Source organism: Rivihabitans pingtungensis (assembly GCF_003201855.1).
In the GTDB taxonomy this organism is placed as follows: Bacteria; Pseudomonadota; Gammaproteobacteria; order Burkholderiales; family Aquaspirillaceae; genus Rivihabitans; species Rivihabitans pingtungensis.
The window spans coordinates 55,426-168,877 of sequence record NZ_QJKI01000006.1 but is presented as its reverse complement, the minus strand read 5'-3'; the positions used below and the strand labels follow the sequence as shown (position 1 = coordinate 168,877).

Here is a 113,452-nt window from a genome sequence, read left to right as displayed (position 1 = left end):
ACGGCTGCTCCATCAGGCCGTAATAGGTGCCGTGCTCGGCTTCGGCAATCAGCGGCATGACGTTATGCAGGAAAGCACCCTTGGCCTTGACCACCTTGGAGACTTCTTTCAGGTGCTCGTCGTTGACGCCAGGAATCATCACCGAATTGACCTTCACCAGAATGCCGCGCGAAGTCAGCATTTCCAGGCCTTTTTGCTGCTGTTCGATCAGAATCCGCGCCGCTTCCACCCCACGCAACCGGCGGTTTTGCCAGTAAATCCACGGGTAGATCTGGGCGCCGATTTCGGGATCGACACAGTTGATGGTGATGGTCACATGGTCGATGTTGTGCTTGGCGATTTCGTCCACATGCTCGGGCAGGGTCAGGCCGTTGGTGGACAGGCACAGCTTGATGTCCGGCGCCTTGTCCGACAGCTGCCGGAAAGTCTCGAAGGTGCGCGCCGGGTTGGCCAAGGGGTCGCCCGGGCCGGCGATGCCCAGCACGGTCATTTGCGGAATGGTGGCCGCCACGGCCAGCACTTTGGTGACGGCCTGATCCGGGTGCAGCAACTCGGACACCACGCCCGGCCGCGACTCATTGGCGCAGTCGTATTTGCGGTTGCAGTAGTTGCACTGGATATTACAGGCCGGCGCCACCGCCACATGCATGCGGGCGAAGTAATGGTGAGCGTCTTCTGAATAACAGGGATGATCCTGCACTTTCTGGCGGATGGAATCCGGCAGATGGGCCATGGCGTCGGACGACGACCCACAGCCGCTGGACGAACAGCCGCCGCCGCTGCTGGGGGCGTTGCTGATAACAGGTAGTTCCACGATGACACTCCTCAAGTGCTGGTGCTGACAAGCACTTGAGCAAAAGCCGCGCCACGTAACTTATGTTTTCAGATCAATAACTTGTGTTTTCTGTTTCTGTCCGTGTCGCATCACTTGTCGTGAACCGGACAAGGCTGGCATCCGCCTTGGCGCGCAGACGGCCATCGGCCAGCACGCGCCCGCCCTGGCGCAGATACAGCCCGCGCACTGCCTTGACGTATTGCTCGGTTTCTTCATACGGCGGAATCCGCCCCAGCCGCTGCACCACGCCCTCGCCAGCGTTATAGGCAGCCAGCGCCAAATCCAGCCGGCGATCGAACAAGCCCAGCAAAAAGGCCAGGTAGCGCGCGCCGGCATCCAGATTGGCGCGCGGCTCCAGCACGGTCTCGGCTGACACGCCAAAGCGTGCGGCGGTGTCTGGCATCAGTTGCATCAGTCCCTGCGCGCCCTTGGGCGAGGCCGCGCTGGCGTGGTAGCCGGATTCCACGGTAATCACCGCGTGCAGCAAGGCGGGCTCCAGTTGGTGGCGGCGGGCGGTTTGCTCGATCAGCGGCGTCAGCCGCTTCAGCGCCGCCTGGTCGCGCGCGTCCAGATAACGGCCCAGTTCAGCGGTCGCCGCGCCGCTGCTGGCCGCTGGCAGCGCGCCGCGCTTGAATAGCCGATAGCGCGCATCCAGCGGCTTGTCGGCCAGATGCACCTCGCCCTGTTCGTCCACAAAGCCATAGACATCGGCGTGCGCCTGCCAGGCGGCCAGGCTCAGGGTGACAAAAAACAGGGTGCGCAGGAAAACTGTCATGTGAATTTAAGGTCCAAACCGCTATGCTGCATTAGCTGCGCGCCGGAAGCCCCGACGCTTGCGCGTTCGCCCGGAAAAATCGGCGACGCCCCGGCAATGTAAGGACAATCCCGGCTATTTTCAATGGTTTATCGCAAGGAGAGTGATATGGGTCTGCTGGATCAACTGAGTGACGCCATCAGTGGCGGCGTGCAACAGCTGCAAGACACCGTCGGCCAGGCTGGCGGCGCGTTGGGTGATTTGCTGCAGAACAGCGGCGGCATCGATGGCCTGGTGGAACGTTTTCAGCAAGCCGGGCTGGGCGACACCCTGCAAAGCTGGATCAGCCAGGGCGAAAACCTGCCGATCAGCGCCGAGCAATTGCAGCAGGTATTCAGCGCCGACACACTGAACAGCCTGGCAGAAAAAGCCGGTATCGATCCGGCACAGGCGGGTGAGTGGCTGTCGGCCAATCTGCCAGAATGGGTGAATCAGCTGACCCCGAATGGCTCGCTGTCTGATCTGGGTGGGGTGTTTGAGCAAGGCGTGTCGGCGGTGAAAGATTTTTTCAGCAAGTTCTGATTGCCGCCCTTCTCTGGGCTTTTCTTCTGGTGGCCGGCTTCACCGCCGGCCACCGCGCGCCCGCAAGCGACATGATTCCGGTACAGTAGCAGTCTGGCTTATTTTTTCGCCCTGCCCATGACTGCTGATTCCCCCGCCTCGCCCTCGCTGTTTTCCCGCCAGATGCTGATCTGCGTGTTCACCGGCTTTGCCTCCGGTCTGCCGCTGTATCTGCTGATCAATCTGCTGCCCGCCTGGTTGCGCAGCGAAGGCGTGGATCTCAAGGCCATTGGCCTGTTTGCCCTGATCCAGCTGCCCTACACCTGGAAATTTATCTGGTCGCCGCTGATGGACCGCTTCACCCCGCCATTTTTGGGCCGGCGGCGCGGCTGGATGCTGATCACCCAAGTGGCCTTGATCGCCAGCATGGCCGGCTTTGGCGTGTTTTTGCCGCAGCAGGATATTTGGTCGATTGCCGCGCTGGCGGTGGGCGTGGCGTTTTTTTCCGCCAGCCAGGACATCGTGCTGGACGCCTACCGGCGCGAGCTGCTGCGCGATGCCGAGCTGGGGTTGGGCAACACCGTGCACATCAACGCCTACCGGCTGGCCAGTTTGGTGCCCGGCTCGCTGTCGCTGATTCTGGCCGACCGGCTGCCCTGGCCGTGGGTGTTCGCCATCACTGCGCTGTTCATGCTGCCGGGCTTGCTGCTCACCCTGTCGGTCAGCGAGCCGGCCTTGCGCGCGGCGGCGCCAAAAACCCTGCGCGACGCGGTGGTGATGCCATTCAAAGAGTTTATTTCCCGCCAGGGCTGGCAAGGCGCCGCCTGGGTGCTGGGCTTTATCTTTTTGTACAAGCTGGGCGACAGCATGGCCACCGCGCTGGCCACGCCGTTTTATCTGGACACCGGCTTTAGCAAGACCGAAATCGGCCTGGTGGCCAAGCACGCCGGGCTGTGGCCGGCGGTGATCGGCGGCCTGCTGGGCGGGGCGTGGATGCTCAAGCTGGGCATCAACCGCGCGCTGTGGGTGTTTGGCGTGGTGCAATGCGTGTCGATTCTGGGCTTTGTGCTGCTGGACCAAGTGGGCCCGGATTTGCGCGTGCTGGCGCTGGCGATTGGCTTTGAGGCGCTGGGCGTGGGGCTGGGCACAGCGGCATTTATTGCCTTTATCGCCCGCAGCACCCACCCGGCCTACACCGCCACCCAGTTTGCCTTGTTCACCAGCCTGGCCGCCGTGCCGCGCACCGTGGCCAACGCCGCCACCGGCTATCTGGTGGATGCGCTGGGCTGGACGCCGTTTTTCTTGTTATGCACTGTGCTTGCCTTACCCGGGATGCTTTTGTTATATAAGGTGGCCCCATGGGGAGACGATCCGCCCGCACAAGAGGCGGACGCCCCAGCTGGGCGCAGCTGACGCCAGCGCAGCCGCCCAACCGATAAAAAACCGAGCAAGGACGTCAGGCCTGCCCCATCTGGCGGGCCCGCTGAGGAGGCGGCCGATGCTCGCACCATCGCCCGGCCCATGTCGCCAGGCGTAGAGAGAGACATCAAGATGTTCAACCGACTCAGTGTGGGCAGCAAGCTCAATGTCTTGCTGCTGGCCGCCTTGGCCGGCGTGGCTTTGATCAGCGCGCTGGCCTTGTATTCCAAATATCAACGGATGCTGGAAGACCGTCGTGCGGCCTTGCAGAACATGGTGCAAGTGGCCGTTGGCGTACTGAACTACCACGACCGGCTGGTGCGCGACGGCAGTCTGCCGCTGGCCAGTGCGCAGGCTCAGGCGCGCCGCGCCATCGGTGAATTGCGCTACGCCGACAAAGAGTATTTTTATATCTTCGACATGCACCCGCGCATGGTGCAACACCCGATCAAACCCGAACTCAACGGCCAAGACATCAGCCAGATCCGCGACCCGGACGGCAAGCCGCTGTTCATCGCCATGCGCGATGTGGTGAGCAGCCAGGGGCACGGCTTTGTCGAATACCAATGGCCGCAACCAGGCCAGAGCGCGCCAGTGCCCAAGCTGGCCTATGCCCAGGGCTTTGCCCCGTGGGGCTGGGTGGTGGCCACGGGCTTATACCTGGACGACCTCAACGCCGAGTTCCGCCGCGATGCCATGATGTTTGTCGGCAAGATCGTCGGCCTGTCGCTGCTGCTGGCGGCGCTGGTGGTGCTGATCAAGCGCGCGCTGACCCTGCCGGTGCGCGCGCTGGTGGAGGCCATGCGCCGGGTGGACGAGCAGCACGACCTCACCTGTCGCGCGCAATTGCACAGCCAGGACGAGCTGGGCACAGTGGGCCGCGCCTTTAATCACTTGCTGGGCAATATTCAGCGCGCTTTTTCTGATGTGTGGGGCGGCAGCGAGCAACTGGCCCACCGCGCCACCCGCTTGTCCGACCACGCCCACCGGCTGGCCGGCGCCTCGGCCGAACAAAACCACGCAGTGGCCTCAAGCGCGGCGGCGCTGGAAGAAATCAGCGCCAGCATCGAAGAAATCGGCGTGATGGCCGACGCGCTCAGCCGCCAGGCCGACGACACTCGCGCGCAAACCGCCCACGGCGAAACCGTAGTGAGCAGCTTGCGCGACAGCCTGGCGCAAGCCGGCCAGTGCCTGCGTGACGAGGTAGGCGTCAGCGCCCGCCAGATGGCCGACAATATGGCCGACATCACCCGCATGACCGCCGAAGTGCGCGAAATCGCCGAGCAAACCAATCTGTTGGCGCTGAACGCCGCCATCGAAGCCGCCCGCGCCGGCGAATCCGGACGCGGCTTTGCCGTGGTGGCCGACGAAGTGCGCAAACTGGCGGAAAAATCCGCCCAGTCCGCCAGCCAGATCGACGGGCTGACCGAGCGCCTGCTGGCCGCCAACAGCGCCATGCGCCAGGCGGTGATCGACAGCGACACCGCGCTGAACGCCAGCGCCCGTCAGGCCGATGACGTCAGCCAGGCCTTGGCCGCCGCCAGCGCCGCCGCCCAGGCCACCCGCCAGCGCAGCGCCGAGATGAACACCGCGCTGAACGAACAAAACCTGGCCGTGCAGCAAATCGCCGACGATATGCAGCGCATTGCCGGCCAGAGCGAAACCCAGCACGCCGTGGTGCACGACAGCGCCGGCGCCGCCCGCGAACTGGAGTCGCTGGCGGTGGAGCTGCGTGGGGCGGTGGGGCGCTTCAAAACCTGACCGGTCAACCACGCCTGCTCCGGGGTGGCCGGACTGACTTTACCATGACATAAATTGTCCGCAGCGAATGTGTTTTGCCATAACTTAAGGCTAGATGGTATGACCATTTGCTTAAGCGCCCGAGCTGCGGTACAACCTCGCCATACGCCCGTCATCCGGGCCGTGCATGATCGTCGTCCGGTGGCGCCACACTGGCCCGCAGACGGCGCGCACCGACGAGGACTCCACCATGCTGAAACGAATCAGTGTCGGCAACAAACTGAATATTTTGTTGTTTTCCGCCATGCTCGGGGTGATGGCCATCAGCGCACTGGCGCTGTATTCCAAATACCAGCGCATGCTTGACGACCGCCGCGCCACGTTGCAAAGCGTGGTGCAAGTGGCCATCGGCGTGCTCGACCATTACGACAAACAAGTGAAAGCCGGCGTGCTGGCACAGGATGCTGCGCAAGAGCAGGCCAAGCGGGCGATTGGCAATCTGCGTTACGCCGGCAAAGAGTATTACAGCCTGTACGATATGCATCCGCGCATGGTCTGGCACCCGATCAAACCCGAGCTCAACGGCAAGGATTTGTCCACGCTGAAAGACCCCAACGGCAAATTGCTGGTGAAAGAAATGCGTGATGCCGTGGCCAGCCAGGGCCATGGCTTTGTCGAATACCTGTGGCCGCAGCCGGGCAAGGATGAGCCGGTGGCCAAGCTGGCCTATGCCGAAGGCTTTGCGCCCTGGGGCTGGATTGTCGCTTCCGGCTTGTATCTGGACGATCTCAACGCCGCGTTCCGCCACGATGCGCTGATGTTTGTCGGCCAAATCGCCGTGCTCTCGCTGCTGCTGGGCTGGCTGGCATTTGCCATCAAATGGGCGCTGACCCACCCGGTGCATGAGCTGATGCGCACCATGGCCAAGGTCAGCGAACAGCGCGACCTGACCTGCCGCGCTGGCATTCACAGCCACGACGAGCTGGGCGCAGTGGGTCGCGCCTTCAACCAGCTGCTGACCCACATCCAGCACACCTTGTCCGAGGTATGGGGCGGCAGCGAGCGGCTGGCCAGCCGGGCGACTTCTTTGTCTGACCATGCCGACCGGCTGGCCGGCGCCTCGGCCGAACAGAACACGGCGGTAAGTTCGTCGGCCGCCGCACTGGAAGAAATCAGCGTCAGCGTCGAGCAGGTCAGCGCCATGGCGGAACGGCTGGAACAGCATGCCGACACCGCGCGCCAGCATACCCAGGCCGGGGTCAGTGCCTTGGGTGAGCTGTGCCGTCATCTGGATCAGGCCGACCAGCAACTGAGCCGCGACGTCAGCGACAGTGCCCGCCACATGCTGGGCAGCATGGGAGAAATTTCACAAATGACCGGCCAGGTGCGGGAAATCGCCGACCAGACCAATCTGCTGGCCTTGAACGCCGCGATTGAAGCCGCCCGCGCTGGCGAAGCCGGCCGCGGCTTTGCCGTGGTGGCCGATGAGGTGCGCAAGCTCGCGGAAAAATCCGCGCTGTCGGCCGGGCAGATCGACACACTGACCTTGCGCCTGCAAGAAGCCAGCGAGGCCATGCAGCGCGCCATCGCCGACAGTCAGCATGCGCTGGCCAATAGCCGCAGCGAAGCCGGGGTGGCCGCCGAGCGCATGGAACTGGCCAGCCAGACAGTCAGCGATACCCGTTCCAGCATTCACGAAATGGCCACCGCGCTGACCGAGCAAAGCCAGTCGGTGCAGTCGATCGCCCGTGATATGCAGGTGATTGCCGGCCAGAGCGAAACCCAGCACGCCGTGGTACGCGACAGTGCTGGCGCCGCTGGCGAGCTGGAAGCCTTGGCCATGGAACTGCGCGGGGCAGTGGGGCAATTCAAAACCGCCTGATGACACCGATAGAAAAAAACCACGCCCCCGTGCTTCGACAACACGGGGGCGTGGTTTTATGTGGCGCGGGTGAATTACACCGAGAAGCGGTGTACGGCGTGGTGCAGCTCACTGGTCAGATCGCGCATCGACGAGCTGGCCTGCGCCACCTGACGCGCAGCCTGGGCGTTGCCTGAGGCGCTTTGTGCAATGCGCTCGACATTCAGCGCGATGTCGTTGCTGGCCACGCTTTGTTCTTTCAGCGCCTGCGAGATTTCATTGACCACCTGCACCACGCGCACAGCGCTGTCGCGGATGCGGGCGATGGATTCGCCGCCCTGCTCGGCCAGCGCCAGGCCATGGTTCACCCGGTTCATCGCCTCGTCCATGGTTTCCTGCGATTGGCCGGAGCTTTCCTTGATGTCGGCAATCATGCGGGCGATTTCTTCGGTGGCGGACGAGGTGCGCTCAGCCAGCTTGCGCACTTCATCGGCCACCACGGCAAAGCCACGGCCTTGCTCGCCGGCGCGGGCGGCCTCAATCGCCGCGTTCAGCGCCAGCAGATTGGTCTGGTCGGCCACTTCCTTGATGACGTTCATGATGCTGGAAATGGTTTCGGTTTTGCCGGCCAGATCGGTGATGGCCATCGAGGTGTCGCTGACAGCGTCGTGGATGCGGCGCATTTCATCTACAGCGTCGGCAATCACCTTGGCGCCGTCACTGGACAGCTGGCCAGATTCGGCCGACACATCGCGCGCCGCGCCAGCATGGTCGGCAATCTGCGAGATGCTGGCGGTCATTTCTTCAATCGAAGCGGCCATGGCCGAGGCCGAGCTGCTTTGCGAATCCGACACGGAAGTCACTTCGCTGGCGTGGCTGGCCAGCGATTGCGCCATTTGCGTCAGCGAATCGGCATTGCCGCTGATACGGCCAATCAGCTGGTGCAAGTCGCGCTGCATGCCGGCAATCGCCGCCAGCAGACTGTCGGGGTTGCCGCTGATACTCACCTGGCGGGTCAGGTCGCCACTGGCGATGGTGCGCACCACTTCGGCAGCATAGGCCGGCTCGCCACCCAACTGACGCAGCACGCTGCGCTTGATCAGCTCACTGGCGCCCCACATGATCAGCAGCACCACCCCGCCGGCCACCAGCAGTTGCGTCAGCTGCACACGAAACGCCGCTTCAACGTCATCCAGATACACCCCGGTGACAATCACCCAGTTCCAGCCAGACGACACCCCCAGGTAGGACACCTTGCCCACCACGCCAACGTCTTTGTTTTTCTCCCACACATACTCGGCAAAACCGCCCTTGCCGCCGCCCGAACGGATGGCGCTGGCAAACAGCTCGCCCAGCTTGTTGCCATTGGGATCATTGACCGCATACAAGGATTTGCCTACCAGCGCGGCCTTGATCGGGTGCATGACGAATTTGAGATCCTTGTCGAGGATGGACATATAGTCATCCGAGCCGTAACGCATGGCGGCCAGCGCATCCTTGGCCTCTCGCTGGGCATCCGCCACCGGCAGCTTGCCCTGGCTGGCCAGGGTTTCATAGTGCTGCACGATGCCAAGTCCGGTCTGGACAATGTCACGAACCTTTTCCTTGCGGCTTTCCAGCGTGTCGCGTCGCTGCGCATACAGCGACACCGCACCCACCAATAAAAAGCCCATCAGGGCCAGCACGACCATGGCAGTCAGCCGTGCGCGCATTGACATCTTGTCCAACATGTAAGGCACCCCAGGATTTTGAAACAACGGAAAGACGGCTCTTCCTGGCAGGAAAACACGGGCACATCGGGCGCCTGCATGCCGGTCATGTTCCCCCATGGGCCGGCTTGTCTCCTGACATCACGCCGTGGTGTGATATCGTTATTGTTGTCGGGTTTTTGGCATGTCCGCCGACGGCCACGCCTGCCACGCAGACAGTTTGAGGCTGCGTGGCATAGTTTTAAGAGCGCTCACCAACTCAGCGAAGCAATCCAGGCCAGGCGTGTGATCGCAGGCCGTACAAGCAGGACGGCAGGGTCACACTACAACGCCAGGAGGGTTTTGTAAGCGACACTCAAGGCCAGCTTGCACCCGCCCCCTCTTCCAAGCACTGTAGCCGAAAAAATGCATGCCGGGTCAAATTCGACGGACAAATTTCGAACGTTTGCGTCGAAAGTTGGCTTGACAAGGCGCGAGCGCCATAAACTATGCCAAAAGTTTATGTCGGCCCATTCATCGTGGACTTGAGTCCTGTCCGACAAAAATTCTGCCTTTATCTGTCGCCACCAGGCCGCCACACAAACGCGATAAGCTCACTGGCCTCATTGCTCAGGAAAATGTCATGCATCTTGCCGAACTGTATGTCCATCCACTGAAATCCGGCCGTGGCGTGCGCCATGGCCGCGCCTTTGCCGGCCAGGCTGGTCTGCTGGGTGACCGCAGCTGGATGCTGACCACGCCACAAGGCGAATTCATCACCGCCCGCAGCCACCCCATGCTCACCCAGGTGCGGGTGACGATGATTCCTGGCGCGCTGCTGCTGCAAGCGCCGGGCATGCCACTGCGCGCCGCCATCAGCGCGGTATACACCCAGCCGGCGGCCACGTCGGTGTGGGGCGATGACTTTGCCGCCTGGCATGGCGATGCGACGGTAGACGCCTGGTTCAGCCAATTTCTCGGCCAGCCCTGCCAGCTGCTGTTTATCGGCGAAGCACCGCAGCGCCAGCAAAAAACCCAGGCCGCGCCGCTGGGCTTTGCCGATGGCTACCCTTATCTGCTGGCTGGCGAGGGCTCGCTGGCCGACCTGAATGGCCAGTTGGCCACACCGGTGACCATGCGCCACTTCCGCCCCAATCTGGTGATTGCTGGCAGCGGCCCCTACGAAGAAGACGACTGGACCGTGATCCGCATCGGCCCGGTGGTGTTCGACGTGGCCAAGCCATGCACCCGCTGCGTGCTGACCACGGTAGACCCGGCCACCGGCCAACGCGCCGCCGACCAGGAACCGCTGGCCACGCTGATGCGCACCCGCCAGTTTGACGATGGCGTACGCTTTGGCCAGAACCTGGCCGCGCGCAACGAAGGCCTGCTGGAAGTGGGGATGGAAGTGGAAGTGCTGGAAACTACATTGGCGTTTTAACCCAGCAGGCAAGCAGGCTTGCTTTCCGCCATCGCATCCCATCGACTGGATGCGGGCGAGCGCAGCAGCGCGCGCCCACCTGGGTCGGGTGTTATGCGTGCGCGCTGGTTTCCAGCTCGGCCAGCAATTGCATCACCTCACGGCTGGCGTCTTCCATGCGTGACAAAGCCTGCTCCACCCCGGCGGCATCGCCGGCTTCACGCGCCAGCAAGGCCTGACGCGCGCTGTCGTGCACGGCGGCGTGCGGGCGCTCAATCGCCTTGTAGCGCGGATGGCCGGCAAAAAACTGCTGGCCGCGCCCACGCTCGTACCACTGGCCCAGCCGGCACTGATGATGGTCGGACAAGTCATGGGCGTGCTTGTCGCTGACCCCCAGGCAGGCTTTGTACACCTCCAGCTTGAGCACCACATGGTCCAGCCGCGCCACCTCCAGAAAGCTGGCGTCCGACACCGCGCCAATCGTGCCGGTCATTTTTTGCGTCAACCCCAGCAAGGTATGAATGCTGGCGACATTGTCGCGGCCCTCAGCCTGATAACGCTGCGCCGCCTCAGCCGCGGCCAGCACCTCGTCGCCGCTCTGACGGGTGTCGTGCTGGATGCCGGACACCAGGCTGGCGATTTCGCCAGTGGCCTGGGTGGTGCGCTCGGCCAGTTTGCGCACTTCATCAGCCACCACGGCAAAGCCACGCCCGGCCTCACCGGCGCGCGCGGCCTCAATGGCGGCGTTCAGGGCCAATAGATTGGTCTGGTCGGCGATTTCCTTGATCATCTGCACAAAGCCGACAATCTTGCCGGTGCTGCCGTTCAGCGCCTGAATGCTCTGTGCAGTGTGCGTCTGCCGCTCGACAATCTCGTCAAAATGCCCGACCAGCCGATCCACCGCGCGTGAGCTGCTGCCCACCGACTGCACCGCTTGCTGGGTCATTTCGCTTTCAGTCTGCAAGCCATCGGCCATGCGCGCCAGCGAGGCCTGCAAATCCAGAAAACTCTGACCAAACGCTTGTAGCGGCCGCAGGCAGGCACGCTGACCGGCCAGCTCGGCACGCACTTGCGCCAGCTCGGCCGCCAGCGCTGCCTCGCGCTCGCGCGCCTGGCCTAATTGCTGTTGCAAACCCTCTTGCGCCTGACGCAGACGCTGTACTTCACCCTCGTCAATGGGCGGGGAACGACGGAAAAACATCGGATCAATCCTGCATGGGCGTAAAAATCGGGATCGGACTTGCCTTACCGCCCGCATGGCGAGCGGATGTTTCGCAAGACTACGCGAATACAAAAGCATATTGGAGAAACGGATGGTGACTTGCTTCACTTTTTGCGCATCTTGCTGCAAACCTGTTGCGCAGTTGACGCACGACCCCCATGCGGGTCGGCCCACCGTGGCAAGGCGACTGGTGTTCTTTCTTTCCCCACAGTGCAGAGATGCGCCAGCATTGGCGGACAAGGACAGGCCATCCGGCCAGAGCCTGCCGTCCGGCCCGGCACGTTTCTGCCAATAGACCTAGTATTTCTACTAGATAAAAGCACAACACATGCCATGCCACCCGCCAGGCCATCGCTCTGCGGCCAGATGCTGACCTCAGGCGTTTGCACATCAAGTCAAACCACGCTAGGCTTGGCGTTTTGCCATCGTTTTATTAGAGTGCGCCATGCAACGCCAAACTGACGACGTCCGTATCCGGGAAATCAAAGAACTCCTGCCCCCGATTGCCCACCTCTACGAACTGCCCATCACGGATTCCGCCGCCGAGCTGATCTACGCCACCCGCAGCGACATTGCCCGCCTGTTGCGCGGCGAAGACGACCGCCTGCTGGTGGTGATTGGCCCGTGCTCGATCCACGACACCCAGGCTGCCCTGGAATACGCCGCCCGCCTGCAACCGCTGCGCGATGCGCTGGCCGGTGAGCTGCTGGTGGTGATGCGCGTGTATTTTGAAAAACCGCGCACCACGGTGGGTTGGAAGGGCCTGATCAACGACCCCGAGCTGAACGGCACCTACGACATCAACCGTGGCCTGCGCATGGCGCGCAAACTGCTGCTGGACCTGAACAACCAGGGCATGCCGGCCGCCACCGAATTCCTGGACATGATCACCCCGCAATACGTGGCCGACCTGATCAGCTGGGGCGCCATCGGCGCGCGCACCACCGAAAGCCAGGTACACCGCGAGCTGGCCTCTGGCCTGTCCTGCCCGGTGGGCTTCAAGAACGGCACCGACGGCAACCTGAAAATCGCCGTAGACGCCATCCGCGCCGCCAGCCAGCCGCACCACTTCCTGTCGGTGACCAAGGCCGGCCATTCCGCCATTGTCGGCACCGGCGGCAACCCGGACTGCCATGTGATCCTGCGCGGCGGCAAAGAGCCAAACTACGCCAGCGAACATGTGCGCGGCGCCGCCGCCGAACTGGCCGCCGTGGGCCTGCCGCAAAAAGTGATGGTGGACTTCAGCCACGCCAACAGCCGCAAAGACTACAAGCGCCAGATGGAAGTCGCCACCGACGTGGCCAGCCAGATGGCCGCCGGCGACAGCCACATCTTTGGCGTGATGGTGGAAAGCCACCTGGTGGAAGGCCGCCAGGACCTCAAGCCGGGCTGTCAACCGGTGTACGGCCAAAGCATCACCGACGCCTGCATCGGCTGGGCCGACACCGAAGCCCTGCTCACCACCCTGGCCGACGGCGTCAAAGCCCGCCGCGCCAAGCTGGGCGTGCCACAGGACGCCTCGGCAGACGAATAAACCTGCCCACCCCCACTCGCACGCACGATGGCAAAACACGCGCGTTGACCAGTCCGGCCGACATGGCTGACTGAAGAGAAATACACATGCCCGGTGATGATCTCACCGGGCATTGTGTTGTGGGGGGCCTCAAACACCAAGCCCCACATCGTGAATCCGAACCGGCATCGCCGCCGTCAGCCCGACCTCACCCCATCAGCCGCCGATAGCAAGCCTGTACCGTCGCGCATAATGCCTGCGCAGTCGCCCGCCGCACGGGAAAATCCGCCAGCCGTCCGGCCAGGCTGGCGGCATGTGGCAACATGCGGTCAATGCTGTGTTTGGCAGTGTGTATGCCGATGCCGCCCTCCTGGGCCAGACGGAGTAAATGGCCGCGTTCGATGGCCGCGCCCTCGCCACAGACATCCATATGATGCAGGCCCATCGGACCAGTGCTAAAAGTCAGGTCAAATGCTGGCGCCAAGCGCCAGTGTCGGTCGCGGCCAAGACGCCAAGCCATTTCGGCCAGCAGCCCCGACAGACGATGCTGATATGCCGGAAAATCGCCATACGCCTGGGGGCGCAGTTTCAGGTGCAGCGGCGACAGCTCCAGTCCTTGGGCCAAGGCCTCAGGGGCATATTCGAATAGCAGCGTGCGACCATCATCCGCCAGCCGCCCCAGCGGCCACTGCTCCCCCCACCCGCAATACACCACATTTACCTGCCGCATGATGATTTCCTGCGTGGCGCGCGTTGGCGTTGCTGGGCGGCTTCGGCTTGCGCCATCTGGGCGATGGATTGGCGTTTCAGCACAAACAGCTCGTCCAGCTCGGTGCTCAGGCCCAGCGCTTGCACTGCCCGAATCAGCGTCTCCAGCGAGCATTGGCCATCGGTTTCCAGTTTGCGCAGCGCGCCCAGCGAAAGCCCGGCCATGTGTGCGAGTTCGCGTTGTGACAGCGACTGGGCCAGGCGTTGCATCCGCAGGCGGGCGCCGAGTTCGCGCAGAATTTCATTGGGGAGAGATAAGATAAAAGACATTTTGCTGTGACTTAAGCCCGGATTGACCAGTTAATCACCATTATAATGTGTTTTATCTGGTGGGGCGGCGGTGTTGGCCGCTGCCCCGCCACAAGCCTTAATCCGACGATTTATTGCTCACCGCCACCGGCGCCTGGCTCAAAATCCGGTCGGCCAGCCGCGAGAACGGCAGCGATTGCAGCCAGACGTGCCCCGGCCCGGTCAGGGTGGCGAAAAACAGCCCTTCGCCGCCAAACAGCGCGCTTTTCAGCTTGCCGACGTATTCGATGTCAAAGTCCACGCTGGGTTGAAACGCCACCACACAGCCGGTGTCCACGCGCAGCACTTCGCCGGCTTTCAGTTGTTTTTCCACCAGCGCGCCGCCGGCGTGCAGAAACACATAGCCGTCGCCTTCCAGCTTTTGCAGGATAAAGCCCTCGCCGCCAAACAGGCCGGCGCCCAGCCGGCGCTGAAAGGCGATGCCCAGCGAGACGCCCTTGGCGGCGCACAGAAAGGCGTCTTTTTGCGCCAGCAGCGCGCCGCCGAGTTCGCGCAGGTGCACCGGCACGATTTTGCCCGGCGAGGCGGCGGCAAAGGCCACGCGCTTTTTGCCCTGGCCTTCGTTGACAAACACGGTGGTGAACATCGATTCGCCAGTGAGCAGGCGCTTGCCGGCGCCAAACAGCTTGCCCATCCAGCCGCCTTCTTGCGCCGAGCCGTCGCCGAACACGGTGTCCATGCTGACGCCGTCCTGCATATACATCATGGCGCCGGCTTCGCCGACGGCGGCTTCGCCGGGGTCGAGCTCCACTTCGACAAACTGCAAGTCGTCGCCGATGATTTCGTAGTCAATCACGTGCATGGTCATGCGCAGTCTCCTTGTTGGGCGGCCAGGCGGGCCAGGTCGTCCAGGGTGTTGGCGTTGGTGAAGGGAACAGCAAACTGACATTCCTGGTGATCCAGCCCGGCCAGCCAGCCGCGAATGCTGCGCCCGCCGCCCTGACGCCAGGCGCTCAGGCTGGGGGCGACGCGGCGGTGCAGCGCCAGCAGGGTGGGGTGCCAGTGTTCGGGGTCGGCGGCGCTGGCGGCGTCGCGGCCGGCGGCGGCGCTCAGCAGGCGGGCGGCCAGATCGGCCGGCAGGCGGATGGCGTCGCAGGGCGCAACCAGCAGCCAGTCGTCTTGCAGGGCGGCCAGGCCGGCGGCGATGCCGGCCAGCGGGCCGGGGTAGTCGGGTTCGGCGTCGGGCAGCACCGGCCAGCCCAGCGCGGCGTAGGCGTCCAGGTGGCGGTTGGCGCTGATCAGGCAGCGCGCCGGCGGCTGGCTTTGCGCGGCCAGGCTGGCCAGCACATGCGCGGCCAGTGTTTGGCCGTGCAGGGTTTGCAGGCCTTTGTCCACGCCGCCCATGCGGCGGGCCTGGCCGCCGGCCAGCAGCAGCGCGGTGTAGCTTATTGCCACCGTTGCGCCGCCTGTTGGTCGCTGTGCTTGGCTTCCACCCAGTGGCTGCCGGCGGCGGTGTGTTCTTTTTTCCAGAACGGCGCGTCGCGCTTGAGGTAGTCCATGATGAATTCGCAGGCGGCAAAGGCGTCGCCGCGATGGGCGCTGGCGGTGAGCACCAGCACAATGGCTTCACCCAGCGGCAGATAGCCCACCCGATGCACCACCCGCGCCGCCGCCAGCGGCCAGCGCGCGCGCGCCTGGTCGAGGATGGCCAGCAGGGATTTTTCGGTCATGCCGGGGTAGTGTTCCAGCTCCAGCGCGGTGACCGCCTGGCTGTCGCCAAAGTCGCGCACCTGGCCAACAAAGCACACTTGCGCGCCGACATCGGGCAGGCCGGCCAGCTGGGCCATTTCGGCGCCGGGGTCAAAGCGCGCGGTTTGCACGGCGACGGTAAAGGCGGCGCTCATGTTCAGCCCCCGGTGACCGGCGGGAAAATCGCCACTTCGTCGCCGTCGGCCAGCGCTTGGCCGGCGTGGGCGACAGTCTGGTTGACCGCCACGCGAAAGCTGCGCGCGGCGTCCAGTTGTTCGGCCCACACGCCGCCGCGCGCGCGCAGCGCATCCAGCAGGCTGGCCACCGTGGCGGCGCCGTCCAGCGTGAGGGTTTCCTGGCCGCAGCCCAGCGCATCGCGCAGGCGGGCGAAGTACAGCAGATTGAGGGTGGTCACGTTATTGGTCTTTTGATGAATCGGCGTGCTTCTTGCCGTGGCCAAGCAGCATCACCCAGATATGAAAAATCGCGCCGCCAATCGGCACGGCGGCCATGATGCCGACAAAAATCCATTCTTCCCAGCTGAGCATGGTGGAGTGTCCTGTAAAGCGCTTGCGCGATATGGGTGATGGTAAGGAATTCAGCCGCGCGCGGCTACTGGCGGCTTGGGCTAGGCCGTCAGGTGGGGCCTCCGCTTGGCGACGCTCAATCCCGACTGACGATGCCCTCGGGCGTCAGCAACACGTGATTCACCCAGCTGTCGGTGAACTTGCCTACACACACCGAGTTTTGCCGGCCGCCGCCCCAGTCTACGGTGATGGTGTAGCCCATGCCGGGGCGGTGATTGAGCGCCACCACCCGCCGCTCGCCCGGTTGCAGCTGGGTGAGGGTGATGCGCTCTTGGGTGAAGTCATTGCCGTGTTCAAACACCACCAGCGGAGCGACGCGGTCCAGGGTGTTGTCCAGTTTGACATATAAGGGCTGGCCGGGTGTATGCCAGGCGTGCCACAGGCTGGCAGTGGCCACGCCCACAACCCAGGCCAACAGGGCCAGACGCCAGCGGGAATGCCAGAGGGTGCGCCACAAGGCTTGCATGGCGAGCGCTTTCAATCCATAAAAAAATAGATTGTAGTCAGCCCAGCCTGCCAAAGCCAGCGCCTCATCTTGGCGAGGCGTGCGACCGCAAGCAGTACGAACAGAACGACAAGGCAAACGCCAGGAAGGTTTTGTGCGCGGCGCTTAGAGTCGCTAACAAAACCCAGCGAAGCGGTCCTGGCTAGGCGTGTGACCGCAGACAGTACAAGCAGTACGGCAAGGTCACACAACAACGCCAGGGGGTTTTGTTAGCGGCTCTTAACGCGCCTTTTCAGCGCCAAAGGCCAGGATGTCAGGAATATACTGGGCAAAATCGGCAAAGGTGTGGCCGCCAGTGCGGGTGACGGTTTGTTTGCAGCCCACGTAGTGCGACACCATTTCGCTGCTGTCCAGCACTTCGTCATCCTGGGCGCACAGCAGCCAGAAGCGATCCGGGTCGGGGGCGCTGACTCGATAGCGGCCCAGTTGTTCGAAATATTCCGGGCGCACCAGCACTTGCTCGCCAGTCACATAGTGGGTTTGCACGCCAGCGTAGCGTTGCAGCGACAGATCCGGGCGCACCGCCGGGTTGATCACCACGGCCGGGGCGTTCCATTTTTGCGCCAGCCAGGTGGCATAAAAACCGCCCAGCGAGCTGCCCACCAGCAACACGGGTTCGTCGATACACTCCATCAGCGCCGCCTCGGCGGCGTGGATGGCAGCGTCGGGCTCCACCGGCAGGGTGGGCGCCAAAAATTGGCCCAAGGCGCCTTGCGCCGCCAGATGGTCAGCCAGCGCCTGCGCTTTGACGGTGGTCGGGCTGGACAAAAAACCGTGCAGATAGACAATGTGCGGAATCATGCTGGGCAGGCGCTCCCCACGCCTGTCGCCCACCTCTGCTGCCCGCTGTGGCCTGGGCGCGTGGCGGATGTGGACGCAAACCGTTAAAGACATCAGCATGGTAGCACGCCAGGGCGGGCGCAGGCATCAAACGCGCGTTTGATGGCCACTCACTCCTTTTTTAGCGTCGCTCACAAAACCCGGCGAAGCGGCCCTGGCTAGGCGTGTGACCGCAGACAGTACAAGTTCGTACGGCAAGGTCACACCACAACGCCAGGGGGTTTTGTGAGCGGCTCTTAGCCCTCCACGCTGCCGACATCAGCGACTAAGCAGTCCCCGCAGCGGCAGCACGCCTGTGTTGCCGATTTGTGCAACAAAGCCCGCCCTCGTTACAATATTCCCCCGAAAACGCTTGCCCGGCCATCACCGACGGCAAGCCTGGATGAATGCTGTTCGCCAGCGCCCACGCCCGCCGCCGGCCGCGCGCTGTTTTGCCCCCAACCTTCAGGAACCTGCCATGCGCGCCTCGCAATTTTTTCTGTCCACCCTCAAGGAAGCGCCTTCCGAGGCCGAACTGCCCAGCCACAAACTGATGCTGCGCGCCGGCCTGATCAAGCGTCTGGCCAGCGGCCTGTACAGCTGGATGCCGCTGGGCTACCGGGTGCTGAAAAAAGTCGAGCGCATCGTGCGTGAAGAAATGGACCGCGCCGGCGCCATCGAGCTGCTGATGCCGGCGGTGCAGCCGGCCGAGCTGTGGCAGGAATCCGGCCGCTGGGAGTTTTACGGCAAGGAGCTGTTGCGCCTGAAAGACCGCCACGAACGCGAATTCTGTGTCGGCCCCACCCACGAAGAAGTCATCACCGACATCGTGCGCAAAGAAGTGCGCAGCTACAAGCAACTGCCGCTGAACTTCTATCAGGTGCAGACCAAATTCCGCGACGAAGTGCGCCCGCGCTTTGGCGTGATGCGCGCGCGCGAATTCATCATGAAGGATGCGTATTCCTTCCACACTGATTTTGACAGCCTGAAAGCCACCTATCAGGGCATGTACGACGCCTACTGCCAGGTATTCACCCGCCTGGGCCTGAGCTTCCGCCCGGTGGCGGCAGACACCGGCTCGATTGGCGGCACCGGCAGCCATGAATTCCAGGTGCTGGCCGACAGCGGCGAAGACGTGATTGCCTACTGCCCGACCTCGCCCTACGCCGCCAATATCGAACTGGCCGAAGCCGTGGCCCCGGCCACGCCGCGCCCGGCCGCTGGCGCCGAGCTGGCGCGGGTGAGCACGCCTGGCGTGAAAACCATTGCCGACCTGGTCGAGTTCCTCAAGGTGGACATTCGCCAGACCATCAAGGCGGTGGTGGTGGAAGGCGTCGAGGGCGAACCGGTGTTGCTCTTGGTGCGCGGCGACCACACGCTGAACGAAGTCAAGGCCGAGAAGCTGGCCGGCATCAAGTCGCCGCTGACGTTTGCCGCGCCGTCGGCCATCGAAGCGGCTTTTGGCGCCAAACCGGGTTCGCTGGGCCCGGTGGGCTTTACCGGCCGCGTGGTGGCCGACCGCACCGTGGCCGCCATGGCCGATATGGTGGCCGGCGGCAATGAAGACGATGTGCACCTGACCGGCGTGAACTGGGGCCGTGACTGCGCCGAACCAGAAGTGGCCGACCTGCGCAATGTGGTGGAAGGCGATGCCAGCCCGGACGGCCAGGGCGTGCTGGCGCTGTGTCGCGGCATTGAAGTGGGCCATGTGTTCCAGCTGCGCACCAAGTATTCCGAAGCAATGGGCGCCACCTATCTGGACCGCGACGGCAAGCAGCAAGTGATGGAAATGGGCTGCTACGGCATTGGCGTGTCGCGCATTGTCGGCGCCGCCATCGAGCAGAACTTTGACGAGCGCGGCATTATCTTTACCGACGCCATGGCCCCGTTCACCGTCAGCATCGTGCCGATGGGCTACCGCCGCAGCGAAGCGGTGCAGGCCGCCGCCGATGCGCTGTACGCCGAGCTGAAGGCCGCTGGCGTGGACGTGCTGCTGGACGACCGCGACGAGCGTCCGGGCGTGCTGCTGGCTGATTGCGAGCTGATCGGCATTCCGCACCGCGTGGTGATTGGCGACCGTGGCCTGAAAGAAGGCGTGGTGGAATACCAGGCCCGCCGCGACAGCGCCGCCACCAGCGTGCCGCTGACCGACATCGCCGCCTGGGTGCAAGCGCGACTGAGCGCTTAAGGCCGATGCGCGTTTTGGCCTGCGTCGGGTGGCTGCTGATGCTGGCCCTGAGCCTGGGCGCCAGCCCGGCCTGGGCCGGCGCCCAGCGCGAGGAAGACCTGGCGCACCATGTGGCCTCGGCCATGCGCCGCTCGCTGACCGACCCCAACCCGCCGCGCCTGGTGTTCGAGCATGCAGAAGACGGCGAAGCCTGGCTGGATGAGATGTCGGCGCGACTGGCCAAGCGCATCCCGGATGAATTTGTCCGTCGCCGCCTGCTCACCGCCATCCACTACGAAGCCACCCGCGCCGGCCTGGACCCACAGCTGGTGCTGGGGCTGATTCAGGTGGAAAGCGGCTTTAACAAATACGCCATTTCGCCGGCCGGCGCGCGCGGGCTGATGCAGGTCATGCCGTTCTGGGTGCGCCAGATCGGCTCGCGCGAACACAGCCTGTTTGATCTGACCACCAATCTGCGCTACGGCTGCACCATTCTGCGCCATTATCTGGACCGCGAACGCGGCGACCTGTTTCGCGCGCTGGGCCGCTATAACGGCAGCCTGGGCAAGGCGGAATACCCGGACATGGTGCTGGGCGCCTGGCGACGCCATTGGGATTATTCACCGCCGCCCCGCCGCGCGCGCCGCGCCGACCCTTGAGGGCGGACTCTCTGGAGCACACACATGAGCCAAGACGATTTTCAGCGTGGCCTGGCCACCCGCACGCAAGTGATGGGCCAGGCGTTTGTCGATAAGGCCTTTGCCGACCTGGACGGTTTTTCCCGCCCCTTGCAGGAATTTCTGACCGAACACGCGTGGGGCTCCACCTGGCAACGCGAAGGCATCGAGCTGAAAACCCGCAGCCTGGTCACCGTCGGCATGCTGGCCGCCTTGGGGCGCAGCACCGAGCTGAAAGGCCATGTGCGCGGCGCCCTCAACAATGGCGCCAGCCTGGTGGAGCTGCGCGAAGTGCTGTTGCACAGCGCGGTGTACGCCGGCGCGCCGGCGGCGGTCGAGGCGTTTCGCGCCGCGCGCGAAGTGCTGAACGAGCTGGGGCTCAGCCTGCCGGACGACAGCGCCAGCTGAGGGCATGCAGTACGGCAAGCCGCACGCGCCGCGTCGGAAGCGTCTGGCAAGTTGCGCGGGCCATCAGGCCGCGGGCTGATCGTCTGCCGCAAACACCGCCGCCAGCGTAGTGGCATCCAGCGCCCGATCCAGCCAGCACTCCAGCTCGGCCAATTCCGCCTGAGCAATGCGCGCCTGATCCGTAGCGGACAACTCGCCAAAACGCCGACGCAGCACCCGCGTCAACGCGGCGGCCTCACCCTGACGCTGTCCTTGCAGCATGCCCTGCTGCATGCCCTGCTGCATGCCGTGTTGCATGCCCTTGCGGGTAGCTTCGTCAAACCAGCTTTCAATGCGTTCGGCCAGCATGCTATCAGCCTCCATGATGTCGTTGATCTGATTGATTTCTTCGATGGTAGAGTGGGGGGCTTTGCGGCGCAAGAGGCTGCGTACCCACACGCCAAAAGCTCGGCGCAATGATTGCAAGGCCGGGTCTTTCAGCATGGGGTCCAGCGCTTGCAGCACCCGGCGCAAATCGGCCACATTGCGGCCGTGTTCCAGCCGAAACAACGCTTCAGCAAAGTTGCGCACGCTGGACAACGGATGCAGTTTTAACCGCGCTTCATCCACCAAGTGATAGGGCAAACGCGGCACAAAGCGCGCCAGACCAGGCGGTGGCGCGACAAAACATTCAGCCACCTCCAGCGGTGCACGCCAAACCGACATGCCGTTATACAAAACAATCGGCAGAATGGGAGGCAAACAACCGTCGATAAGTTCGTTTTCCCGGATCAGATGCTGGGACAACAGCCCCAGATACACCAACATGCGCACCGACATCCAGCGGTCTGGCTCACTTTGGAATTCCAGCAGCAGATACACCCACAACCAGTGTGGCCCTACCTTGACCCGCCAGACCATATCGTCATGGCGCTGCCGTTCGCTGTCAGCGACGTAACTGCCATTCACATGCTCCAGGGTAGAGAAATCCGCCTCGGCCACCCACTCGGCAGGCACATAACCCAAGAGCAGATCGCGCACCATTTCCGGGTGAGAAAACAGCAGGCGATAACCCGTATCGTATTGCGCCATGGAAGTCACCCCGGGGAGAGCATAAAATTATTTATTGTTATAAATGATTTTTCTGTCAGCCGCCATGCCATCGACGCAAACCGCCACATATACCGCCGCCATGCCACAATGCCTCTTCCCGTACTGAACGAGCGCCCCATGTCGATCCCCTTGCCGCCCGCCCGCGCCGCCTGGCGCAATCGTCTGTATCAGATCATTTTTGAAGCCGACACCCCGGCCGGCAAGGCGTTTGATGTGGGATTGATTGTTTGCATTCTGGTGAGCGTGGCGCTGGTGATGCTGGATAGCGTGCAGGATATCCATACCCGCTTTCACCAGGAGTTATGGGTGGCGGAATGGGTGGTCACTGTGCTGTTCAGCGCGGAATACCTGGCGCGGCTGCTCAGTGCACCACGGCCGTGGGCGTATGCGCGCAGCCTGTTTGGGGTGATTGATTTGCTGTCGATACTCCCCACACTATTGATGCTACTGTTTCCCGAGCTGGCTTATCTGCTCACCATCCGCGCCTTGCGCTTGTTGCGGATTTTTCGGATTTTCAAACTGGGACGCTATATCGCCGAGACACAGATCATCCTCACCGCTCTGCGCCAGAGCCGGCAGAAAATCACCGTATTTCTGACGGCGGTGTGCGTACTGGTGGTGATGATGGGCAGCACGCTGTACGTGGTGGAAGGCCCGGCCAATGGCTTTACCAGCATTCCCAAGTCGATGTACTGGGCGATTGTCACCATCACCACGGTAGGCTACGGCGACATTGCCCCGAAAACCCCGCTGGGCCAGTTGGTCGCCTCACTGGCGATGATTTCCGGCTACGCCATCATTGCGGTGCCCACCGGGATTGTCAGCTCCGAACTGATTCGCGGCGAGCGCCCGCGCGCGCCCACCCGGCCAGTGACCTGCCCACACTGCCTGCTGGAAGGCCATCAGGACGATGCACGGTTTTGCCGGGCCTGTGGCGCGGCCTTGTTATCAGCGGCGCCCGCGCTTAGCGTCGCTCACAAAACCCAGCGAAGCGGTCCTGGCTAGGCGTGTGACCGCAGACAGTACAAGTCGTACGGCAAGGTCACACAACAACGCCAGGGGGTTGTGTGAGCGGCGCTTAACCAGCCACCGCACAGCGGCGGGCAAACTCAGCCAGACTAATGTCCAGCGCCGCTTCGCCCGGCGCCAAGGTGGCGCGCAGCGCCTGCGCAGTGGGCGAGCGCAGCCGCTCGGGCAGCGGCGGCAAGACAAACAGCTGATGCAGCTGGCGCAGGGTGATGTGCTCGGGCCGGCCGGTCAGCAGCCAGCCATCGTCGCGGGTGCGGCTGACCAAGCCCGCGCGCGCCAGGGTGTCGAGAATCTGGCCCAGCTCGTCGTAGCCGGTGTGCACATCGTCGCGCAGCCGGCCCAAGGTCAAGGCCCGGCCGCGTTCCTGCGCCGCGCTCAGGCACAGCAGGGTGTCCAGCACATGCAGCCAGCGCCGGCTGACGCCGCTGGCGTCACGCCAGGCCTCGTCCGCCCAGTAGGGCAGGGCAGCAGTCAGCACCGCGCCGGACAACACCACCAGCCAGATCAATTGCAGCCACAACAATAAAATCGGAAACGCCGACACCGCGCCAAACACCAGCGGATTGCCGCGCGCCAGGCCCACATACACACCAAAGCCGCTTTGCGTCAGCGTCAGCAACAACGCCGCCACCGTGGCGCCAATCAAGGCGTGCTTGCGCGGCACATGGCGGTTGGGGGTAAGCGCGTACAGCGCCATCAGCACCAGCGTGGTCAGCCCCAGCGAGGCCAGCCATTGCAGCGCGTCGGCCAAGGCCGGCGCCTGGCGCTCCAGCGCGCTGGCCTGCATCAGGCGACCCAGCGCCGACAAGCCGCCGCCCAGCAGCAAGGGGCCGACGGTGAGCATCGCCCAGTAAATCAACATCTGCCGCACAAACGGACGCGGCGCATGCACCCGCCAGATGGCGTTAAAGGTGCGCTCGATGGTCAACATCAGCGACAGCGCGGTAGCGGCCAACAGCGCCAGGCCCACGGCGGTCAGCCGGCCGGCGTTGTCGGCAAACTGGCGCATATACACCGAAATAATCTTGCCGGCAAAATCCGGCACCAGATTGCTCAGCAAAAACAGCTTGATGCGCGCGCTGTAATCGGCAAACACCGGAAACGCCGACAGCACAATCAGCGCCAGCGTCACCAGCGGCACCAGCGACAGCAAGCTGGTGAACGCCAGGCTGGCGGCCACCTGCACGCAGCGCTCTTCGCGCAGCGCGCGGCGCACCACAAAACCGGCAAAGCCCAGCAGGCGGGCCAGGGCGGGCGGCAACAAACGGGACACTCGGGCGGCAAACAGCATGGCAAAGGGCTGGGCGTGGGCAAACCCGCATTGTCCGGGCCGACAGCGGCGCACACAAGCGCCGCGCGCGCTGCGGTTACAATAGCGGCATTCGCGTCGCGCCCCTGCGCGCTCAAGCGCCCTGAAGAAGGGCGCGACGCCCAACAGTGCTGACGGAGAACACAATGCAGGAAATTCTGGTGCTGTACTACAGCCAGCATGGCGCGGTGAAGCAACTGGCGCAATTGATCGCCCGAGGGGTGGAATCCGTGCCCGGCTGCCAGGCGCGGCTGCGCACCGTGCCCAAAGTCTCCACCGTGTGCGAAGCCACCGCCCCGGTCATCCCGGACACCGGCGCGCCCTATGTCGAACCGGCGGATCTGGTGGAATGCACCGGCCTGGCGCTGGGCAGCCCCACCCGCTTTGGCAATATGGCGGCGGCAATGAAGTATTTTCTGGATGGCGGCACCGGTTTGTGGCTGAACGGTGCGCTGGCCGGCAAGCCGGCCTGTGTGTTCACCAGCTCGTCCAGCCAGCACGGCGGCCAGGAAAGCACTCTGCTGTCGATGATGCTGCCGCTCCTGCACCACGGCATGCTGCTGGTGGGCCTGCCGTATTCTGAACCGGCGCTGTCCGCCACCCAGACCGGCGGCACGCCCTACGGCGTCAGCCATGTGGCCGGGCCCAATAACGACCGGCCGATTTCCGACGACGAACGCAAACTGGCCATCGCCCAGGGCAAGCGCCTGGCGGAAGTGGCGCTGAAGCTGCGCGGCTGAGCCCTGACGCAAAAAAACCGCCGGAAGAACCCTCCCGGCGGTCAATACACCCTTGAAACTTCACACCCGTGAAGCTTGAACCCCAGGCAGGCGGCGCATGCCGCCCGCCAAGAGACGATCAGCCGCGCTTGCCCTGACGAGGCTGCGGCATGGCTTGGTCGAAAGTCGCTTTTTGCGATTCGCTCAGGCCATCATAAAAACGGCGGGTTTCTTCTTTCATTGCCTCCAGCGACTTCATGCGCAACTGCATATGCTCGCTCATGCGCTCCAGTCGCTCCGGCGCATGGGCCGGCGGGGTTTGCTCGCGCATTTTGTCGAACTGCTCGCGATGCTGCTTGGCCTGCTCGCGCACAAAACCGGCGTAACGCTGCCAGGCGCCTTGCTGGGCGGAAGTCAGCTTGAGATCAGTCTTGAGCTTGTCCAGCCGGGCGTCCACCTTGGCCGGGTCCATCATCCGGCCCATCATATGATGGCCGCGCGGGCCGCAATCGCCACCGCCAAACGGCATGGCCCAAGCGCCTGCCGACGCCAGACCCACGGCCACGCCCAAAGCCAGCAAACCGCGACGCAACGAGATGTGCAACATGATGCTTCCTCCTCAACAATGATGACAGGGCACGACCGCTGTCGTGATGCAAGCATTTAACCGCGTCGATGTAACCTGGGCATGTCCGCCAGCGGCCAAAATGTAACGTACTGTTGCCAAAGCCGACGCGGTTAACTGCCGTTACCCGAAACTTGCCCGCCGCCGCCCGCAAGGCAGGATAATTCAGCCATGGACACACTCGATCACTTGCTGGTCGTCGATGACGACCGCGATATCCGCGAACTGCTCACCGACTACCTCACCCGCAACGGCTTTCGCGCCACGGCGGTGGCCGACGGCCGCGCCATGCGCGAAGCGCTGGCCGCGCATGCGTTTGATCTGGTGATTCTGGACGTGATGCTGCCCGGCGAAGACGGCCTGACCCTGTGCCGCGAACTGCGCGCGCGCTCCAATCTGCCGATTTTGATGCTCACCGCACGCGGCGACGACCTGGATCGCATTGTCGGGCTGGAAATGGGCGCCGACGACTACCTGCCCAAGCCATTCAACCCGCGCGAACTCCTGGCGCGCATCAAGGCGGTGCTGCGCCGCGCCCGCGCGCTGCCGGATAATCTGTCCGCGCCGTCACACAGCTACGCCCGCTTTGACGGCTGGGAGCTCAACTTTGACACCCGCACGCTGACCGACCCGGCCGGCGTGGCGGTGGAATTGTCTGGCGCCGAATTTCGCCTGCTGAAAATCTTTGTCGAACGCCCGCATCGCGTGCTCAACCGCGACCAGTTGATGGATTTGCTGCACGGCCGCGACACCGAGCCTTTTGACCGCAGCATCGACGTGCAAGTCAGCCGCCTGCGCCAACGCCTGGGCGACGACGCCCGCGAAGCGCGGCTGATCAAAACCGTGCGCGGCGAAGGTTATGTATTTACTGCGCCGGTCAGCCTGGCCGGAGACACGGCATGAGGCTGTTGCGCCCACGCTCGCTGTTTGCCCGGCTGGCCTGGCTATTGGTGGCGGCGGTGGCAGTGGCGCTGGCGGTCAGCACCTGGCTGATGCACCGCGACCGAGGCGAGCAATACCTGCGCAACCGCGCCGAATTCAACGCCCACCGGCTGGTGGAGCTGGCCAACTGGTTTGACACCCTCAGCCCGGCCGAGCGCGAACGGCTGGCGCCGCTGGTGTCCTTGCCTGGCCTGGGCATTCGCCTGGCGCACGAAGATGCCCCACCCGAGCCATTACGCGTTTTGCCGCCGCCGGGCATTTGGCTGGAACAGGCCCTGCGTGACGCCGACCTGCGCCGGGAGGTGCGGCTGAGCTTTGGCCGTTCCCACCACGACGATGACGAGCACGGCGGCCGACGCCTGCAAGCCTGGCTGCATCTGGCCGATGGCAGTTGGATGGTGGCCAAAGTGCGTCTGACGCCAGGTGGCCACATGCCACCACCGCCTCCTTTTGTAGGACAGTTGGTCGCCACCCTGGCTGCCGTGCTGCTGGTGGCGCTGGTGGCCGCGCGCAGCATGACCCGCCCGCTGGCCAAGCTGGCCGATGCCGCTGACGCGCTGGGCCGCGACTTGCGCCGGCCGCCGCTGGACTTGCGCGGCCCACAGGAAGTCGAGCGGGTTGCCCAGGCATTCAATGGCATGCAGTCACATCTGCTGGAACACCTGGATACGCGCATCAAGCTGTTGGCGGCGATGAGCCACGACCTGAAAACCCCGATCACCCGGCTGAAGCTGCGCGCAGAAATGCTCGACGACGATGCCATGCGCGAAAAATTTGTCCGCGACCTGGACGAAATGCAGGCGCTGGTGCAAGAAACCCTGGCTTATCTGCGCGATGAATTGTCCGGCGTCAGCCTGGAATTGTGCGATGTGAACAGCCTGCTGGATGCCTGGCAGGCCGACCGCGCCGAGCTGGGCCAGCACCCGCTGCGCCACGGCGCGGCGGAACGGCCGCTGGCCACCGCGCCCGCAGCGCTGCGCCGCATTGTCGATAATCTGCTGGATAACGCCTATCGCTATGGCCAGGGCGACGTCGAGCTGGATATTGTCGACCGTGCCGACAGCCTCAGCCTGCGCGTGCGCGACCACGGCCCCGGCATTGCGCCGGAGCAACTGGAACAGGTATTCGAGCCCTTCTATCGACTGGAAAGCTCACGCAACCGCAGCTCGGGCGGCAGCGGCCTGGGGCTGACCATCGCCCGCCATCTCGCCCACCAGTTGGGTGGGCAATTGACGCTGGAAAACGCCGCCGACGGCGGCCTGTGCGCCACGCTGACGCTGCCCCGACGCTGAGCGTCGCCCACAAAATTCAGCGAGCGCACTGTCCCTGGCAAGGTAGGCAGCCGCCGACGGTACAGATAACCACAACGCCAAGAAGTTTTATAAGCGGCGTTACACTGTCAGCACCACCCCAGCCGCCAGCGCCTGCACTTCGCACGGCGCCAGCGCGGCAATTTGCGCCAGCGTGCGCTCGGCGTCGGTGGGTTTGAGGTGGCTGATCCACACTTGCACCTGTGCTGGCAGTTGCGCCAGATCGGCCGCCAGCCGGCTGGGGCTGTAATGGCGGGCCTGGCCAGCCAGCCGGGACTCTTCATCAGGAAACGCGCATTCAATCAGCAGGTGGCGCAAATCCGGGCTGGCCAGCACGGCCTGCCAGAACGCCTCGTCGCTGCTGGTGTCGCCGCTGAACACCAGACTGCCGGTGGGGCCTTCCAGCCGATAGGCCACAGCGGGCACGGTGTGATGTGCCGGGAGTGCGGTCAAATAGCCGTCATCCATGGCAAAGCGCTCGCCCACGGCCAGCGGCCGCCACTGCAACCATGGCGCTTCTGCGCTGGGCAGTTGGCTGAAATCCGGCCAGATCTGCCAGTTGAAGATGTGCTGGCGCAGGCTGTCCAGCGTGGCGGGCAACCCATGCACCTCCAGTGGGCGCGTGCGTGCCGCCCCCACCGAATCCACCAGCAGCGGCAGCAAGGCCACATGATCCAGATGGGCGTGACTAAGAAACACATGGTCAATCGCCGCCATTTCTGCCAGCGACAGCGAGCTCAGGCCGGTGCCGGCGTCAATCAGCGCGTGCGCGCCCAGCTTCAGGCAGGTGGTATGCCGGGCGCCGCCGATGCCGCCATCGCAGCCCAGGACGGTGAGTTTCATGCAGGGGATTCTTTCGGGAGTCTATACCATCACGCACCACACACGGTGCGGCGTCTGGTCGATATTGTGCGGGGGGATGCTGGCCTCGGCAAGGCTGACAGCCTCCGGTTTGACGCCCGTTGTGTCACACGGCCTCCCTTGCTCAAGAAACATGAACGCAATGTAAGGCGTCGCGCTGCTGTACAACGTGTGGTCGCAAGCAGTTTCGTCATCGCCGGGGCATTTGCTGGGCGTCTGGAAACGGGAAAAGAGGAGCAGGATCGACGGGAATGGAAAGCCCACCGGCCGTTGCGTTTTTTACCACGCCATCAGGCCAGTTGACTTATCCATCGGGTTGTTCCAATCCAGACGAGAATATGTTTCGCGCTTTTTCGCTGGCAAGACCGGCCAGGCGGCTGGGCCACCCGGCCAGATCGTTAACGGTACTTGGCGAAGCTCACAAAATTCAGTGCGGCAATCGGTTAGGCGCGCAAGAAAAAGGCCGCGCCACCACGCCAGGAGAGGGTTGTTCGCCGTTCTTAGCCGGGCTGCCGGTTCCAGTAGCCGGCCACCTGACCATACAGGAAGTGAATCGCATTCTTGTGCACATCGTAACCCAGCAGCTCCAGATTGGCGTTGGGCTCAAACAGCATGATGATGTCCGACCCGCCAAAACCAAAGTAACCAAACTCGGCGCCCTTGGCCACCGTCTGGCCCACCAGGGTGTCGTACATATGCACCGACGACACCTGGCACATGCCCACCGGAATCACCGCCACCTTGCCGATGCGCTGCGCCGGATCGGCGGCGGCGTTGGTGTCGATGACCAGCACACCGCGCGCCTGCTTGAATTCATAACCATCCTCCGCCGAATCCGGCGCGTCAAACTGATCGCCGCTCAGCTGCACGTCCAGATACACCAGCCCTTGCACCGCCTTGCTGGTCAGCACCGCGCCAGACACCGGGGTGTGAAAGCGGTGGTAATCAAACGGGCTGAGGAAGTAATGCACAAAGGTCCCGCCGTAAAAGCTGGACGCGCTGGCGTCGCCATCCAGCAGTTCATCCACCGTGCCGATGGTGTGAGTGAGCTTCAGGCGCACGCGCGTGGCGTTGCCGTCGCTGTCGATCACATTACCGGCGCTGTCGATCGGGAAAACTTCTTTGAAAGTGCAATCGGCCGGGGCGCTGAATGTGGTGTTCAGCTCCGGGTTGGCCACCGGGCGCACGCCAAAATTCAGCTCGCGATAGAAAAACTGGTTAAACGTGGTCCAGCTGCTTTCGTAATACGAGGAATCCGACACATGGTAAGGCGGATCGGCCTTGAACGATTGCAGGCTTTCCGGGGTAAGCGAAGCCGGGGTGTCCAGGAAACTGCCCCAGGCATCGGCAAAGGCGACCAACCACTGACCAAAGGAAAATCCATTATTGGGAGACACATAGCTTTGCAGGGTGTATTGCTGGCCATCATGGCTGGGGCCCTGGTCGATCAGCCAGTAAAACTGGCATAGCCGGTCATACACTTCCTGGCTGTAGCCGGTTTCCGGACTGTTCCAGGCGGTGACGCTGGGGTCGGTGTTTTCCTGCGGCACCAACTGAGCAAACGCCGTCAGATACGCCAGATAGCTGTCGTTGTTGGTCGGCCAGCTCAGTGCGGCATATAGCGCCGGATCCAGCTGGACTTCGGCACGGGCCTTGGCCACATTCAGCGACAAAGGCAACAGAATGGCCAGCAACACGTCTTGCTTGAGTTGATCGGCAAGTTGCTGGATGACAACATCAGATGCAGTAGCCATGAATCACTCCTGTTGTTCAGGGTAGATGCAACAAGTCCATTGGCATGAATTGCCATGGGCGGGTTAAGAATCTTGCGTGAATCAGGCTATCGGCCAGACCTTATCCCCTCAATTACATCAGATAACACCCTGAAACCAGATGGATGACCGGCTTATTTCTGCTGTGTTTGCAATTTATTTCCTATGCTTTTCAGGATTTCTGCTGTAAGAAAACCCTACCATAAAGATAATTAAACAACATTATCTCCCCAAGTGAATAAGCGATGTCACCGAAAGCGCCAACGTGTCTGGCTGGCGCTTCCTTGCTGTTGCACAGCACGGTTACGCGTGCAGACCCGCCAAGGAGCCTGCACAAGGGTCAATCAGCCGGGCAAGCGGTCTGCCTGTTCGGCAATACCCAGCGCCAGACGGGCCTTGGCCATATTGTCGCTGCTGTCCTTCAGGACATAGCCTTTTTCCAGCATGCGAGTCATGTATTGCTTGTTGTACAAGAACGACATGATCAACTGCCAGATGCCAAAAGTGAACAAGGAAAACAGCAGATGCAGGGCCGCGACGCCCAATTCGCCGCGAAACAGCGGAACAAACCAGCCAAAGAAGAAATACGTCCAGCTGAAGCCGTAAGCACCGGTCTTGGTCAGGCCAGTGGCAGGATGTTGAATGGTGATTTTGGTTGCCATGATTTACACACGATCCTTTTAAATGAAGGGCAGGGCAGGGCACGCCTGCAAACAGCCTCGGGCAGACAGGCAAAATCTTCTACAAGAATCTGATTACATAGAAGATCTCAATGCCGGCCGGCCAAGCAGGTCATGCTGTCTACCAGACGGGTCTTTTTACCCATTGCGTTGCAACAGCGTATTGCATTACCGATTAAACGCGATATCGCCATGCCATGGCAAGTGGCACGCAAGAGGTATCGCTGACAAGCCGGGAAAAACCCGCTCATGCAGAATGGGCGTGATGCTGCACGGCAACAAGCCCAGGAAAATGCACCATTGACATACCTGGTTTTGCCAAGAAAATAAAAAAAGCCCGCCATCAAAGGCGGGCCCAACTCTCAAGGGAAACGCAACCCGGCGGCGGACTTCCCGGTCGCCGCCGGCGGCCAGCTGGCCTATTTCATGGTGGGCATGACGAATTCCGCGCCGCTGGCGCGCTGCGGCCAACGGGTGGTGACGGTTTTCAGTCGGGTGTAAAAGCGCACCCCCTCCATGCCATGGACGTGCTGGTCGCCAAACAAAGAGGACTTCCAGCCGCCAAAACTGTGAAACGCCATCGGCACCGGAATCGGCACATTCACCCCAACCATGCCGGCCTGCACGCGGTGGGCAAAGGCGCGCGCAGTGGCGCCGTCGCGGGTGAACAAGCTGGTGCCGTTGCCATACGGGTGATCGTTGATCAATTGCAGCGCCTGCTCGAAGCTGGCCACCCGCACCACGGCCAGCACCGGGCCAAAGATTTCTTCGCGGTAAATGGTCATCTCCGGGGTCACGTGGTCAAACAGCGTGCCGCCCAAAAAGAACCCCTGCTCGCAGCCCGGCACACTCAGCGCGCGGCCATCCACCACCAACTGCGCGCCTTCGGCCACGCCGCTGTCGATATAACCCGTCACCTTGGCGCGGTGCTCGGCGGTGATCAGCGGGCCCATCTCGGCATCCGGCGCCGTGCCGGCGTTGACCTTCAGCGCGCGCACCCGCTCGGCCAGCTGCGCCACCAGCGCATCGCCCACCTCGCCCACCGCCAAGGCCACGGAAATGGCCATGCAGCGCTCGCCGGCCGAGCCATACGCCGCGCCCATCAGCGCGTCCACGGTCAGCTCCAGGTCCGCATCCGGCATCACCACCATATGGTTCTTCGCCCCGCCCAACGCCTGCACGCGCTTGCCGTAGTGCGCGCCGGTTTCGTAGATATAGCGGGCAATCGGCGTCGAGCCGACAAAGCTCACCGCCTGCACATCCGGGTGGGCCAGCAGCGCATCCACGGCGGTTTTGTCGCCGTGCAGCACATTGAACACCCCGGCCGGCAACCCGGCTTCGGCCAGCCAGTCGGCCAGCAGCAAACTGGCCGACGGGTCGCGCTCGGAAGGCTTGAGCACAAAGCAATTGCCGCAGGCCAGCGCCACCGGAATCATCCACAGCGGCACCATGGCCGGAAAATTGAACGGCGTGATGCCGGCCACCACTCCCAGCGGCTGGCGGGTGGCGTAGCTGTCAATGCCCGAGCCGACTTCTTCGGTGTAATCGCCCTTGAGCAAATGCGGAATGCCGCAGGCAAACTCCACCACCTCCAGGCCACGGGTGACCTCGCCCAGCGCGTCGTTGATCACCTTGCCGTGCTCACGGCTGATGCACTCGGCCAACTGCAACTGGCGAGCTTCCAGAATTTCTTTAAAACGGAACATCACCCGCGCCCGCTTCAACGGCGGCGTCGCGGCCCAAGCCGGCCACGCCGCCTGCGCCGCCGCCACGGCGGCCTGCACATCAGCCACACTGGCCAACGGCGCCTCAGCCACCGCCTCGCCCAAGGCCGGATCAAACACCCGCGCCCGTCGCGCGCTCTCACCCAAAGTGCGCTCACCCGCCCAATAATGCGGAATCTGTTTCATGCTGGGGAACACTCCATCGCAAACCATCACACCCCGCCGCCCACAGGCCACGGGAAAAATTTTTACCGCCCACCCCTGGCGATATGCCGGGGATGGGTGGATTGCTCAACACACGGCGCTCAGCGAGATTTCGCTGTCAGCGCGCCGTGGCGCCTGGCCTGGGTCCCCGCCTGCGCGAGGACAACGCGGCAGCGAGGAAAATACCGAAAAGTAATAAATATCTATGGCAATTTAAGATTTTCAGCGCTTTGCCCGTCGCGCTTAGCCCGCCGTTTCCCCCGTGTGGCGCGCCGAGCATCGCAGAAAGTCAGGGAGGTTTCCGGCCCGGCTAAGCGGCGGCGCAGCCGACGCGCCATTCCGGGACGGCCCTGACTTTCGAGAAGCACAGGGCCGTCAGCCCGCAGGGCTGACCGCGCCACCCGGGTCGCCTTTCTTTTCCCCCTTTTCTTTGGCGAAACAAAGAAAAGGGGTCGGGTGCGGGGCGAAGCCCTGCCCAAAATCCAGCCCCAGCAATACCCAGAGCCGCTCACAAAATCCAGCGAAGCGATCCTGGCTAGGCGTGTGCAGACAGTGCAAGTCGTACGGCAAGGTCACACAACGACGCCAGGGGGTTTTGTGAGTGGCGCTTAGCGATTCGCCTCCACCGCCTCCGCCACCACCGCAAACAACTGGGCAATCTGCGCCGGCTCGATAATCAGCGGCGGCGACACGGCAATGGTGTCGCCGGTAAAGCGCACCATCACCCCGCGCTCCCAGCAGGCCTGGAACACTGCATAGCCGCGTGCGCCGGCCGGTTTATCCGCCCATGGCGTCAATTCAATGCCGGCCACCAGGCCCAGCGTGCGCACATCCTTCACCCCGGACGCGCTTTGCAGCGACAGGGCGGTGTCCATGAACACATCCTGCTGGCTGGCCGCGCGGGCAAACAGCTGTTCGTCTTCATACAGTTTGAGCGTGGCCAGCGCCGCCGCTGCGGCCAGCGGGTGGCCGGAGTAGGTGTAGCCGTGCGGAAACTCGATGGCGTGCGCTGGGGCGGCGGCCATGAAGGCGTCGTGGATGGCTGGTTTGACCAGCACCGCACCCATCGGCACGCAGCCATTGGTCAGGCCCTTGGCGCAGGTCAGGATGTCGGGCAGCACGTCAAAGCGGTTGGCGGCCCAGTCGGCACCCAGGCGGCCAAAGCCGGTGATCACTTCATCAAAAATCAGCAAAATGCCGTGGCGGTCGCAGATTTCGCGCAGGCGCTTCAGATAGCCCTTGGGCGGCAAAATCACCCCGGTGGAGCCTTGCATCGGCTCGACAATCACCGCGGCGATGGTGGACGGGTCGTGCAGGGTGACAATGCGCTGCTCCAGCTCGTCGGCCAGCTCGACGCCAAATTCCGGCTCGCCGCGGCTGAAGGCGTTGCGGGCGATGTCCAGCGGGTGGCGCAGGTGGTCCACGCAGGGCAGCGAGGCGGGGAAATGCTTGCGGTTGCCGGCCATGCCGCCCACCGCCACGCCGCCAAAGTTCACCCCGTGGTAGCCGCGCTCACGACCAATCAGCTTGATGCGGGCGGCGTCGCCGCGCGCGCGGTGGTAGGCCAGGGCGATTTTCAGCGCGGTGTCGGCGGCTTCCGAGCCGGAGTTGCAAAAAAACACCTTGGACAAACCCTTGGGCGCCATCGCCGCCAGCGCCTCGGCGGCTTCGAATTCCACCGGGTGGCCCATCTGGAATGGCGGCGCATAGTCCAGGATGGCGGCCTGACGCTGGATGGCCTCGACAATCGGGCGGCGGTTATGGCCGGCGTTCACACACCACAGGCCGGCGCAGCCATCCAGCACCTGGCGGCCGTCGGCGTCGGTGTAGTGCATGCCATCGGCGCTGACCAGCATGCGCGGGTTGGCCTTGAACTGGCGGTTGGCGGTAAACGGCATCCACAGGGCGTCCATTGCGGTCATGGCAAAGTCTCCAGGTCGGCGGGGGGATAGAAATCGGATTGGGCAAGCTCAGCGCACATCATGGCGACAAAACCATACAGTTGGCAGTACAGTTGGCCACTATTGCATCGATACTGTATGGGTGATTTCAGCATGACAGTTCCGTTTGCCGCTTTGCAGCGCCAGCAGCCGCTGGCCCCGCAAATCATCGAGCAGCTGCGCGAGCGCATCGAACAGCGCCAGCTGCGCCCCGGCGCGCGCGCGCCGTCCATCCGCCAACTGGCGCGCGAGCTGCAAGTCAGCCCGTCCACCGTGGTGGAGGCCTACGACCGGCTGGCGGCGCTGGGCTATTTGCAGGCGCGGCGCGGCGCCGGGTTTTTTGTCACCGAGCGGCGCGACCGCCCGGCGCGCGAGCACACGCCCAAGGTCACCGAGCTGGCGGTGGACGCGCATTGGCTGTCGCGCAATGTCTACCAGACCGACGCCGGCGCCCTGCAAGCCGGCTGCGGCTGGTTTCCGCCCGACTGGTTTGACCGCGACAGCCGCCAGCGCGCGCTCAAGCAAGCCGCCCGCTACGACAGCGAGCTGGCCGAATACGGCCACCCGCAAGGCTATGCGCCGCTGCGCCGCTATCTGGAAGATTGGCTGGGAGAGGCCGGCATGGCCGCGCCAGCCGAGCATATCCTGCTCACCCAGGGCGCCAGCCAGGCGCTGGACCTGGTGGCCTGCTGCGTGGCTCGCCCCGGCGAGGTGGTGCTGGTGGACGACCCAGGCTATTGCAATCTGCTGTCCTGCCTGACCCTGCGCGGCTTTACCGTGATTGGCGCGCCGTGGACACCGCACGGCCCGGACACCGCCGCGCTGGAGCAGCTGTTGCAAACGCATCAGCCCAAGGCGTTTTTCACCAACCCCTGGCTGCAAAACCCCACCGGCGCCAGCTACAGCCCGGCCACCGCCTACCGTGTGCTGCAACTGGCCGAGCAATACGGCTGCTATGTGGTGGAAGACAATGTCTCGGCCGAACTGCAAGCCGTGCGCGGGCAAACCCTGGCGGCCATGGCCGGGCTGGCGCGGGTGATCTACATCGGCAGTTTCTCCAAGACCCTGTCGCCCGGCCTGCGCGTGGGCTTTGTCGCCGCCGCGCCTGGCATGATCGACGCGCTGACCCACGCCAAGATGATTGCCGGGCTGACCTCATCCAGCCTGGCCGAACGCCTGGCGCTGGCCATGCTCACCGATGGCCGCTACCGCAAAAACCTAGAAAGATTAAAAACCCGGCTGGCCCACGCCCAGGATGCCACGCTGGCCATGTTCACCGAACTGGGCTGGCCGCTATTCACCGCCCCGGCCGGCGGCCTGTTTGTCTGGGCCAGCCCCGGCGACAGCGGCCCCGACCCGCTGCGCCTGGCCGAATGGGCGCGCGCCGCCGACATCCTGCTGGCGCCAGGCTGCCTGTTCCGCCCCGACCGCACCGACACCCCCTGGCTGCGCTTTAATGTGGCGTTCAGCCATGGCGAGGCGCTGCGGCGGTTTTTGCTGGGGTATCGGCGAGGGTAAAAATCGGTGTCACCACACAGCACGCCTGATGGCGCGGCCAGTTGGCGATCTTGGGTCATGTAATAGACTTGCACCCGCTGGCGAGTCGATCCGCCAGGCAGCCCTGGTGCACCCTGTGCACATTGCCGCCAGCAAGATGACGACGCATCAAGCAGCCTTTACCCTGAACGCCCCGCTCTCTTTGTCAGGAACCCTCATGTCTTCCCGCTCGCCCTTGCCACCCGCGCAACTGATTGCCTTGCTTGGCGCGCTGGTGGCCTTTGGCCCGCTGGCGATTGACCTGTATCTGCCCGCGCTGCCCGCTATCGCCCACGGCCTGGGCGCCAGCATCGAAGCCGTGCAAAGTTCGGTGACGGTGTTTCTGGCCGGATTTTCTTTGGGGATGTTGTTGTACGGCCCTTTGTTCGACCGCTATGGCCGTCGGCCGGTGTTGCTGGCCGGCATGGCCTTGTTCACTGTCGCCAGCCTGGCATGCTGGCTGGCCAACAGCGTTGAGTTGTTGATTGCCGCCCGCTTTGCCCAGGCCATGGGCGGCGGCGCGGCTTCGGTGTTGGCGCGGGCGGTGGCGCGCGATGTGTTTGCCCCCAAAGAGGCGATTCGTCAGTTGTCGCGCATGGCGATGGTGACGTCAGTGGCCCCGCTGCTGGCGCCGATGCTGGGCAGCGCGGTGCTGGCCTGGGGCGGTTGGCGCAGCCCGTTTGCCGTGTTGTTTATCTGGGGGGTGCTCAGCACCGCCGTGGTGGCTTGGGTGCTGGCGGAAACCTTACCGCCCGAGCGGCGCGGCGGCTTGACGCTGGGCCAGGCGTTTGCCGCCTACGGCCAGATGTTGCGCCAGCCGGCGGCCGTGGGTTTGTTGCTGGCCGGCGGTTTGTCGTTTGCCGCGATGTTTGCCTATATCACCGCCAGCCCGGATTTTTTTATTGGCCAGCAAGGCTGGTCGCCCAGCGCCTATGCGCTGGTGTTCGCCGCCAATGCGCTGGGGATTTTTAGCGCCAATTTCATCAACAGCCGCCTGGCGCACCGGCTGGGCGCGGCCACGCTGGCCGGGGCGGGCAGCCTGGCCGGTTTGTTGGCGGCGCTGGTGATGAATGTGGCGCTGCTGGGCGCCACGCCAGCGATGGGCTGGGTGGTGGGCGCGCTGGCGGTGGCGGTGAGCGTGACGGGCTTATTGGGCGCCAATTGCGTGGGGCTGTTGATGCAGCGCTTTGCCCAGGCCAGCGGCGCGGCGGCGGCTTTGTTTGGCGCCAGCCAGTTTGGCTTGGGCATGCTGGCCAGCGCGGCGGTGAGCGCGCTGCACGACGGCAGCGGCCGGCCGATGGGCTGGGTGATGCTGGCGTGCCTGGCTGGGTCGGCGGCGGGTTTTGTCGGGTTTTGGCGCGCGCGGTGATGCGGGGGCGATATGCTCAAGCCGCCACCAAGCATCACGTCGATTTTCATTCGGCGATGATTTTGGTGGCTTTAAGATGCCTGTCGCGAACACAGTGGGCGCGTGCTATCTCCTTACCTGAGGCTGATTGCGGCGCTGCGACCTCTCAAGCTTTCACCTCAAACCGCAAGAAGTCAGTTAGGCGTTTCGACTCCACAATGTCATCGTGCGGCACAAGCAGGTAGCGCCAAGGCTTGCCGCCTACTGAGGCAGCATGATCTGACGCATGCTTGCACCAGCGCGCAGCAGCTACCGCTTTGGCCTGTACTTCCGGCGTGTCGATATCAACCCGAGCTTTGGTTTCCACCATGAAGATCATAGAATCAAGTTCGGCCACGAAGTCGGGGATGTATTCCGGCTGTTCGCTGCCCAGCTTGTAGTAAATCTGAAACTGCCCCTTGGCAGGCTTGAACCACTTCAGCGCATCACGTTCCAGAATAACCGCAAAGCGTCGCTCGGTATCCGAATCAAACTTTTGCAGTGGGTACAGGCAGCGCGAGAAGCCGTCAAACAGCATTTGCTTGATCTTGCCCAGTTCGGTCACCGTTTCACGGTAGTTGTGTGCCGTCTGCCCGGCGACTGCCGTGTAGTTGCACGGCTTGAGCTCTGTGAAGCCTCGGCTAACCTGCACCTCGTAGTCGGAGGCTTCTTCCCAGAAGTGGGCCATCATTTCGGCCCGGATCAGGCGGGCCAGCTCGGCGCCATAGGTGTCGAACACTTCATGCAGCTCATTTTCCGAGTAGTTCTGCGCCTGGTAGTGAGCTACCGCCTGACCGGCCAAGTCGTAGAGCAACTCGGCCTGGGTGAAGTAGTCGATGTCGTCATAGTCGATCAGCTTCTTGACGATGTAGTCCTCGAAGCGCTGCTCCCTGATGCCCCCCTCGCGGCTCATGGTGAACTGATGGTTCGTGCGCAGCTCTTGGCCGACGATCTCCCGTTGCCCCGGCTGGAAGTTGGGCAGTGAGCCCAGCTTGAACGGGTGGAAGCCAGTGGTGACCTCCCCGGTGGGCACCACCGCGATTCGCGGAATGTCGATGGTTTGCTGCACCACGATTTCCGTGGTCTTGGACACGACGGCCGACAAATCAAGCGTCGGTGCGGCATCGTCCACCTCAGCCAGCAACTCCCCCTGGGCAGGCTTCAGCCGCTCGGTCAATTCAGCCAGAATGGCCGATTGCACCTCCGGGGTGAGCAGCGCACTGCTCGTCGGCACGAGTTCACGCTTTACCTCGTACTTGCCGATTACATCCATCACCACACGAGCGGCTTGGCGTTCGCGATCTGTCGTGAACAAGGGAGCCGGCGCGGCGGCGGGTGCCGCCCCCGCGCTAGCAGGGCTGGTGGCAACGGAGGGGGCTTCCGCAAGTCCAAGCCGGGCCATGGCGCCTGAGCTGACCTGCACGCTCACCTTCTTGTCGTCAGCGCTTGGCGCCTCTAGGATCACCTGCTTCAGCCGGATCGGCGAGTCACCTCGGTTCGCCTCATCAATGATCTCCTGGAACTTGTCGTGGGCCACGATGTTCAGCCGATCCACCGCTGCCACGCCCGTGCGCTTGCCGTAAGGCAGACGCAAACCGCGACCGATGGACTGCTCGATCAGCGTGCGCGCATTGGCGGCCCGCAGGGGCACGATGGTGTAGAGGTTCGTCACGTCCCAGCCTTCTTTGAGCATATTGACGTGGATGACAATTTCGGTGGGTTCATCCACGCTTTCCACGGCCAAAAGTTTGGCGATCATCGCCTCTTCTTCTGCCCCTGTCCGGCTGGAATCCACTTGGATAACCTTGTCCGCATAACGCCCTTTGTAAAAGGCTGCCGACTCAATCAGCGTTTTCAGTTGCGAGGCATGCGTGGTGTCCCGCGCGATCACGAGCATGAAGGGCTTGACCACCTTCACGCCGTTCTCTCGGGCATAAGTCAGCAACTCCACCTTGGTGGTTTCGTGCAGGCGAATGCCATCTTCCAGCTTGATCTTTTCGAGCTCTTCCGCCGAGTGCGCCTTGGCATCGAAATTGCGCTGAGTCACGGCCGCAGGCTCTTTGACGAAGCCGTCTTCCATCGCCCGCGCCAGTGGGTAATCCATCATCACGTTCTTGAAGGGCACAGGGCCGCGCGTGGATTCCACGAACGGGGTGGCCGTCACCTCAAGTCCAAATAGGGGCTTCAGTTCGTTGATGGACCGCACGCCGGCACTGGCCCGGTAGCGGTGCGACTCGTCCATCAACAGCACCAGGTCGTCCAGGCTGGCCAAGTGGTTGAAGTAGCTGTCTCCCAGCACCTCTCGCATGCGCTTGATGCGAGGCTCCTTGCCTCCGCGAACCTCGGAATTGATCTTGGAAATATTGAAGATGTTGATGCGCACATCGTGGGCAAAGCCCATAGGCTGATCCTGAACCACCGCACCGGTCTGGTCGTAGTTGTCGCCGGTGATGATCAGCGGGGACTGCTGAGCGAACTCGGCGATTCCCTTGAACACGTACTTGGGCGTGTTGCGCGTGAAGTCGGCAATCAGTTTGTTGTAGATCGTCAGGTTGGGCGCCAGCACAAAGAAGTTGTTGATGCCGTGCGCCAGATGCAGGTAGGCGATGAACGCACCCATCAGCCGCGTCTTGCCCACGCCGGTCGCCAGCGAGAAGCACAGCGAGGGGAAGTCGCGTTCAAAGTCCTCCAGCGTCGGGAACTCTGCCTTCAGCGTGGCAAGAATGGACGCAACATCACGCCCATCGTGAGCCAGCATGTCCGGCGCAGCATCCAGGGCCTGTTTCAGCCGGGCCAGCGATTCGGCTTGTGGCGGGCGCAAGGATAAACGCCCGGTGATATGGTTTTGCACGCGGGCGCTCATGCTTGTTCCCCTTTTTCTTCTTGGCCAACGGGTAAGTCGGACTCACCGTCATCAATCGCCTCCAGCTCGCTTTCCAACTCCTCCACCGTCGGCAAACTGGCGATCAGCATTTCAGGTAGCGCACGCACGAGTTCGTATTCGGCCACGCCAATCGGCTTGTCTATGCCTGACAGTGCATATTCCGCAACCGTGCGCTTCTTCGTCTTGCACAGCAGCAGGCCGATGGTGGGCTTGTCGTCGGGTGCTTTTACCTGCCTGTCCACCGCAGTCAGGTAAAAGTTCAATTGCCCGGCATGTTCTGGCTTGAAGGCCGTGGCTTTCAGCTCTACCACCACATAGCACTTCAGGCGCGTATGGTAAAAAAGCAAGTCGATGAAAAACTCATCGCCCTCGACCTCCAGCCGAAATTGACGCCCCACAAAGGCAAAGCCGCTACCCAACTCCAGCAGGAACTTGGTGATGTGCCGCACCAAGGCGTTCTCGATCTCGCGCTCGTGGGCGTCATCGCCCAGACCGAGAAAGTCGAACAGATAGGGGTCTTTCAAGGTCTCGTGCGCCAGTGCCGAATGCGGTGCGGGCAGACGGGCATCAAAGTTGGTGATGGCCTGTCCTTGGCGTTGCAGCAAGCGGTTGCGGATGTGAAGCTCCAGCGTCGTGCGCGACCAACCTTCCGCGATGGCCTTGCCGGCATACCATTCGCGGTCGGCGGGTTGCGCCTTGGTCAGCAGGGTGACCAGGTGAAACCAGGGCAATTGGTCAGCAGGCTGCTGACCAAATCGGAGGTCGGGGCAGTGCTCGGCGAAATAGCGCATGTATTTCACGTTGCTGCTGGAAAACCCCTTCATCTCCGGAAAGGCTTCGCGCAGGTCACGCGCCAGCCGCTCAATGACCTTGCTGCCCCAGCCCTGTCGGGCCTGCCGCTCCAGAATGTCCCGGCCAATCTGCCAGTAGAGGCGAATCAATTCCGCATTCGCAGCCAGCGCCGCACGCTGACGGGCTGCCGTCACGCGGGTCTTGATCTCGGCCAGCCAGGCGGCGTAATCGGCGGGAATCACCGCAACATTTTTGTTCATCACGCCTCCTCCCCGCTGTCCCCAAACAGGTCAGGCGTGACGTCTGCTTTTCTCCCTCGCCCTTTGGGAGAGGGCGGGGTTGGAGGCGCTTCTGCTTCTGGTTTCGCCATCGGCAGGTTCGCCACATTCAGGCTGTAGTCGTCATGACCCCACTCGCAGCGGGCCAGCACCATCTTCGGAATCTTCTTCAGTGTCAGGTTCGGCCAGCGTTCGGATGCTTTGGCTGCGGTGACCCCGTGGAAGGCCGCGCAGCAGACCAGCAGGCTGTGATCGTTGCCCACTTCGTCCGACAGCGCTTGCAGTTGCTCCGCCGACAGGTTCTGCGTGGTGACGTAGATGAAGTCCCGCTCGCTGGAGTGCCCGTGCCGCCACCAATGCACCTCTGATGGGGCGTAGGTGAAGCCTTCTAACTTAGCAAGGGCTTCGGCCAGCATAGCGGCGTTGTATTCGGGGTTGATAACCGGATTGCCCCAACGGTCGCTGACGATCAGGCTAGGGGCGAGCTTGTAGTAGCGGAAGCCACCGCCGCCTTGCCAGTTCACGCTTTCGGTGATGCCGCCCTTGTCTTCTCCGTCAATCACCTTTTTCAGGCGCGGGATGATGTGAGTGTGGCAATGCTCGCCTAATTCGACCATGATCCAGCGACGGCCCATTTTGTGGGCAACTGCGCCGGTGGTGCCTGAGCCAGCGAAGGAGTCGAGAACTAGGTCGCCGGGATTGGTGGCGATCTCCAGTACGCGTTGAATTAGACCTTCTGGCTTGGGGGTAATGAAATCATCGGCCAATGATGAGCTGCCCAAAACCGCGCGAACCTCTTTCCGAGCAGCGTCGGTGTGGCTTGCATATTCGTGCGTCCACAGAGTTTGAGGAACCACTCCCTGATTGCGCAATAAATGTTTGTACCGCTTGAAGGATGGAGTCTTGCCAAGCCCATCTTTTCCCCAATAAATGAAGCCTTCAGCTACATGCCTGAGGTGCTCTTCCTTCGAGTAGGACCAAACACGTGTTTTACTTGGCCAAATTTCTTCGCCAGTATTCGGCTGCACGATTGCGTAATAGAGATTGGGACGCTCATCTGCAGATTTGCTGCAGGTGTAGTTGTCTGGACGAAATACGCCCTTTTCATCTTCATATTTGTATTGGCGATCTTTATCCGCAGTTCGCGGAATAAGATTCCGCTGCCACCGATCACTCTTGTGATAAACGAGTAAGTGATCGTGCATGGGGGCAATAGTTTTGTGATCATTGGCAACGGCATATTTCTTTTGCCAAACTACGTTTGCCACAAAATTTGCTCGCCCAAACACCTCGTCGCACAACACTTTCAGGTAATGGCATTCATTGTCATCGATGGTGATCCATAGCGAACCATCATCTGCCAGCAAGCTCCGGATGATCTCAAGGCGGTCACGCATCAGCCCCAGCCAGATCGAATGCTCCAGCCCATCATCGTAATGGGTGAACGCACTGCCCGTGTTGTACGGCGGGTCGATAAAGACGCACTTCACACGCCCCGCGAATTCTTGCTCCAACGCCTTAAGCGCCAGCAGGTTGTCACCGAAAATCAATCTGTTATCAAAGATGTCGTTCCCAGTCACACGATGCGTGGCGTGGTAGGACTTCTCCGGGTCTTCGAGCAGGATGCGCGGCTCCAGCTTGGGGCGCTTTTCCTTGCCGATCCAATTAAGTTCTAGTTTTTGTTTGCTCATAGTCTTGCCGCCTTAATTCTTGTGCAGACCACGCTTCTCGAAGAGTGCGCGATTTCTGCGCGCTGCATCCCTCAGAAGCTTGTCATAGAAAATAATTTCGATGTAGCCGTTGCTGCACGCGAGATTCTTGCAATAGCCTTCTCCACGCTGAGGAGCAAGGTCATCGAACGCACCCGGCTGAATGTGAATCGTGTGATTGCTAAAGCCGTCTTGATGCGCTTCATATAGCATCGACGGCGTTGGAAATGGCCTCGTACAAAGGCATCATGGCCTTGGCTTGGGACAGCTCCAGCCGGTCTACCAGACCTTTGATGTTGGCTTGCACTATGTGATCTCCTCGCTGGTTTGGCTGCGCCAAGGCCGCCATCAAACGGCTTTTCACAGATAGACAGTCCGCTTTGTTCTCAAAAACGCGGCGAGCTTGCTTGTTCCATTGAACTGCTTGAGCCACGCTGACCAAGCGATCTGCCACCAGATCGATTTCGCGAGGCCGTGCGCCGGGTTAGCTGCCACGCATAGTACAGACTTTGATGTTGTGTCAGAAGCTGTTGCATTTAGGTTTGTTCCTCAGCCTCGATGTGTAACCACTTCGCTGCACGCCCTTTGCCTGTTGGCGTGATTAACCCCTCCATTTTCATAGCGCGCAACACAACTCGCACCATGTCGCGGCTGATGCCGGGGCAGGCTTCTTCGATGTCCGAGATAGAGAAAGGCAGTTGGCGTTTGAGAATCTCTGCGCGAATGCGCTCGCCTTTGGCGCCTCGTCCGTGCTCAATGGCGCCTACGCGCTCTTCGAATTCTTTGTAGGCGCGCAGCAGTGCCCCCCAGAAATAGTTGAGCCACGGGGCGATGTTGTGCGCAGCCTCGTGCCAACCTTGAGAGCTGGCCTCCAGCGTTTCGTAGTAGCTTTCCTTCGATTCTTCAAAGGTACGCTCCAGGCTGATGAAGCGGCCTACGGCATAGCCGAAGTGATAGAGCAGCTGCAAAGTCAGCAGCCGTGCCATGCGGCCATTGCCATCCGGGAAGGGGTGGATGCACAGAAAATCGAGGATGGCCAGCGGCGCCAGCACCAAGGGGTCGGCCAAATGCTGGTCCAAAGCAAAGCGGTAGCGCGCAATCAGGTCCGCCACCGCAATAGGGGTAAGGTGTGCGGCGACTGGCCGAAAGCGAATGCGTGAGCTGCCATCGGGGTGGCGCTCGACAATGTCGTTGTTCGTGGCCTTCCAATGTCCGCCAGATTGCGGCATGTAGCGGTACAACATGCCGTGAAGCTGCAAGACCGTGCCCTCCGAAAACGGCATCTGCTCGCCACTTTCGTGGATCAGCCCCAAGGCATCGCGGTAACCTGCCACTTCCTGCTCGGAACGGCTTTGCGGCGTGGCATTCTTGAGCACCAGTGACTTGAGCCGATGAGGCGCCACCACCACACCCTCCAGGCGGTTTGACGACTCGGTGGACTCGACCACAGCCACTTGTCGCAGATCGCTTAAGACCTCGGGCGACTGCACCACAAAAAGCTGCTGCTTGCCTCTGCATTCCCCCAAGGCGCGCAATGTTGCCAACTGCTGTGCGTCAAAGCGCAGCTTGGCAAGGTAGTCTGGCGAGAGAGAGTGCATGGACAAATACTGGGCAAGTGAAAGAATAGGGTAATGCTACCGTAAATTGGGGTATTAAGCATGCTCGTTACCCCATTTCCCACCACGATTACCCCATTTCAGCCACCTCGCTGCGCCATCACCACGCATAGCGCGCCATCCACAGCGCACCAGCGTTCTGCGTTTGGAATCCCCGCACTTTGGCGCACAAAAAAACGGCCCGATCATCGGGCCGTCTACAGCGGTTTTACCGAAAAGCCTCAACTGCTCAACATCGCCTGATGCTTGCTCCCCAGCCCCAGATACGCCTCGACCACGCGAGGGTCATCCGCCAGTTCTCGCGCCGGGCCGTGCATGTGCACCTGGCCGTTTTCCAGCACATAGGCGTATGTCGGCCACTTGCAGCGCGGCACGGCAAGTGCGTTTGTGAGCGGCACTTATTTGGCCGGCGCTTCTGGCGGCACCAGCGCGTCGATGGAAGGTTCGTCGTTCATTGCCGGGCTGTCCGCTGCGCCGATACGGGTGCGGCGGTATTGCAGGTAGGCGTCGCGGGTGAACGAATATTTGTCCAGCGCGGCTTCGTCGGCGGCATCGGTCAGTTCCAGTGCATTGGCGCGCTGGCTGAGCAGATTCACCCCGGTGGCCACGTTGGCGTCGGCGGGTTCTGGCAGCAGATAGGTGCGCGGATTGCTGGCAATGTCGGCGGCGCGGCCGACCGTGTCGCGCACGGTGGAAGGCCCCAGCAGCGGCAGCACCACATAGGCGCTGTTCTGGTAGCCCCAGCGGCCCAGGGTTTCGCCAAAGCCAGTCTTGTACGAGGGCAGGCCCGCCGGGGTGGCGATGTCGATCAGCCCGCCCAGGCCCAGGGTGGAATTCAGTGCGACGCGCATCAGGTCGGAACTGGCGCGGGCAAACTGGCCTTGCAGCAGGTGATTGACCACACTGACCACGTCTTCCAGGTTGCCAAACACATTGCTGACCGCCGCTCGCGCCGGCTCGGGCGTCACGGCGCGATAGCCGCGCGCCAGCGGTTGCAGGGCGGCGCGGTCAACCACGTCGTTAAAAGCGTGAACCTTGCGGTTGGCAGCTTCGTAGGGGTCGAAGCGGTTTTGTGGGGTGGCGGCGGCGCAGCCTGCCAGCAGGCTGACGGCCAACAGAGCCGGGAGGACGCGGCGAGCGCGTCGGGGGTCACGGTGCGCGAACAAGGTCTTCCACTCCATACAGGGTGATCAGGCTGGACAAGCCAGCCGGCGGCTGGCGCAGGGTGTGGCCGTGGCCAGCGGCGCGCGCCAGTTCGAGAATCAGCGCCACGGCGGAAGAATCCACCTGGGTGACGGCAGACCAATCCAGCACGCGGGCGGCCGCTGCGCGCGGGCGCAGCTCGCGCGCCAGGCGGGCGGTGTGGGCGAAGGTGACCGGGCCAGACAGCGCCAGGGTCAGGCCATCGTCAGTTGCTGGCATGCTTGCCACCGGACAAGGCGTCGTTTTTGTCCTTCAGCGACTGAATCAGCGCGTCCGGGCCACCCTGACGCAGGATGTCGTTGAAGTTGTTGCGATAGATGGTCACCAGGCTGGCGCCTTCGATGCTGACATTGTAGACGCGCCAGCCGGTGGGGGTTTTGATCAGCGTGTAGTCCACCTGGGCGCTGCGCTTGTCGCCAGCGTTGGCCGGCAGCTCGACTTCCGAGCGCACGGTGACTTCACGCGCATCAGCGGCCGGGGCGCTGGCCTGCACGGTGATCTGGGCGTTCTTGAAGCGGGTCATGGTGGACGAATAAGTGCGCACCAGCAGCATGCGGAACTGGTCGGTCAGCTGTTTTTGCTGGTCTGGCGTGGCATCACGCCAGCCACGGCCTACCGCCAGCGCGGTCATGCGGGTGAAGTCGAACTTGGGCAGCACCAGCGCTTCCACTTCAGCACGGATGTTCTTGGTGTTTTTGCCATTGTCGCGCTTGAGCACGTCCAGCACCTGGCGCGAGGTGTCGCGCACCAGTTCGTCTGGGGTTTCCGCCATGGCGTGCAGCGAAAACGACACAAAGGCACAGCAGATCAGTAACTTGCCCAGAAGATTCTTCATTTTTTGGTATCCCGTGTATTTATCGTGTATTCGTGGCGTTGTCCGGAGATCAGAACCGACAACGCTTAATGGCTATCGGCCGGTGCGGCCGGTTTTTCAGCGGCATTGAGCATGAATTTGCCAATCAGCTGCTCCAGCACCAGCGCCGAGGAGGTCAGCTTGATGGTGTCGCCAGCCGCCAGGTTGTCTGGATCACCGCCTTGCAACAGGCCGATGTATTGCTCGCCCAGCAAGCCGGAGGTGAGGATTTCGGCCGATACATCGCGGCTGAATTGGTATTGCTTGTCCATTTCCAGGGTGGCGCGGGCGCGGAACGATTTGTTGTCCAGACGGATGTCGGTGACGCGTCCCACCACCACGCCGGCCATCTTCACCGGCGCTTTGACTTTCAGCCCACCAATATTGTCGAACTCGGCGTACAGCGAATAGGTGCCATTGCTCCCGCTGCCCACGGTCAAATTGGCGGTTTTCAGCGCCAGAAACAGCACGGCGGCGCAGCCCAGCGCGGCAAAAATCCCCACCCATAAATCAATCGTAGCGCGTTTCATCTCAAATTCTCAGTCTTGTTCGCGGTTAGAACATGAAAGCTGTCAATACAAAGTCCAGCGCCAGAATGGTCAGCGCCGAGGTCACCACGGTGCGCGTGGTGGCCGAAGACACCCCTTCGGCGGTGGGTTTGGCGTCAAAGCCTTCAAACACGGCAATCAGCGACACTGCCGCGCCAAACACCAGGCTTTTGATCAGGCCATTGACGATGTCGGTGTGCCAGTCCACGGCATTTTGCATTTGTGACCAAAAGGTGCCGTGATCAAGGCCGATCAGGGTAACGCCGACAAAATAGCCGCCAAAAATCCCCATCACATTGAAGATGGCCGCCAGCACCGGCATGGACAGCACGCCGGCCCAAAAGCGCGGCGCCACCACGCGGGCAATCGGGTTGACCGCCATCACCGCCATGGCGTCCAGTTGTTCGGTGGCCTTCATCAGGCCGATTTCAGCGGTGATGGCCGAGCCGCTGCGGCTGGCGAACAGCAGCGCCGCCAGCACCGGGCCGAGTTCACGCAGCAAGGACAGTGCCACCAGCGCGCCCAGTGCATCGGCCGAGCCAAAGCGCACCAGGGTGGAATAGCCCTGCAAGCCCAGCACCATGCCAACAAACATGCCAGACACCACGATGATGATCATCGACAGCACGCCGGCAAAATAGATTTCGCGAATCACCAGCGGAAAACGGCGCAGGCTGGCGCCAGAGTCGCGCAGGATGGCGGCAAAAAAGCGGCAGACAAAACCGAGCTTCCACACCGCTTCAATCAGGCGGTGGCCAAATGCGGCAAACAGGTTGCGCGAGGAAGAATCAGCCATGGCGGCCTCCCAGGCCCAGCTGCGAGGCGTAATCCTCGGCCGGGTAATGCAGGCGCACCGGGCCGTCCGGCTGGCCGTCAACAAATTGGCGCACAAACGGGTCGGCGCTGTGGCGCACTTGATCGGGCGTGCCGCTGGCGACAATTTTGCCGTCGGCGACGAAATACACCTCGTCCACCACGTTCAGCGACACATGCACATCGTGGGTCACCATCACCGCCGTAGCGCCCAGCGCGTCGTTCAGACGCTTGATCAGCGCGGCAATGGTGCCCAGGGCGATGGGGTCCAGGCCGGTGAAGGGCTCGTCGTACAGCATCAGGTCGGGGTCGAGTGCAATGGCGCGCGCCAGCGCCACCCGCCGTGCCATGCCGCCAGACAGCTCGGCCGGCATCAGCCCGGCCGCGCCGCGCAGGCCGACGGCTTGCAGTTTCATCAAGACCAGATCGCGAATCATCGTGTCTGGCAGGCCGGTGTGTTCGCGCAGCGGAAAGGCGACGTTGTCCTGCACGGATAAATCAGTAAACAGCGCGCCAAACTGAAACAGCATGCCCATGCGCCGGCGCATGGCGTACAGGCCGGCAGTGTTGAGCTTGGCCACGTCCTGGCCATCCACCCAGACGCGGCCGCTGTCGGGTTTGACCTGGCCGGAAATCAGCCGCAGCAAGGTGGTTTTGCCACTGCCGCTGCCGCCCATGATGGCGGCGAGCTTGCCGCGCGCAATGCGCAGGCTGACGCCGTCCAGAATGCGGCGCGAGCCATAGGCAAAGCTGACCTTGTCCAGCTCAATGAAAGCGTCTGGTTCCACCGTGTGTGTCAATCTCGTTGCGGTTGCAGAAAAAACAGGCCCGGCGCGCACTTGTGCGCATACGCCACGGGAAAGTGCGGCTTTTTTGCACATCACAGCAATAAAATTGCTGCCTCATGCACATCGGATTATGTCGTAGGCGTAAAACGCCATTAAGATAGCCAAAGCCGATCGCGAAGTGCCCATTGCGCGTCGCGCCAGAGACTGGCGATACCACGCAGACATGGGAGCCGGCCGGCCATTCTAACGTTATCAGTGCGTGCAAAGCCAGCTTGGCCAGGGGGTCAACAATGCCGTGTGTTGCAGTGTGCATGAGATGGAGCGAGCATCGGTACATTAGGTTCCCTGTTGGCATGTTGCCACGCAGCAGGTCCGGACGATGAAACGGGCCTTCTGGCTGTGTGCCATGCTGCTGACGGCCTGCCAGCACACGCCTGTCCCGGCGCCCAGCGAGCACCTGATGCGCGCCGAAGCGCCGGCCATGCGTCCACCAGCCCCACTGCCTCCGCCGGCCCCAGCGGCAATCACTACACCCACCTTCAGCCTGAATGTCATTGCCTCGCCAGTGCAGCAAATCCTGATCAACCTGGCGCGTGACGCCAAGGTGAACATGGACGTGCATCCCGCCATCAATGGCGTGGTCACCCTGCACGCCATTCGCCAGCCCTTGCCAGCACTGCTGGAACGCATTGCCCAGCAGGTGGACATCCGCTGGCGACACGAGGGCGACACCTACCTGATTACCCCTGATTTGCCCTATGTCGAATCGTATATGGTCGATTACGTGGCCATTGAGCGGGAGGCGCGCGGCGAAAGCGGCGTAGTCACGTCAGTGGTGTCGGCCAGCGCAAACCAGGGCAGCGATGCCCGCGCCAGCCAATCCGGCACCCAGTTGCGCAGCAGCAGCCAGCATCGCTTTTGGCGTTCGCTGCTGAGCAGCCTGGAAGAGCTGTTGCGCCGTGAGGATGAAACCGTGCAGATCGTCACCATCGACCGCGAACAGGAAATCCGCGACACCACCACCCACACCGACAGCCAGACCCGCTCGCGCAAGCTGAATCCGCCATCAGCCAACCAGGGCACGGCGCCCGAAAATGGCGTCACCGTGCGCGATGGCGAACACAGCAAGTTCAGCCACACCCGCGTACAGCCCGGCCAGCGACAAACGCGCAGCGAAGACAAAACCGTGCGCGTCAGCCTGCACCTGGAAACCGGGGTGCTGGCGGTGCGCGCCACCCGTCGCCAGCACGCGCTGGTTGGGCGCTTTCTGCGCCAGATTGCTCACAGCGCCCGCCGTCAGGTGTTGATCGAGGCCACCATCGTCGAAGTGGAACTGGCCCGAGAATTTGAAACCGGGGTGGATTGGTCGCGGCTGACCGGCAGCGCTTCGCCGCAGTTTGTACAAAACAGCAGCAATCTGCTGTCAGACACTGCCCTGCGCGGCACGATGCCGCTGGATCGGGCGCTGGGGGCCAATCCGGTGTCTTTGCTGTATTACCACAGCGGCTCGCTGACTTCGGCGGTGAAGCTGCTGGAGCATTTTGGCCGCACCAGGGTGCTGTCCAGCCCCAAGCTGATGGCCTTGAACAATCAGGCAGCACTGCTGAAAGTGGTGCGCGACATGCCATATTTCACCCTCAAGGTGCGCCGCACCGAGGGCGGCGCCGACAAACCCGACCGGGTGGACTACGAAAGCACGCTGCATACCGTGCCCGAAGGCATCGTGCTCAGCGTGCAGCCACAAATCAGCGCCAATGGCGAAGTCTCGCTGCATGTGCGCCCCACCATCACCCAGATCACCGGCTATGTCAGCGACCCGGCGGTGACGCTGGCCGACGCTCGGGTGAACAGCCCGATTCCGCGCGTACAAGTGCGCGAGCTGGAATCCACCCTGCGGCTGATGAGTGGCCAGATTGGCGTATTGGGCGGATTGATCCAGGACAGGCTGGATAATCAAAGCGACGGCCTGCCCGGCCTGGGCATGCTGGACGGCATTGGCCGCTTGTTCAGTCACAAAACCGACCGGCTGGTGCGCACCGAACTGGTGGTGTTTTTGCGCCCCACTCTGGTGGAACACCCTGCGGTGCATGGCGGGGATCTGGCCGGGCTGGCCGGCGCACTGCCCGATGCCGGGTTTTTCAACGGGAGCGAACGATGAGCCACCCGTCCGGCTGGCATCTTGGCGTGCCAGGAGCATCGCTGCATCCGCCCGCAGCCCCCTCCATCAGTCCGCCACCGCAGGCCCAGCCAACGGCACCAGCGGTGGCCAACCCCACACCGACCAGCCCGCCAGTCACCGCATTGACCGCCGCCGTCAACACACCGCCACCAGTGGCTGCCGCTCCCCGCCCACCCGTGGGGCAATGGCAATATGGCCGGAAAGTCACGGGCGCATGGATTGGCTTGGCCGTCATCAGCCTGGCCGTAGCAGTCGCTTACTGGCAGGTTGCATTTTCTCCCATTATTGAAGCCCAAGCCCCGACCCAGGCCACGGCAGCGCCAATGCCAGCTGCCACGCCAGCTGACCCGATCGCCCTGGCCGAACCCGCCCCACTGGCCAGGTCGGCCCCCATCACCGACGAGTCGATCGCCCCGCCCGCGCCAGCCACCACCCCGGCCACCGACCCATGGGCGCGCCCGGCCGGCTTGCGTCGGGATCCAACTGTCGCCAGAACGACAAACGCCCTCGCCAGCGCCCCCGACACCGAGGCCTGGCAAACCGGCAACCAGCTACTGGCAAGCGGCCAATGGTGGCCAGCCATCGCCGCTTACCAACGTGCCTATGCCCACACCCCCGATCCGACGCTGGCGCACAATCTGGCGCTGGCGCTGACCGCCGCAGGCGAGCACGTTGCCGCCCAGCACTGGCAACAACGGGCGGGAGAACACCCATGAGCGCGCTGGCGGCCCGGCTGGGCGACACCTTGCTGGCGCGGGGCTGGCTGGACGCCGACCAACTGGACATCGCCCAGGCCGAAGTCCACGCCGGGCGACCACTGGAGCAGGCGCTGGCGCAACTGGGCTTTGTGCCCGATGGCGTGCTGCGTGACACCCTGGCCGAGTTGCTGGGCCTGGATAGCCTGGAAGCGCGGGCACTGGTGGCCGACAGCACCGCACTGGCGGTGGTGCCAGCGCACTGGGCGCGCCAGCTGCGCATACTGCCCCTGCGCTATGCGCCGGCCAACCAGACCCTGACCATCGCCAGCGCCCGACCCGCCGACCTGCGAGCGCACGATCAACTGGTGGCGGCCAGTCAGGGACAGGTGGCGCGGGTGCATGTGCAACTGGCCGATGAAGCCGACATTCTGCAAGCGCTGGACCGCGCCTATGGCGCCCCGGATACCCTGAGCGCCGTACTGACCGAATGGCGCAGCGGCCAGCAGGATGGCGAAGCCCCCGCCGTACGACTGGCACAGGCACTGATTGAAGATGCCGCCCGCCTGGGCGCATCGGATATCCACCTGGAACCAGAGGCAGGCTTTGTGCGCATCCGCTACCGCATCGACGGCGTACTGCGCCCGGCGCGCAGCCTGCGCAAGGCGCACTGGCCCCCCTTGTTGGTGCGGCTGAAGGTGATGGGTGGGCTCAATATTGCCGAGCAACGCGCCCCGCAGGATGGCCAGTTGTCCATGCAGGTGGCCGGCCGCACCCTGGACATCCGGGTGGCCTGCCTACCCACCCTGCACGGCGAAAACCTCAGCCTGCGGCTGTTCGACCGTGCCCGCGGCCTGCCCACACTGGCCAGCCTGACCACCTCCACCCAGCATGCCCAGCTCACCCGCATGCTGGCGCGCCCGGAAGGCATGCTGCTGGTCACCGGCCCCACTGGCGCCGGCAAAACCACCACGCTGTACGCCATGCTGGCGCATCTGAATGACAGCACGGTCAACATCATGACGCTGGAAGACCCGGTGGAATATCCACTGCCCATGGTGCGGCAAACACCGGTGAATGAAGCCCTCAAGCTGGATTTTGCCAGCGGTATCCGCGCACTGATGCGCCAGGATCCAGACATTCTGCTGGTGGGTGAAATCCGCGACGAAGCCACTGCGCGCATGGCGTTCCGGGCGGCGATGACCGGCCATCTGGTGCTCAGCACCCTGCACGCCCATTCGGCGCTGGGCGCCATTCCCCGCCTGCTGGACCTGGGGGTCGGGCCGGACATGCTGGCCGGCAATCTGATTGGCGTGGTGGGCCAGCGACTGGTGCGGGCACTGTGCCCCGCTTGTCGGCAGCCGGTGCCCACCGATAGCCGGGCGCGCCGCTTGCTGGGAGCAGCGGCCGACCAGGCCATGCTCTACCGTGCCCGTGGCTGCCCGCTGTGCCGCCACGATGGCCATCGTGGCCGGCTGCCAGTGCTGGAAATCCTCGACATCGACAGTGAGCTGGACGCCATGATCGGCCGACGCGCGCCGCTGGCCGACCTGCGCCGCCATGCTGGCCAACAGGGCTTCATCCCGCTGGCCGAGGCCATGCGCAGCCGGGTGCTGGCCGGCGAAGTGGCCCTGGACGAGGCCTTGCGCGTGGTGGACCTGGGCCACCGGGCCGGTGAGGACTGAGCGATGCGCCGCTACCGGTTTCGTGCCGTGCATACCGATGGCCGGGTGGTGCACGGCGTGCGTCAGGCAGCCAACGATGCCGCGCTGGCACAGCGCCTGGCGCGCAATGGCCTGACCTTGCTGCGCGCCAGGCCATGCCGGGCGACGCGCGGGCTGACCGCCAGCGAACAGGCGGAATGGTGTTTTCATCTGGAACAACTGCTGCGCGCCGGGGTGCCGCTGCTGGATGCGCTGGGCAGTGTGCGTGATGCCCAAGACCATCGCCGCCCGCGCGACGCCATGGCCATGCTGGTGGACGCGGTGCACGATGGCCAACGCCTGTCCGAAGCCATGGCCGCGCAAGCAGAAAGTTTTTCGCCCCTGCTCTGCGGCCTGGTGCAGGCCGGTGAAACCGCCGGCGAACTGGCCTCCACCCTGGCGCGTCTGGCCGACAGCCTGCGTCGCGACGAGGCCTTGCGCGCCCATCTGCGCAAAAGCCTGCTCTACCCGGCCTTTGTGCTGGTGCTGGTGTTGCTGGTGGCCGCCCTGATGCTGACCCAGGTGGTGCCCCAGTTGGCCGACCTGCTGGCCAGCACCGGAGAATCACTGCCGTGGAGCACCCAGGCGCTGCTGGCCACATCAGCCCTGCTGCAACAGTACGGCGCGCCACTGGCCGTGGCTGGGCTGGCGCTGGCAATCGGCCTGCCCTGGCTGGCGCGACAGTGGCCCTGGCTGGCGACAGCACGCGATCAGTTGGCCTTGCGCCTGCCACTTTGGGGCCCCTTGCAGCATAAGCGTGAGCTGGCCCGCTTTGCCGAGGCCCTGGCCATGTTGAGTGCCTCCGGCGTGCCCTTGCTGGATGCCTTGCGGGTGGGCGAGGCCGTCATCGACAACCAAGTGCTGCGTCATGGCGTCAGCCTGGCGCGTCGCCATATCGCCAACGGCAGCGGCCTGAGCGATGGCTTTGCCGCCGTCGGCATCTTGCCGCCGCTGGCCTTGCGCATGCTGCGCGTAGGAGAAAGCAGTGGCGAACTGGCTCGGGCGCTGGCCCAGGTCAGCGACAGTTATCAGCGGGAGGTGCGTCTGGCCAGCGAGCGGCTGCTGACCCTGCTGGAACCCACCCTGACCGTGCTGCTGGGCGGCCTGCTGTTGTGGATGGTCAGCGCTGTACTCGGCCCGGTATACAGCGCGCTCACCCGGCTGGGCGCCAGCGCATGAAGGCCGGCAAAACTCACGAATGGATCATCGTGCTGGGCGATACCGCCGCCTGGGCCTGGCCCCTGTTTGCCAGCCCAGCCGCCCCACGCCGTTTTGCTGCCGACGCCGAAGGCCACGCCGCGCTATTGCGCTGCCTGGGTGAGAGTCATGGTGAAGCACACAGCCGGGTGCTGATCGACCTGGCCTGCGAAACCCTGCACGAGCAGCACACCCCGGCCTTGCGCTGGCATGATCGACGCGCACTGGCGCAGCAATGCCGGCGCAACCAGTTTGCTGCCGATGCGCTGGTGGGCTGGCGCTGGCGGCCGGGTTTGGCAGACGACACCGTGTTGCAGCTGTGTGGAGTGCCAATGCAGGGCTCACTGCCCGCCTGGCTGCACCTGCTGACACATGGCGCAGCCCCGCCTGTGGCGCTGTATTCAGCCAGTTGGCTGGGCGAGCCGCTGGCGCGCACGCTGGGCGCCAGCCACGGCCCGGCGCTGCTATTGCAACCTGGCCTGGCCAGCGCCCGACTGAGCTGGCTACAGGATGGCCGGGTGCGCCACAGCCGCCAGGTCGGCCCGGCCGGGGAGGACATCAGCCAGGTGCTGGATTTTTTTGCCAGCCAGCCGGATTACCCGGCCCACGGCATCCCCACCCTCTGGCAAACCGGGGAGGACGACAGTCTGGTTCACCATCCAGCCCTGGCGGGCTTTCAGCGCCAGCAAGCACCGCTTGAATCCGGCTGGCCGGACTGGCTGAGCGCACAGCTAAGCCGCCAGCCGGGCGATTATCGCTGGCCACCCGGCACATCGCGGCCACAACTGGGGCAATGTTCGCCCCGCAGCCGCCGGCTGACCCTGGCCATCAGTCTGGCCGCTGCCGTGTTGGGCGGTGGCTGGTTTGCCTGGGGCGAAGCGCTGAACCGGCAGGCGGCCCAGTTGGCCGAGCACACCCGCGCCCTGCACGCCAGCAACCAGCAACTGGCAGCCAGCCTGGGCCCGGCAGAAGTCACGCAGGCACGCCGCGCCGCCCTGAACAGCCTGCTGATATTGCGCACGCGCTGGCCACGCCTGGGCGACGATCTGGATGCCCTGGCCGAACAGTTGGCCCGCCGGCCAGCGCTGTCAGTTACGGCCTTGCACTGGCGCGCCGACCCTGCCCGGCTCAGTCAGGGCAGTGGCGCCCATGTGCAACTGGAATTGCGCGCCGACGCAACCCTTTCCGCCCGTCAGGCGCTGGCCGAGCTGGAGCAGTTGCTGGCCGCCTGCCGGCAAGCTGGCTGGAATGCCACGCTCAGCCACGCCCCCTTCGATACCCGCGCGGAAGCCACCTTGCACAGCCAAAGCGAGGAGGTCGTGCGGTTTGTCGTGCAGCTGACCCTGCCGGCCCGAAAGGCGGGCCAATGAAATGGCCCGCCCGACCCACCGGCCTTCCCTGGCGCTGCCTGCTGGTGGCGCTCAGTCTGGCGCTGGGCCTGGGGATCGTCTGGGCCGGCTGGCGCCACTGGCGGGTGGCCGACGCCCGGCTAAGCCAGCAGCGCACCCTGGCCGCCCACGCCCAGGCGCAGCAAGCAGCCTTGCAACAACGCCAGCAGCAGCACGAGCACGACACGCCCTTGTGGCACACCCTGCGCCAGCGCGGCTGGCTGGCGCCAGAAAACCGGCTGGCCGCCCTGGATATTCTGGCCCAGTTGCCGCGCCAGCCTGGCGTACAGCACGCCCGCGCCCAACTGGGCCCACGCCAGCGGCTATCCTGGCCGTGGCCACCCGATGCCCCACTGGCGCACAGTCTGTTGCACATCCAGCTGAGACTCAGCCATCCCCGCCACTTAGCCGACATGCTGGCGCCGCTGGCCAGCCTGCCCGGTCTGATGTTGCCCACCGCCTGCCAGTGGCGGCGACAGGCCACAGATGACGACACGGTAGACGGCGAATGTGAGCTGGCCTGGATCAGCCAGACCAACGAGTAGCCACCTGCTAGCCGGCGCCGTGGTGTTTCAACGTCACCGGCCACTCGGCCCTGACGCCATCAGCCGGCGGCGTCGTCTTCCGGCGTGGTGTCCAACTGGCTTTCCAGCCGCTCGCACAGCGTGCGCAGCACCTTGATGCGGGCGTAGTGCTTGTTATTGGCTTCTACTAAGGTCCACGGCGCGGTTTGTGTGCTGGTGCGGTCGATCATGTCGCACACCGCATCTTTGTAAGCCAGCCATTTTTCCCGGTTGCGCCAGTCTTCCTCGGTGATCTTGAAGCGCTTGAAGCCGGTTTGTTCGCGCGCCTGAAAGCGCGCCAGTTGTTCATCGTGGCTGATGGCCAGCCAGAACTTGACCACCATCACCCCGGCGTCAGCTAACTGGTGCTCGAAGTCGTTGATCTCGCCGTAGGCGCGCAGCCATTCGTGCTCGCGGGCAAAGCCTTCCACCCGCTCCACCAGCACACGGCCATACCAGGAGCGGTCAAAAATGGTGATGTTGCCGTGGCTGGGCACCTGTCGCCAGAAACGCCACAGCCACGGCATGGCGCGTTCGTCTTCGGAGGGCGCGGCAATCGGCACGATGCGATAGGCACGGGCGTCCAGCGCGGTGGCAATGCGGCGGATGGCGCCGCCCTTGCCGGCAGCGTCATTGCCCTCAAACACCGCCACCAGCGCGCGACGGGCAAAATCCGGGTGACGGGTCAGTCGGTTCAGCCGCGCCTGCCAGTGTTCCAGCTCGCGCTGATAGTCGGCCTTGCCCATCGGTTGATCCAGCTGGAGGGTGTCCAGTAGCTGCAGGCCGTCCAATGGCGGCAGCAAGGGCGGCGCTTCGGCGCGTGGGTGGGTCAGTGGCGCAGCATCCAGTCGGGCGCGCAAGGCTTGCAAGATGACATGGCCGATGGTCAGGTGGCGGTAGTTGTCGTCCTCGCCCTCGACAATCACCCATGGCGCTTCACCCGTGCTGGTGCGGCGCAGGATGTGTTCAGCGTGGCGACGGATATCGGCGTATTGCTTGTAATGCCGCCAGTCCTGCGCGCGCACTCGCCAGCGGGTAGCCGGGTCGTGCTCCAGGGCTTTCAGGCGTTTTTTCTGTTTCTCGCGCGACAGGTGCAGCCACAGCTTGATGATCAGCGCGCCTTCGGCCACCAGTTGGCGTTCCAGCCGCAGCACTTCGCTGACCCGGTGGGCGGCGGTTTCGCTGTCCAGGTGGCCGTTGACCTGGCCAAACAGGATGTCGGAATACCACGAGCCATACATCAGGCCGATGCGCCCCTTGGGTGGCAGCGCGCGCCAGTAGCGCCACAGCCAGGGCCGGCCGCGATTGTCGTCGTCTTCGTCGGCAAAGGCCGAGGTGCGGGTGTGAATCTGGATCAGCCGTGGGTCCAGCCAGGACGACAGCAGATTCATGGTTTCGCTGCGCCCAGCGCCGTCAAAGCCGTTGAGCATGATGATCACCGGAAAATCCCCGCGCTCGCGCAGCTCGTATTGCGCCTCCAGCAGCGCCTGGCGCAGTGCCGGGCTTTCTTCACGAAAACGCGCCTTGTCGATGCGATGGCCCAGCTCGGCGGATTCAAACATGGTGCAACTCCGGTGGCAAGATTGCGCCAGCATACTCCAGAGGCAGCGCATCAGGCAGGCATAGGCAAGCCCCGTGGCTGAGCATGTCAGCGGGCAAAAGGACGGTTTTTGTCGCGATTGTGCAACGCAATAGAGCCGGAATGAACTTTTAAGAGGTGTCCAGGTCGCGCCCGGTGCACAGAGGTGTTGGCGCGCCCCCGTAAACTTACTACCATTCCAGTTTGGCACATCACTGGCGTTTTCCATGTCCTCTGCTTCCGGCCACAAACCGGCGCTGCCTGCGCTGACCCTTGCCGCTCTTGGCATTGTCTACGGCGATATTGGCACCAGTCCGCTGTACACGCTGAAAGAATGCTTCAGCGCCCACACCCACCTGACCCCCACCGTCGCCAACGTCACCGGCATCCTGTCGCTGATTTTCTGGTCGATCATCGTGGTGGTCACCCTGAAATACATTTCTTTTGTGCTGCGCGCCGACAATAAAGGCGAAGGCGGCATCCTCACCCTGGCGGCGCTGGCTGGCCGCAAGCTGGAAGGCTTGCCGCGCTCGCTGGTGCTGGTGCTTGGCCTGTTGGGCGCGGGCCTGTTCTTTGGCGAGGTGGTGATCACCCCGGCCATTTCGGTGCTGTCTGCGGTCGAAGGGCTGGAGGTAGTAGCACCCGAGCTGGATGCCTATGTGCTGCCGCTGGCACTGGGCGTGCTGATTGCGCTGTTTTTGATTCAAAAAAGCGGCACTGCCAAAGTAGGGGCGTTTTTTGGCCCGATCATGGGGCTGTGGTTTCTCACCCTGGGCGCGCTGGGCGTGCTGGGCATCAGCAAACAGCCGGCCGTGCTGCAAGCGGTCAATCCGATGCTGGGCCTGAGCTTTCTGGCCGACCATGGCTGGGCCAGCCTGCTGGCGCTGGGCTCGGTGGTGCTGGCGCTGACCGGCGCCGAGGCGCTGTACGCCGATATGGGCCACTTTGGCCGCAAGCCGATTCGCTATGCCTGGTTCAGCCTGGTGCTGCCGGCCCTGCTGCTGAACTACTTTGGCCAGGGCGCGCATTTGCTGAGCAACCCGGAGGCGGTGGAAAACCCGTTCTTCCACCTGGCGCCGGATTGGGCCACCATGCCACTGGTGGCGCTGGCCACCGCGGCGACGGTGATTGCCTCACAGGCGGTGATTTCCGGGGTGTTCTCGCTCACCCGCCAGGCCATCCAGCAGGGGCTGTTGTCGCGTTTGACCATTCAACACACCTCTGACCATGAAATCGGCCAGATTTACATCCCTGGCGTGAACTGGGCCTTGCTCGGCTCGGTGATCATCGTGGTGCTGGCTTTTCAGAATTCCAGCGCCCTGGCTGCCGCCTATGGCATCGCCGTCACCGGCACCATGATTATTACCTCGATTTTGTCCTGCACCGTGGCCCACCGACAATGGGGCTGGCCGCTGGCGGTGGCCGTGGCCTTGCTGAGTGCGCTACTGGTGATTGACGTGCCGTTTTTTGTCGCCAATGTGCTCAAGCTGTTCTCTGGCGGCTGGTTGCCGTTGGTGATTGGCCTGGTGATGTTTGTGATCATGAGCACCTGGCGGCGTGGCCGTGAGCTGCTGTTCCAGCGCTTGCAGGAACAGGCGCTGCCGCTGGATTCGTTTATCGAAAACCTGGAAACCTACCCGCCCACCCGCGTGCAGGGCACGGCGGTGTTTCTTAACAGCGCCACGCTGGGCGTGCCGCATGCGCTGCTGCACAACCTCAAGCACAACAAGGTGCTGCACGAGCGCATTGTGCTGATGACAGTGCAGAACATCGACGAGCCGTATGTCAAAACCGAAAACCGGGTGCAAGTCACCCGCCTGTCCAACAGTTTCTGGCAGGTGGTGGCCCGCTACGGCTTTAAAGAAGTGCCCAATGTGCCGGAGATTCTTGACCTGTGCGCAGGGCAAGGGCTGGAGTTCGAGCCGATGGATACTTCGTTCTTCCTGTCGCGCGAAACGCTGATCTCCACCGACCGCCCCGGCATGGCGCGCTGGCGGGAAAAACTGTTTGTCTTGCAATCCAAAAACGCCCTGCGCGCGACCGATTTCTTCCAGATTCCGGCCAACCGGGTAGTGGAAATGGGCACTCAGGTCGAGCTCTGATCGCCAAACCAGACGGGCAGCCCGCATGCGCTTTGCGCGCGCGGCCAGTCAAATGAGGGGCCGGGGTCGCTTTTGCGCCCCGGCGCAATATGCTCGTGACCGGTCATCTCGACAATCGGCAAGGCCGCCGCCAGCGTGCGCGCCAGTTCGCCCAACCGGGCATATTGCGCATCGGTGAACGGCGTGTCGCCGGTGCCTTCCAGCTCGACGCCCAGCGAGAAATCATTGCAGGTCTGCCGGCCGCGCCAGCAAGAGGCGCCGGCATGCCAGGCGCGCTGGCCGGCGCTGACAAACTGCACCAGCTCGCCATCACGGCGAATCAGCCAGTGCGCCGACACCCGCAACTGGGAAATCCAGCTGTAGTCTGGGTGGCCCTCTGCCGGCAAGGTGTTGGTGAACAGCCGCTCAATGTCATCGCCGGCAAACTGGCCGGGCGGCAGGCTGATATGGTGAATCACCAGCAGCTGCGGCGGCTCGGTCTGGGCGTCGCAATTGGGCGAGGGCGCGCGCCGGGCCTGGTCAATCCAGCCGTCGGCGCCCAGCGTCAGGGCAGTGGACATATCGGTGCTCGAAACAGACAATCAGAACGGCGATGATACCGCGTCGCCCGGCAGAACTGTTTGCCCAGCCCGCTTGGGCGGCTTGGGCAAACCGTTTTGACTTTTGGAGTTTTGCCATGTTGCCATCCGAACCCTTCGCCAGCCCGGCGGCGGCCAGTTTTGACACGCCGCTGGACATGCTGACGAGCTGCCACCAAAAAGTGCTGCGCTGCTGTGCCCAGCTGGACAAACTGCCCGGCTATCTGGCCGAGCACGGCGTCACACCGGTGGTGGTCACCACGCTGGAAGGCGTGCTGCGCTATTTTGACGTAGCCGGCCCGCTGCACCACGCCGACGAAGAGCGCGATTTGTTTCCGCTGCTGGCCGCACGCGCGCCGGACAGCCAGCCGCTCTTGACCGAAATCGCCATTGAGCACATCACCCTGGAAGGCATGTGGGCGCGACTGCGCGAGCAACTGCTGGCGGTGAACGCTGGCGACGCGGCCGCGCTGGACACCCACCTGAGCCAGGCTTTTGTGCAGCGCTATCGCGGCCATATCGACCACGAAGAAGGCGAGTTGCTGCCGCTGGCGCAGCAGGTGCTGAGCGCCGACGAACTGGAGCGGATTGGCGGCGCCATGAGCGCACGCCGTCGCGACTGAGCCCACTCAAGTTAAATACATTGACACGACCCGAAGCGTCCATCAGGCTTTGTCAGGATGGACGCCTTCGTCCATCCTGACGTCACGCCCCGGCAACAATCAAAATAAAAACAATAAAATCAAGCCATTAAATAGCTGGCACAACGCTTGCAAATGTCTGGCATCCCCCAATAAGAGCAAGGAGACAGCCATGACCGACGCGCACATTGTGCTGACCCACGGGCATCTCGATACCCTGGAAACCCTGAGCCAGGCCCTGCATCACCAGGGCCTTACCGTTGCCACCCACAGCAGTTGGACTGCCCTGCAAGCCTGGCTGACCGTCCGCCCGGCCAGCGTGCTGGCCATTGATCTGGATTTGCCCGACGGCCAGGGTCTGGAGATGGTGCGCGAGCTGCGCGCCCGCTATCCGCAGCTGGGCATCATCGCCCTGTCTGAAGACGGCAGCCTGAACGCCCGCATCGACGGCCTGAGCAGCGGCGCCGATGCCTATCTGGTGCAGCCGGTGGACGCGCGCGAACTGCATCTGACCGTGCGCACCTTGCTGCGCCGCCTGCCGCTCGCCGTCGGCGAATGCCCGCCCGGCTGGGCACTGAACCCGCGCACGCTGACGCTGACCGCGCCCAATGGCGCGCATATCGCGCTGACCCACAACGAAACCCGCGTGCTGAACGCCGCCGCCCGCGCTGAAGGCGCGCTGGTCAGCCGCCGCTGCCTGATTGAAGCGCTGGGCGCCAACTACTGGGATTACGACGAGCGCCGGCTGGAAGCACTGATCAGCCGCCTGCGCCGCAAACTGCCGGGCCTGAGCGTGCGCGGCATCAAGGGCCAGGGCTATGTGTTCGATCCGGTACGGCTGGATGGCCAGCAGCCGGTCAGCCGGGTGGCCGAGCATGTGAACTGAGTTCATCTCGCCAAACGGGATTCAGTCAATCCCGCTGGCTTTGTCGGGTAAACGACGCTAAAAACACCCGCGCCCCACCGATGAAGATCAATCATCGGTGGGGCGCAGTTTTTCAGCCAGCGCAGAGGATTACGCCGTCAGCGCCAGCAGCGCGGCAAAGGCGTCATCAAACAGCTTGAGGCCATCCACTTGCAGGCGCTCGCCCACGGCCTCCAGATCCACCCCGGCGGCGGCTACAGCCGCCAGCACGGCGCGCGCGCCAGCCGGGTCGGCGGCCAGCGTGGCAGCAGCTTCGCCGTGGTCACGGAAGGCCAGCAAGGTGGCGTCCGGCACAGTGTTCACCGTCTGCCCGCCAATCAGGCTTTCGACATACAGCACGTCTGAATAGGCCGGATTTTTGGTGCCGGTGCTAGCCCACAGCAGCCACTGCGGCTGCGCGCCGGCTTGGCGCAAACGCGCCCACAGCGGGCTATCCAGCCGCGCCTGCCAAGCGGCGTAAACATCGCGCGCCAACGCCACCGCCGCCTTGCCGCGCAAAGCCTCGGGCAGTTGCGGATCCAGCAGGCTGTCGATGCGCGACAAGAAGAAACTGGCCACCGAGCGCACCCGGCCCAACGCCTGGCCATCGGCCAGACGCGCCGCCAGCCCGGCCTCGTACGCCGCCCAGGTGGCTTCCACTTGTGTGCGCGAGAACAACAGCGTGACGTTGACGTTGATGCCCTCGCGGATCAGCGTGGCCAGCGCGGTGACGCCAGCGGCGGTGGCCGGAATCTTGATCATGGCGTTGGGCCGGTCAATCGCCGTCCACAGCCGGCGGGCGGCGTCCACCGTGCCCTCGGCGTCATGCGCCAGCGCCGGCGAGACCTCCAGGCTGACATAGCCATCGTCGCCCTGGCTGGCGCGATACTGCGGCTCCAGCAGATCGCAGGCGGCCTGAATATCAGGAATCACCAATTGTTCGTAACGCTGCTCGGCGTCCAGGTCGGGCAGCGCCTTGAGTGCTTGCAGGGCGCTGACATAGCGGACGTCATCGCGGATGGCTTTGTGAAAAATCGCCGGGTTGGAAGTTACCCCGGCAATGCCGTCCTCGTCGATCCAGCGGGACAACTCACCGCTGCGCAAGAGGTCGCGGGACAGGTTGTCCAGCCAGATGCGCTGGCCGAACGGACGGATGGCTTGCAATCGATTCATACGGGTCTTTCTGGCGGTGCGAAGAGGGCGGGCGCTGGCTGCCCGCAGGCAGCAAGCCCCCCATTATGCCAGCGGCACGGCGAACGGGAAGCAGGAAATGCGCCAAAGATTGACCAGCGCCAAGGCAGAGACAGGCAAGCGCAAAACAGACTTGTTTTAAAACATCTGTGTTGCAAGCCAGTGACAGCGCGCGCTGTTTACTGAGCAAACACCCCGGCCAAGCTGTCGGCATCCAAGGCGCGATCCAGCCACAGCTCCAGCTCGTCGATGCTGGCGGCTTGCAGGCGGGCGAGCACATCGTCAGACAGCGGGCCGAAGCGTTTTTGCAGCAGACGGCGCAAGGCGTAGGCTTCGCCCTTGGCGATGCCGCTTTGCTCACCTTCCAGACGGCCTTGCATCAGGCCCTGCAACAAGCCTTTTTCAATCCCGATCTGCTCAACAGAAGTCACGTAACGCATTTTTTCTTGCTCCTCAAGCACTTCGATATTGTGCCACAGCGAACGTTTCAGCTGTTCCGGCAGGCGCATCATCCAGTCCAGCACACTGAACAAGTCAATCACCTGTTGTTTATCCCAGCCACGCTGATACAACAACTGCACCAATTTCCACTTGGCGGCGAAGCGGGCGTTCATGTCTTGCCGGGTGGCTTGGGTGAGTAGGTGAGCCAGGGTGACCAGGGCGAAGGGGTTCGGATTTTGATACAGCTGGTCTTGCTGGGTAGCGTAGTCCAGCAACTTGGCGGTGGGGAAATTCAACTCAATCGAACAACCCAGGGCTTGATAACCAAACTGGCTGGGCCGCCAGCTGGCGGTGGTATCTGCCAGTAGCGCCAAGCTCGCCACCGGCTGCCGATACCGGTCAAACAGCCGGTAATGATAGACAAACATCCGCTCGGCAAATTCCGCCTGGGCGCTGCCTTGTACTTCCAGGTGCACATACACCCAACGCTCGCTGCCGTCGCACAGCGCTACTTTGGCCAATTTATCGACAAAGCGCTTGCCCAGCTCGGCATCCTGCACCACGGCGCGCAGTTCCTGGTCGAGAAATTGGTAACCACGCACCCAGTCTATTTGCTGGCTGGCTTCGGGAAAGTAGAACTCAATAAACTCGGGAAAGTAACTTTCAACAGCTTCTTTCCACGGGCTGTCGTAGTCGTCGGAGCTATCCATACTGGGCTTTCGGCGGTGACGAAGCGCTCAGCTTAAAACCGGATAAAGGCGCAAACAATACGCGAAGATACGCAAACGGGCGGCTGGGCGGCGTGGGGCCGCCCAGGGGGATTGATGTGCAATGCTTACGCCGTCGGCGCCAGATGGTCGGCGTTGAACCACACCGAGAAGGTGCTGCCGCGCTCCAGTTCGCTGTGCACGTCCAGCCGGGCATGGTGGCGGGCAAGCACGTGTTTGACGATGGCCAGGCCCAGGCCGGTGCCGCCGGTGCCGCGCGAGCGGCCGCGATCGACGCGGTAAAAACGCTCGGTCAGGCGCGGGATGTGTTGCGGGGCGATGCCGATGCCGGTGTCGCTGACGCTGAACACGCCGCGTCCCTTGTCCAGCCGCCAGTCCAGGCGGATGCGCCCGCCTTCCGGGGTGTAGCGCACGGCGTTGGACACCAGATTGCCAAAGGCGCTGTGCAGTTCGTTGGCGTTGCCCCACAGATTGGCGGCGTCGCAATCGCCCAGGATGATCTGATGTCGGCCTTGCGACAGGCCTTCGGCTTCCACACGCAGGGTGTTGAGCAGGGCAGCCATGTCCACTTTTTCCTGGCTGGCGGTTTTGCTGCCGTTTTCCAGGCGCGACAGGGTGAGCAGGTCTTCCACCAGGCTTTGCATGCGCTTGGCCTGTTCCATCATCATCGGCAGAAACTGGCGGGTGACGTCCGGTTCGGGGGCGTCCATATCGGCCAGGGTTTCCAGAAAGCCGCCAATCACCGTCAGCGGGGTGCGCAGTTCGTGCGAGACATTTGCGACAAAGTCGCGGTGTACGGTCTGCACGCGGTCCAGCTGGGTGATGTCGCGCGAGATCAACAGCTTGCGGGTGGAGTCAAACGGCACCAACTGCACCGCCAGCACTTGCTCCACCGGCTGGCTGAGCCGCAGGATCAGCGGCTGGCTGTAGTTTTGCGCCAGCAGGTAGTCATGAAAGCCGGGCTGGCGCACCAGATTGGCCACCATATTGCCCACGTCGCGCTTGCGGTCCAGCTGAAAGTGGTCAACCGCCATCGGGTTGAGCCATTCGATGCGGTCGTGCTCGTCCAGCACCACCACGCCATCGGGCATGGCTTCGCCGGCATTGATGAAGCGCTCCAGCGCGCTGCTGAGTTTTTTCTGCGCCATGGTTTGCTGGCGGCTTTGCCGGTACAGCGCAGAAAACACATCCTGCCAACCGCCCATGCCTTCCGGGGTGCGCTCGGGCGCGGGGTTGTCCAGCCAGGCCAGCAGCTTGTCCAGGTAATACAGATGAAAGCCCAGGCCTGTCAGCGCCGCCAGCAGCGCCAGCGCCAGGCCGACAGCCCAGCCAAACAGCAGCGCCGCCAGCGCCGCTGCCGCGCCAACGCCGGCCAGCCAGTACAGACTACGAAGCAAAAGGGGACGCATGCACATCCTTACGCAAAGCAAAAACGAATCATGCCTGAATTTTGTCTGGCAGGCGGGGTGGGCGAGCGGCGCCGCCGCATGTCGCGCGGCCCACAAAACCCAGCGCAGCACGCCAGGAAGATGTGGTGCGCCGCGCGGTAGGCCATGGCGCACCGTTTACGGCTGGGCAGAAAAACGATAGCCGGTGCCGCGCACGGTCTGGATCAGGCTGTCGTGCTGGGACGGCTCCAGCGCGCTGCGCAGGCGGCGGATGTGCACGTCCACCGTGCGTTCTTCCACAAACACATGGTCGCCCCACACTTGATCCAGCAGCTGCGCGCGCGAGTGCACGCGCTCGGGGTGGGTCATGAAGAAATGCAGCAGGCGGAATTCGGTCGGCCCCAGGTCAATCGGCTGGCCGTGGCCGTGCACGCGGTGGGTCACCGGGTCCAGGCGCAGGCCGTTGATATCCACCGCGTCGTCGGTCATCTGCGGCGCGCGGCGGCGCAGCACGGCCTTGATGCGCGCTTGCAGCTCGCGCGGCGAAAACGGCTTGGTGATGTAGTCATCGGCGCCGGTTTCCAGCCCGGTGATTTTGTCCTGCTCGTCCGAGCGGGCGGTGAGCATGATGATGGGCACGCCGCGCGTGCGCTCGTCGGCGCGCAGCTTTTTGGCAAACTCCACGCCCGAGGCGCCCGGCAGCATCCAGTCCAGCAGGATCAGGTCGGGCAGGGCGTTTTTCACCAGCGTCATGGCGTTTTCCGCCGAGGCGGCGCGCAGCACGTGGTGGCCGGCCTGGGTCAGATTGAAGGCAATCAGTTCCTGGATGGCCGGCTCGTCTTCGACCAGCAGAATATTGGCGGGCATGGCGGGTTTCCGTTGTCGCGTTTGAAGAAATTATGGCAAGGATAGAAACTTGCTGTTACGGAAACATGACAAGTCCGGCCTTCGCTGATTTTATCCTTGTCATTGCCGCGTCAAGCGCGCCGCGCACACTGGCCATCCCTGCCTTTTTGCCGGAGCTGCGATGTTGCCTAACACCCCGCTGGAAACCCTGTGGCTGGCCATCGGCCTGCTCGGTCAGGCCTTGTTTGCCGGGCGTTTCATCTGGCAATGGTGGGTCAGCGAGCGGCTGGGGCGCAGCGTGGTGCCGGTGGCGTTCTGGCATTTATCGCTGGTTGGCGGCGCCATTCTCACCGTGTATGCGGTGTACCGGCAGGATGTGGTGTTTGCCCTGGGCCAGGGCTGCGGGCTGGCGGTGTATGTGCGCAATTTGCAGCTGATCCGCCGCCAGGGGGTTTTGTGAGCAACGCTCAGGCCGCCCGACGGGGCAGGCTGATCCACACCACCGCCAGCACAATCACCGCCATCGCCAGCCATTCGGCTGCGCCGATACGCTCGCCAGCAAACGCCACCCCCAGCCCCACCGCCACCACCGGGTTCACATAGGCATAGCTGGTGGCCAGTGCCGGGCGCACGGTTTTCAAGAGATAAAGATAGGCCGAAAACGCCACCAGTGAACCAAACACCACCAGATAGGCCAGCGCCAGCCAGCCTTCCAGCGTGGGCCAGGCCTGCGGCCGTTCGCCCGCCAGCGCGCTGGCCAGCGCCAGCACCACGCCGCCCACCAGCATTTCAGTGGCGGCCGCCATCGGCCCGGCCGGCAAATCCAGCCGCTTGCCCCACACCGAGCCAAACGCCCAGCTGGCCGAGGCAAACAGCAACAGCGCCGCGCCCAGCGGGCTGGCTTGCAGATTGGCGCCCAGATTCAGCAACAGCATGCCGGCCAGGCCCAGGGCAATGCCAAACCACTCGCGCGCCGAGGCGCGCTGGCCAAACATCTGCGCACAAGCCAGGGTGAACAGCGGCACGGTGGCCACCGCCAGCGCCGCCACGCCAGAGGCCACCCATTGCTCGGCCACCGTCACCCCGCCATTGCCGCCAGCCAGCAACAAGGCGCCAATCGCGCCCGCGTGCAGCCATTGCCGCCGGCTGGGCGCGGGCGCGCCGCGCCCACGCTGCCAGGCGTACAACAGCCCGCCAGCCAGCAAAAAGCGGACTGCTGCCATCATCAGCGGCGGCCAGCTGGCCACGCCAATGCGGATGGCCAGATAGGTGGAGCCCCAAATCACATACAGCGCGGCAAACGCCGCCAGCAAGCGCCAGCGCGCAGCGGGAACAGCAACAAACATGGCAGGTCTTTCAGTCAGGGCAACGCCTTCGCGTCCGTCACCCAGACATATAAGAAAAGCAAATATTGTAAAAGCCCGCCCTGCGCCGCCAACATCACGAAACCCTGCTTGTGGCCGGGTTCTGATTTATAAAATGGGGTTTTTTACCCCTGCTGCCAAAGAATCGAAAGCTGATGGAACTGGATAAATTCGACCGCCTGATTGTGGAGTCCCTGCATCACAACGCCCGCCTGTCCGGCGCCGAACTGGCGCGGCGGGTGAACCTTTCGGCCCCGGCGGTGGCCGAGCGCCTGCACAAGCTGGAGCGCGCCGGGGTGATTCGCGGCTATCAGGCCGTGCTCGACCCCGAAGCCTTGGGCAGCCCGATTCAATGCCTGATTGAACTCACCCTGGCGCGGGCGGATTATCTGCACGCGCAAAACACGCTGGCCGGCTTGCCCGAGCTGCTGGAGTGTCATCGGGTGACGGGCGACGCCTGCATGGTGCTCAAGGCAGCGGTGCGCTCGATGTCGCATCTGCAAGCGCTGATCGAGCGATTAAGCAGCCTGGGCAGCACCAAAACCTCGATTATTTTGTCCAGCCCGTTTAGTGGGCGTATGCCGCCATGGCCAGACGCCGGCTAAGAGCCGCTAACAAAACCCAGCGAAGCGGTCCTGGCTAGGCGCGCTGCGCTGGTGTGGTGAGCGGCTCTCGCGCTGCGTGCAAAACCCTGCTGGCCAGGACGGCCGCGCCGACTTGCCAAAGGCATTTTCTGTCCGCCGATCCAACTGCGCCAGCATAGGGCACAGTGGCGGCGCAGGTGTGCTTCATCATGGTGCGCCGCAGCGGTGAATAGCCATCACATTGCAACAAAACTGCCTGACACAGCAGGTTTTTTGTGCAGTGCAGTCGGCACGATCCTTGCCTGATTCCCCGTACAACAAGCCACTTCAAGTGGCACAACCGGCCCCGAGCCGGACCATAAGAGGGAATTATCATGGCTACACATTCACCCCCCACGCCAGCCAAGAGCTGGCTGCCCATGTCGCTGGCCGGCCGCGCCTGGCTGGCTTTTGCCCTGCTGTTGCTGGCCACCGTCCCCCTGGTGCTGGCGGTCGAGCCGGCCAAACAATTGTCTGCCTGGTCGCTGGCGGCGCTGGGCTGGCTGGCCGCGCTGATTGCCGGCATGGTCATGGTGCGCATCGCCCACCAAGACTGGCAATCGCTGCGCAATGCGCTGACCGCGCTGGCCGAGCGCAACCTCAGCCAGCGTGTGCATCTGTACCGCACCGACACGGTGGGCGCTGTGGGCGATTGGCTGAACCTCAGCACCCGCCGTCTGGCCGATATCTTTGTGGATTTGCAGCGCGCTGGCGCCGAGTTGCGCCACGCCGCTGGCGAAGTCAGCCACGCCGCCGGCCGGCTCAGCCACAGCATGGATCAGCAGCGCGACCTGACCTTGTCGTCCACCGCCACCCTCGAACAGCTCAGCGCCAGCCTGGACAATATGTCGGTGCAAATGCAAGACACCGCCGCCAGCGCCAGTGCCAGCCATCAGGCCGCCAGCGAAGGCGAGCGCGAGGTCAGCGAGGTGGCGGCGGCCATGGCCGATCTGGCGGCGGAAACCCGCGCCTTGCGGCTGACCCTGGACGGCCTGCATCAGCGCTCGGGCGAAATCACCCAGGTGGTGGAGCTGATTCGCGAGGTGGCCGTGCAAACCAATCTGCTGGCGCTGAACGCCTCGATTGAGGCCGCCCGCGCCGGCGAATCCGGCCGGGGCTTTGCCGTGGTGGCCGACGAAGTGCGCAACCTGGCCCAGCGCACGCAAGTGGCCACCGAGGACATCACCCAGGTGGTGGCCGCCATTGGCGCCGACGTGGGCCACGCCGTGGCGCGCATTGAAATCTGCCAGGACAAAGCCGAGCACAGCAGCGCCCAGGCCAGCGCCGCCGCCCAGCGCCTGGCCGGCATCTGCGCAGTCACCGCCGACACCCGCGCGCTGGCCGGACAAATGGCGCTGGCGATTGACGAGCAACGCGACGCCAGCCATGCACTCACCCGCAACGTCGAAGCGCGCGACGTGCTCGCCCAGGAAAACGCCCGCCACGTGCACGAAACCGCCGATGTGTCGCGCTACCTCGAACAACTGGCCATCAAACTGGAAAAGCTGGTCGGTGCGCACACGCTGTGACGCTTGCCCCATTGCTAAGGAGATTCCCCATGGAAGCCCTCGAACTCTTGCCGATTGCCAGCATGACCCTGCTGGGCGCCGCCACCGCCGTGCGTTGCCGTTTGTTTGGCCAGCGCTGGCGCCAGCGCCGTCAACAGGATGGCGTGCAATGGTGTGGCACCTTGCAGAACCTGGTGATGCATCTGCAACGCCATCGCGGTTTGTCCAGCATGTGGCTGAACGGCGACCGCTCGGTGGGGCCGCGTCTGCACGCCGAGCGCGAGCAGGCCAACCAGCACATGCACACCCTGGCGCAACTGCCGGATGACCACCTCAGCGCGGCGGATGTGTTGCCGCGCGCGCAGTGGGAACGCTTTTGCGCCGACTGGCGCGCCTTGTGCGCCGAGCTGGAGCAACTGGACGCCGCCGACAGCATCGCCCGCCACACCGAGCTGATCAGCCAGGCGCTGAACTGGCTGCGCGCCATCGGCGAGGCCAGCCTGAGCGCCGGCCCGCAGGATCATGGCTGGGTCAGCGCCCTGGTGGATCAGCTGCCGGCTTTATCCGAAGCGCTGGGCCAGGCGCGCGCCATCAGCGCCGGCGTGGCCGCGCGCGGCCAGTGCACTGCGGTGGCGCGGGTGCGGCTGGCTTATCTGGCCAGCCGCATCGAAACCCTGAACGGCGCCTGCCGTCAGGCGCTGGCCGCCAGCCAGCACAGCCGCCTGCCCGGCATGCGCGATGGCCTGGCGCGCATTGACGCCGGCGTGCAGCGCACCCTGCAATGCCTGGCCAGCCAGCTGACCGGCTGCGCCGGGGCCAATGGCGCGGATTGCTTTGGCGTGTGCACCGAAGCCATCGACGCCGTGTTTGCCTTGATGTCCGGCTTGTTGGCCGGCGCCCGTTCGGCACAGCCTGGCGCCTTGCCGCTGGCCGCCTGAGCACGGCAGACCAAACCACTTGCAGCCGCCCTGCGTGCCGTCAGCGCCATCTGGTCGCGCCCAGGATGGCCGGGCCAGACGCTGCATGCAGCCCGGCGCGGGCGCGGCAAGCCCCTCATGTGGTTTTTAGTGCAAAAATGCTCGCATGGCATAGGCACGCTGACGTCCGCTCAACGCCGCTGTGCCAACCTGGCAGGCAGGTATCTCTGATTTCTTCACAAAACGACAAGTGTTTGTTTACACTGCAATGACAGCCCAGAAAACAGCAGTCTCTGCCGCAGATATTCCAGACATGGCCACACCATGGCGGAATGGCCGGGCGCGGCCGACATAAATTGCGACTGGACACTGGCCACAGATTCAGTAATTCTACGGTTGCCAAGCTGGCCAATCAGTGATGAAGTCTTGCACTGGCTGGAAAAACCTTGACCGGCATCAACAGCACCCCCATGTGGGCTCGTAGAATGCACGGCTTGTTTTCTGACTGTTTGATGTTTCCGCCACATTGTCGTGTCAATCCAGGCAGCCGTCAGGGTAACGGCCTGGATCTGGCAGCGCTCCCCGTGCAACGCTTCGCCCCAGCGCGCCCTTTTGGCGTGCCAACGCAGGGCGGATGTCGTACCGGTCAGATGCCGCCAGCACACAAGACATCGCGCATGTCTTGGAGACGACCTGTTGAATCGCGGCGCAAGCCGCCGGATGGCTTGCGACGACCTGAAGAAAGAGTTACCCGACCATGAGTAAACGCATTTTTCTGGTGGATGATTCCGCCACGATCCTGCTGAGTATTTCCAATATCCTGACCAAGGCCGGGTTTGAAACCGAAAAAGCCGCCAACGCCGAAGAAGCGTTGCGCAAGTTTCAATCCGGCGTGAAGGTGGATCTGCTGATCACCGACCTGAACATGCCGGGCATGAATGGCATCGAGTTGATCAAGGAAGTGCGCAAGCTGCCCAATTATCGCTTCATGCCGATTCTGTTTCTGACTACCGAATCGCAACAGACCAAGCGCGCCGAGGCCAAGGCCGCCGGCGCCTCCGGCTGGCTGGTGAAACCTGCCACAGCCGAATCGCTGCTGAACACCATTAAACTCGTGCTGCGCTGAGGCTTTTGACCATGTCGCCATCTTCTCCACGCAAACCCCGGCAGATCATGCTGCGCTCCATCATGGTGACGCTGGGCGTCTCCGTGGTGACCTGCTGGTTCGTGTTTCTTGCCCATGGCTGGTTCCACGCCACCCTGCTGCCGATACTGGGCATCAGCGTGGCGCTGGGAGACGCCATTGGCACCATGCTGGCCATGCTGGCGGCACTGGTCGGCCAACTGGTGGTGTCACGCACGCTGTTCAACGACGAGATGTTCGGCGTGGCCCATATGCAGACCCGGATGCGTGAAGAACGCGAGAAAATCCGCCTGGTGGCCAATGAAGTGGCCGACGAACTGTCTTCGGTGCAAACCTTCGATGATGTGGTGCGCGGCCAGTTGGACAATGTGGTGGCACAAACCGAAGCCGCCGCCTTTGACATGACCCAGCGCCTGCAAACCATTGATCAGGTGGTCAGCCGGCTGGATGGCTTTGTTACCCGCACCACCAGCGAATCGCTGCAACGCATCGAAGATTCGGAAGCCAGCATTGCCCAAAACCGGGCGATGATCGGCAAGATGACCGAATACATCCAGCGCCGCATTGCCGCAGCAGAAACCGAGCAACAACGTGTGGCACAAGTGGTGTCGGAAGCCCGGGCACTGGAAGCCCTGGTGCAGCTGATCCGCGACATCGCCGCACAAACCAATCTGCTGGCCCTGAATGCCGCCATTGAGGCCGCCCGCGCGGGCGAGGCCGGGCGTGGTTTTGCCGTGGTGGCCGATGAGGTGCGCAAACTTTCTCAAGAAAGTGACAACGCCGTCACCCGTATCAATCAGGGTATTCAGGAAGTGGCGTCCACCATCGAAGAGCAGTTCAGCGAAGCCCTGTCCACCCAGCAGGTGGAAAAAGAACGCGCCATCCTCAAGGTATTTTCCGAACAGATGGCCGAACTGTCGCGCAGCTACGAAGAAGCCACCGACAACGTCAAGACCGTGCTGGCCACCGTGCGCGAATGCAGCACGGAGCTGTCGTCGATGTTCATGGATACCCTGGCCAGCGTGCAGTTTCAGGATGTCACCCGCCAACAGCTGGAACATGTCGGCGCCGCCTTGCGTCGGCTGGACAGCCATGCCGAGCTGCTGGCCGAGCGCCTGCGCGCCTTTGACAACCCGCATGCCGACTTTACCCCGCTGGCCGAGCACCTGAGCGCCATGTTCGACCAGTACGTGATGTCCCAACAGCGGGACAGCCACCGACGCTCGCTGAAGGATGGCTCGACCAGCCAGGACAGCGACGGCCCGAAAGTGGAACTGTTCTGATCCTGCTTCTCCCCAAAACATCAGGGCTCGCCGAATACCATCGGCGAGCCCTGATGTTTTATGGCCACTGGCTCCGGCCACAGGAGGGGGAGATCATTTAGCGGGTTTTTCCCCGTCGGTTTTTTCGCTGTCCACCAGGCTGCGCAATACACCCAGCAATAACACCCGCTGTTCTGGCTGCAAACGGCGCAGCAAGCGGGAAAACTCTTGTGTTTCCTGGCGGGAAGGCGGCACCGGCGGCTGCAATTTTCGCGAATAATTATATTCGCCTGTCTTTTCCTGACAGGCCAGCTCACCAAGCATGTCAGCATAATCTCGCGGGCCGCGACCTGTAGCCAGCCATTCAATATGAACGTCAAGCACACGCGCCGCCATGGCAAGATTATCCATGGTGGGATCATTGCGGCCGGATTCCCAGTCGCTGACGGAGGGTTGAGAAACGCCAATTTGCTCGGCCAGCCATTGTTGGTTGTAACCGCGCTGTTTTCTGGCTTCTCGAATGCGATGTCCAATCATGAGCGACAGTGTACAAATGTCGCTTGATTTATAGGAATAGCTTTCAGCTATATGAAAAACAATAGCCAAACACCATTAACATTCAATGCGATTGAAATATAGCTGATTGATATATTTAATTCCGCACCACATAGCGCCCACCAAGTGCACCATGTCCATTCATTATACTGGTATGCCAATGATAAAAAACCATATTTATGACAACACCCGGAATAATCACCCGAAAAACATATAGCCCAAAACAATCCTGCCAGCAAATCACACTATCCCTTGCCTGGATAGACCTGTCACGCAACACCATCCCCCTTCAGTCAAAATCCTGCTGACCGCTCAGGCGCATGCAGAAGAACATTGCCGACGCCTATACCGCAGCAAGTTTGATCCAGGCCAGAAATCCCTGAACTTGCCATTGCCCGCCCGGCCTAAAGCATGGGATCGTCAGGCCCACTGATTGTATGGTCAAACCAATTGCCAGTCGGACTGCGGGTCTGGCGTCGGCAGCCACACAATATGACAAGATTTTCGGGCATACTGGCGCATGGCAGGAAAACCCGCCAAACCGACGTTTCATTGCGCACATCCGCAAGGTGCGCGCCGTTTGCCCACACTCTGACGAACACAGGATGCCGGACATGACCATGCTCACCCCGACGCTGTATGCCGACAACGATCTGACCATTTACCACGCCCAAGCGATCAAGCAACGCTGGCTGGAAGGCCTGCACCAGAGCGAAGGCGACGTCACACTGGATTTGTCGCGGGTCGGCGAAATCGACACCGCTGGTCTGCAATTACTGTGGCTGCTGCGCCGGGAGGCGCACGCCAGTGGCCGGCGCCTGAATATTGTCGCGGTCAGCCCGACCGTGGCTGACCTGCTGGCCTTCTGTCGCTTGACTGAAAATTTTTCTGCGCCGCGCGCAACCGAGCCTGAGGTGGAGGCGGCCTGACATTTATGGATGAATTAACTGGCGTTTTTGTACAGGAAAGCCGCGAGCAGCTGGCGGAAATGGAAGCCGGCTTGCTGGCACTGGAAGCCAACCCGGAAGAAACCAGCGACATCAATGCCATCTTCCGCGCTGCCCACACCATCAAGGGCGGCGCTGGCGTGGTGGAATGCAGCTACCTGGAAAGCTTCACCCACAAGGTGGAAAACCTGCTCGACCAACTGCGCGATGGCCGGCTATCGCCGTCGGAAATGCGCATTAACCTGCTGTTGGACTGCGCCGACCATATCGGCCTGTTGCTGGATGCCTTGGAGCAGGGTGAAACCACCTTGTCCACCAGCGTAATCGACGCTGACACCCGTCTGCGTGAGCGCCTGGAACAAGAGAGCGCGCCTTCGGTGGCCAGCGCCAGTCCGGCCTCTCCCCCTCCTGAGGCCGTCGCGCCGGTAGGCGAAAACGCCCCTGATATCTGGTATATCTCGGTGCGTTTTGGCGAGGATGTGCTGCGCCACGGCATGGACCCCATCGCCTTTTTACGCTTTCTCACCACGCTGGGCGACATCCGCGAACTGCAAACTTTGGCCGACACCATGCCGCCAGCCGAGCAGATGGACCCAGAAGCTTGCTACCTGGGTTTTGAAATCTGCCTTGAGACCAGCGCCGGCAAGCCAGAAATCGAAGCGGTGTTTGATTTTGTCCGTGACGAGTGCGAACTACACATCCTGCCGCCGCACAGCCGCTCGGAAGACTACATTGCCCTGATCAACGCCCTGCCGGACGATGAGCGTCCGCTGCTGGGTGAAATGCTGCTGCGCGCTGGCGCACTGACTGAATCCGAACTGCTGATTGGCCTGAATAGCCAAGAGTTGGCCAAGGCCTACACCGACAATAGCCCGCCGATTGGCGCCATTCTGGTCGAGCACAAAAGCGTGCGCCCGGAGGTGGTTGAAGCCGCCATCCAGCGGCAGAGCGCCATTCAGCAAGCCCAGCAGCAAACTGCGCCGGCCCCCAGGGTGATCGAACACGAAGAAGTCAGCGCCCAGATCGAACCGGTGGCCAGCCCGCCGGCCGTAGTCGCTGACGGCGAGCACCATCCGGCCCCAGCCAAGGCGCGTGCCGCCAGCAGCGAAGCGCGCATGCTGCGCGTGCAGGCGGAAAAACTCGACCGGCTGATTGATCTGGTGGGCGAGCTGGTGATTGCCGGCGCCAGCGCCACCGAACTGGCGCGCCAGAGTGGCGCCACCCAACTGGTGGAAGCCACCTCGCTGCTGTCGCGGCTGGTAGAGGACATCCGCGACAGCGCCTTGCAGCTGCGCATGGTGCAGATCGGTGAAACCTTCAACCGCTTCAACCGCGTGGTGCGCGACGTCAGTCACGAGCTGGGCAAGGACATTGGCCTGGTGATTCGCGGCGGAGAAACCGAGCTGGACAAATCGCTGATCGAAAAAGTCGGCGACCCGCTGATGCATCTGGTGCGCAACGCCATGGACCATGGCATTGAGTCACAAGAAAAACGCCAGGCTGCCGGCAAGCCGGCGCGCGGGCGCATTGAGCTGAACGCCTATCATGATTCCAGCAGCGTGGTGATTGAGGTCAGCGATGACGGCGGCGGCCTGCCCTACGACAAGATTCTGGCCAAGGCCGTGGCCCAGGGCCTGGTGCCCGCCAACCAGAGCCTGACCGACGAAGAAATCGCTGCGCTGATTTTCCGACCGGGCTTCTCCACCGCCGACCGGGTGAGCAATCTGTCCGGGCGCGGCGTGGGCCTGGACGTGGTGGCGCGCAATATTCAGGCGCTGCGCGGCACGGTGGAAATCAAGAGCAAACCGGGCCAGGGCTCGCGCTTTGTCATTCGCTTGCCATTGACGCTGGCCATTATTGACGGCTTCCTGACCGCGGTCGGCAAGAATTATTTCATTGTGCCGCTGGACACCGTGGTGGAGTGCATCGAGCTGCCCACCCATTGCGACCGGGAATATCTGAACCTGCGCGGCGAAGTGCTGCCATTCCTGCGTCTGCGCGATGAGTTCGAGCTGGAAGGCGAGCCGTCTACGCGGCAAAGCGTGGTGGTGGTGCAATACGCCGGCCATAAGGTCGGCTTGGTGGTGGATCGTCTGCACGGGGAGTTCCAGACGGTCATCAAGCCCTTGGGGCCTTTGTTCCGCCATTTGCGCGGCATTGGCGGTTCGACCATTCTGGGCAGCGGCGAAGTGGGGCTGATTCTGGATGTGCCATTGCTGGCGCGTCGCGCCAGTCGGCGCGAGGCGCGCAGCTTTGAGCCGGCGCCGCGCGCGCACAAACATTGATTGATCACCGACGCGCCACCGTGCAGCGCGTCGGGCGTTTTTTGAAGGGGACGTACACGTGTTTTCCAATCTGAAAATCGGGGTCAGACTGGCCGTTGGTTTTGCTGTGCTGATTGCCTTGCTGCTGGTGGTCGGGGTGATGGCCTCACTGCAGTTGCGCGGCATCAATGAAGACGTGGACGACGTCATCAACGACCACACGCCCAAGGTGGCGATGGCCAATGAAATGATCGCCGACGTCAACGCCGCAGGCATCGCCATCCGCAACGCCATGCTGATTGGCGACACCCAGGGCATGCAAAGCGAGCTGCAAAAGGTGCAAGAGGCGCGAGCGCGCATCGAGGCCAGCTCGCACAAACTGATCGAGTTGGCCAATACTGACCGTGAACGGGAAATCACCAAGGCCATTGAAGAAAACCGCGCGGTGTACTTCAACGGCGTTGCCAATCTGACCCGCTTGGTGAACGCGGGTGACCACAAGCAGGCGCTGCACCTGATGTACACCGACTACCGGCCTTTGTTCCGCAGCTATATCGGTGCGGTCAACGAGCTGGTCAAGTACGAAAGCGGACAGGTTTCTCATATCGGCAAGGCCACCCAGCAGAATGTGGAGCGCACCATGCTGGTGGTGATGGCGGTTTCTGGCGCCGCCGTGCTGTTTGCCCTGCTGGTAGGCGTCACCATGACCCGCTCGATCACCCGTCCGCTGAAAGAAGCCGTCGAGATCGCCACTCAGCTTGCCGATGGCAAGCTGGACATGCATATCGAGGTCAAATCGCACGATGAAACCGGCCAGTTGCTGGACGCCATGCGCAATATGGTGACCAAGCTCACCCAGATCATCGGCGAAGTGCGCTCGGCAGCCGATGCGCTGACCAATGCCTCGTCACAAGTGTCGGCCACCGCGCAATCGCTGTCGCAAGCCTCCAGCGAGCAAGCCGCCAGCGTGGAAGAAACCACCGCCAGCATTGAGCAAATCACCGCCTCGATTGCCCAGAACACCGAAAACGCCCGCGTCACCGACGGCATGGCCGCCAAGGCCGCGGAAGAAGCCGCTGAAGGCGGCGAGGCCGTACGTCGCACCAGCGACGCCATGCAGGAAATCGCCTCGCGCATCGGCATCATCGACGACATCGCCTACCAGACCAATCTGCTGGCGCTGAACGCCGCCATCGAAGCCGCCCGCGCCGGCGAGCACGGCAAGGGCTTTGCCGTGGTGGCCGCCGAAGTGCGCAAACTGGCCGAACGCAGCCAGGTGGCCGCCCAGGAAATCAGCCAACTGGCAGGCTCCAGCGTCAAGATGGCCGGCCGTGCCGGTGAGCTGCTGACCGAAATGGTGCCGACCATTCGCAAAACTTCTGACTTGGTGCAGGAAATCGCCGCCGCCTCCAGCGAGCAATCGTCGGGCGTATCGCAGATCAATGGCGCCATGGGGCAGCTCAATCAGGCCACCCAGCAAAACGCTTCGGCCTCGGAACAATTGGCCGCCACCGCCGAAGAGCTGGGCAGCCAGGCCGAACAGTTGCAAGAGTTGATGACTTTCTTCCATTTGGGGCAAGATGACAGCAGCCGGCGCAGCAGCAGCAAAATCACCGTCAAGCCGGCCAGCCGCAGCAGCCACAGCCACCCCTCGGCCGTGCGCGCACCCGCAGCGGCAGCAAGCTTGCCGCCGGCTGGTGCAGCAGTGAATGAGCAGGATTTCGAGCGGTTCTGAGCGCAGCGGGAAGGATTATCCACCATGGGACAAACACACCAAGACGCGGCCGCCAACCTGTCGGCCACTCAGCAGTTTTTAACCTTCAGCCTGTCTGGCGAGATGTTTGGCGTCGGCATCCTGACGGTGAAGGAAATCATTGAATACGGCGAGGTCACCGAGATTCCCATGGTGCCGGCCTTTATTTGTGGGGTGATCAACCTGCGCGGCGCCGTGGTGCCGGTGATTGATCTGGCCGCCCGCTTTGGCAATACGCCCACCATTCCGTCACGGCGCACCTGCATCATCATTCTGGAAATCCGCCACGAAGACAGCACGCAAACCCTGGGCGTGCTGGTGGACAGCGTGTCGGCGGTGCTGGACATTCCCACCAGCGAGATCGAACCGCCGCCGGCCTTTGGCGCGCGCATCCGCGCGGATTTCATCGTCGGCATGGGCAAGGTGGATGGCCATTTTGTCATTCTGCTCGACATCGAGCGGGTGCTGTCGGTGGACGAAATCGCCACCCTGGCCTCGCTGGGCGAATCCGACACCAGCGAAGCCGTCAGCGCCAGCCTCAACTGACACACGAACGGGCGCCAGCCGGCGCCCGTTCCGCCGCCCTCAGCCGCCGACGAAATTTCCCATTTGTCCTAAACTCAGGCACACTAGTCGTTTTGCCCCGTTCTTCGGACGGGGACGCGATGATTCTGCCGGGAAGGACACGCCATGGCGCTGGAAACCATTTCCTCTGCCGACTTCGACCGCTTTCGCCGCCTGCTGTACGAACACAGCGGCATTCATCTGGCTGATAACAAGCAACCCTTGCTGATCGGCCGGCTGGGGCGCCGGCTGCGTGAGCTGGGGCTGGATTCCTACGCCGACTATTATCAGCGTGTCACCCAGCCCGGCTGCGAAGTCGAGCGTCAGCGCATGATCGACCTGCTGACCACCAACGAAACCCATTTTTTCCGCGAACCGCAGCATTTCGTCTATCTGCGCGAGCACATCCTGCCCAGACACCCGGCCGGCACGCCATTTCGCGCCTGGAGCGCGGCCAGCTCCACTGGCGAAGAAGCCTATACCCTGGCGATTGAGCTGGCCGAGGCATTTGGCGAAGCACCGTGGGAAATCATCGGCACCGACATCAGCCATCGTGTGGTTGAGCAAGCCCGACTCGGTATTTACCCGATTGAACGCGCCAAGGAAATTCCAATACCATTGCTGAAGAAATATTGTCTGCGCGGTGTGCGCAGCCAGGATGGCGCCATGCGGGTAATGAGTTCGCTCACCCGCCGGGCGCACTTCCTGCCGGCCAATCTGCTGGCGCCATTGCCCGATATTGGCCGTTTTGACGTGATCTTCCTGCGCAATGTGATGATTTACTTCGATATGGAAACCAAACGGCGGGTGGTGGACAACGTGCTGACCCGGCTCAAGCCCGGCGGCACCTTGTTCATCGGCCATGCAGAAACCCTGCAAAACGTCACCGAACGGGTGCAACTGGTCAAGCCCACCATCTACCGCCTGTCGGCGCATGGCTGACCCCGGAATGCGCTATGCCTGACCTTTTTGCCAGCACCGACCCCCGCACCGTCTTCCTGCACCCCGGCGAGTTCTACTTTGGCGGCGGCCCCACCCGCATCGCCACCCTGCTGGGCTCGTGCGTGTCGATTACGGTCTGGCATCCGCGCTTGCTGGTGGGTGGGATGTGTCACTACATGCTGCCCAGCCGCCAGCGCCCGCCACAGGCGGCGCTGTGCGGGCGCTATGGCGATGAAGCGATGGAATGGCTGCTGGCGCGTATCCGCGAAACCGGCGCACCGGCCGCGCAGTTTCAGGCCAAGCTGTTTGGCGGCGGCAATATGTTCGAAACCGCCATCGGCGGGGTGATGGACATCGGCCGGCGCAATATCGACATGGGCCGCCAGCTGCTGGCCCAGGCCGGCATCAGCCTGATGGCCGAGCATGTGGGCGGCAACGCCCATCGTAAACTGGTGTTTGAACTCTGGAGCGGCGACGTCTGGCTGGCGCGCCCCGACCGCTACGCCTCATTGGGAGACGCATTGTCATGAGCCGCAAAATCCGGGTGCTGGTGGTGGATGATTCCGCCGTGGTGCGCCAAGTCGTCACCCAAACCTTGTCCAGCGACCCTGGCATCGAAGTGATCGGTGCCGCGCTGGACCCAGTATTCGCGCTGGAAAAAATGAAAACAAACTGGCCGGACGTCATTGTGCTCGACCTGGAAATGCCGCGCATGGACGGGCTGACCTTTTTGCGCCGCATCATGGCCGAACGCCCCACGCCGGTGGTGATTTGCTCGTCCCTGGCGGAAAAAGGCGCGCAAGTGGCGCTGGATGCGCTGGCGGCCGGCGCGGTGAGCATCATCACCAAACCCAAGGTCGGGCTGAAGTCGTTTCTGGATAACGCCTCGAATGACATCATCCAGGCAGTGAAAGCCGCTGCCCATTCGCGCCCCAATCGCCGCGCCAGCGCGGCGGTGGCCAATCTGTCGCCCTCGCCCAGCCTGTCGGCTGACGTGATCCTGCCTGCGGCCCACAACGCCTCGGCCCCGCTGGGCCGCACCACCGACCGGCTGGTGGCGATTGGCACCTCCACCGGCGGCACCCAGGCGCTGGAAGCGGTGCTCACCGCGCTGCCGGTGGACACCCCCGGCGTGGTGGTGGTGCAGCACATGCCAGAAAAATTCACCGCCATGTTCGCTCAGCGGCTGAACAGCCTGTGCAAGATAGAAGTGCGCGAGGCGCGCAGCGGCGACCGCGTGCTGCCCGGCCTGGCGCTGATTGCTCCGGGCGGCAAGCATATGATGGTCAAGCGCAATGGCGCGCAATACGTGGTGGACGTGGTCGATGGCCCGCTGGTCAACCGCCACAAGCCCTCGGTGGATGTGCTGTTCCGCTCGGTGGCCAAATGCGCCGGCCACAATGCGCTGGGCATCATCATGACCGGCATGGGCGACGATGGCGCGCGCGGCCTGAAAGAAATGCGCGACGCTGGCGCGCACACCCTGGCCGAAGACGAATCCACCTGTGTGGTGTTCGGCATGCCCAAAGAGGCCATCCGCCTGGGTGGCGCGGCGGAAGTGCTGCCGCTGACGCGCATGGCCGAAGGGATCGGCCGCTTTACCCGCAGTTGACCGACCGTTTTGCTTCACTCTACCGTGCTTGCGCTGGCTTCCCGTTTTGGGACCAGCGCTTTTTTTATGCCCGGCACAGCACAATCACACGGATGCAGCCATCCATCCACTTGGCCTGAGCAGAGCGCGCCGGCAAGACGACGGCGTCAGGCTTATGGTTTTTGCAACACCGCCAGCACGTCTTCCGACAAGGCCGCCGGGTGGGCGGTGATGCGCAGCAAATGCCCCACCGCCGGGTGCGGCGGCCGGTGCAGCGCCACGCCCGCCGCCAGCAGGCGCGTCTGAATGCCCTCGGCTTCGGCGCGGTCGGCGCAGGCCACACAGACAAAATTGGTCGCCGAGGCAAACGGTTGCCGGCCGCGCGCGCGCAAGGCCTCGGCCAGCGCCTGGCGCAGCGCCAGGGTGTGGGCGCGCAGGGCCGGGGCGTAGTCCGGGTCGGCCAGCACGGTGTGCGCCGCTGCCTGCGCCCAGCTGGACACGGTAAATTGCGGGCGAATCTGGTCGGCCTTGTCGATCAGCGCCACGTCAGCCAAGGCGTAGCCCACCCGCGCGCCGGCCAGCGCATAGGCCTTGGACAAGGTGCGCAGGCGCAGCACGCCGGGCAGCGGGCCATCGGCCGGACGCTCGGTGGGTTCGGCAAAATCCAGATAAGCCTCGTCCAGCAACAGCAAGGTGTCCGGGTTCAGCGCGGCGCGCAACTGGGCCACCACCTCGCCCGGCCACAGATGGCCGGTGGGGTTGTCCGGGTTGGCCAGGTAGAGCAGCGCCGCCTGTTCGGCATTGGCCGCCTCCACCAGCGATTGCCAGTCCGGGCGCAGGCCGCCGGCATGCGCCTGGTAGGGGACTTCCCGCAGCTGCGCGCCGACGCCCTCGGCAAAATAGCGAAAGGTCGGGTAGCTGCCGGCGGTGCACACCACGGTGTCGCCGGGGTTCACGCACAGGCGCAGCGCCAGCAGGATCAGGCTGTCGGCGCCGGCATCGACGATGATTTCTTCCGGCTGGCAGTGATTCAACGCCGCCAGCCGCTCGCGCAAAGCCAGCGCGTAGGGGTCGGGGTAGAGCCGCGCCAGCTCGGCCAGCGCCGGGCCAAAAGCGGCCTCCAGCGGCGAACGCGGCTCAGCCAGGCCTTCGTTGGAGCCAATGCGCACCGGCACGGCGTGGCCCAGCCGGCGCTCCAGCTTCACGATGCCGGGAAACGGGTTGACGATGGTGTGCTCGGCCAGATGGCGGGCGTAACGAGGCATGAGGCGGCTCCTGAAAAACGGCTGAGCCGCCAGTATCGCCCAGCCGGGGACGGCGCGCATGTCCGGAATGTGCTGAGCTTATGCCGGGCGAGGGCGCTTGCTGTCAGCGGCACGCGCCGCCACAAGGGCAGGCAAAAATTGTTCAGCCCACCATGCACAAAACAAGGCCGCCGCGCCTTCCAGACCGGAAAGCGCGGCGGCGTGAGAGAACAAGCCCGTGGGGCCCGCTCAGTCTTGCAGGCGGAATTCGGCGCTGCGCGCGTGCGCGGTCAGGCCTTCGCCGTGGGCCAGGGTGCTGGCGATGCGGCCCAGCGTTTGCGCGCCCACCGCAGAGACTTCAATCAGGCTGGTGCGCTTCTGGAAGTCGTACACGCCCAGCGGGCTGGCAAAGCGGGCAGTGCGGCTGGTGGGCAGCACGTGGTTGGGGCCGGCGCAGTAGTCGCCCAGGCTTTCCGAGGCGAAGCGGCCCATGAAGATGGCGCCAGCGTGCTTGAGCTTGGGCAGCCAGGCGGCCGGCTCGGCGACGGACAATTCCAGGTGTTCCGGGGCGATGTAATTGGCGATCTGGCAGGCTTCATCCAGGTCGGCCACCTGAATCAGCGCGCCACGGCCGGACAGCGAGGCGCGGATGATGTCCTGGCGCGGCATCTCGGGCAGCAGGCGCTCGATGCTGGCGCGCACGCGGGCGATGAACTCGGCGTCCGGGCACAGCAGGATGGCCTGGGCGATTTCGTCGTGCTCGGCCTGGCTGAACAAGTCCATGGCGATCCAGTCCGGGTCGGTCTGGCCGTCGCAGATCACCAGGATTTCCGACGGGCCGGCCACCATATCAATGCCGACCACGCCAAACACCCGGCGCTTGGCGGCAGCCACGTAGGCATTGCCGGGGCCGGTGATTTTGTCTACCGCCGGGATGGTTTGCGTGCCGTAGGCCAGCGCCGCCACCGCCTGGGCGCCGCCGACGGTGAACACGCGATCCACGCCGGCAATGCGCGCGGCGGCCAGCACGATGTCGTTGCGCTCGCCGCCAGGGGTCGGGACGACCATGATGATTTCGCCCACGCCAGCCACCTTGGCCGGGATGGCGTTCATCAGCACTGACGACGGGTAAGCCGCCTTGCCGCCGGGCACATAAATGCCCACGCGGTCCAGCGCGGTGACTTGCTGGCCCAGCCGGGTGCCGTCTTCTTCGACATAGCTCCACGATTGCATCAGCTGGCGCTCGTGGTAGCGGCGCACGCGCTCGGCGGCGGCTTCCAGCGCGGCGCGGGTGTCGGCGGGCAGGCGGTGCAGCGCGGCGTCGAGTTCAGCCTGGCTGAGCTCCAGCTGGCTGGCGTCGGTGACGCTCAGGCGGTCAAAGCGGGCGGTGTAGTCGATCAGCGCGGCGTCGCCCCGGCTTTGCACGCTGGCGATGATGTCGGCGACGGCGGCGTCCACCGCCGGGTCTTGGGCGGTTTCAAAGGCCAGCAGCTGGCGCAGCGCGGCGTCAAAGCCCGGCTGACGGGAATCAAGCATGTGCATCATGAGTCAGGCATCCTGCAAAAAATGAAATCCGGGCGCTTCAGGACAGCGCCACCTTGACGCCCAGCGCCACCAGCACGCCGCCCAGCAGGCGGTCGATGCGGCGTTGCGCACGGTGCAGCAGCGCCATCACGCGCGGATGTTGCACCGCCAGCGCCACACATGGCCAGTAGATGACGCCAAGCAGGAAAATCACCAGGCCAATCAGCGCTTTTTCGGTGAGGGTGGAGTCCGGGCGCAGCAATTGGGTGAACACACTAAAGAAAAACAGCGTGGCCTTGGGGTTGAGCAGATTGCACAGCAGCCCTTCCAGAAAGGCGCGACGCACGCTGGCGCGCTCGGCCCCGCCAGGCGCGGTGGCAGCGGCCAGGCCGCCACGGCTGAACAGCGCCTGCACACCAATCCAGATCAGATACCCGGCGCCGGCATACTTGAGCAGGCCAAACAGCCAGGGCGTCTGCGCAATGATCAGCGCCAGGCCCAGGATGCAATAGCTCATGTGCACGGCAATGCCCAGATTGATGCCCACCGTGGTGGCCAACGCGGCGCGGCGCGAGTAGCGCGCGGCGTTTTTGACCACCAGCACAAAATCCGGGCCGGGGCTGATCATCGCCAGGGTGGCGATCACCGTGATGGTGAGGACGGTTTCCCACATGCGCGCGCTCCTGGCTGGCCGGGTGACTCAGCGCTTGACCGTGGCGGCGAAGGCGTCGATCACCGGGCGGATGGCGGCGTGCTTGAGCTTGAGCGCCGCCTGGTTGACGATCAGCTGCGAGCTGATATCCAGAATATGCTCCACCGGGGTCAGGTTGTTGGCTTTCAGCGTGCCGCCGGTGGACACCAGATCGACAATGGCGTCGGCCAGGCCGACCAGCGGGGCCAGCTCCATCGAGCCGTACAACTTGATCACATCGACATGGACACCTTTGGCGGCAAAGTGTTCACGGGCGATGTTGGGGTATTTGGTGGCCACCGACAGGCGCGCGCCATGCTGCACGGCGGCGGCGTAGTCAAAGCCATTGGGCGCGGCCACCATCATCTTGCAGCAGGCGATGTTGAGATCCAGCGGCTGATACAGGCCGGCGCCGCCGTGCTCGATCAGCACGTCGCGCCCGGCAATGCCCAGGTCGGCTGCGCCATGCTGCACATAGGTGGGCACGTCGGTAGCGCGCACGATCACCAGGCGCACATCCGGGTGGTTGGTGGCCAGAATCAGCTTGCGGGAGGATTCCGGGTCTTCGGCGGGGATGATGTTCGCCGCTGCCAGCAACGGCAGGGTCTCATCGAAAATCCGCCCCTTGGAAAGGGCAATGGTCAGCATGCGGGCAAGGCCGTCTGAAGCAAAAGACTGATTTTAACGGGATCAGGCGCAAATGGACAGGCCGGTGCGGCGGCAGGCAAAGCCAGGCGGCCAGAGATGATCCAACCTACAGACAGATAAAGACAGCACCCGGCCAACGCATGACAAAATTCTGATTTTTGTCAGAATGGCTTTTCCTCGACAAAAAACCTGGCATTTTCTCAAGCACTTAGCCATTTTTTGTCGAATGACAAAAATTCATTGCCGCTTCTTTCGGGCCACAGCAGGATATGCCACACTTCAGTGAATGGCACACACCTCAGCACAGCACCGCCAAGAGTGAAGGTTTGTCCGCCCGTCATTCGCCACGGCATGATCTCCTGACCGGCCCGACACTGCCATGCACAGTCCCTTGGCCGGGGCATGTCGTTTCACGCTCGGCCCGGTATAATCCGGCTTTCAATCATACGTTGCACTCACTGCAAGGAGCTGCCAATTGGCCCATTTGCCCAAGCGACTGCGTTCCCGTCCAGGACACTGGGCCCTCGGCGCTGCCCTGTTGTGTGGCAGCACCAGCGCCCTGGCCCAAGAGCCCGCCGGCCTGCCGGCGCTGGATCGTCAGGTAGACGAAGCTTTTCGCCAGGTGCTGAAAACCCCGGCCAGCCTGGATGCCGGGCTGAAATACGCCCGCCTGCTGGTGGCCGCCGGCAACTACGAAGGTGGCGTGGCCGCGCTGGAGCGCCTGCTGCTGAGCCCCAACCCGCAACCGACCATCCGCGTGGAGCTGGCGGTGCTGTACTACCGGCTGGGGTCGTATGAAATGGCAGAAAGCCTGTTGCGTCAGGCACTGGACGACACCCGGCTGGAAGGCGAGCCGCGCACGCTGGCGCAAACCCTGTTGCGCGATGTCAGTGCACGCAACCAGCCCTCGCAACTGCGCGGCATGCTGATGATCGGCGTGCGCCGGCAAAGCAACCCCAGCGCCCGCAGCGACGCCGACCGGGTATTTGCCGCTGGCGCGCTCACCCCGTTGGCCGACGCCTACAAGCCCAAATCCGACACCGACATCCAGCTGACCGCCCGGCTGGATCACCGCTACGACCTGGGCTGGCAGAACGAAGCGTCCGTGGTCAACTCGCTGGTGGCGCAGGTGACCGATTATCAGTCGTCCAGCGGCCGCACCTTGCGCGCCAACCAGGAAAACCCCTACGACCTGGCCTGGGGCGAGCTGACCACCGGCCTGCGCTTCAAACCCGCCCCCATCGACCTGCCCGGCCTGCGCCTGCGCCCGTATCTGATTCTGGCCGAGCTGGCCGCGCAGGGACATCGCTATCTGAACAACCGTGGCCTGGGCCTGGAAGCGGAATACCAGTTCAACGAAAAAACCCTGGCCAGCGCCAACTACGAATACCGCCATTACCACTACAGCAATCGGGTAGATCTGCCTGCCGCCGAGCAACTGGGTGGCCCGGACCACAATCTGCGCCTGCAACTGAGCCGGGAGCTGGCCCCCGGCCACCTGCTGAGCGCCGAGCTGGGCCTGCGCCAGCACCAGACCGGCCGCGCCTACTATGATTACCAAGGTGAAGAACTGCGGCTGACCTACTCCACCAGCTACCCCAGCCCGCTGACCGGCGTGGCCGGTGGCTACTGGAGCACCGCCGCGTGGGCGGGCGCCGCCCAGCGCCGCTACGGCGCAGCAGACCCCAGCATCACCGCCAGCCAGACGCGCAAGGACACCGACTGGCGAATTGGCCTCAGCCAATCGGTGCCGCTGACTGGCAACTGGTCGATGCTGCTGCAAGTGGAACATGTCCACACGCACTCCAACCTGCCCAATTACCAAGCCAGAAACACCTCGCTGATGGGTGCGCTGGCCTACCGTTTTTGATGGATACGCACCATGCATCCTGACCTGACCCAACCTGGCGCCGATCGCCCAAGGAGCCTGCCATGAGCCCACCACCCTTTTACCGTGACTGGTGGCTCGCCGCCGCCTTGACCACCAGCACAGCCCTGCCGGTGGGCGTGGCCCAGGCCGCACAAATCACCCAGCCGGTAGGCGTGGTGACGGCGCTGCCGGCCGCCGCCGCCGACAAACCTGACACCTTGCATGTCGGCAGCAACATCACCCCCGGCCAGCGCCTGCAAACCGGTAGCGATGGCCCGCTGCATGTGCTGTTTCTGGATCAGTCCGCGCTGACGCTCGGCCCAAACTCCGAGCTGACCATCGAAGAATTTCGCTACGATGCCGACAGCCGGCAGGGGCAGATTCGCCTGGGGCTGAGCAAGGGCTCCTTGCGCGTAGTGGGGGGCTACATCAGCAAAAACAACGCAGCCGTCATCACCACGCCCTTTGCCACGGTAGAAATCCAGGGCGGCATCAGTCTGGTGTCGGTGACGCCAAACGCCACCCAATCCACCTTTCTGTTTGGCCAGCAAATGCGGGTCAGCAATCCGGGCGGCAACAGCACAACCGTCACCCGGCCGGGCTTTTCGGTGAACAGCGGTCAAGACGGCCCATCCGCGCCCACCCGGATGTCGCCGCAGCAACTGACCACCCAGCTCTCTCAGCTGGAGCAAACCCGCACACCAGCCGGCACGCCCTCCACACCGAGCACGCCGTCGCCGCAGTTGATCAGCACCAGCGACCGGCCCGGCCAGACGAGCCTGCCCAACCAGCAACTGGCGCCAGACCGGGTGGCGGTCAATACCGACAATACCCAGCAAGCCAACCCCACGCTGACGCTGAACAACCTGCTGACCACCGGCGCCAGCACGATTCAATCCTGACCGCAGGCGGGGCGCACGCCCCGCTCGTGGCGTTTTTCCGCCAGGCAGGCCTGCATGCGCGTGCTTTTTGTCTCTAACTATCCCCACTTGCCCGATATCCACGGCGGTCTGCAAACCACCACCCATGACCTGTGCCTGGCCATCCAGGCCATGGGCGCAGCGGCGGGCGTGCTGTGTGGCCGGCAAGCCAGTGGGCCAGATGCCTGGCAAGAAGACCGCACACTGGGCTACCCGGTATGGCGCGCCACGCAGCCGGAGCACGCACTGGCCGAGGTGGCCGACCGCTGGCAGGCCAGCGCCATCGTGGTACAAACCGGCACCAGCCTGCTGCCGATGGTGGTGCGCAGTCTGGCCACTGGCCTGCCCACGGCGGTGTATCTGCACAATGTGGAAACCCACCAGCTGGCCGGCACGCTGACGCCAGATCCCTCGCTGCGGTATTTTGCCAATTCTGCTTTTACCGCCAAGCGCTGGCGCGCGTTGTGCGGCATCGACTGCTGCGTGATTCCGCCGATTATCGACGCCGAGCGCTACCTGGTGGCACAGACGGGCGAGCAGGTGTTATTTGTCAATCCCACGCCGATCAAGGGCGTGGAAATCCTGTTTGCCCTGGCCGCCGCCTGCCCGGAACTGCCGTTTTTGGTGTACGAAAGCTGGAACCTCGCCCCGGCCTGGCGCGAGCACTGCCAGCAGCGCGCCCGTGCGCTGGGCAATGTCCGCTGGCAAGCGCCAACGCTGGACATGCGCCAGGCCTACGCTCAGGCTCGTGTGCTGCTGATGCCGTCGATCTGGGAAGAATCCTTCGGCCGCACCGTCATCGAAGCCCAGCTCAACGGCCTGCCGGTGCTGGCCAGCCACCGGGGTGCTTTGCCGGCGCTGGTGGGCCAGGGTGGCCTCACCCTGGAAGCTCACGCGCCGATTGCCGACTGGGCGCAAGCCTTGCGCCACCTGTATGCCCAACCAGAAGCAGCCGGCGCCGCCGGCCGCGAACAGGCCATGCGCCATGTGGCCGCCACCCCGCTGATGGTGGGCCAGTTGCTGGGCGAGCTGGCCATCCACGCCGCTGCCCACCGCACAGACGCCTGATTTCATTCATTGCCCACGGCTGGCTCGCCAGCCACAAGGACTTCAACACATGCCGGCCCACCCGCTCACCGACTCGCTGTTTGCCCACTACCCCCGCCCCCAGCGGCAGGATTGCAGTTTTTACCACTCGTTCGACCTGCCCGAAGGCGAGATCATCGGCCAATGGGATTTGCGCCAACATGCCGATCAATACCTGGGCGGCGTGGCGCTGAACCAGCGCTCGGTGCTGGAAGTTGGCCCGGCCAGCGGATTTTTGTCGTTTCACATGGAAAACCAGGGCGCCCAGGTGACTTGCGTAGAGCCACCGCTGTCCTATCTGTGGGATGCCGTGCCGTTTGCCGACTACGATCTGGAGCACTGGCGGCAAGAGTTCACCGCCGAAATCCAGAAAGTGCGCAACTCGTTCTGGTATGTCCATCACCAGAAACAGTCGCGCGTGCGCCTGCTGGAAACCGACCCCTACGCCATTCCGGCCGCTGCCGGCCAGTTTGACGTCGGCCTGCTGGCCTCGGTGCTGCTGCACTGCCGCCGGCCATTCGACCTGCTGGAAAGCGTGGCGCGGCGCAGCGAGCGCACGATGATCATCACCGAAATCTGGAACCCCACCCTGGGCGAGGGGCCGGTGTGCATGCTACTGCCGCATCAGGGCATGAAACAGGTGCACACCTGGTGGCATTTCACCCCGCAGTTCTTTATCTCGGCGCTGGGCATTCTGGGCTTTACCGAGGCGCGCGTCAGCCTGCACACCCAGCGTCAACCTGCCGAAAACCGCGAAGTCACCCTGTTCACCGTGGTGTGCGAACGCCCCGAGTCGCAGGCCACTTCGACCCACCGTCCGCGCTGAACATGCCCGAAACCACCCTGATCGACACCTTGCTGACCCAGGCCAGGCAACAGCTGGCGCTGGGCGACGCCGAACAGGCGCTCAGCCTGGCCCAGCACGCCTACGCCTGCGCCCCGCACCGCCCGGAAGCCACCCTGGCGCTGGGTGAAATCCTGCTGCACAGCGGCCAGTACGACGCCGCCCACGCCCTGCTGTGGCCCGCCGCCCAGCAATGGCCGCATGTGGCCGCCCTGCACCGCTGCCTTGGCCTGCTGGAACAGCAGTTGGGCCAGCGCGAAGCCGCCATCGACAGCCTGCGCTGGGCCTGCACGCTGGACCCCGGCCAGCACGACGCGGCCTTCCGGCTGGCCTGGGCACTGCACGACCAGGGAGAGCTGGACGAAGCCCTGTACTGGGCCTGCCATGCGCTGGCCGGCGAACGCAACGGCCCGCGCCTGCTGCAAACCGGCTGGCTGCTGCAACAAACCGGCCAGCTTGCCGCTGCCGCCGAGCACTATCAGCACGCCATCGCCGCCTACCCGCCCCACGCCGCCGAACAAGGCCAACTGCACCTGCAACTGGCCGAATGCCAACTGCTGTTGGCACATACCGCCGCCGCATACGCCACCCTGGACGCCGGGCTGCGCCGTTTTCCTGATGATCCCGGCCTGCTGACCACCCTGGCGCATGGGCAATGGCGCGGCGGCGACGCGCTGGCGGCCATCCGCACAGCCCGACGGCTGACCGAACTCGACCCCGAATGCGTGGCCCATTGGCATCTGCTGGGGGTGTTTCTGCAGGATTCCGGCGACTGGTTGGCCGCCGACCGCTGCTTTGCCCAGGTGCAGCAACGCGACCTGAGCCAAAGCGAATCGCTGTTTCGCCGCGCGCAAATCCAGGCACGCGCCGGTCGCCCGGCCGACGCCCGCTGGCTGCTGCAACAGGTGCTGCACCACCGCCCCGACGCCCTCCCCGCCTACACCCTGATGGCGCAGGTGTTGCTGGATCTGGGCGAGATCGACCAGGCCCGCCGGCTGCTGCTGCGCCAACTGCGCGCCACGCCCGCGCATGCCGAACACTGGCGGCTGCTGGCACTCATCCAGCGCCAACGCGGCCGGCCGGCACTGGCGCGGTGCGCACTACAGCGCGCCCTGCGGCACGACCCGAGCCACACCGAAGCCATGCGCATGCTGGCCTGGCTGGCGCTGGAGCAACACGATGCCGCGCTGGCGCTGGCCATGGTGCACCAGCTGCAGGCCCGCGCGCCTGACGACACCCACACCCATATCCAGGCAGCTTTTGTGCACGCCGCACTGGGCGACCTGGCCCAGGCCGGCCGCCATGCCGAGCGGGCAGTGGCGCAAGCGCCCGCGCAGGCCGAAGCCTGGCGCGCGCTGTCGCAGGTGCGCTACCGGCAACAGCGCCTGCGCGAAGCCGAAGACGCCATCGACACCGCCCTGCAACTGGCGCCCGACCGGCTGGACAGCCTGCGCCAGCTGGGCTGGATTCTGGTGGCGCAGCAGCGCTTGGGGCACGCCGAACTGGCTTTTTTGCGCGCGCAGGAACACGCCCCGAATGATCCGGTGGTCTGGCTGGAGCTGGCGCAGGTGCGGCTGCGCGCCGGCCAGTTTGCCGCCGGCCTGGCCTGCCTGGACGCCTTGCAGGCGCTGGGACCGCTGTCGCCACAGGCGCAGCTGCTGCAAGCGCGCCTGCTGGTGGAAGGCGGCCACAGCCAACCCGCCTACTACACCCAGGCCCTGGCGCTGTGCCGCCGCCTGCTGGCGCAACCCAGCCTGCAGGGCGAAGTGGCAGCACTACTGGTGCGTTTGCGCGGGCTGGGGGTAGACGCCGCGCGGCCGCTGTGCGCCATGCTGCCACACTCGCTATGGCGGCTCAGTTGCCAGCAGGCCATGAACACCGCCGTCACCCAACACGGCCACGCCTATCTGGCCCGACTGGCCCAGCTAGCCCGGCAGGAGTTTCCCGAACAACCCTGGCTGGCCCTGGCCTGCCTGTATGTAGACAGCCTGTCGGCCCAGGCCAGCCCGGCGCATCTGGCGCTGATGGCCCGCCATGCCTGGCGGGCGCTGAAACTGCACAACGGCCTGTCCACCGGCTGGGCCACACGTCGGCCCCGCCAGCCGGGCAGCCGGCTGCGGCTGGCTTATGTGGCCAGCCAGTCGCACGGCCGTTTGTTACAGCGGGTGCTGGCCAGCCACGACCCCGCACAAGTCGAAGTGTTTGTGTACAGCCAGCAGCCGCTGGGTGATTTACCGGCGCATGTGCACGAACAGCCACTGGAGCCGGCCGAACTGGCCAGCGCCTGCGCCGCCAATCAGATCGACGTGCTGATTGATGCCGGCGGCCTGCAACCGTTTGAAGGGCAATACGCCCTACTGGAGCGCTACGCGCAACGGCTGGCGCCAGTGCAAGTGGCCTGGCTGGGCAGCTGGGGCAGCGCCGGCGGGCTGTTTGACGTACTGCTGACCGACCGCGAAGCCGTGCCGGAAAGCGCCGAACAGCACTACACCGAAGCCATCTGGACGCTGGACGGCGGCCAATGGTGCTGGACGCCACCGGCCCAGGCGCCGGCCGTGCACGCCCCGCCGGCCGCCAGCCAGGGGCGAGTGACGTTTGGCGTCACCGCCCGTGGTCTGCGCCTGAACGACGACACCCTGCGCGCCTATGCCGGCGTGCTGCGCGGCCTGCCCAGCGCGCGCCTGCGCCTGATTGGCGCAGTCAGCCTGGATTGGCCACAACGCGCCGACCTGCTCGCCCGACTGCACGCGCACGGCGTGGACGCCAGCCGGGTGGAATTCGACCCACCCAGCCACTACCGCGACTGGCTGGCCTGGTTCCAGCAGGTGGACATTGTGCTGGACAGTTTTCCGGGCAATGGCGGGCTGAGCCTGCTGGATGCGCTATGGATGGGCGTGCCGGTGGTTAGCCGCTGCGGCAACTGGGCCGGCGCCCGCCAGGGGGCGTCCATCCTGCGCCCGCTGGGGCTGGGGCACTGGGTAGCGGACAGCGAAGCAGAGTTTGTTGCCGCCGCGCTGGCGCTGGCCAGCGATGTGCCGGCCTTGTGCCAGATTCGCACCGAACTGCGTGCCCGCATGCAGGCCTCGCCACTGCTGGATGGCCAGCGGGTGGCCCGGCAAATCGAACAACACTGCGCTGCCTATCTGGCCCGCCATGCCCCGGCGCCCACTGGCGGCGACCTCAAACAGGCGGTGCGCGAGCACGCCCGCCGCGAGCTGGCCGCCTGGCTGGACAAAGCCGACACCCGGCTGTCGCTGCCCGGCGTGCCGGCGGGGGACACCCCGGCGCTGTCGGTGGTGGTGATTTTGTATAACCAGGCCGGGCTGAGCCTGCGCACCCTGCAAGCCCTGGCCGACCAGCGCGGGGTGACCTTCGAAACGCTGATCATCGACAACGCCTCCAGCGACCAGACCGACGCCCTGCTGGCGCGGGTGGACGGCGCCACCATCGTGCGCAATGCCGACAACCTGGGCTTTGTGCTGGCGGCCAATCAGGGCGCGGCCCTGGCGCGCGGCCGCCATCTGTTGCTGCTGAACAACGACGCCATCGTCCAGCAGGGCGCGCTGGCCGCCACCTGCCGGCGGCTGGACGCCGACCCCACCATTGGCGCGCTGGGCGGACGCATTGTGCTGATGTCTGGCGGCCTGCAAGAAGCCGGCAATGTGATTTTTCAGGATGGCTCCACCGCCGGCATTGGCCGCGGCGAAGACCCCTTCTCGCCAGCGGCGCTGTGCAGCCGCCCGGCCGATTATTGCTCGGGCGTGTACCTGGCCGTGCCGCTGCCGCTGTGGCGCATGCTGGATGGCTTTGACCGCGATTTTGTGCCGGCTTATTACGAAGACACCGATTTTTGCCTGCGCGTCTGGCAGGCCGGTTTTCGGGTGGTGTATGCGCCGGACATCGTGGTGGAACACCTGGAATGGGGCAGTGCCGGTAATCAGGAAGCCCAGCAGCGCATGCGCGACAACCGCCTGCGCTTTCTGGCCAAACATGGCGACTGGCTCAGCCGCCAGCCGCGTCCGGGCCGGGTGACGCTGGATCACGACCGCTGGCGCAGCCCGGCCGACACCCCACGCCTGCCGCGCGTGCTGATCATCGACAATGAAGTGCCGCATATGGCGCGCGGTGGCGGCCTGCCGCGGGCGCGGCTGATGCTGCAAGCCCTGCAAGACTGGCCGGTGACGCTGTTTCCGCTGTGGTCATTCGACGACGACTGGGCACAGGTGCATGGCTCGATTCCCGACACGGTCGAGGTGATGCTGGGCCTGGGCATGGCCGGGCTGGAAGCGTTTCTGGAACGTCGGCGCGGTCTGTACGACGTGCTGTGGATCAGCCGCCCACCCAATTTGCAGGCGCTGGCGCCGCTGCGCGCCCGTCGGCCAGAGCTGTTTGCCGGCATACGGCTGATTTATGACTCGGAAGCGCTGTTTGCCCTGCGTGAAATCGGTGAACTGGCGGTCAGGGGCCGGCCGCTGACGCCGGCACAGGCGCAGGCGCGGCTGGACGCCGAGCTGGCGCTGGCGCAAGACCTCAGCCAGGTGGTGGTGGTGTCCCAGCGCGACGCCCAGCCTTTCCGCGAGCGCGGCCACCCGGTGAGCATTCTCAGCCACGCCATGCCAGTGCGGCGCAGCGTGCCCGGCCCGAAGCGGCGCGCCGGCCTGGTATTTGTCGGCGCCCTGCACCCGGACACCCCCAACGAAGACGGCCTGTTGTGGTTTGTCGAGCAGGTGCTGCCCCGGCTGCGCGCCCGACCGGGCGGCGCGCCGGTGCTGGAGGTGGTGGGCGAATGTCGCTCGCCACGCATTGCTGCCCTGGCCAGCGCCGAGGTGCGCGTGCTGGGCGCCCAAGCCGACCTGCGCCCCTGCTACGACCGCGCCCGGGTGTTCATCGCCCCGGTGCGCTTTGCCGGGGGCGTGCCGGTCAAAGTGATCGAAGCCGCCGCCCAGGGTATTCCGGTGGTGGCCTCGGCCATCCTGCAACGCCAGTTGGGCTGGCAGGATGGCCGGGACATCCAGGGCGCACGCGATGCCGAGGCCTTTGCCCGCGCCATTGCCCGCCTGCTGGACGACGACGCCCACTGGCAGGCACAACAGGCCGCCGCCTGGGCGCGCTGCGAAGCCGATTATCACCCCGACGACTTTGCCCGCCAGGTGCACCGCCTGCTGCTGGGCGAGCCGACGCAGGAGCACGCATGAATCCACATGAGCTGGAAACCGCCGCCCTCCGCCAGTCTCGCCGCTGGCTGGCCCAAGGCCAGCGCCGTGAGGCCGAAGCCAGCCTGCGTCAGGCGCTGGCGCGGGAGGCCAATCTGCCCGGCGTGCATGCCGCGCTGGCGCAACTGCGCTGGCCAGGGCCGGACTATCGCGCCTGGCTGGCCTGGCTGCATCAGCATCTGCAACCGCAGGTGTATGTGGAAATCGGCGTCGAAGCCGGCCATTCGCTGGCGCTGGTGCAGCCGGGCAGCCGCGTGCTGGCCATCGACCCGGCCCCGGTGGGCGATCCACTGCGCCATTGCCAGGCGCCAGCGCAGTTATTCACCCAGACCAGCGCCGATTTTTTTGCGGGCGCGGCGCAGACGCAGCTGGCAGAAAGCGGGTTTAACCTGGCATTTATTGATGGCGACCATCGCTTTGAACAGGTGCTGGATGATTTCATCGCGCTGGAACATTACGCCGCGCCAGGGGCGGTGGTGCTGTTGCACGACACCCTGCCGCTGACCGAATCCACCGCAGGCGGCGCCAGGCACACCGGCTTTTACAGCGGCGACGCCTGGAAAGTGCTGCCCTGCCTGCGCGCCCTGCGCCCGGATTTGCGGCTGACCACCCTGCCCACCGCGCCCACCGGGCTGACGGTGATCACCGGGCTGGACCGGCATTCCCGCGTGCTGGCCGAGCGGCGCAACCTGATTCACCGGGTGTACGCCCGCCTGCCCAGCGCCCACGCCGTGGCGCACCCGCAGCAGCTGTTCAATCTGGGCGAAAACAACCCGGCGTGGCTGGCGCGCTGGCTGGCGAACGCGCCATGACGCAGGCAAAGTCGTGGGGCAGCTGGCCGGCACGATACAGCTCGTCCTCAGCGGCCATCAGGCTGCGCAAATAAGGTTCGGCCGTGGCATCGGCAAAATTCTGCGCCACGCCGGCCAGCAGCATGTGCAGGATGGCGCCGCCGTATGGGCGCACTTGCACCTGGCTAAAGTAGTCTGGCAACAGCGGCAACAGGCGGGATGAGCAAATCGCCTCGCTGGGGTCCACCGCCACCACTTCGGCCACGCTGGGCCGACGAAAATGGCGTTTGCAACGGCCATTGCGCAGCGTCATCAGCCGCTCGGGCAGCAGCTCGGCCAGGCGGTTAAGCTGGCGAATCTGGCTGTCTGGCCATTGAAACTGGTCTGGGCCGACGTATTCATCCAGAAAAAACCAGCCATGGGGCGCCAGCAGCAGGCCGATATGGCGGTAGAGCAGGGCCAGATTGGCGCAGTGGTGCACGCTGGACACCCCCAGCACTGCGTCAAAACTGCCGGGGGTAAACGGCGGCTGCCCCACCGGCAGGCGGTTCATGTCGGCCTGAAAATAGCGGATGCCCTCCAGCCCCTCGGCCTGCGCCTGAGCCTGTGCCACCGCCAGCACCTTGGCCGACAAATCAATCGCCACGATCTCGCGCGCCCAGCCGGCCTGGGCGATTTCCCGCTCCAGCGTGCCGCTGCCGCATCCCAGCACCAGCACCCGGTTCAAGGGCAGCGGCTGCTCGGCGGCAACCGCCTGAAAAAACCAGCGTAGCGGCGACACCTCCGCCGCACCGCTGACCTTGCGGTTAATCGCCGCGCGCACCTGCGGCAGATGGGTCCAGTGCAAGCCTTCGGCAGTCCAGGCATCCGGGTCGCCCCAGGTGATGTCCAGTTGGTCGGCCAGACCGTGATCAATGGTGCCCAGCGGGCAGACAAGTGACATGGGACAAATCACAAAAAATTCAGAGAGGCCCAGTCTAGCATGGGCAGACAGCGGCGCTCGCAACCCCCGTCTGGCGTGGGCCAGGCGGGTGTGGTGGGCCGCGCTTACTGCTGGTAGGCAATATCCAGCCAGGGCGGTGCGCCCAGGGTGGCGGTCAGCGTGGCCATCACCTCATCGCGACAGCTGACGTCGGCCACTGGCTGGTTGGCAATCCAGCCGGCCAGGGTCAGCCCGCTGGCGCGAATCGCCTCGGCGCTCAGCCGGGCGTGGTTGATGCAGCCCAGCCGCACGCCCACCACCAGCAGCACCGGAATCGCCAGCGCGCGCGCCAGGTCGGCCATGCTCAGGGTGTCGGACAGCGGCGCATACCAGCCGCCGGCGCCTTCCACCACCACGATGTCGGCGTCAGCCTGCAAGGCGGCAAAGCGCTGGCGCAGCAGCGCCAGATCAATGCTCACCCCGGCTTGGCGGGCGGCCAGGTGCGGGGAAATCGGTGGGGCAAAGCGGTAGGGGTTCATCGCGTTGCGGTCGGTTTGCCCGCTGGCGGCAATCAGTCGCTCGACGTCGTCGTTGACCAGCTCGCCATCGGCGCCCAGCGTGCAGCCGGACGCCACCGGCTTCATCGCCGCCACACGCAGGCCCTCGCCGCGCCAGCGCTCGATCAAGCGCACCGCGCTGTGGGTTTTGCCGATTTCGGTGTCAGTGCCGGTGATGAAATAGGCGCGGCTCACAGAAAGCGGTCCAGCAGCTTGCGGCTGGCTTTGTCCAGCTCGGCGGGGTTGCGAATCAGGTAGTGAATGCCGTGGCTGTCGCTGATCAGCAGCACGGGCGCGGCCATGCGGCGGATGTCGTCCTCGCCCTTGAGCACAAAGCGGGTGGGGCCCCGGTCGGTGTCCACTTCCCAGGTGCTGGGGGTGGCAAAGCTGCTGACCGAGCAAATGCGGCGAATGGTGGGCATGAACTCGCGTCCGGCCAGCTCGGCTTCGATCAGGGCGCGCATTTCGGCCGGCAGCTCGCTGAGGTGATGAATCCACGCCAGTTCGTGGCCGTCCGGGCTGACCAGCGACAAGCCATGCTCGGGCGCGCCAATCGGAAAGGCGCGCACGGCGGTGACGCCGGGGTAAACCGCGTCGCCCCGGCGCAGCTCCAGCTGGCCAAAGGCGTTGCGGGTAAGGGTGTAATCAAGGTGCATTGCTTTCTCCGCCAATCAGGGCGCCACGCCCCATTCGGCCGCCGCTTCGGCGCGGTCGGCCTCGGCCTGGCGCGCCTGCGCCTGGTACAGCTGCCAGTAAGCGCCCTGGCGCGCCATCAGCGCGTCGTGGCTGCCTTCTTCCACCACGCGGCCACGATCCAGCACCACTAGCCGGTCGGCCTTGCGCAGGGTGGACAGGCGGTGGGCAATGGCAATCGTGGTGCGGCCCTTGACCAGATTATCCAGCGCCTTCTGGATTTCTTTTTCGGTGGTGGAATCCACCGAAGAAGTCGCCTCGTCCAGAATCAAAATGCGCGGGTTGATCAGCAGCGCGCGGGCAATCGAAATGCGCTGGCGCTCGCCGCCAGACAGCGCCTGGCCGCGCTCGCCCACCAGCGAGTCATAGCCATGCGGCAGGCGCAGGATGAATTCGTGCGCGTGCGCGGCGCGGGCGGCGGCGATGATTTCTTCGCGGCTGGCGTCCGGCTTGCCGTAGGCGATGTTCTCGGCAATGGTGCCAAAAAACAGGAAGGGCTCTTGCAACACCAGGCCGATATTGCGGCGGTATTCCGCCACCGGCAGCGAGCGGATGTCCACGCCATCGACGCGAATCGATCCTTCCGACACATCGTAAAACCGGCAGATCAGGTTCACCAGCGTGCTCTTGCCCGAGCCGGAATGCCCGACCAGGCCAATCATCTCGCCAGGCTGAATATCCAGGCTGACGCCCCGGCTGACCGCGCGGTTGCCATAGCGAAAGCCCACATCGCGCAGCTCGATGCGCCCGGAAATCTGCGGCAGATGCACTGGCTTGGCCGGCTCGGGCACGCTGGAAACATGGTCGAGAATGTCAAAAATCCGCTTGGCGCCCGACGCCGCTTTTTGCGTGACCGAGACAATCCGGCTCATCGAATCCAGCCGGGTGTAAAAGCGGCTGATATAGGCCAGGAAGGCGGTCAGCACGCCGACGGTGATGTCGCCCTTGGAAATCTGCCAGATGCCAAACGCCCACACCACCAGCAGGCCGACTTCGGTCAGCAGGGTGACGGTGGGCGAAAACAAAGACCAGGTTTTGTTCAGCCGGTCGTTGATGGCCAGATTATGGCGGTTGGCCTCGCGAAAACGCTCGGCCTCGCGCTGCTCCTGGGCAAAGGCCTTGACCACGCGAATGCCGGGGATGGTGTCGGCCAGCACATTGGTGACTTCCGCCCACACCCGGTCCACTTTTTCAAAGCCGGTGCGCAGCTTGTCGCGCACATAGTGAATCAGCCAGGCGATAAACGGCAGCGGCGCCAGGGTGACAATCGCCAGCCAGGGGTTGATGGAAAACAAAATCGCCGAGGTCATGACGATCATCAGCACATCGGTGGCGAAGTCCAGCAGATGCAGCGACAAAAACACATTGATGCGGTCGGTTTCCGAGCCAATCCGCGCCATCAGGTCGCCCGTCCGCTTGCCGCCAAAATACTCCTGCGACAACTTCAGCAAGTGCTCATAGGTGGTGGTGCGCAAATCGCGGCCGATGCGCTCGGACACCAGCGCCAGAATATAGGTGCGCAGCCAGCCCAGCACCCAGGCCAGCCCGGCGGCGGCAAACAGCCCGCCCAGATAGCGGCTGACCAGCGGCCAGTCGATGGGCTTGCCGTTCTGGAACGGAATCAGCACATTGTCCATCAGCGGCATGGTCAGGTAGGGCGGCACCAGGGTGGCGGCGGTGGACGCCAGCGTCAGTAAAAACCCGCCCAGCAACTGCCAGCGGTAGGGCCGGGCAAAGCGCCACAGCCGCAGCAAGGTCCAGGTGGACGGCGGCGTGTGCAGCTCGCGGGCGCACACCGGGCAGTCGTCCTGATCGGGCGGCAGCGGGTTATGGCAGCTGGGGCAGCATGGGGTTTCGTCTTCGTCGCTGTCTTCCGGCGCGCCGTGGCGCAGCAGATGCAGCTGCGCCTCCCACTGCGCCAGCAGCCGCAGCGCCTGGGCGTTGACGTTCAGCGTGTAGCGCCATTGCGCCAGCCGCTGGCTGGCGTCGCACAGCTCCAGATTGACCACGCCGGCATGGTCGTGGTGGCGCAGCTCCAGCGCGGCGCTCAGCGGCCAGGCGCGCGCGGCGCCGCCGGCCTCGCCCCAGCTCAGCAGGCGGCGGTCGGTCAGCGCAATCAAACCATGGGCAAAACGCAGCTCGGCGTCGAGATCCAGCTCCAGCCAGCCCAGCAGGTTTTCACCTGCGGCAAGCTGGCCGCGCACGGCCGGCAGCCAGATGTCTGGCAGATCCGGGCCGGCGGGCAGGGAAAGGGTGTTGGCGTTCATGTTCGGGCGGCATCCGCAAATTCAGCCGGCTTCTGGCGCAACGCCCAAAAGCCGTGGCCCCGGACGAAGCGCCCGGGGCCGACAGGGCATCGGCGCGTGGGCGCGATGCAGGGTTGCCGGGAAGTATAACTGAAATCGGCGCGATGGCTGGCTTGGCGCCGCTCACGCGCCCCCTGGCGTGCGGGTAGGGTTTGAGCCGTCTGCCTAGCCAGGATCGCTTTGCTGCGTTTTGTGCGCAGCGCTGAGCAGCGGCTGGGCCAGTGCGACAAACGCCGCACGGGCATCGGCAAAAGCCACGGGCGGCCCAAACACCAGTTCATCGGCAAATTGCCGGTAGTCGTGGGCAAAACCGGCCGTGTCATCTTGCAAGGCGGCCAGGGCAAGACGCATCTGCCCGAGCGGGTCGTCGGCAAATTCGGGATATTGATTGCGGTATTGCGCGGCGTCGGCGTGGGTCAGCGTCGCAAAGTGCGCGTGCGGCAAGGTCTCAACCAAGCCGGGGCAGCCATGCGCGATGGCGTGAACGTCATAGACGTGACGAATGAGCCTGTCGTCATATTCTGCGCGATTGCGCTCTGCCAAAGCCTGCGCCGTGCGGCGCAAAAACGAGAGTATTTTTTCTGCCAGGGTCTCTTGCACACTGATGCACGACATGGGCTCGCCCGGCGTCGGCGCTTGCAGCAAGGCGTCCAGCATCGAACGAATTGGGCGCGATACGGTGGGCAACACCGGCGGACGGGCATTGAGCTCTATTTTGATTTCCGGGCGCAGGCTGGCCACCGGGGTAAACCGGCTGGCGTAGTGCACATTCAGCGCAATGTAGTTGTTCTCGTCGCGGGCGATGATGTGCTCGGCCGGCGTGACAAAGCCTGCGGCGTTTAGTGTGTCGGCGATGCGTTTTTTAAACTGGCTAACGAGTCGTTCACAAAACTCAGCGAAGCGGTCCTGGCTAGGCGCGCGGCCGCAGACAGTGCAAGCAGCACGGCAAGGCCGCGTAACGACGACAGGAGAGTTTTGTGGGCGGCTCTAAGGCAGCGGCTGCGGGCGCTGCGAGACAAAGCCGCTAGCACAATCAACTTGAAATCGATGTCTTCCGACATGCGCTGGATCAGACCATGCGCCTTGGCCAGGCAAGTGCCGCCACAAAACACCAGTTGAATGCCGCCGCTGTCGGCGCTGGCGATGGTGTGCAACACCTGGGTGACCAGCAGGTCTTTTTCAACCACACCTTCGACCAGCGAAGTCAGCCCCTCACCTATCGCGCTGGCGATCCAATCATGCTCTTGGTTTGTAATCGTTTTCATAACGCACCGTGCTGATGCCTACTGTGATTTTTCGGGAAATGCGCCGCTGCCCGGTGTTGAACGTGGTGTGCGCCGGAATCTGCGTCCTCCTGCCCTGGGCGTAGGCTTGTTGCGCCCGGCCCAGTTCGGCGGGCGCGCCCAGTTTGCGCAGGGTTTCCTGCGCCAGCTCAGCCAATGTCACACGCGGAATAGGCCTGCCGGACAAAACACTCGGGCGCGCCTTGGCATAGACGCCATAACCCAGCCGGACAATTCTGCCCTCGGCCTGTAGCGCCTTGAGCGCCCGGCTGATCTGGCTGGGGCTGCCCAGTTGGGCAAAGTCGGCGCGCAACACCACCTCGCCCTTACGCAGGGCAATCGAGCGCTGCATGCGCGCCTTGATGCTGAAACGAGACATAAACTCCTCCGCCACGGTCATCAAACACCAGCATTGATCCACTCTCACCTAGGCCAATATTGGCAAATATATCCAATAAAAACAATCACAAAATACAGCACACACAGCGCATTGACACTTGGCGCCGCTCACACAAGCTCAGCGCAGCGATCCTGGCTAGGCGCGCAGCCGCAGACAGTGCAAGCACTACCGCCAGGCCGCACAACAACGCCAGGAGGGGTTTGTGAGCGGCGCTGATGCACGTCATGCGCGGGCGCGCCGTCACGCCGCCACGACAAGAGCCGTGGCGGGCGCCGTGCAATTTTTGTAAAGCTGGGTAAACCTGACAGCCGCTGCTGCGTTAAAGATGTGTTATGGCCTTGCGTCCGGGTGCGGCAAGTGTCTGACCCGGTGCGCCGGCCCAATGGCCCGCGTGTGTGAATTTTGCGTCCCGACCCCCTGTTGTGTTTCTGCCAAGCCTATGAAAAAGAAAGACATTGAATTTCTCGATGTCCTGTCCCTGCGCGGACCTAACATCTGGACCTACCGCCCGGTGCTGGAAGCCTGGATTGATATCGGTGAGCTGGAGGATTTTCCTTCCAACACCTTGCCCGGCTTTAACGAGCGCCTGAGCGCCTGGTTGCCGTCGCTGGTTGAACATCGGTGCAGCATTGGCGAGCGCGGCGGCTTTTTGCAGCGGCTGCGCGATGGCACCTGGATGGGCCACATCCTTGAGCACGTCACCCTGGAGCTGCAAAACCTGGCCGGCATGCAGGCGGGGTTTGGCAAGGCGCGCGAAGCCGGGCCGCGCGGGGTGTACAAGGTGGCGATCCGCGCCCGCAACGAAACCGTGTCGCGCGCTGCGCTGAACACCGCGCGCGCGCTGCTGATGGCCGCCATCGAAGACCGCCCGTTTGACGTGGCTGCGGCGGTGGCCGAGCTGCGCGATATGGTGGATTCGCACTGTCTGGGGCCGAGCACGGCGAGCATTGTCGATGCCGCCACTGATCGCGGCATTCCGTCGATGCGGCTGAACGACGGCAATCTGGTGCAATTGGGCTATGGCGTGAACCAGCGCCGCATCTGGACCGCCGAAACCGACCAGACCAGCGCGATTGCCGAGGGGATTTCCCGCGACAAAGACCTCACCAAGCAGCTGCTGGGCTATTGCGGCGTGCCGATTCCTGAAGGCCGGCTGGTGGACAGCCCGGAAGACGCCTGGGACGCCGCCGAAGACATCGGCCTGCCGGTGGTGGTCAAGCCGTATGACGGCAACCATGGCCGTGGCGTGTGCGCCAACCTGAATTCGCGCGAAGAAGTGATGGCCGCCTACCCGGTGGCGCGCGCCGAAGGCAGCGGGGTAATTGTCGAACGCTTTATTTTTGGCGCTGAACACCGTCTGCTGGTGGTCGGCGGCAAATTGGCCGCCGCCGCGCGCGGCGAAGAAGCCGCCGTGGTGGGCGATGGCCGCTCGACCATTGTCGAGCTGATCAACAGCCAGCTCAACACCGACCCGCGTCGCGGCGAAGAAGAAGAATTCCCGCTCACCCCGATTCTGCTGGAGCGCGAACCCGCCGCCCGGCTGGAGCTGTCGCGCCAGGGCTACGATGGCCAGTCCATCCCGCCGGCCGGCCAGCGCGTGCTGGTGCAGCGCAACGGCAATATGACCTGCGACATCACCAGCCTGGTGCACCCGGACGTGGCCGCCGCCGCCGTGCTGGCGGCGCGCGTGGTGGGGCTGGACATCGCCGGGGTGGACGTGGTGGCAGAAGACATCTCCCGCCCGCTGGCGGAACAGCGCGGGGCGATTGTGGAAGTCAACGCCGGCCCCGGCCTGCTGATGCACCTGAAACCCGAATTTGGCGAACCGCGCCCGGTGGGCCGCGCCATTGTTGACAGCCTGTTCCCGGCGGGCAACGACGGCCGCATCCCGGTGGTGGCGGTGGGCGGCACCAATGGCAAAACCGTGGTGGCGCAGTTGGTGGCCAGCCTGCTGCGGCTGAGCGACAAGCGCGTGGCGCTGTCGTGCAGCGACGGCCTGTATTTTGATCAGCGCCGCATCGGCCGTGGCGATGGCTGCGGCTGGGAAGCCGCGCGCAAATGCCTGATCAACCGCAGCATCGAAGCGGCAGTGATCGAAAGCGACAGCCGCCACATCTTGGGCGAAGGCCTGGCCTACGACCGCTGCCAGGTGGCGGTGCTGACCGGCATTGGCGCTGGCGACCATCTGGGCGACTACTACATCGAACAGCCGGAACAGCTGTTCACTGTCTGGCGCACCCTGGTGGACGTGGTGCTGCCGGGCGGCGCCGCCGTGCTGAACGCCGCCGACCCGCAATTGGTGGAGATGGCCGAGCTGTGCGATGGCGAGGTGATCTATTTTGCCCGCGCCCGCAATGCGGTGATCGACGGCCATCTGGCTGCCGGCGGGCGCGCCGTGCTGCTGGAAGACGGCCAGATTGTGCTGGCGCAGGGCCGCGAGCAGCGCCAGACGCTGGGCGTGGCCGCCGATGTGCCGCTGAGCTACGACGGCCGCGTCGGCTTTCAGCTGGACAACCTGCTGGCCGCGCTGGCCGCCGCCTGGGCGCTGGGCCTGAGCGAGGACCTGATGCGCACCGGCGTGGACACTTTTGACGTTGGCCAGGCCGGTGTGCCGGGCCGCTTTACCGTGTTCCGTCGCGGCGAAGCCACCGTGGTGGTGGACGACGCCCACAACGCCGACGCCATGCGCGCGCTGATTGAGGCGCTGGACGCCTTTCCGGCAGCGCGCCGGCATGCGGTGTGCGCGCTGGGCGCGCCGCGCCGCAGCGAAGATTGGCAAGCCCAGGCTGCCGTGCTGGCGGCGGGCTTTGACCAACTGACGCTGACCACCGACGCCAGCCTGACCGTGCAAGTGGCAGCCGACGCACAGGAGACGTTCACCGCTGCGCTGCATGGCGAGCGGCTGAACGGCTGTCAGCGTCAGGACGACCCGCGTCTGGCCATCAGCCAGGCGCTGGCGGCGCTGACCGGCAGCGCCGACCTGCTGTGGATTCAAACCGGAGAAGGCCCCGAGGGAGGCCTGCTGGCGCTGGAGCTGGCGCGCCAGTGGGCGGGCCAGGCCTGAGGCATCAGACCGAGACACAACACCAGACAAACAATAACGGTTGCCCGCCGCATGCGGTGGGACCACCGGGCATCAAGGAACATTCTCAAGCTATGGACGTTTCCCGCATCCGCGCCCTGCGCGGCCCCAATCTGTGGAGCCGACACACCGCCATCGAAGCCGTGGTGTCGTGCACCCCGGCAGAATGCGCCATTGACGAGCGCGCCGGCTTTGAAGCCGCGCTGCGCGCGCGCTTTCCGGCCATTGGCGAAATCGGCCGCTCGCTGGCCAGCGCGCTGGAGGCCGCCGCCCTGGCGCTGCAAGCGCAAGCCGGCTGCCCGGTGACTTTCAGCCGCACCACGGAAACCGTCGAACCCGGCATCTATCAAGTGGTGGTGGAATACAGCGAAGAAGCCGTCGGCCGCCTGGCGTTTGACCTGGCCTGCCAGCTGTGCGAAGCGGCGATGAACGACGCGCCGTTTGAGCTGGACGCCGCGCTGGCCCAACTGCGCGAGCTGGACGAAGACGTGCGCCTGGGGCCGAGCACTGGCGCGATTGTCGACGCCGCCGTGGCGCGCGGCATTCCTTTCCGCCGGCTGACCGACGGCAGCCTGGTGCAATTTGGCTGGGGCAGCCGCCAGCAGCGCATTCAGGCAGCCGAAACCAGCCGCACCAGCGCCATTGCCGAATCCATCGCCCAGGATAAAGAACTCACCAAGATGCTGCTGGAGTCCGCTGGCGTGCCGGTGCCCAATGGCCGCTCGGTCAGCGACGCCGAAGACGCCTGGGCCGCCGCCTGCGAGCTGGGCGGGCCGGTAGTGGTCAAGCCGCGCGACGGCAACCAGGGCAAGGGCGTGGCGGTGAATCTGTCCAGCCGCGAAGAAATCATGGCCGCCTACGCCGTGGCGGTGGAGTTTCGCGATGATGTGATGGTCGAGCGCTACCTGCCCGGCCACGATTACCGCCTGCTGGTGATCGGCCACCAACTGGTGGCCGCCGCCCGCCGCGACCCGCCGCAGGTAATTGGCGATGGCGTGCACACCATCCGCGAGCTGGTGGACATCGTCAACCGCGACCCGCTGCGCAGCGACGGCCACGCCACCTCGCTGACCAAAATCCGCTTTGACGACATCGCCCTGGCCACCCTGGCCCGGCAAAAACTGCACGCCGACACCGTGCCGGCCAAGGGCCAGCGCGTGGTGTTGCGCAACAACGCCAACCTGAGCACGGGCGGCAGCGCCACCGACGTCACCGACGACGTGCACCCGGAAGTCGCCGCCCGCGCGGTGGCCGCCGCGCGCATGGTCGGCCTGGACATCTGCGGCGTGGACGTGATTTGCGAAACCGTGCTGAAACCGCTGGAAGAACAAGGCGGCGGCATTGTCGAAGTCAACGCCGCCCCCGGCCTGCGCATGCACCTGGCGCCGTCGTTCGGCAAGGGCCGCGCCGTCGGCGAAGCCATCATCAACACCATGTACCCGGCGCACGACAACGGCCGCATCCCGGTGGTGGCGGTGGCCGGCACCAATGGCAAAACCACCACCGTGCGCCTGATCGCCCATCTCTTGGGCAGCAAGGGCCTGCGCGTGGGCATGACCAACTCCGACGGCGTGTATATCCAGCGCCGCCGCATCGACACCGGCGATTGCTCTGGCCCGCGCAGCGCGCGCAGCGTGCTGATGCACCCGGAAGTGGACGCCGCCGTATTCGAAACCGCCCGTGGCGGCGTGCTGCGCGAAGGCCTGGCCTTTGACCGCTGCGATGTGGCCGTGGTCACCAATATCGGTGCTGGCGACCACCTGGGCCTGAACTACATCACCACGGTGGAAGACCTGGCCGTGGTCAAGCGGGTGATTGTGCAAAATGTCGCCCCCAGCGGCATGGCCGTGCTCAACGCCGCCGACCCCAGCGTGGTGGCGATGGCCGCCAGCTGCCCCGGCGGCGTGACCTTCTTTGCCCGCGACCGCAACCACCCGGTGATGGCCACCCACCGCGCCCAGGGCCACCGCATTGTCTATCTGGAAGACGGCCAGATCGTCGCCGCTCAGGGCGAAATGCGCCACCGCATCGCCCTGACCGAAATCCCACTCACCCAGGGCGGACGCATTGGTTTTCAGGTGGAAAACGCCATGGCCGCCGTCGCCGCCGCCTGGGCGCTGGGCCTGGAATGGCCAGTGGTGCACGCCGGCCTGGCCTCGTTCATCAACGACGCCGCCACCGCGCCGGGCCGCTTCAACACCTTTAACTACCAGGGCGCGATGGTCATCGCCGACTACGGCCACAACCCGGACGCCATGCTGGCCCTGGTGCAAGCCATCGACAACCTGCCCAGCGAACGCCGCAGCGTGGTGATCAGCGGCGCCGGCGACCGCCGCGACCAAGACATCCGCGACCAAACCCGCATCCTCGGCGCAGCGTTTGATTCGGTGATCCTCTACCAGGACGCCTGCCAACGCGGCCGCGCCGACGGCGAAGTGCTCGCCCTGCTGCGCCAAGGCCTGCAAGACGCCCCGCGCACCCGCCACAGCGAAGAAATCCAGGGCGAATTCAACGCCATCGACCGCGCGCTGGCCCAACTGAATCCGGGTGATTTGTGCCTGATCCTGGTCGATCAGGTGGAAGAAGCCCTGGCGCATATCGCCAAGCGGGTGGCGGAGGTGAGTTGAGGTAGGGTGAGGTGACGGGTGGTAAGCTGAAACGCGCTGCCCGTGATAGCCAGAGGGAAAAATACAGGCCACGCCGGCGACGGCGTGGCCTGTTTCATCACCGCGCTATCACCCCGCCTTGCGCGGTGGAGCCAGAATCAGCCGGGTTTTGGCCAGGCGGTCGTGCAGGAATTGGCCGTCCGGGTCGAGCCAGGCCCAGCCGTAGGGCAGCAGCAGCCACAGGGCGGCGACGATGCCGGCTTGTTTGGGCGCCAGCACGCGGCCCCAGGCCAGGTAGGACAGCGCCGGAAAGCCAATCAGCAGGGCGGCCAGCACGGCAAAGCGCAGGGCGGCGCTGCGGCGGTCCAGCGCTTGGCCGTCGGCGCGGGCCAGGCGGATTTTCCAGGTTTTCATCGCCAGGGTTTGCCCACCGCGCCGCCAGGACCAGTCGCAGTAAAAATACAGCACGGCCAACAGATAAAGCCGGAATAGCGCATGCAGCCAGGCCGCTTGGCCCAGCCAGGCAAACAGCGGTTGAAACAGCGCGGCGGCGGCCAGCAGCAGGGCGGCCAGCAGCAGGGCTTCGTAGAGCAGGCTGCCCAGCCGGCGCAGTTTGCCGGCAAGCGTGAATGGGGTCATGACCGAGTCGGGCGAAGTCGAAACGGCTTATTGTAGCGGTTTTGCCGCTTCGGCTGGGGGGGAGACGGGCGGAGAGCTCACCAGGGCGGCGGGGGCGGCCGGCGTGGAGGCGGGCGCAGCCGTGACAGGCGTGGCCGCCAGTGGGGCGACGGTTGGCGGCGGCGTCAGTTTGGCGCGCAGTTTTTCTTCGGTGCGCTTGCGCTCATCCGGCGGCAGTTGCAGCAGCTTTTTCATGTTGACGCGCGCTTCATCGCGCGAGGTTTGCGGCAACTCCAGCCAGTGCGGCAACCGGGCCTGGATTTTGGCTTGCTCGTCAGCGCTCATGTCCGGGTAGCGCTTGGCAATATTAATCAGCCGTTGTTTTTTGTGCTTGGAAAAGCCGTTCCATTCGTTGATCACTGGCGCCAGAATCTGGCGTTGCTGGGCGGTGAGCTCGTGCCACAGCGGCCCCGCTGGTGCGGGCTTGGCGGCTGGCGTGGCCGCGGGGCTGGCGGCTGGCGCTGGCGGCTGCGCCACGGCTGGCCCCGCATGCGCCGCGCTCAGCGCCAGGCTTGCACACGCCAGGCTGACAGCAAAACGGCAAGGGCAAACAAGCAAGCGCCAGCGCATGGCTTACAGATCTCGGGTGAAGTTGGGGTGCAGGTAGGCTTCTACCGGCAAATCGCTGGTGAGCAGGGCAATGTCCACATCGGCCTCGCTGGGGGTGCGCCATTCGGCCCAGCCCAGATAGCCGACCGACAGTGCGGTGACCATGGCCATGGCCCAGGCGCTGCGCCGGGCGGCGGCATTGTGTGCGGTCAGCCAGCGGCCCAGCGCTTCAGGCAGGCGCACACGCTGGCGCTGGCGCTGGGCATGGCGGGCCAGCGCGGCGGCGCGTACACGCGCCAGCCGGGCGGCAGCATGCGGCGGCACGGGGCGCGAATTCAGGTGTTCAACCAGTAGGCGTTGAAGAGCGTCGTATTTCATGATGGTCAGAGTGTCACGCCGTGCCGCGACAGCCAGGCCGCCAGGGCGTGGGTGGCGCGGGAGCAGTGGGTTTTCACGCTGCCTTGCGAGCAGCCCATGGCGGCGGCAGTGTCGGCCACGTCCATTCCTTCCCAATAACGCAGCAGGAAGGCTTGCCGTTGACGCAGAGGCAAATTTTCCAGCGCGGCGTCCAGTTGTTCGGCCAATTGCTTGCGCGCCAGCCAGTCTTCGGGGGTGGTGGGGTGGCTGTCGGCGTCACCGGCCAGCAGTTCGTCCGGGTCCAGGCCATCGTGTTCCCCATCGGCATCGACATGGGCGCCATGGCTGGGGCGCAACAGGGAAAACAGGCTCACCCAGCGGTTGCGCACCTGGCTGCGCCGGTAGTGGTCACGAATGGTGTTTTGCAGAATGCGCTGAAACAGCAGCGGCAGTTCTTCGGCGGGGGCGTGGGCGTAGCGGTCAGCCAGCTTGAGCATGGCATCCTGCACGATGTCCAGTGCGTGGTCTTCATCGTGGGTGGCATACAGGGCCTGCTTGAACGCGCGGCGCTCCACTTCCGCCAGGAAGGTGGTCATCTCGGTTGGGGTGGCCATGAAATCGCGCTGGGCTCTGCCGGTTTGCTACGAGCGGCCATGGTATCAAAAGCCACGCCGGGCCGGTAGCCGGGGCGGGCGGGCCGAATGGGTCGGATGTCGCCATGTTGCAGCCCAACAAATGGCTTGACCATGCTTTGCCGGATAAGATAAGTTCATTTTTTTACAAGGGCATGAACTAGCAGGACTTCAAGAGGCATTATGCAGATCTCGGGCGCGGAAATCGTCGTGCGCTGCTTGCAGGAGGAAGGCGTCGAATTTGTTTTCGGCTACCCCGGCGGCGCGGTGTTGGAAATCTATGACGCTATCTTTCAGCAAGATAGCTTCAGACATGTGTTGGTGCGTCACGAACAGGCGGCCGTACACGCGGCTGACGGGTATTCGCGCTCCAGCAACAAGGTGGGCGTGGCGCTGGTGACTTCCGGTCCGGGCGCCACCAATGCGGTCACCGGCATTGCCACCGCCTACTCGGATTCGATTCCGATGGTGGTGATCTCCGGTCAGGTGGGCACGCCGGCCATTGGCCTGGACGCCTTCCAGGAAGTGGACATGGTGGGCATCACCCGCCCGTGCGTGAAGCACAACTTCCTGGTCAAGGACGTCAACGACCTGGCTGCCACCATGAAAAAGGCGTTCTACATCGCCAGCACTGGCCGTCCCGGCCCGGTGGTGGTGGACATCCCCAAGGACGTCACCATCGCCAAGACCGACTTCCAGTATCCGGATTCGGTCAATATCCGCTCGTATGTGCCGATCAACAAGGGCCATCCGGGTCAGATCAAAAAAGCCGTCAACCTGCTGGGCGAGGCCAAGCGCCCGTTTGTGTATGTCGGCGGCGGCGCCGTGCTGGCCAACGCCAGCGAAGAAGTGCGCGAGCTGGTGCGCCTGATCAACGCCCCGTGCACCAACACGCTGATGGGTCTGGGCGCCTATCCGGGCACCGACCCGCAGTTTGTCGGCATGCTGGGCATGCACGGCACTTACGAAGCCAATATGGCCATGCAGTACTGTGATGTGCTGGTGGCCATCGGCGCGCGCTTTGACGACCGCGTGATCAGCGTGCCATCGCACTTTCTGGCGCAGCCGAAAAAAATCATTCACATCGACATCGACCCGTCGTCGATCGCCAAGCGCGTGAAGGTGGACATCCCCATCGTCGGCAACGTCAAGGACGTGCTGGTCGAGATGATCGCCCAGCTCAAGGCTGGCGATGTGCGCCCGGACGCCGAGGCGCTGGGCAACTGGTGGACGCAGGTGGAAGCCTGGCGCGCGCCGCAGTCGCTATGGTTTGACCAGCCGGAAGACATCATCAAGCCGCAGTTTGTGGTGCAAAAGCTGTGGGAAGTGACGGGTGGCGACGCCATCGTCACCTCCGACGTCGGCCAGCACCAGATGTTTGCCGCCCAGTATTACAAGTTCGACCGCCCCAAGCAGTGGATCAATTCCGGCGGTCTGGGCACC

General features: G+C 64.0%; 102 protein-coding genes (2 of these 102 running past the window's edge). 46 read left to right on the top strand and 56 right to left on the bottom strand.

The features are described from left to right. On the bottom strand, positions 1–814 hold the 5' portion of the coding sequence (gene nifB / locus DFR34_RS06980) for a nitrogenase cofactor biosynthesis protein NifB (RefSeq protein ID WP_110390431.1). Its footprint begins 695 nt before the window's first position; 814 of the gene's 1,509 nt are visible here — the first part of the coding sequence; the start codon lies at positions 812–814; its stop codon lies beyond the left edge, outside the window. Positions 815–887: 73 nt separating this feature from the next. Beyond that, positions 888–1,610, bottom strand: a complete 723-nt coding sequence (locus tag DFR34_RS06975) for a transglycosylase SLT domain-containing protein (protein ID WP_110390430.1) — start codon at positions 1,608–1,610, stop codon at positions 888–890. Between the two features lie 147 nt (positions 1,611–1,757). On the opposite strand from DFR34_RS06975, the gene DFR34_RS06970 reads away from it, so the two are divergent. The 4 genes from DFR34_RS06970 (at position 1,758) to DFR34_RS06955 (ending at position 7,191) form a co-directional block, all read left to right on the top strand. Beyond that, a complete protein-coding gene (locus tag DFR34_RS06970; protein WP_110390429.1) occupies positions 1,758–2,171 on the top strand; it encodes a YidB family protein in 414 nt (137 codons plus the stop codon). 117 nt (positions 2,172–2,288) lie between these two features. Further along, a complete protein-coding gene (locus tag DFR34_RS06965) occupies positions 2,289–3,563 on the top strand; it encodes an AmpG family muropeptide MFS transporter (RefSeq protein ID WP_110390428.1) in 1,275 nt (424 codons plus the stop codon). 138 nt (positions 3,564–3,701) lie between these two features. Then, positions 3,702–5,330: a methyl-accepting chemotaxis protein gene (locus tag DFR34_RS06960; protein ID WP_158281756.1), complete on the top strand. Its 1,629-nt coding sequence runs from the start codon at positions 3,702–3,704 to the stop codon at positions 5,328–5,330. 229 nt (positions 5,331–5,559) lie between these two features. Next, entirely contained in the window at positions 5,560–7,191 is a 1,632-nt protein-coding gene (locus DFR34_RS06955; RefSeq protein WP_158281755.1) for a methyl-accepting chemotaxis protein, read from the top strand. A gap of 74 nt (positions 7,192–7,265) precedes the next feature. Here DFR34_RS06955 and DFR34_RS06950 read toward each other — a convergent pair whose 3' ends face one another. Then, positions 7,266–8,882: a methyl-accepting chemotaxis protein gene (locus DFR34_RS06950; protein ID WP_245906831.1), complete on the bottom strand. Its 1,617-nt coding sequence runs from the start codon at positions 8,880–8,882 to the stop codon at positions 7,266–7,268. Positions 8,883–9,501: 619 nt separating this feature from the next. Between DFR34_RS06950 and DFR34_RS06945 the strand changes: the two genes are divergently transcribed. After that, on the top strand, positions 9,502–10,299 hold the full coding sequence (locus tag DFR34_RS06945) for an MOSC domain-containing protein (protein WP_110390425.1): 798 nt from the start codon (positions 9,502–9,504) through the stop codon (positions 10,297–10,299). 91 nt (positions 10,300–10,390) lie between these two features. Here the strand turns inward: DFR34_RS06945 and DFR34_RS17985 are convergent, their stop codons facing one another. Continuing rightward, complete coding sequence (locus DFR34_RS17985; RefSeq protein WP_276329685.1) at positions 10,391–11,479, bottom strand: methyl-accepting chemotaxis protein; 1,089 nt, start codon at positions 11,477–11,479, stop codon at positions 10,391–10,393. A 466-nt stretch (positions 11,480–11,945) separates the two neighbouring features. Between DFR34_RS17985 and aroG the strand changes: the two genes are divergently transcribed. Next, positions 11,946–13,034 (top strand): 3-deoxy-7-phosphoheptulonate synthase AroG, encoded by a 1,089-nt coding sequence (gene aroG / locus DFR34_RS06935; RefSeq protein WP_110390423.1) that lies wholly within the window; start codon positions 11,946–11,948, stop codon positions 13,032–13,034. 187 nt (positions 13,035–13,221) lie between these two features. On the opposite strand, the gene DFR34_RS06930 is transcribed toward aroG, so the two are convergent. The 9 genes from DFR34_RS06930 to DFR34_RS06895 form a co-directional block, all read right to left on the bottom strand. Further along, the gene (locus DFR34_RS06930) at positions 13,222–13,743 is read right to left on the bottom strand and encodes a HipA N-terminal domain-containing protein (protein WP_110390422.1); all 522 of its coding nucleotides are present in this window, start codon (positions 13,741–13,743) and stop codon (positions 13,222–13,224) included. Beyond that, complete coding sequence (locus DFR34_RS06925) at positions 13,731–14,051, bottom strand: helix-turn-helix domain-containing protein (protein ID WP_110390421.1); 321 nt, start codon at positions 14,049–14,051, stop codon at positions 13,731–13,733. The genes DFR34_RS06930 and DFR34_RS06925 overlap by 13 nt, the downstream gene beginning before the upstream one ends. 97 nt (positions 14,052–14,148) lie before the next feature. After that, positions 14,149–14,898 (bottom strand): TIGR00266 family protein, encoded by a 750-nt coding sequence (locus DFR34_RS06920; protein WP_110390420.1) that lies wholly within the window; start codon positions 14,896–14,898, stop codon positions 14,149–14,151. Then, positions 14,895–15,485, bottom strand: a complete 591-nt coding sequence (gene mobA / locus DFR34_RS06915; RefSeq protein ID WP_245906830.1) for a molybdenum cofactor guanylyltransferase MobA — start codon at positions 15,483–15,485, stop codon at positions 14,895–14,897. Before mobA ends, DFR34_RS06920 begins: the two co-directional genes overlap by 4 nt. Continuing rightward, positions 15,476–15,934: a molybdenum cofactor biosynthesis protein MoaE gene (locus DFR34_RS06910; RefSeq protein WP_110390419.1), complete on the bottom strand. Its 459-nt coding sequence runs from the start codon at positions 15,932–15,934 to the stop codon at positions 15,476–15,478. The genes mobA and DFR34_RS06910 overlap by 10 nt, the downstream gene beginning before the upstream one ends. Before the next feature lie 2 nt (positions 15,935–15,936). After that, positions 15,937–16,194: a molybdopterin converting factor subunit 1 gene (gene moaD, locus DFR34_RS06905; RefSeq protein ID WP_110390418.1), complete on the bottom strand. Its 258-nt coding sequence runs from the start codon at positions 16,192–16,194 to the stop codon at positions 15,937–15,939. 1 nt (position 16,195) lies between these two features. After that, complete coding sequence (locus DFR34_RS17740; RefSeq protein ID WP_273481209.1) at positions 16,196–16,327, bottom strand: hypothetical protein; 132 nt, start codon at positions 16,325–16,327, stop codon at positions 16,196–16,198. Positions 16,328–16,442: 115 nt separating this feature from the next. Then, positions 16,443–16,832: a hypothetical protein gene (locus DFR34_RS06900; RefSeq protein WP_110390417.1), complete on the bottom strand. Its 390-nt coding sequence runs from the start codon at positions 16,830–16,832 to the stop codon at positions 16,443–16,445. 258 nt (positions 16,833–17,090) lie between these two features. Continuing rightward, positions 17,091–17,672: a YqiA/YcfP family alpha/beta fold hydrolase gene (locus tag DFR34_RS06895; RefSeq protein WP_158281754.1), complete on the bottom strand. Its 582-nt coding sequence runs from the start codon at positions 17,670–17,672 to the stop codon at positions 17,091–17,093. Between the two features lie 496 nt (positions 17,673–18,168). Between DFR34_RS06895 and DFR34_RS06890 the strand changes: the two genes are divergently transcribed. Genes DFR34_RS06890 through DFR34_RS06880 form a run of 3 tightly spaced genes read left to right on the top strand, consistent with a single transcriptional unit; the run spans position 18,169 to position 20,942 of the window. After that, complete coding sequence (locus DFR34_RS06890; RefSeq protein ID WP_110390452.1) at positions 18,169–19,878, top strand: proline--tRNA ligase; 1,710 nt, start codon at positions 18,169–18,171, stop codon at positions 19,876–19,878. 38 nt (positions 19,879–19,916) lie between these two features. After that, a complete protein-coding gene (locus tag DFR34_RS06885) occupies positions 19,917–20,516 on the top strand; it encodes a lytic transglycosylase domain-containing protein (protein WP_245906829.1) in 600 nt (199 codons plus the stop codon). Between the two features lie 24 nt (positions 20,517–20,540). Further along, positions 20,541–20,942, top strand: a complete 402-nt coding sequence (locus tag DFR34_RS06880) for a carboxymuconolactone decarboxylase family protein (protein ID WP_110390414.1) — start codon at positions 20,541–20,543, stop codon at positions 20,940–20,942. 63 nt (positions 20,943–21,005) lie between these two features. Here DFR34_RS06880 and DFR34_RS06875 read toward each other — a convergent pair whose 3' ends face one another. Continuing rightward, positions 21,006–22,013, bottom strand: coding sequence for an Rpn family recombination-promoting nuclease/putative transposase (locus DFR34_RS06875; RefSeq protein WP_110390413.1), 1,008 nt, complete (start codon positions 22,011–22,013; stop codon positions 21,006–21,008). 138 nt (positions 22,014–22,151) lie between these two features. Here DFR34_RS06875 and DFR34_RS06870 point away from each other — a divergent pair, with 138 nt between their 5' ends. Then, positions 22,152–23,039, top strand: coding sequence for an ion transporter (locus DFR34_RS06870; protein WP_110390412.1), 888 nt, complete (start codon positions 22,152–22,154; stop codon positions 23,037–23,039). Positions 23,040–23,112: 73 nt separating this feature from the next. On the opposite strand, the gene DFR34_RS06865 is transcribed toward DFR34_RS06870, so the two are convergent. Further along, the gene (locus tag DFR34_RS06865) at positions 23,113–24,408 is read right to left on the bottom strand and encodes a YihY family inner membrane protein (protein ID WP_211309317.1); all 1,296 of its coding nucleotides are present in this window, start codon (positions 24,406–24,408) and stop codon (positions 23,113–23,115) included. A gap of 110 nt (positions 24,409–24,518) precedes the next feature. On the opposite strand from DFR34_RS06865, the gene wrbA reads away from it, so the two are divergent. Continuing rightward, a complete protein-coding gene (wrbA, locus tag DFR34_RS06860; protein WP_110390410.1) occupies positions 24,519–25,112 on the top strand; it encodes an NAD(P)H:quinone oxidoreductase in 594 nt (197 codons plus the stop codon). 118 nt (positions 25,113–25,230) lie between these two features. On the opposite strand, the gene DFR34_RS06855 is transcribed toward wrbA, so the two are convergent. After that, entirely contained in the window at positions 25,231–25,698 is a 468-nt protein-coding gene (locus DFR34_RS06855; RefSeq protein ID WP_110390409.1) for a Spy/CpxP family protein refolding chaperone, read from the bottom strand. A 189-nt stretch (positions 25,699–25,887) separates the two neighbouring features. On the opposite strand from DFR34_RS06855, the gene DFR34_RS06850 reads away from it, so the two are divergent. Together DFR34_RS06850 and DFR34_RS06845 are read left to right on the top strand one after the other, a co-directional pair. Then, on the top strand, positions 25,888–26,619 hold the full coding sequence (locus tag DFR34_RS06850) for a response regulator (RefSeq protein ID WP_110390408.1): 732 nt from the start codon (positions 25,888–25,890) through the stop codon (positions 26,617–26,619). After that, positions 26,616–27,950: an ATP-binding protein gene (locus DFR34_RS06845; protein ID WP_110390407.1), complete on the top strand. Its 1,335-nt coding sequence runs from the start codon at positions 26,616–26,618 to the stop codon at positions 27,948–27,950. Before DFR34_RS06850 ends, DFR34_RS06845 begins: the two co-directional genes overlap by 4 nt. Before the next feature lie 99 nt (positions 27,951–28,049). On the opposite strand, the gene DFR34_RS06840 is transcribed toward DFR34_RS06845, so the two are convergent. From DFR34_RS06840 to aptA, 5 genes are all read right to left on the bottom strand, one after another. After that, positions 28,050–28,811 carry a 3',5'-cyclic-nucleotide phosphodiesterase gene (locus DFR34_RS06840; protein ID WP_110390406.1) on the bottom strand — a complete coding sequence of 254 codons (762 nt, stop codon included), beginning with the start codon at positions 28,809–28,811 and terminating at the stop codon, positions 28,050–28,052. A gap of 518 nt (positions 28,812–29,329) precedes the next feature. Beyond that, the gene (locus DFR34_RS06830) at positions 29,330–30,583 is read right to left on the bottom strand and encodes a phosphatidylserine decarboxylase (protein ID WP_110390404.1); all 1,254 of its coding nucleotides are present in this window, start codon (positions 30,581–30,583) and stop codon (positions 29,330–29,332) included. Between the two features lie 362 nt (positions 30,584–30,945). Further along, a complete protein-coding gene (locus DFR34_RS06825) occupies positions 30,946–31,263 on the bottom strand; it encodes a hypothetical protein (RefSeq protein ID WP_110390403.1) in 318 nt (105 codons plus the stop codon). Between the two features lie 437 nt (positions 31,264–31,700). Next, the gene (locus DFR34_RS06820) at positions 31,701–33,191 is read right to left on the bottom strand and encodes a CoA-acylating methylmalonate-semialdehyde dehydrogenase (RefSeq protein WP_110390402.1); all 1,491 of its coding nucleotides are present in this window, start codon (positions 33,189–33,191) and stop codon (positions 31,701–31,703) included. Positions 33,192–33,817: 626 nt separating this feature from the next. After that, positions 33,818–35,131 carry an omega-aminotransferase AptA gene (gene aptA / locus DFR34_RS06815; protein ID WP_245906828.1) on the bottom strand — a complete coding sequence of 438 codons (1,314 nt, stop codon included), beginning with the start codon at positions 35,129–35,131 and terminating at the stop codon, positions 33,818–33,820. Between the two features lie 132 nt (positions 35,132–35,263). Here aptA and DFR34_RS06810 point away from each other — a divergent pair, with 132 nt between their 5' ends. Continuing rightward, the gene (locus DFR34_RS06810) at positions 35,264–36,667 is read left to right on the top strand and encodes an aminotransferase-like domain-containing protein (RefSeq protein WP_158281753.1); all 1,404 of its coding nucleotides are present in this window, start codon (positions 35,264–35,266) and stop codon (positions 36,665–36,667) included. A 196-nt stretch (positions 36,668–36,863) separates the two neighbouring features. Continuing rightward, on the top strand, positions 36,864–38,054 hold the full coding sequence (locus DFR34_RS06805) for a multidrug effflux MFS transporter (protein WP_158281752.1): 1,191 nt from the start codon (positions 36,864–36,866) through the stop codon (positions 38,052–38,054). A gap of 145 nt (positions 38,055–38,199) precedes the next feature. Here the strand turns inward: DFR34_RS06805 and DFR34_RS06800 are convergent, their stop codons facing one another. The 12 genes from DFR34_RS06800 to DFR34_RS06745 form a co-directional block, all read right to left on the bottom strand. Further along, positions 38,200–40,935 carry a DEAD/DEAH box helicase gene (locus DFR34_RS06800; protein ID WP_110390398.1) on the bottom strand — a complete coding sequence of 912 codons (2,736 nt, stop codon included), beginning with the start codon at positions 40,933–40,935 and terminating at the stop codon, positions 38,200–38,202. Next, a complete protein-coding gene (locus tag DFR34_RS06795) occupies positions 40,932–42,008 on the bottom strand; it encodes a PDDEXK nuclease domain-containing protein (RefSeq protein WP_110390397.1) in 1,077 nt (358 codons plus the stop codon). Before DFR34_RS06795 ends, DFR34_RS06800 begins: the two co-directional genes overlap by 4 nt. Continuing rightward, positions 42,008–43,717 (bottom strand): site-specific DNA-methyltransferase, encoded by a 1,710-nt coding sequence (locus tag DFR34_RS06790; RefSeq protein ID WP_110390396.1) that lies wholly within the window; start codon positions 43,715–43,717, stop codon positions 42,008–42,010. The genes DFR34_RS06795 and DFR34_RS06790 overlap by 1 nt, the downstream gene beginning before the upstream one ends. Before the next feature lie 220 nt (positions 43,718–43,937). Then, a complete protein-coding gene (locus tag DFR34_RS17345; protein ID WP_211309316.1) occupies positions 43,938–44,189 on the bottom strand; it encodes a hypothetical protein in 252 nt (83 codons plus the stop codon). Positions 44,190–44,271: 82 nt separating this feature from the next. Beyond that, positions 44,272–45,333, bottom strand: a complete 1,062-nt coding sequence (locus DFR34_RS06780; RefSeq protein WP_110390395.1) for a Fic family protein — start codon at positions 45,331–45,333, stop codon at positions 44,272–44,274. 239 nt (positions 45,334–45,572) lie between these two features. Then, positions 45,573–45,749: a hypothetical protein gene (locus tag DFR34_RS06775; RefSeq protein WP_211309315.1), complete on the bottom strand. Its 177-nt coding sequence runs from the start codon at positions 45,747–45,749 to the stop codon at positions 45,573–45,575. Then, entirely contained in the window at positions 45,750–46,517 is a 768-nt protein-coding gene (locus DFR34_RS06770; RefSeq protein WP_158281751.1) for an MlaA family lipoprotein, read from the bottom strand. It lies immediately after the preceding gene. Further along, positions 46,501–46,773 (bottom strand): STAS domain-containing protein, encoded by a 273-nt coding sequence (locus DFR34_RS06765; protein ID WP_110390393.1) that lies wholly within the window; start codon positions 46,771–46,773, stop codon positions 46,501–46,503. The genes DFR34_RS06770 and DFR34_RS06765 overlap by 17 nt, the downstream gene beginning before the upstream one ends. Further along, on the bottom strand, positions 46,760–47,389 hold the full coding sequence (locus DFR34_RS06760; RefSeq protein ID WP_110390392.1) for an MlaC/ttg2D family ABC transporter substrate-binding protein: 630 nt from the start codon (positions 47,387–47,389) through the stop codon (positions 46,760–46,762). Before DFR34_RS06760 ends, DFR34_RS06765 begins: the two co-directional genes overlap by 14 nt. A gap of 65 nt (positions 47,390–47,454) precedes the next feature. After that, positions 47,455–47,937, bottom strand: a complete 483-nt coding sequence (gene mlaD, locus DFR34_RS06755; protein WP_110390391.1) for an outer membrane lipid asymmetry maintenance protein MlaD — start codon at positions 47,935–47,937, stop codon at positions 47,455–47,457. A 25-nt stretch (positions 47,938–47,962) separates the two neighbouring features. Then, complete coding sequence (gene mlaE, locus DFR34_RS06750; RefSeq protein WP_110390390.1) at positions 47,963–48,751, bottom strand: lipid asymmetry maintenance ABC transporter permease subunit MlaE; 789 nt, start codon at positions 48,749–48,751, stop codon at positions 47,963–47,965. Then, positions 48,744–49,556: an ABC transporter ATP-binding protein gene (locus DFR34_RS06745; RefSeq protein WP_245906827.1), complete on the bottom strand. Its 813-nt coding sequence runs from the start codon at positions 49,554–49,556 to the stop codon at positions 48,744–48,746. Before DFR34_RS06745 ends, mlaE begins: the two co-directional genes overlap by 8 nt. Positions 49,557–49,935: 379 nt before the next feature. Between DFR34_RS06745 and DFR34_RS06740 the strand changes: the two genes are divergently transcribed. The 6 genes from DFR34_RS06740 to DFR34_RS06715 all read left to right on the top strand — a co-directional run bounded on the left by DFR34_RS06740 (position 49,936) and on the right by DFR34_RS06715 (position 57,263). Next, entirely contained in the window at positions 49,936–51,714 is a 1,779-nt protein-coding gene (locus tag DFR34_RS06740) for a type II secretion system protein GspD (RefSeq protein ID WP_110390388.1), read from the top strand. A 245-nt stretch (positions 51,715–51,959) separates the two neighbouring features. Next, positions 51,960–52,451: a hypothetical protein gene (locus tag DFR34_RS06735; protein WP_146215071.1), complete on the top strand. Its 492-nt coding sequence runs from the start codon at positions 51,960–51,962 to the stop codon at positions 52,449–52,451. After that, positions 52,448–54,115 carry a GspE/PulE family protein gene (locus DFR34_RS06730; RefSeq protein ID WP_110390386.1) on the top strand — a complete coding sequence of 556 codons (1,668 nt, stop codon included), beginning with the start codon at positions 52,448–52,450 and terminating at the stop codon, positions 54,113–54,115. Before DFR34_RS06735 ends, DFR34_RS06730 begins: the two co-directional genes overlap by 4 nt. Positions 54,116–54,118: 3 nt before the next feature. Continuing rightward, complete coding sequence (locus DFR34_RS06725; protein ID WP_110390385.1) at positions 54,119–55,312, top strand: type II secretion system F family protein; 1,194 nt, start codon at positions 54,119–54,121, stop codon at positions 55,310–55,312. Beyond that, positions 55,309–56,700 (top strand): hypothetical protein, encoded by a 1,392-nt coding sequence (locus DFR34_RS06720; RefSeq protein ID WP_110390384.1) that lies wholly within the window; start codon positions 55,309–55,311, stop codon positions 56,698–56,700. The genes DFR34_RS06725 and DFR34_RS06720 overlap by 4 nt, the downstream gene beginning before the upstream one ends. Continuing rightward, a complete protein-coding gene (locus DFR34_RS06715; RefSeq protein ID WP_110390383.1) occupies positions 56,697–57,263 on the top strand; it encodes a hypothetical protein in 567 nt (188 codons plus the stop codon). The genes DFR34_RS06720 and DFR34_RS06715 overlap by 4 nt, the downstream gene beginning before the upstream one ends. A 59-nt stretch (positions 57,264–57,322) precedes the next feature. Here the strand turns inward: DFR34_RS06715 and pap are convergent, their stop codons facing one another. After that, on the bottom strand, positions 57,323–58,843 hold the full coding sequence (gene pap / locus DFR34_RS06710; RefSeq protein ID WP_110390382.1) for a polyphosphate:AMP phosphotransferase: 1,521 nt from the start codon (positions 58,841–58,843) through the stop codon (positions 57,323–57,325). 244 nt (positions 58,844–59,087) lie between these two features. Between pap and kup the strand changes: the two genes are divergently transcribed. Beyond that, complete coding sequence (gene kup, locus DFR34_RS06705; protein WP_110390381.1) at positions 59,088–60,962, top strand: low affinity potassium transporter Kup; 1,875 nt, start codon at positions 59,088–59,090, stop codon at positions 60,960–60,962. Here the strand turns inward: kup and ampD are convergent. Then, a complete protein-coding gene (gene ampD, locus DFR34_RS06700; RefSeq protein WP_110390380.1) occupies positions 60,947–61,522 on the bottom strand; it encodes a 1,6-anhydro-N-acetylmuramyl-L-alanine amidase AmpD in 576 nt (191 codons plus the stop codon). The two genes, kup and ampD, sit on opposite strands and share 16 nt — an antisense overlap. Before the next feature lie 116 nt (positions 61,523–61,638). Between ampD and DFR34_RS06695 the strand changes: the two genes are divergently transcribed. Both DFR34_RS06695 and DFR34_RS06690 read left to right on the top strand, forming a co-directional pair. After that, a complete protein-coding gene (locus tag DFR34_RS06695; RefSeq protein WP_110390379.1) occupies positions 61,639–62,163 on the top strand; it encodes a hemerythrin domain-containing protein in 525 nt (174 codons plus the stop codon). 190 nt (positions 62,164–62,353) lie between these two features. After that, the gene (locus DFR34_RS06690; protein WP_110390378.1) at positions 62,354–63,067 is read left to right on the top strand and encodes a response regulator transcription factor; all 714 of its coding nucleotides are present in this window, start codon (positions 62,354–62,356) and stop codon (positions 63,065–63,067) included. Between the two features lie 129 nt (positions 63,068–63,196). On the opposite strand, the gene tal is transcribed toward DFR34_RS06690, so the two are convergent. The 4 genes from tal to phoB form a co-directional block, all read right to left on the bottom strand. Next, complete coding sequence (tal, locus tag DFR34_RS06685) at positions 63,197–64,258, bottom strand: transaldolase (RefSeq protein ID WP_110390377.1); 1,062 nt, start codon at positions 64,256–64,258, stop codon at positions 63,197–63,199. Positions 64,259–64,455: 197 nt separating this feature from the next. After that, positions 64,456–65,427 (bottom strand): RpnC/YadD family protein, encoded by a 972-nt coding sequence (locus DFR34_RS06680; RefSeq protein ID WP_110390376.1) that lies wholly within the window; start codon positions 65,425–65,427, stop codon positions 64,456–64,458. A gap of 125 nt (positions 65,428–65,552) precedes the next feature. Beyond that, a complete protein-coding gene (gene phoR / locus DFR34_RS06675; RefSeq protein WP_110390451.1) occupies positions 65,553–66,854 on the bottom strand; it encodes a phosphate regulon sensor histidine kinase PhoR in 1,302 nt (433 codons plus the stop codon). A 156-nt stretch (positions 66,855–67,010) separates the two neighbouring features. Continuing rightward, positions 67,011–67,700: a phosphate regulon transcriptional regulator PhoB gene (gene phoB / locus DFR34_RS06670; RefSeq protein WP_110390375.1), complete on the bottom strand. Its 690-nt coding sequence runs from the start codon at positions 67,698–67,700 to the stop codon at positions 67,011–67,013. Positions 67,701–67,860: 160 nt separating this feature from the next. Between phoB and DFR34_RS06665 the strand changes: the two genes are divergently transcribed. After that, positions 67,861–68,139 carry a lipid-A-disaccharide synthase N-terminal domain-containing protein gene (locus tag DFR34_RS06665; RefSeq protein ID WP_110390374.1) on the top strand — a complete coding sequence of 93 codons (279 nt, stop codon included), beginning with the start codon at positions 67,861–67,863 and terminating at the stop codon, positions 68,137–68,139. Positions 68,140–68,146: 7 nt separating this feature from the next. On the opposite strand, the gene yedA is transcribed toward DFR34_RS06665, so the two are convergent. Beyond that, positions 68,147–69,025 (bottom strand): drug/metabolite exporter YedA, encoded by an 879-nt coding sequence (yedA, locus tag DFR34_RS06660; protein WP_110390373.1) that lies wholly within the window; start codon positions 69,023–69,025, stop codon positions 68,147–68,149. 173 nt (positions 69,026–69,198) lie between these two features. Between yedA and DFR34_RS06655 the strand changes: the two genes are divergently transcribed. The 5 genes from DFR34_RS06655 (at position 69,199) to DFR34_RS06635 (ending at position 74,518) form a co-directional block, all read left to right on the top strand. Then, a complete protein-coding gene (locus DFR34_RS06655) occupies positions 69,199–69,648 on the top strand; it encodes an Lrp/AsnC family transcriptional regulator (protein ID WP_245906826.1) in 450 nt (149 codons plus the stop codon). A gap of 353 nt (positions 69,649–70,001) precedes the next feature. Next, entirely contained in the window at positions 70,002–71,195 is a 1,194-nt protein-coding gene (locus DFR34_RS06650; protein WP_110390372.1) for a methyl-accepting chemotaxis protein, read from the top strand. Between the two features lie 29 nt (positions 71,196–71,224). Beyond that, positions 71,225–72,112, top strand: a complete 888-nt coding sequence (locus tag DFR34_RS06645) for a nitrate- and nitrite sensing domain-containing protein (protein ID WP_110390371.1) — start codon at positions 71,225–71,227, stop codon at positions 72,110–72,112. A gap of 736 nt (positions 72,113–72,848) precedes the next feature. Next, the gene (locus DFR34_RS06640) at positions 72,849–73,217 is read left to right on the top strand and encodes a response regulator (protein WP_077301097.1); all 369 of its coding nucleotides are present in this window, start codon (positions 72,849–72,851) and stop codon (positions 73,215–73,217) included. 11 nt (positions 73,218–73,228) lie between these two features. Next, entirely contained in the window at positions 73,229–74,518 is a 1,290-nt protein-coding gene (locus DFR34_RS06635; protein ID WP_110390370.1) for a methyl-accepting chemotaxis protein, read from the top strand. A gap of 93 nt (positions 74,519–74,611) precedes the next feature. On the opposite strand, the gene DFR34_RS06630 is transcribed toward DFR34_RS06635, so the two are convergent. Beyond that, positions 74,612–75,103: a helix-turn-helix domain-containing protein gene (locus tag DFR34_RS06630; protein WP_146215070.1), complete on the bottom strand. Its 492-nt coding sequence runs from the start codon at positions 75,101–75,103 to the stop codon at positions 74,612–74,614. 563 nt (positions 75,104–75,666) lie between these two features. Between DFR34_RS06630 and DFR34_RS06625 the strand changes: the two genes are divergently transcribed. The 7 genes from DFR34_RS06625 to DFR34_RS06595 all read left to right on the top strand — a co-directional run bounded on the left by DFR34_RS06625 (position 75,667) and on the right by DFR34_RS06595 (position 83,134). Next, positions 75,667–75,981, top strand: coding sequence for an STAS domain-containing protein (locus DFR34_RS06625; protein WP_245906825.1), 315 nt, complete (start codon positions 75,667–75,669; stop codon positions 75,979–75,981). 5 nt (positions 75,982–75,986) lie between these two features. Next, entirely contained in the window at positions 75,987–78,284 is a 2,298-nt protein-coding gene (locus DFR34_RS06620; protein ID WP_110390367.1) for a chemotaxis protein CheA, read from the top strand. A gap of 58 nt (positions 78,285–78,342) precedes the next feature. After that, positions 78,343–79,998 carry a methyl-accepting chemotaxis protein gene (locus DFR34_RS06615; RefSeq protein ID WP_110390366.1) on the top strand — a complete coding sequence of 552 codons (1,656 nt, stop codon included), beginning with the start codon at positions 78,343–78,345 and terminating at the stop codon, positions 79,996–79,998. Positions 79,999–80,022: 24 nt separating this feature from the next. Continuing rightward, positions 80,023–80,562 carry a chemotaxis protein CheW gene (locus tag DFR34_RS06610; protein ID WP_110390365.1) on the top strand — a complete coding sequence of 180 codons (540 nt, stop codon included), beginning with the start codon at positions 80,023–80,025 and terminating at the stop codon, positions 80,560–80,562. Positions 80,563–80,706: 144 nt separating this feature from the next. Then, a complete protein-coding gene (locus tag DFR34_RS06605) occupies positions 80,707–81,522 on the top strand; it encodes a CheR family methyltransferase (protein WP_110390364.1) in 816 nt (271 codons plus the stop codon). A gap of 14 nt (positions 81,523–81,536) precedes the next feature. Next, on the top strand, positions 81,537–82,052 hold the full coding sequence (locus DFR34_RS06600) for a chemotaxis protein CheD (RefSeq protein WP_110390363.1): 516 nt from the start codon (positions 81,537–81,539) through the stop codon (positions 82,050–82,052). Next, complete coding sequence (locus tag DFR34_RS06595; protein ID WP_110390362.1) at positions 82,049–83,134, top strand: protein-glutamate methylesterase/protein-glutamine glutaminase; 1,086 nt, start codon at positions 82,049–82,051, stop codon at positions 83,132–83,134. Before DFR34_RS06600 ends, DFR34_RS06595 begins: the two co-directional genes overlap by 4 nt. A gap of 152 nt (positions 83,135–83,286) precedes the next feature. On the opposite strand, the gene DFR34_RS06590 is transcribed toward DFR34_RS06595, so the two are convergent. From DFR34_RS06590 to hisG, 4 genes are all read right to left on the bottom strand, one after another. Next, positions 83,287–84,378 (bottom strand): aminotransferase class I/II-fold pyridoxal phosphate-dependent enzyme, encoded by a 1,092-nt coding sequence (locus DFR34_RS06590; RefSeq protein ID WP_110390361.1) that lies wholly within the window; start codon positions 84,376–84,378, stop codon positions 83,287–83,289. 228 nt (positions 84,379–84,606) lie between these two features. Continuing rightward, the gene (hisD, locus tag DFR34_RS06585) at positions 84,607–85,899 is read right to left on the bottom strand and encodes a histidinol dehydrogenase (protein WP_110390449.1); all 1,293 of its coding nucleotides are present in this window, start codon (positions 85,897–85,899) and stop codon (positions 84,607–84,609) included. A 40-nt stretch (positions 85,900–85,939) separates the two neighbouring features. Next, positions 85,940–86,554, bottom strand: a complete 615-nt coding sequence (locus tag DFR34_RS06580) for a LysE family translocator (RefSeq protein ID WP_110390360.1) — start codon at positions 86,552–86,554, stop codon at positions 85,940–85,942. A 27-nt stretch (positions 86,555–86,581) separates the two neighbouring features. Beyond that, positions 86,582–87,220, bottom strand: coding sequence for an ATP phosphoribosyltransferase (gene hisG / locus DFR34_RS06575; protein ID WP_110390359.1), 639 nt, complete (start codon positions 87,218–87,220; stop codon positions 86,582–86,584). Between the two features lie 538 nt (positions 87,221–87,758). Here hisG and DFR34_RS06570 point away from each other — a divergent pair. The 6 genes from DFR34_RS06570 (at position 87,759) to DFR34_RS06550 (ending at position 97,965) form a co-directional block, all read left to right on the top strand. Continuing rightward, positions 87,759–89,090 (top strand): surface lipoprotein assembly modifier, encoded by a 1,332-nt coding sequence (locus DFR34_RS06570; RefSeq protein WP_211309314.1) that lies wholly within the window; start codon positions 87,759–87,761, stop codon positions 89,088–89,090. A 62-nt stretch (positions 89,091–89,152) separates the two neighbouring features. Further along, positions 89,153–89,992 (top strand): FecR family protein, encoded by an 840-nt coding sequence (locus DFR34_RS06565; protein ID WP_110390358.1) that lies wholly within the window; start codon positions 89,153–89,155, stop codon positions 89,990–89,992. A gap of 54 nt (positions 89,993–90,046) precedes the next feature. Further along, complete coding sequence (locus DFR34_RS17340; RefSeq protein WP_211309313.1) at positions 90,047–91,078, top strand: glycosyltransferase; 1,032 nt, start codon at positions 90,047–90,049, stop codon at positions 91,076–91,078. Positions 91,079–91,127: 49 nt separating this feature from the next. Then, positions 91,128–91,922, top strand: coding sequence for a class I SAM-dependent methyltransferase (locus DFR34_RS17335; protein WP_211309312.1), 795 nt, complete (start codon positions 91,128–91,130; stop codon positions 91,920–91,922). A gap of 2 nt (positions 91,923–91,924) precedes the next feature. Further along, positions 91,925–97,135 (top strand): tetratricopeptide repeat protein, encoded by a 5,211-nt coding sequence (locus DFR34_RS06555; protein WP_211309311.1) that lies wholly within the window; start codon positions 91,925–91,927, stop codon positions 97,133–97,135. Continuing rightward, positions 97,132–97,965 (top strand): class I SAM-dependent methyltransferase, encoded by an 834-nt coding sequence (locus DFR34_RS06550; RefSeq protein ID WP_110390357.1) that lies wholly within the window; start codon positions 97,132–97,134, stop codon positions 97,963–97,965. Before DFR34_RS06555 ends, DFR34_RS06550 begins: the two co-directional genes overlap by 4 nt. Here DFR34_RS06550 and DFR34_RS06545 read toward each other — a convergent pair. From DFR34_RS06545 to DFR34_RS06515, 7 genes are all read right to left on the bottom strand, one after another. Then, positions 97,907–98,887, bottom strand: a complete 981-nt coding sequence (locus DFR34_RS06545) for a class I SAM-dependent methyltransferase (RefSeq protein ID WP_110390356.1) — start codon at positions 98,885–98,887, stop codon at positions 97,907–97,909. The two genes, DFR34_RS06550 and DFR34_RS06545, sit on opposite strands and share 59 nt — an antisense overlap. Positions 98,888–98,991: 104 nt before the next feature. Beyond that, positions 98,992–99,618: a dethiobiotin synthase gene (gene bioD / locus DFR34_RS06540; protein ID WP_110390355.1), complete on the bottom strand. Its 627-nt coding sequence runs from the start codon at positions 99,616–99,618 to the stop codon at positions 98,992–98,994. Next, positions 99,615–100,079, bottom strand: coding sequence for a cyanophycin metabolism-associated DUF1854 family protein (locus DFR34_RS06535; RefSeq protein ID WP_110390354.1), 465 nt, complete (start codon positions 100,077–100,079; stop codon positions 99,615–99,617). Before DFR34_RS06535 ends, bioD begins: the two co-directional genes overlap by 4 nt. Before the next feature lie 15 nt (positions 100,080–100,094). Then, positions 100,095–102,383, bottom strand: coding sequence for a cyanophycin metabolism-associated ABC transporter (locus tag DFR34_RS06530; RefSeq protein ID WP_110390353.1), 2,289 nt, complete (start codon positions 102,381–102,383; stop codon positions 100,095–100,097). Positions 102,384–102,587: 204 nt separating this feature from the next. Beyond that, positions 102,588–103,277, bottom strand: a complete 690-nt coding sequence (locus tag DFR34_RS17735) for a nucleotidyl transferase AbiEii/AbiGii toxin family protein (protein ID WP_110390352.1) — start codon at positions 103,275–103,277, stop codon at positions 102,588–102,590. After that, entirely contained in the window at positions 103,262–103,687 is a 426-nt protein-coding gene (locus tag DFR34_RS17730) for a nucleotidyl transferase AbiEii/AbiGii toxin family protein (protein ID WP_110390351.1), read from the bottom strand. The genes DFR34_RS17735 and DFR34_RS17730 overlap by 16 nt, the downstream gene beginning before the upstream one ends. Continuing rightward, positions 103,659–104,084 carry a DUF6088 family protein gene (locus tag DFR34_RS06515; RefSeq protein WP_110390446.1) on the bottom strand — a complete coding sequence of 142 codons (426 nt, stop codon included), beginning with the start codon at positions 104,082–104,084 and terminating at the stop codon, positions 103,659–103,661. The genes DFR34_RS17730 and DFR34_RS06515 overlap by 29 nt, the downstream gene beginning before the upstream one ends. A 460-nt stretch (positions 104,085–104,544) precedes the next feature. Here DFR34_RS06515 and DFR34_RS06510 point away from each other — a divergent pair, with 460 nt between their 5' ends. Then, a complete protein-coding gene (locus DFR34_RS06510) occupies positions 104,545–107,169 on the top strand; it encodes a cyanophycin synthetase (protein ID WP_110390350.1) in 2,625 nt (874 codons plus the stop codon). A 92-nt stretch (positions 107,170–107,261) separates the two neighbouring features. Then, positions 107,262–109,814: a cyanophycin synthetase gene (gene cphA / locus DFR34_RS06505; RefSeq protein ID WP_110390349.1), complete on the top strand. Its 2,553-nt coding sequence runs from the start codon at positions 107,262–107,264 to the stop codon at positions 109,812–109,814. Positions 109,815–109,922: 108 nt separating this feature from the next. On the opposite strand, the gene DFR34_RS06500 is transcribed toward cphA, so the two are convergent. Genes DFR34_RS06500 through DFR34_RS06485 form a run of 4 tightly spaced genes read right to left on the bottom strand, consistent with a single transcriptional unit; the run spans position 109,923 to position 111,991 of the window. Then, entirely contained in the window at positions 109,923–110,432 is a 510-nt protein-coding gene (locus DFR34_RS06500) for an RDD family protein (protein ID WP_110390348.1), read from the bottom strand. Positions 110,433–110,459: 27 nt separating this feature from the next. Continuing rightward, positions 110,460–111,029, bottom strand: coding sequence for a DUF3106 domain-containing protein (locus DFR34_RS06495; protein WP_158281750.1), 570 nt, complete (start codon positions 111,027–111,029; stop codon positions 110,460–110,462). 15 nt (positions 111,030–111,044) lie between these two features. Beyond that, positions 111,045–111,398, bottom strand: coding sequence for a DUF3619 family protein (locus DFR34_RS06490; protein ID WP_110390346.1), 354 nt, complete (start codon positions 111,396–111,398; stop codon positions 111,045–111,047). A 5-nt stretch (positions 111,399–111,403) separates the two neighbouring features. After that, the gene (locus tag DFR34_RS06485; protein ID WP_110390345.1) at positions 111,404–111,991 is read right to left on the bottom strand and encodes an RNA polymerase sigma factor; all 588 of its coding nucleotides are present in this window, start codon (positions 111,989–111,991) and stop codon (positions 111,404–111,406) included. A gap of 201 nt (positions 111,992–112,192) precedes the next feature. Between DFR34_RS06485 and ilvB the strand changes: the two genes are divergently transcribed. Next, positions 112,193–113,452 carry the 5' portion of a biosynthetic-type acetolactate synthase large subunit gene (gene ilvB / locus DFR34_RS06480; protein WP_110390344.1) on the top strand. The gene runs 501 nt beyond the window's last position, so the window shows 1,260 of its 1,761 coding nt (coding positions 1–1,260); it begins with the start codon at positions 112,193–112,195; the stop codon falls past the right edge of the window.

Excerpts from the sequence above, each read along its gene's own strand:
- DFR34_RS06975 (WP_110390430.1), bottom strand. The coding sequence starts at position 1,610 with ATGACAGTTTTCCTGCGCACCCTGTTTTTTGTCACCCTGAGCCTGGCC.
- DFR34_RS06800 (WP_110390398.1), bottom strand. The coding sequence starts at position 40,935 with ATGAGCGCCCGCGTGCAAAACCATATCACCGGGCGTTTATCCTTGCGC.
- DFR34_RS06620 (WP_110390367.1), top strand. The coding sequence starts at position 75,987 with ATGGATGAATTAACTGGCGTTTTTGTACAGGAAAGCCGCGAGCAGCTG.
- DFR34_RS06565 (WP_110390358.1), top strand. The coding sequence starts at position 89,153 with ATGAGCCCACCACCCTTTTACCGTGACTGGTGGCTCGCCGCCGCCTTG.
- DFR34_RS17985 (WP_276329685.1), bottom strand. The coding sequence starts at position 11,479 with ATGTTTTTCCGTCGTTCCCCGCCCATTGACGAGGGTGAAGTACAGCGT.
- DFR34_RS06840 (WP_110390406.1), bottom strand. The coding sequence starts at position 28,811 with ATGAAACTCACCGTCCTGGGCTGCGATGGCGGCATCGGCGGCGCCCGG.
- DFR34_RS06635 (WP_110390370.1), top strand. The coding sequence starts at position 73,229 with ATGTCGCCATCTTCTCCACGCAAACCCCGGCAGATCATGCTGCGCTCC.
- DFR34_RS06825 (WP_110390403.1), bottom strand. The coding sequence starts at position 31,263 with ATGGCAACCAAAATCACCATTCAACATCCTGCCACTGGCCTGACCAAG.
- DFR34_RS06950 (WP_245906831.1), bottom strand. The coding sequence starts at position 8,882 with ATGCGCGCACGGCTGACTGCCATGGTCGTGCTGGCCCTGATGGGCTTT.
- DFR34_RS06780 (WP_110390395.1), bottom strand. The coding sequence starts at position 45,333 with ATGCACTCTCTCTCGCCAGACTACCTTGCCAAGCTGCGCTTTGACGCA.
- DFR34_RS06760 (WP_110390392.1), bottom strand. The coding sequence starts at position 47,389 with ATGAAGAATCTTCTGGGCAAGTTACTGATCTGCTGTGCCTTTGTGTCG.
- cphA (WP_110390349.1), top strand. The coding sequence starts at position 107,262 with ATGGACGTTTCCCGCATCCGCGCCCTGCGCGGCCCCAATCTGTGGAGC.
- DFR34_RS06590 (WP_110390361.1), bottom strand. The coding sequence starts at position 84,378 with ATGCCTCGTTACGCCCGCCATCTGGCCGAGCACACCATCGTCAACCCG.
- DFR34_RS06965 (WP_110390428.1), top strand. The coding sequence starts at position 2,289 with ATGACTGCTGATTCCCCCGCCTCGCCCTCGCTGTTTTCCCGCCAGATG.
- hisD (WP_110390449.1), bottom strand. The coding sequence starts at position 85,899 with ATGCACATGCTTGATTCCCGTCAGCCGGGCTTTGACGCCGCGCTGCGC.
- DFR34_RS06485 (WP_110390345.1), bottom strand. The coding sequence starts at position 111,991 with ATGGCCACCCCAACCGAGATGACCACCTTCCTGGCGGAAGTGGAGCGC.
- DFR34_RS06595 (WP_110390362.1), top strand. The coding sequence starts at position 82,049 with ATGAGCCGCAAAATCCGGGTGCTGGTGGTGGATGATTCCGCCGTGGTG.
- kup (WP_110390381.1), top strand. The coding sequence starts at position 59,088 with ATGTCCTCTGCTTCCGGCCACAAACCGGCGCTGCCTGCGCTGACCCTT.
- DFR34_RS06960 (WP_158281756.1), top strand. The coding sequence starts at position 3,702 with ATGTTCAACCGACTCAGTGTGGGCAGCAAGCTCAATGTCTTGCTGCTG.
- pap (WP_110390382.1), bottom strand. The coding sequence starts at position 58,843 with ATGTTTGAATCCGCCGAGCTGGGCCATCGCATCGACAAGGCGCGTTTT.
- DFR34_RS06900 (WP_110390417.1), bottom strand. The coding sequence starts at position 16,832 with ATGCAAGCCTTGTGGCGCACCCTCTGGCATTCCCGCTGGCGTCTGGCC.
- DFR34_RS06655 (WP_245906826.1), top strand. The coding sequence starts at position 69,199 with ATGGAACTGGATAAATTCGACCGCCTGATTGTGGAGTCCCTGCATCAC.
- DFR34_RS06725 (WP_110390385.1), top strand. The coding sequence starts at position 54,119 with ATGCGCCGCTACCGGTTTCGTGCCGTGCATACCGATGGCCGGGTGGTG.
- DFR34_RS06925 (WP_110390421.1), bottom strand. The coding sequence starts at position 14,051 with ATGTCTTTTATCTTATCTCTCCCCAATGAAATTCTGCGCGAACTCGGC.
- DFR34_RS06530 (WP_110390353.1), bottom strand. The coding sequence starts at position 102,383 with ATGAACGCCAACACCCTTTCCCTGCCCGCCGGCCCGGATCTGCCAGAC.
- DFR34_RS06580 (WP_110390360.1), bottom strand. The coding sequence starts at position 86,554 with ATGTGGGAAACCGTCCTCACCATCACGGTGATCGCCACCCTGGCGATG.
- DFR34_RS06720 (WP_110390384.1), top strand. The coding sequence starts at position 55,309 with ATGAAGGCCGGCAAAACTCACGAATGGATCATCGTGCTGGGCGATACC.
- DFR34_RS17340 (WP_211309313.1), top strand. The coding sequence starts at position 90,047 with ATGCGCGTGCTTTTTGTCTCTAACTATCCCCACTTGCCCGATATCCAC.
- DFR34_RS06820 (WP_110390402.1), bottom strand. The coding sequence starts at position 33,191 with ATGAAACAGATTCCGCATTATTGGGCGGGTGAGCGCACTTTGGGTGAG.
- DFR34_RS06695 (WP_110390379.1), top strand. The coding sequence starts at position 61,639 with ATGTTGCCATCCGAACCCTTCGCCAGCCCGGCGGCGGCCAGTTTTGAC.
- DFR34_RS06955 (WP_158281755.1), top strand. The coding sequence starts at position 5,560 with ATGCTGAAACGAATCAGTGTCGGCAACAAACTGAATATTTTGTTGTTT.
- DFR34_RS06765 (WP_110390393.1), bottom strand. The coding sequence starts at position 46,773 with ATGCCAGCAACTGACGATGGCCTGACCCTGGCGCTGTCTGGCCCGGTC.
- DFR34_RS06510 (WP_110390350.1), top strand. The coding sequence starts at position 104,545 with ATGAAAAAGAAAGACATTGAATTTCTCGATGTCCTGTCCCTGCGCGGA.
- DFR34_RS06550 (WP_110390357.1), top strand. The coding sequence starts at position 97,132 with ATGAATCCACATGAGCTGGAAACCGCCGCCCTCCGCCAGTCTCGCCGC.
- aroG (WP_110390423.1), top strand. The coding sequence starts at position 11,946 with ATGCAACGCCAAACTGACGACGTCCGTATCCGGGAAATCAAAGAACTC.
- DFR34_RS06645 (WP_110390371.1), top strand. The coding sequence starts at position 71,225 with ATGGAAGCCCTCGAACTCTTGCCGATTGCCAGCATGACCCTGCTGGGC.
- DFR34_RS06920 (WP_110390420.1), bottom strand. The coding sequence starts at position 14,898 with ATGACCATGCACGTGATTGACTACGAAATCATCGGCGACGACTTGCAG.
- mlaE (WP_110390390.1), bottom strand. The coding sequence starts at position 48,751 with ATGGCTGATTCTTCCTCGCGCAACCTGTTTGCCGCATTTGGCCACCGC.
- DFR34_RS06600 (WP_110390363.1), top strand. The coding sequence starts at position 81,537 with ATGCCTGACCTTTTTGCCAGCACCGACCCCCGCACCGTCTTCCTGCAC.
- yedA (WP_110390373.1), bottom strand. The coding sequence starts at position 69,025 with ATGTTTGTTGCTGTTCCCGCTGCGCGCTGGCGCTTGCTGGCGGCGTTT.
- DFR34_RS06810 (WP_158281753.1), top strand. The coding sequence starts at position 35,264 with ATGACAGTTCCGTTTGCCGCTTTGCAGCGCCAGCAGCCGCTGGCCCCG.
- DFR34_RS06830 (WP_110390404.1), bottom strand. The coding sequence starts at position 30,583 with ATGGCTACTGCATCTGATGTTGTCATCCAGCAACTTGCCGATCAACTC.
- DFR34_RS06970 (WP_110390429.1), top strand. The coding sequence starts at position 1,758 with ATGGGTCTGCTGGATCAACTGAGTGACGCCATCAGTGGCGGCGTGCAA.
- DFR34_RS06665 (WP_110390374.1), top strand. The coding sequence starts at position 67,861 with ATGTTGCCTAACACCCCGCTGGAAACCCTGTGGCTGGCCATCGGCCTG.
- DFR34_RS06610 (WP_110390365.1), top strand. The coding sequence starts at position 80,023 with ATGGGACAAACACACCAAGACGCGGCCGCCAACCTGTCGGCCACTCAG.
- DFR34_RS06930 (WP_110390422.1), bottom strand. The coding sequence starts at position 13,743 with ATGCGGCAGGTAAATGTGGTGTATTGCGGGTGGGGGGAGCAGTGGCCG.
- hisG (WP_110390359.1), bottom strand. The coding sequence starts at position 87,220 with ATGCTGACCATTGCCCTTTCCAAGGGGCGGATTTTCGATGAGACCCTG.
- aptA (WP_245906828.1), bottom strand. The coding sequence starts at position 35,131 with ATGACCGCAATGGACGCCCTGTGGATGCCGTTTACCGCCAACCGCCAG.
- DFR34_RS06870 (WP_110390412.1), top strand. The coding sequence starts at position 22,152 with ATGTCGATCCCCTTGCCGCCCGCCCGCGCCGCCTGGCGCAATCGTCTG.
- DFR34_RS06690 (WP_110390378.1), top strand. The coding sequence starts at position 62,354 with ATGACCGACGCGCACATTGTGCTGACCCACGGGCATCTCGATACCCTG.
- DFR34_RS06730 (WP_110390386.1), top strand. The coding sequence starts at position 52,448 with ATGAGCGCGCTGGCGGCCCGGCTGGGCGACACCTTGCTGGCGCGGGGC.
- DFR34_RS06555 (WP_211309311.1), top strand. The coding sequence starts at position 91,925 with ATGCCCGAAACCACCCTGATCGACACCTTGCTGACCCAGGCCAGGCAA.
- phoB (WP_110390375.1), bottom strand. The coding sequence starts at position 67,700 with ATGCCCGCCAATATTCTGCTGGTCGAAGACGAGCCGGCCATCCAGGAA.
- DFR34_RS06880 (WP_110390414.1), top strand. The coding sequence starts at position 20,541 with ATGAGCCAAGACGATTTTCAGCGTGGCCTGGCCACCCGCACGCAAGTG.
- DFR34_RS06945 (WP_110390425.1), top strand. The coding sequence starts at position 9,502 with ATGCATCTTGCCGAACTGTATGTCCATCCACTGAAATCCGGCCGTGGC.
- DFR34_RS06885 (WP_245906829.1), top strand. The coding sequence starts at position 19,917 with ATGCTGGCCCTGAGCCTGGGCGCCAGCCCGGCCTGGGCCGGCGCCCAG.
- DFR34_RS06640 (WP_077301097.1), top strand. The coding sequence starts at position 72,849 with ATGAGTAAACGCATTTTTCTGGTGGATGATTCCGCCACGATCCTGCTG.
- DFR34_RS06890 (WP_110390452.1), top strand. The coding sequence starts at position 18,169 with ATGCGCGCCTCGCAATTTTTTCTGTCCACCCTCAAGGAAGCGCCTTCC.
- DFR34_RS06500 (WP_110390348.1), bottom strand. The coding sequence starts at position 110,432 with ATGACCCCATTCACGCTTGCCGGCAAACTGCGCCGGCTGGGCAGCCTG.
- DFR34_RS06545 (WP_110390356.1), bottom strand. The coding sequence starts at position 98,887 with ATGTCACTTGTCTGCCCGCTGGGCACCATTGATCACGGTCTGGCCGAC.
- DFR34_RS17335 (WP_211309312.1), top strand. The coding sequence starts at position 91,128 with ATGCCGGCCCACCCGCTCACCGACTCGCTGTTTGCCCACTACCCCCGC.
- DFR34_RS06715 (WP_110390383.1), top strand. The coding sequence starts at position 56,697 with ATGAAATGGCCCGCCCGACCCACCGGCCTTCCCTGGCGCTGCCTGCTG.
- tal (WP_110390377.1), bottom strand. The coding sequence starts at position 64,258 with ATGAATCGATTGCAAGCCATCCGTCCGTTCGGCCAGCGCATCTGGCTG.
- DFR34_RS06740 (WP_110390388.1), top strand. The coding sequence starts at position 49,936 with ATGAAACGGGCCTTCTGGCTGTGTGCCATGCTGCTGACGGCCTGCCAG.
- mlaD (WP_110390391.1), bottom strand. The coding sequence starts at position 47,937 with ATGAAACGCGCTACGATTGATTTATGGGTGGGGATTTTTGCCGCGCTG.
- DFR34_RS17740 (WP_273481209.1), bottom strand. The coding sequence starts at position 16,327 with ATGCTCAGCTGGGAAGAATGGATTTTTGTCGGCATCATGGCCGCCGTG.
- wrbA (WP_110390410.1), top strand. The coding sequence starts at position 24,519 with ATGCAGGAAATTCTGGTGCTGTACTACAGCCAGCATGGCGCGGTGAAG.
- DFR34_RS06605 (WP_110390364.1), top strand. The coding sequence starts at position 80,707 with ATGGCGCTGGAAACCATTTCCTCTGCCGACTTCGACCGCTTTCGCCGC.
- DFR34_RS06845 (WP_110390407.1), top strand. The coding sequence starts at position 26,616 with ATGAGGCTGTTGCGCCCACGCTCGCTGTTTGCCCGGCTGGCCTGGCTA.
- DFR34_RS06515 (WP_110390446.1), bottom strand. The coding sequence starts at position 104,084 with ATGTCTCGTTTCAGCATCAAGGCGCGCATGCAGCGCTCGATTGCCCTG.
- DFR34_RS06680 (WP_110390376.1), bottom strand. The coding sequence starts at position 65,427 with ATGGATAGCTCCGACGACTACGACAGCCCGTGGAAAGAAGCTGTTGAA.
- DFR34_RS06895 (WP_158281754.1), bottom strand. The coding sequence starts at position 17,672 with ATGATTCCGCACATTGTCTATCTGCACGGTTTTTTGTCCAGCCCGACC.
- DFR34_RS06650 (WP_110390372.1), top strand. The coding sequence starts at position 70,002 with ATGGCTACACATTCACCCCCCACGCCAGCCAAGAGCTGGCTGCCCATG.
- DFR34_RS06805 (WP_158281752.1), top strand. The coding sequence starts at position 36,864 with ATGTCTTCCCGCTCGCCCTTGCCACCCGCGCAACTGATTGCCTTGCTT.
- phoR (WP_110390451.1), bottom strand. The coding sequence starts at position 66,854 with ATGCGTCCCCTTTTGCTTCGTAGTCTGTACTGGCTGGCCGGCGTTGGC.
- DFR34_RS06850 (WP_110390408.1), top strand. The coding sequence starts at position 25,888 with ATGGACACACTCGATCACTTGCTGGTCGTCGATGACGACCGCGATATC.
- DFR34_RS06790 (WP_110390396.1), bottom strand. The coding sequence starts at position 43,717 with ATGAGCAAACAAAAACTAGAACTTAATTGGATCGGCAAGGAAAAGCGC.
- DFR34_RS06910 (WP_110390419.1), bottom strand. The coding sequence starts at position 15,934 with ATGAGCGCCGCCTTTACCGTCGCCGTGCAAACCGCGCGCTTTGACCCC.
- DFR34_RS06625 (WP_245906825.1), top strand. The coding sequence starts at position 75,667 with ATGACCATGCTCACCCCGACGCTGTATGCCGACAACGATCTGACCATT.
- DFR34_RS06535 (WP_110390354.1), bottom strand. The coding sequence starts at position 100,079 with ATGCACCTTGATTACACCCTTACCCGCAACGCCTTTGGCCAGCTGGAG.
- DFR34_RS06875 (WP_110390413.1), bottom strand. The coding sequence starts at position 22,013 with ATGGCGCAATACGATACGGGTTATCGCCTGCTGTTTTCTCACCCGGAA.
- DFR34_RS06795 (WP_110390397.1), bottom strand. The coding sequence starts at position 42,008 with ATGAACAAAAATGTTGCGGTGATTCCCGCCGATTACGCCGCCTGGCTG.
- DFR34_RS17730 (WP_110390351.1), bottom strand. The coding sequence starts at position 103,687 with ATGAAAACGATTACAAACCAAGAGCATGATTGGATCGCCAGCGCGATA.
- DFR34_RS06855 (WP_110390409.1), bottom strand. The coding sequence starts at position 25,698 with ATGTTGCACATCTCGTTGCGTCGCGGTTTGCTGGCTTTGGGCGTGGCC.
- DFR34_RS06490 (WP_110390346.1), bottom strand. The coding sequence starts at position 111,398 with ATGAAATACGACGCTCTTCAACGCCTACTGGTTGAACACCTGAATTCG.
- ampD (WP_110390380.1), bottom strand. The coding sequence starts at position 61,522 with ATGTCCACTGCCCTGACGCTGGGCGCCGACGGCTGGATTGACCAGGCC.